Here is a 109,062-nt window from a genome sequence, read left to right as displayed (position 1 = left end):
CGAGATGGCCTTCTTGGCGACGGCTTTGTAGAAGCCCTTCTCGTTCATCTTGGTCTCTTCCTTGATCGCCTCAAGGATCTTCGTGCGCAGCTCTTTGCCGCGGCGGCGTGCAGGTTGGCGTGCTGCCGAGAATCGTGTCGCTTCGTTGCCCATTTCCGTTTCCTTTGCCGTTCTTACGGTTGTTGCCCGTGTCGCAGGAGCCAGCGGCCGAGTGCGCATCGGCGTAGCGCGGTGCTCGGTCAGCGGCGAGTCGGCATGTAACCGCCACCACCGTCGTGCGGCATGTACTTCGACCGCATGGCGCGGCGCGCTGCCGCTGTCACCAGGAAGGCGCCGCCTGTGGTACGGGTCCGGCGTGCCAGCTTCTGGGCGCGGCTGCGTTGGTGATGTTTCTTGCTCATGGCAGGGTTCTCCTGTGGGTTGGTGTGGTGGTGCTCAGCGGCGTGGCTGCGCCACCGTGGTGGGATGAATGCCGCGCATAACGGTGCGCGTTACCTTGCGAATGTCGGGATGCACGCCGGTGGCGCGGGCGACCCACGCCACGGCCTTGAGGTATGGCGCGACCCACCAAGCGACGCGGGTGTTGAAGGTGATGATTCGGTAGTTGCCGTAGATGGGCAGTTCGTTCCTCGTGCTCATCGCAGGGGCTCCAGTGGTGGGCGTTGAGGGATCTGATCGCGCAGAGAGATCAATTCCGGTGCATACATCGCGTTCATGAGCCAGTTGAACCGGTGATATGCCGTTGATGGCGTAGCGCCAATGGCGCGCGGCAGATGGTGGAAGCCAAAGCATTCCCACGCACCATCGAAGAATCGGATGTGCGGCTTCATGGCTGCGCCTCGTCGGCAGGCTTCTTGATGATCTTGGTGCGCAACGCTCGGTGCACCATGCGCTGAACGTGCGCATCGCTTGGCAAGCGCTGCATCACCATGGCGAAAACCATCAGCAGCAGGACGTACGGCTTCCACCACCAGGCGAAGGAGCATTGGACGGTGATCGTGTCGACGCGTGGCATGTCAGGCCTCCTGTTGCAGAGCAAGCGACAGGATGGCCACCGCATCGGCCTCGTTGTCGTCGACGACCTTGATGCCGCGCTGACGGGCCGCCGCAACCATCTCGGACTTCGACGCGTTGCCCTTCCCGGTCCACGCCTTCTTCACCGTGCCCACGCCGACGCCGTGCAGCGGGATGTTGTTGATCGCCGCCCAGGCTTCGACGATGGCCAGGAAACCGCAGTACGCCCGCGCCGCAAGGTTCGAGGCGAAGGGCTGTTTCACGTCCTCGTAGTACACGGCCTGGATGCCGCCACACTCGGTCGCGGTGTCCATCAGCCACTTGCGGAAGGCGAGCCAGCGATGGCCTTTGCCGCCCAGGCGGTTCGAGTCGAAGCGCACCGAGCCGCTGCGGAACGTGCCGTCTCGCGTCATCACGGCCCAGCCTGATTGCGTGGCAAGGTCGAGCGCCAAGATGTTGATGTTGGCCGGCGTCAGTGCGGGCTGCGCGGGAACAGCTTCCTTCTGCGCCGCGAGGGCTTGCCGGATGTGGTGGGCATCTTCGCCAGACTGGCCGCTCGAATTGGTCTTGCGACGGCGTTCCAGCACGCGCTGTACTTCCCCATCGACCGCGCTTTCAGCGGGCGGCGTACCCGTTGCTGCGAGCGAATTCCATTGCGGCTCAGTGATTTGCGCGTGCTCACTGATTGAGTCAAGGGCGCGCATCTCAGCGCGCTTGCGCTCGCTCGGGAACGGCCAGGCGGCCGGGGCTAGGTGGGCTGTCATGCGTCGGTCTCCGCAAAGTGCACGGGCGCGCTGGTCGGGCCCGTGACGGTTCCTGTGGGGGTGAGGGGTTGTTGCTTGCCGGCCTCGCGGGTCAGCGTGACGAGCGCGGATTCAAGGCGCGCCAGCCAGCGACGCACGCCGTTGTCGGCCTTCGAGGGCAGCAGGTCGGGCCGGCCGTTGTCGGTAAGCAGCTTGTGCACGCCGCGATAGACGGTCTGCCAGTCGGGCGTGCCGTAGTAGCGGCGCACGTCGAGCGTGGCGTTGACGAGGAACTCATGCTGGGCGAGCGCGGCAGTGATGGCGTCGCGGCGCCCCTCGCTGCCGGCGTGGCAGAAGCAAAACCACTTGCCGCCCTGGCCGATGGTGCCGAGCAGCTTGCAGCCGTAGGCCTCGCACATGCCCCAGGAAGCGCCGGTGTCGCTCATGCCGTCACCTCGTCGGGTTGCTCGTCGTGGACCGGCACGCCGCTGATCGGGCGCAGCCAGGAATCCAGCAGAGCGCACTCATGCACCAGACCTTGGCCGTTCTGCCACCACGGCCTTTGGAACTTGCACCACCAGGTGGGACGCTGATCCCAATGCGGCTCCGGCCCGCGCGGGGGTACGAAGCGGATCACTTCGACGATCCTTCCGTCGAGCGTCTTCGTCTGCCAGTTCGCGGGCACGACGACGATGGCGAGATCTCCGGCTTTGCAGTTCATACCCGCGCCTCCAGGTGCGCAGCCACCCGGCGGCCAATCTCGCGCTTCGCCTCGTCCAGCGCTGCGGCCGCCTCACGTGCGCGGCGTTCCCTTTCGGCCTGGCGGCGATCGGAGGAGGCACTCCCCGCCTTGAGCATGTCCTTGATCCGCTGCAGGTTCTCAACCGCTTTCGCATCGGCAGTGGGCTCGTCCGCCTTCCCGCCAGGCCCCGCCAGCAAACGAACGGCGGCCTGCGCATTGGCGAGCTGAAGGCGCCCTTCTCGCACCGCTTGTGCGAGAACTTCGGTGCGGCGCGCGCTGTCGTGCCCCTGCGAAACGACCCACTCGGGCGCCGCGTTCAGGCCGCGATTGCGCTCGACAATCCGGACATATGCGGCTTTGAAAGCCATGCGGGCGCCGATTTCGTCACCGTGAAACACGGGTTGCGCGACGTGCCATGCCTCGGCGATCTCGGTCGTCCAGACGACGGTTTCGCTCTCGTCGGCAGCGCGGATTGCGATCGCCCAGGCCTCATCGACTTCCGGTCGGGTGTCCCCGCGCTTCGGGAGGTGTTCCAGGATCTCGGCGGGCGTCGGCGCGAAGCGGCTGACGTCCAGGTGCTTCGAGAACGCCGCGGCAACAGCTTCGATCGGGTACGGCGCGAGCTTGGCCCACCACACGTCGAGGATTTCCGGCTCGGGCACGGGTTGCCGCAGCGTGCGGAACGTGCGCGAGAGAAGCGCGATGAACGCTTTCGTGTCGGTCTGGACCATGGTCAGTGCTCCATGTCGATGACGTTGGGATCGGCAGCCGGCGTGCCGGCAAGCCATGCGGCGGCGTTGGCGTCGCTGACAGCGCGGCGCAGTTCGTCGGGGGATTGGCGGGGTGCTGCGGGCTGCTGGGCCGACTGCATCGTGGCCAGCACGCGGTCGACGTAGGACGGCAGGAACGCGATGGTCTGCTTGGCTTCGGCCTGCGCCTTGGCCACGGCGGTGTCCATGAGGCGGCGCGTGATGCCGGCGTTCGTCCACGCGGCGAACAACGGCCACGTCTTGTTGCGGTGGTGCACGCTCGATGCGTTGATTTCCACGCCGTGGCGCTCGCGCCAGTAGCGGCACCATGCGGCGGGATCACCGGGCACGAGGTCGTCATCGTCTCGCGCGATACCCTCAGAGGTACCAGTAACGATGACAGAACCTATGGGTTTACTCTCCGTTCCGTTCCCTTCCGTTCCCTTAAGAGCGTTTTCCGCCGGAAAACTTTTGTCGTTCCGCCGGATGCCTTCCTTGTTTCCGCCGGAAGTCTGTTTTTTTCCGCCGGAACCATCAGAACTTCCGCCGGAAGGTTTTGGGTTTCCGCCGGAAGTAACTCCAAATTCCGCCGGAAAAAGTGTGCGTTCCAGCGGACGGCCAGCGTCGAGCCATGCCTCGAACTCGGGGATTTCCAGCGGAACGAGCCCATTCTCGGGACGCCCCTTGTTGCGCTTGCGGATACGCTCGGACAGCTTGTCATAGGCAAGCTTGTGCTTGGAAAGCCAAGCCTCGTTTGCCTTTTCGGCGACCACGGGGTGATACAAGCGGCCATCGGCGGCCTTGATCCAGCCCCACAACGCGCGCTCGCGCACCTTCAGCCAGTGATCAACCATGCGGCCAAATCCGGCGTACTGGGCGAGGTTCACATCGTCGTCGGGCAGCGAAGCGGCCGGCAGTTGGTGCCAGGACGCACACCACAGCAGCACGGCGCAGCGGAATTCTTCGCCTGACAGGCGAGCAGCGAGGTCGCTGTCACGCAGGCGCAGTACGTCGAGCGGCATGTACGAGAAGTCGCGCAGGTCGCAGTCGGCCGGTGTGAGGGGATTGGGTAGGTCGTTCATGCGATCAGCCGTCCTTGCCGCTGCTCGTGCTCGATGCGCTCGCACGCGCGGCTGAAATGCTCTGGATCCAGCTCGACGCCGATGAACGGGTGGCCGGAGCGAAGCGCTGCGATTCCGGTCGTGCCGCTACCCATGAACGGGTCGAAAACGACGGTGCCGCGATCGAGCTTGCAGAGAGAAAGCGCCCACAGCATCAGCGCTACGGGCTTTTGAGTTGGGTGCACGCGGATCCCGCCGCGCGACAGGTTCTCCTCGCCCGCGCGAATCATTCCGCGCCATTTGTGGGAGAACAACCGCGCCGGGCCGCGCAGATTGGTCCAGGCCAGCTCGCAATCGGCCTGATGATCGCTGGTGGATCCGTCGCGCTTGTCCCAGACGAGCCAGCACGATGCATCAGGCAGGCGGCTGCCGAAATGGTTGGCGCCAAAAAGCACCACGCGATCGAAGTCTAGGAACGGCGCCGGGTCGAACGGTTGATCGTCGCCGATCACCTTCATCTCGTACTGGACGGTCCGACGCGTGGTGTTCCAGCGATTACGGCTGGTGCCCGTCATCTTGGCGATGTTGATACCGTACGGCGGGTCGGTAATGCAGGCGTGCGAGCGCGGTACCGTCGGCAACAGCTCATAGCTGTCGCCACAGTAAAGCGTGGCATTGCCGATCTGGACGGGTTTCATGCCTTGCGCCCCCGCAGCAGCGCAAGCCCGCAACGGCGCGCCTTGGCATAGATGCCGGCGAGCGTGTGCCGCGGGATCAGCTTGCCGAGCGCGTCGAGGCGCTTGACCTGCGGATACTCGCGCACGAGCGTCGCCAGTTCGGTGGTTGTCCAGCGCGTCATGCGCCTACCCCGGCCTTCTTCAGCAACGCGAGCAGCTCGGGCCCGAGCGCCTGGATCTGTTCGAGCGCGGCCTGTCTGCCGTTGCGCCGGTCGCCCAGGAACTTCTCGCAGAGGTAGTACAGCGGCGTCATGTCGCCGCTCGTCTCCAGGTAGCGCTCGAAGGAATCCAGCGAGAAATGGCGCGTCGGGTCGTCCGAAAGCTGCACGCTCAGGTTGCCAGGCGCCTGATCCAGATCGCCGGCCACGCGCTTGAGGCCACGCCGGTAGACGCCGGTGGCCACCACGTCGCGCGCGCTGCTGTAGCGCTCGGTGAGGCCCGGCTCGAAGTCGAGCACGAGCTGGTTTTCTGTTTGAGAGCGGGTTTTGATAGCCACGGATAACACCTTTTATCTTTCGTTCTCGCCAGTTATCAATGGAGTACGGCCAAAATTCGACCCATCAACGGAACGGCGAAAAGGCAATGACGACGAAGACGCGCAGCGGCAGTTACCAGGTCGAGCACGAGCTGCTGATGGGCATCCTCGCGGCGCTCGCGGTGCACTTCCCCTACCCCCTCCCCGAGCCCGACAAGGTGCTCGGCGAGTTGGCCGGCGGCGATCGAGAGGCGCTGTTCATGCACGTTCTGTATCTCCACTACCTGGGGTTCTTGCGCTCGAATTTGGTCGAGCTGTTCCGGTCGAGTGGACCGGATGACCTGTTTCACCCCGCCCGACTGTCTTGGGGCGAGGGGCCGGTGCTGACACCGAAAGGGCTCAACGCGCATTTGGGCGTCGTGCCGGTGGTGTGGTGATCGAAGTTCAAGCCGCCTCCGGCTCGGCAGGGGCGTCTTCAGGGATGGCCGGCGCGGGCGCGGCTTTGGCGCGGCGCGGCTTCTTGACCTTGATGGCGAGGAGCTTCTCGACCGTGCTGAAACGCGGATCGTTCTCGCCGCTCAGGATGCGGCTGATGGTGGCTTGCGGAACGCCAGATTCGGCCGCGATCTTGGATTGCGTCCAGCCGGCATCGATGGCGGCCTGAACGATCTCGCGAGGTGATTGCATGGTCATGCTCCGTAGGTAACGGAACAATTCTATACGAAACCGTATTGCGGTCAATGCGAAACAATGAGAAACCGGATAAATCGTTGCAACCGTCTATGCAACAACGCATATTTCCGGGCATGTCAAAGCCCGAACTACCGCTGGTCGCGAGGAATGTCGACTGGCTCATGAAGCGCAAAGGGATCAATCCAACATCCCTCGCCTCTGAGCTGCTCCGTTTCGGCTATCCAGTACCCCAACCCACCATCTTTCGCATCACTTCAGGCGAGAGCAAAGACCCGCGCACGGCAAGCCTGGAACCGATCGCCGCCTACTTCGACGTAACGGTTTCGCAGCTTCGAGAGCACGACTTCGAGCGACTCGGGATGCCGGCCGCCAACGCGCCGTTTCCTGGCAACCATAAAATCCGCAGCCTTGTGTCCGCAGACGAGACGGACGAGCCCATAGGGGAAATTCCCTACTGGGACGCAAAAGGATCATGCGGAGGTGGCACTGTGAACTGGGATGAAACGCCTCGTGGGGCGCTAATCAAAGAAGCGAGCTTCTTCAAGAAGTACAAACTCAAACCTGAGAACGCGATTGCGATCTATGCCGACGGCGACAGCATGGCTGAGTACATCGTCGACGGCGATATCGTGATCTTCGATCGATCCAGAACCGAGCCGCGCAGCGGCGAGATCTTCCTGATCCGCCACCCCGACGGCCTCCGGATCAAGCAGTTGAGGCGCCAGATCGACGGTTCTTGGGTGCTTGAAAGCAAGAATCTGGATAAGCGCCGGTTCCCGGACGAGATCATTTCGCCTGAGCACGCGGAACTCCTCCAGATCGTCGGTCAATTCGTGTACCGACAAGGCGGTTGACCCGAAACAGCTCGCACCCGCCCGAAGAGTCCCCGCCGTGCGCGGGGAATTTTTTCGCCCCCTCAATACGCAATCGTATTGACAACGCAATTCGCCTTCGTATAATTCGCCTCATACACAAACGTATTGAGGAGCGCAGGCGATGCAGACCAACCAGACCCGCAACCACCGGCATCTCATCGGTGCGGCGCTGATCTTCCGCATCCGCGCGAAAGCAGCGGCAAAGGCGACAGCGCAGTCCATCAAGTCGCTGCACGACGGCCAGCCGCTGGTCGCTGCCAACGCCACGTTTCTCTGCAACGCCTATGTCGGCGCCGTGCGCGTCGATCTCTACGGGACACATACGCGCGTGCGCGCGCGAGTGATCGTCGACCTCGACGACGCGGCCATCGCGGGCACGCAAATCAGCCTGCGCGACTCGCTCAGCCAGAAGCAATGGATGGAGCTGCACTACCAAGCGCAGATCGCCATCGAGGAGGCCGCGTGATCTACGTCTACGCAGCTCTTGGCCTGCTGGCCACTCTCGCCTTCGTCTGGGGCTTCATCGCCCTGGTGAACAAGCTGGCCGGCGAGGTGTTCTCCGATCCCATGGACCACCACGAAGATCAGCGCTCGAAACGCGGTCGCTTCTGAAAAGGGGAATGGTGATGAAAATGAGCCAACAGCAGTTGACGATTGCGGCAACGCGCCTCGCACTGCGCCGCGATCCGGGACTAACGGGCGTCGGCCTGTCGGAGGAAGTCGAATCCATCCTCTACGAATGGTCGTGCGAGGAAGAACTGGACTGCGAGCCGGACGACACGCCCAGCGTTGCGAACTGCGACGACTGGGGCACCGGCGAAGGCCGCTACCACGGGCGCATGTGAGGAGGCGACATGGCCAGCCGCATCTCGCTCGCCCAACTGACCAAGCGTCGCGCGCGGTTCGAAGCGTTCTTGACCGAGCGCGGCGCGCAGATCCTGCAGCCGACCAACGAATGGGAGGTGCTGCGATTTAAGACCTCGCGCGGCACGTCAATCGTCTATCGCAATGCCCGCGATGGCCTGACGTTGACCGGTGAATCAATGACTGCGTGGACGGCGTTCGAGACGAGCGGCCCATGGCGCGCATCGCCAGCGCCAAAAAAGCGCGTCAGTGGCCGCGAGAAGACGCTGCCCTTGGTCAATGCGCTGCTGCGTCGCGACGGCTCTGCGTGCTTCTACTGCGGCCAAGACACCACCGAAGACGATCGCTCGCTTGAGCACCTTGTGCCGCGTGCGCACGGCGGCCCGAATCACCTGAGCAACCTCGTGCTTGCCCACCGCAAGTGCAACACAGAAGCCGGACACCTGAGCGTGATGGAGAAGATCCGCCGCCGTCTGCCCAACCTTGGAGCCTGACATGCACCTCACCGACAACGAAGCCGCCCAGCGCGCCGCAGACCGCGAGAACCGCCTCACCGAGTACATGCGCCGCAAGCGCAACAACTTTGTGCTGAACGCCTTCCTGCTGCTGAGCGTGGCCATCTTTCTCGGCGCCGAGCTGACCGCCTTTTTGATCGAAAAGGGGTACCTGTGATGCTGACCAACCACTACCGCACCCGCGACTACCGCGTCGCGCGCTCGCTGAACGAGGCCTTCGGCCCGTATGCCGAGCTGACCACCAAGCGTCGCAAACATCTGTCGGATCGCGCGCTCGACTGGCTCGGCGCCATCTGCGTGGGCATCGGCATCGGCGTGACTCTGTACCTCGTCGCCGCTTTCGCCGCCGGCCCCGGCGCCTGATTTCCACCCCCACCATCGGAGCACCAGCATGACCACCACCGCCGCACCCGTTATCGCCATGGATGAAGTCGAGTCGTCGCAGATCCATTCCATCGGCTACGACTCGGCCAGCCAGACCTGCGCCATCCGCTTCAAGGATCGCAAGACCGGCGCGCCCACGTCGCTCTACCACTACTTCGACTTCACGCCGGAGAACTGGGACGCCTTCCGCAACGCCGAGTCGTTCGGTTCCCACTTCGGCCGCTTCATCAAGCCGAACAAAGAACGCTTCCCCTACGTGTGCGTCGAGAAGATGCCCGCGCCGGCAGCGCAGGCCGAGTAACCCCCGTCATCACCACCCAGAGGAACCCATGTCCGATAACCGCCAGGTCGCCGCAGCGCCGCGCGCAAGCCTCGTCGCCAAGTTCGCCGACAAGTACACCATCGAGCCGTCAAAGCTGATGGGTACGCTCAAGGCCACGGCCTTCAAACAGCAAGGCGACCGTGAGGTCACCGACGAGCAGATGGCCGCTCTTCTGATCGTCGCCGATCAGTACGGCCTCAACCCGTTCACGAAGGAAATCTACGCCTTCCCCGACAAGGGCGGCATCGTTCCGGTCGTGGGCGTTGACGGCTGGGCGCGCATCGTCAACGAGCACCCGCAGTGCGACGGCTTCGAGTTTACCTATGCCGAAGAAACGATCTCGTTCAGCGGCAAAGAAGTGCCGGAATGGATGGAGGTGCGCATCTATCGCAAGGACCGCCAGCGGCCGGTGATCGTGCGCGAGTACTTCGATGAAGTGGTGCGCGAGAACATGCAGCCGTGGAAGTCGCACCCGAACCGCATGCTGCGTCACAAGACGTTCGTGCAGGGCGCGCGCCTGGCCTTCGGTTTTGCCGGTGTCTTCGATGAAGACGAAGGCGAGCGCATCGTTGAGCGCGACATGGGCACCGCACAGGTCGTCGACGTGCCGCAGCCGAACTCGAAAAGCCAACGCTCCAACGCATCCGCACAGCGCCCGTCGTTGATCGAGCAGGCAGACGCTGACGGTGTGCTGCCCATGGATCTGGGGCATCAGGAAACCGCCCCGGTCCCGGCACCAGCTGCACGTTCCACCCGCCGCGCTCCCGCCCCTGCGCCGGCCGCCCGAGAACCGGGTTCCGATGATGACCGTGAAGGCACCCCGGCCAGCGAAAGCGTAATCCGCATCCTAAAAACGAAGATGGAGCAGGCAGCGCTGGGCGAAGCCGACATGCGCAAGCACTTTGGCTTTGGATACGACGGCGTGACCACGGCGAACTACAACGACGTGGTGGCCTGGATCGAAGACCCGGTGGGTGCGTGATGACCGAGCTGCGATTCGATGAGGCCAAACACGAATACTCGGTGCAGGGGGTTCGCTATCCCTCTGTGACGCAGATTCTGTCGCCTCTGGTCGACTACTCCCAGGTGCCGCGCGACGTGCTGGAACGCGCGCGCAAGCTCGGCCAGGCCGTACACCGCATGACGGAACTGTACGACCTCGACGACCTGGACATGGACGACCTCGCCGACGAGCTGCGGCCGTATCTCACCGCGTGGATCAAGTTCCGCGCCGAGACCGGCTTCGTGCCCGAGACGATCGAAAAGCGGCTCTACCACCCCGCCCTGCGGTACGCCGGCACGCCCGACCGCTCCGGTCTCATCAACCGCCGCCGCGCCGTGATTGACATCAAAAAGATGCTCTATCTCGGCCCGGTGATCGGTCTGCAGCTCGCCGCCTACAAGGAACTGTTCGAGAAGAACGGCACGCACGTCGAAGACCGGTATGCGCTGGGCCTGCGCGCCGACGGCACATACCGCCTCCAACCCTACACCGATAAGAGCGACTGGCCGGTGTTCCTGTCGCTGTTGACCACCCGCAACTGGAAGGAAAAACATGGATACGAAACCGCTGGTGAACCTGCAAGTGCCGCAGCCTGAGCAGGCGCTGTTCAAACAGGCCAACTCGGCATTGGACATGGCCAAGGCCTACCAGATCGACAGCCCGCAGGTGCGCGACCTGGCCGCGCGTGAGCTGACCAAGATCAAGGCCCTGCAGAAAGATGTCGACGCCAAGCGCAAGAGCATCACGCAGCCCATCGACGCCGCAAAGAAGGCCGTGATGGATCTGTTCCGCGCGCCCACCGATTACCTGGAGCAGGCCGAGGTGCTGCTCAAGCAGGCAATCTCGACCTACGACCGCGAGCAGGAACGCAAGCGCATCGAGGAGCAGGCCAAGGCCGAGGAGTTGGCCCGCCAGGAACGTGCGCGTATGGAAGCCGAGGCCGCTGCCGCCGAAGCCGCCGCTCAAGCCGAGGCGCAGGAGATCCAGCGCAAGGCCGAGCAGGCCGCCGCCGCGGGCGACGTTGAAGCCGCTGCACGCCTGAACGCCGAGGCCGAGAGCCGCGTCGAGCAAGGCGCCGCCGAAGCCGCGACGCTGCAGCAGACGGCCACGCTCATCACCGCACCGGTTGTCGCCTCGATCCCGCAGACGAAAGGCGTGTCGACCCGCATGGTCTGGAAGGCCGAGGTGACCGACAAACTCGCGCTGGTGCGCTTCGTGGCCGCGCACCCCGAGTACGTTGACCTGCTCGACGCCAACATGCCGGCGATCAACAAGATCGCGCTCGCCCTCAAAAAGAACTGCCCGCTGGAAGGCGTGCACGTGTTCGAGGACGCTGTGATTGCTGCGAGGGCCGCGTGATGGATCAGTCCGAAAACTGCTTCTACCGTGAGCGCTCGTTTGCGCTCGCCGATGGCGGCCCCGCATTCCCTGTCCCCGACAGTGGTATGGCTCACGCCGCCGGCAGCGCAGCCGTCATGGGTGTTACGGATCCAGCGGAACGCGATCGCCTGTACGCCGATGCATACAACAAGGCGGTGCGCGGCATGACCCTGCGCGACTACTTCATCGCGCACGCGCCGGCAGCGCCGCAATCCTGGTTTGAGCCCGTCATGCCACCGCGCCCGAAGTTCCCCGATTTCGATGCGCTGCCGAAGGAAGACCAGCGCGACTGGAATAACGAGCGCTATGACTACGAGCCCGAGAAATGCAGCACCGCACTGCAGGAATACGGAAAGAAGCATGCGGATGCGATGAAAGAAGGCTACGAGTGGGAAAAAGAGCGCGACAAACAGCGGTGCATCCAATGGCCAGGTGCCTGGGCCGATGAGCAACTGCGCCTGCGAGGTGACGCGTGACCGCCGACTGCGCCATCCGCCAAGCGCTCGCGCGCATCGCGCCGCACCTTGAAACGCTGCCGCCCATCGACCGCGAGCTGCTGCGGCCGGCTGTGCGCGCGATCGAGAACGACGTCGAAGTGATCGCCGTGCCCGAGCGCGTCATCGCCCGCATCCGTGACATCGACGCCCGTCTACCCAAGAACAGGAATCCGCAATGACCACCCTCACCACCGAGAAATTCGACCAGTGGGCCATCGTCGAGTTGTTTGGCCACCAGCGTATCGCCGGCCGCGTTACCGAGCAGACCGTCGGCGGTTGCTCCTTCGTCCGGATTGACGTACCCGCGTGCGAGGCAGCCGGCAGCAACCCGGCCACGCAAGCGTTCACGAAGCTGTTCGGAAACGGCGCCATCTACGGCATCAGCTTTGTCGACGAAGCCACCGCGTGCATGGCGGCGCGCCAACTGCGCGTGCAGCCGATCAACACCTACGAGCTACGCCGTGCGCTCCAGGATCTGCCGTCAATTGGCGGCATGCCCGCGCCGCAGCCAGAGTTGCTTGAAGACGACGACACGCCCTACTGATACCCCACCCCGAAGGAGCACACCATGAAGATGTTCGAGATCAAGCAGAAGCTCGTGAAGGTCCGCAGCGTGACCAACGTCGCCGAGTTCAAGGGCGATAAGCGCGAGCACGCGTGCAGCGTCAAGTTCGAGTACCAGACCGACAACACGGTGCTCGACGTGCTGGAGCCCGGTCTGCGCAAGGCGTTCTACGAGAAGGACAACGGCAAGACCAAGACCGACGAAGAAGGCCAAGGCGAACTCTCGCTGCCGCGCCAGGACGTCGACCTCACCCAGCGCAAGCTGCCGCTGGTGAACATGCCGCTGAAGCTCAGCAAGGAACTGGCGGGCTACCACCTCACCTACCACTGCGGCGCCAGCGAGGCGTCCGAGATCCGCTTGGCCGAGGTGGAGCTGTCCGACTTCGCGGTGAACCTGCAGCCGGGCGGCACTGTCACGGTCATCTTCAATGCCTACTCGAAGCCGGGCGCCGACGTACAGGGCCGCATCGACCACATGGCGCAGACCGAAATCGAGATCAGCCTCACAGCGCCGGAAGAACGCCAACAGGAACTCAAGCCGGTCGACGGCAAGGGCGCGGGCAAGAAGACGGCAGCCGAGAAGAAAGGCGGCAGCGATGACCCGTTCGCCGGCTCCGACCTGGCCCAGGACGACACCAAGATCGAGGCGTAACTCTTCCGTCGGGGGCGGCGCACTCCCCCGTCCGGTGCCGCCCTCCTTTTTATTCCATTCCACTGCTTGACGTCATGGCCCATCTCAACCTGCAAAACATCGTCAACGGCGGCAAGCGCCGCGCCGAGCGCAATGCGCACAAGGTGTGCACCGCGCTGATGGCGGCCAAGGCCAAGGGCTGCACCACGCGCGAGCTGGCTGCGTGGACCGGGCTGTCGCAGAACACCTGCCTGAACCATCTGTATTCCCTTCGCGATCGCGGTGAGGCGCACCTGGGCAAGCCGCGCGAGAGCAAGCATCGGTTCATCGACGTGTGGGTGTACGGGCCGGCCAACGCAGAAGCCGAGCAGCACCGCGCCGACCCGGCCGAAGCCGAGATGAAAGCCGACATCGCCGCGGCGCATGAGGAATGGGCACGTGACTGGCGCCCGCACCGCCCCGTCGAGGCGGCCTGGATCCAAGGATGAAAACGATGACCACTGAAACCGTATCCGGCGCGATGTATGACGCCATGTCGCTGGCCCTGAAAGACATCGAGGCCGTGCTGGCGCGCCACGGCTGCCCGAAGGGCGCCACCATGACGGATTGGATCGACGAGCAGCTCACCGCGCTGGCCGCGACGGCGAAGCCGGTCGACATGCTGCTGCTCTGCCCGGCTTGCGGCATGCAGCACATCGATGCCGTCGAGACCGGCACCACGCTGTCGCGCTCCGGCCTGGACACGCTCACCGAGACCGAGGTGGTGACCTGGAGCAATCCCCCCCATCGCACACACATGTGCCACGGCTGCGGCCACCAGTGGCGCCCGGCCGACGTGGCGACCAACGGCGTCGCCGAGCTGAAGACGAAGGGCAGGAACGACTCGCCCTCGGCGGCCGCTCGGCGCGCAGGCGAACTGGAATGCAGGCACTGCGGGTGGATGTGTCGCCCGAACGATGAGCCCAGCAAATCGTTCTATCCGTTGGCATCGGAAACGAAAGGACCGACTCCGGCGCAGGAGCGTGCGCTGGACGAGATGACTGCCGACGCCCAGCGCCTGGGTCTCTACGACATGCCCAATCCTGCCGTGACTGTAGCCGAGCCGAAGCGTTGCGAGTATTGCGACGGCACCGGAGACGTGCACCGCGCCGATGGTGAATGGCTGGGCGAATGCACCGCCTGCAAAAAGAAGCAGGAGTCCGCTCGATGATCCGCCGCATCCTGCTCGCCTACAGCAACACGCGCCCGGTCAAGGTCATCAGCGACAACGGCCGCCGGTATCTGGAGCGGTATTTCGTGTGCAGCGTCTTCGGCATGCGCGTGTACCTGCACCGCTTCGTCGGCTCCGATCCTGATCGCGGTCTGCACGATCACCCGTGGGCGTGGGCCGCTTCCATCGTCCTGGCCGGCTGGTATCGGGAAGTGCGGCGGCGCGGTTTGCGCGAGGTGCGCTGGTTCAACAGCCTGGAAGGCGACACCTTCCACCGAATCATCAAACCCGAAGGCATGGCCGACGTGTGGACCCTTTTCTTCCACAAAGCCGGTGACGTCAAACCGTGGGGCTTTATGCGCTACCTCGGCCATGGACAGGCCTTGTGGAGCGAATACGTCTATGGCGGCAAAGGCAAAGAAACCGCCTGGTGGCTGACGGCTAAGAAAGGCCGGGATCTCCGTCTCTGAATGCACAAGCGCAACACCCATCAACAGGAGAACGCATGCAACAAATCCAAATTCCGCCGCTTGCAGAAGGTGAGGTCTACCTCTGCGGCCTCGTCAACGCTGCCGGCGACGTGACGCACACGATCCTACTTCCCGCTGAAGCCGAGAAGCGCATGAGCTGGCCTGACGCCATGGAGTGGGCCAAAAGCCTGAATGCCGATCTGCCGACGCGCGCTGAATTGGTCATCGCTTTCGAGCAGCACCGCAGCCAATTCAAGGAAGCAGCCTACTGGTCCAACACTCCTGACGCCGATCCCGAATATGCCGGCTGGGCTTGGTGTCAGTACTTCGGCTACGGCTACCAGTACGACCGCCCGCAGGGCCGCGAGTTGCGCGCCCGTGCCGTCCGCAGATTGACGATTTAACCCTTCATTCATTTTCAGGAGAGGTCAGCAATGACGCCCACGCTTGAAGCAGTTGAAGCAAAGCATGCCGAGATCACCGCCATGATCGAGGCAATCCGCAAGGCAGCTGCGCGCGAATACAAGGTCGCCGGCGGCACGATCCAACTGAACCCCGGCGAGCAGTATGCCGGCCTCATTCTCGGCAAAGACGGCGAGCCCGATCATCACCTGATCCTCCTCCCCGGCGATGAAGCCGAACTGAACTGGGACGACGCCAAGAAGTGGGCCAAGGAACAGGGCGGCGAGTTGCCGACGCGCCGCGAGCAATCGCTCCTGTACGCCAATCTCAAAGATGAGTTCCAGGGCGCTTGGTACTGGTCCGGAGAGGCTCACGAGCGCGAGTCCGGCTGGGCTTGGGGTCAGTACTTCGGCTACGGCCGCCAGTACGGCTGCCTACAGGACGACGAGTTGCGCGCCCGTGCCGTCCGCAGATTGATCCTTCTGTAATTTAACCATTTCATTCACCGTGGCACTGCACACAAACCTTCCGATCTACAAGGCGGCCTATGGGCTGCTCGACGTGGTGACGGACCTGGTCAAGAACATGGCCCGCGACTTCAAGCGCAGCATCGGCGAGAAGATCAGCGCGGAATGCATCGAGATCATGGTGCTGGTCTTCCGCGCCAATGTCGCAGCCGATAAGGGGCCACACCTCGGCGAACTTATCGAACGCCTTCAGGTGATCGAGCTGCTTTTGCGCCTTGGCATGGACAAACGTCTGATCTCGCTGCCAGCTTATGCCAAAGCCGTCGAGATCACGACCAGCATCGGAAAGCAGGCCAACGGTTGGAAGAAGTCCGCAAATCGCCCGCTTCATGGAGGTCAAGGCCGTCATGACTGAGCGATCTTTCAATCTGGTCGTGCCGCTGGCCCACAAGGCCACCGCCATGCGCGTAACGGAAACCGACCGCCGGTGTGTGGCACGGTCCAGCGCAGTTTCCCTCCTGAGCAATCGGCCGGGCGACGTAGATAGCACGACATATCCGGCTGGGCTTGGTATCAGAACTTCAACAACGGCAACCAGAACAACAACCAACAGAACAACGAGTTGCGCATCGTTCCGTGGAACGACGCTGCCCGCGCGGTCACTGGCGCGCACGGTACCGGCCAATGCGTGGCAGATCCGCGCCGCGATGGTCCGACGTTTGGTAAGTACGCCGTGACGCCATGGGATGACGCTACCGGCACGATCATCGCCGGCAGCACCACGGGACAGGGTGCTTTCGCTGTCGCCGACCCGCGGACCGGTTGGCCAGCGACGGCGCACGCTAGCAAGTTGAAGGTGACGCCGTTTGATGAGCCGGCCGCGACCGTGACAGGGGCGAGATTCGGCAGCGGTGCCCTGGCAGTGGCAGACCCACGCCCCGGCATGCGCCGCGAACGGGGCGATCACTACCTCACCGGTGGCCACTACGGCGTTGTGGGGTGGGACCAGCCGAGCGGCGCTGTCTCGGCAGCGGCTGGCCACGACAACGGCCGCTGGTCGGTCGCGGATCCGCGCATGCCAGCGCCCAACGACAAGCTGGTGGCAATCATCCGCGCGCTGGATGGTACGTGGCACCGGCCGTTCACCACGCTGGAGTTGGCCGCATTGCAGTCGCTGATCGAGCCGGAGGAGTACCTGGAACTCGACGGCCTGAGCGATCAGGCCTGGCGCGAGCGCATTGGCAACGCCGTGCCGCCGGATGCGGCACAGGCTATCGCCGAGGTGATGGGCACCACTCTCCTCCTAGCCGAGTCAGGCGAGACATTCCAGCTCTCGGCAACGCCTGTATGGGTTCGCCCGGTGGCGGTGGCTCTTTCGGTCGAGCAGATTTTGGAGGTCGCGTGACCAGTCTAGATGTCGTATCGCGCTTGCAGGTCAAGCATGAAGGCGAGTATTGCCTCACCGCACTCAACCTGGTCATGGTCAGCGCCGGATCTTCGCAAATGGCCAGTCGTCCAATTTGCTCCGTGAGTTCGCGCCGGGTCGTTTGCGATGCTGGTAATCCGCAGGTTTCGGCAGACGTCCAGCGACGCCATGTGGTCATTGATGATGGACAGCAGTTTGTCCCTCTCTATCACTTCACGCGCCATATCAGCCTCCCGGCAGTTTCAGGAATCCTAGCATGACGAAAGAACGCCCTATTCTTTTCAGCGGCGCGATGGTGCGCGCCATCCTCGACGGCCAGAAGACGCAGACGCGGCGGATCATGAAGAACCAGCCGCCAGCCGATACGTTCCGCATGGACACCTTTCATCATCCGAAAGGGCAACATTACTTCTGGGCCTATAAGGAGGCATTCAGCGGGTGCGAGTTGCACCCTGGCTGGGAACCAATTTGCTGCCCGTATGGCCAGCCCGGCGACCGGCTGTGGGTGCGCGAGGCATGGGCCGAGATCCGTCCGCCATTTTCGCCGTGGCCCGCCACCATGTACGTGTATCGCGCAGGCGATACCCGCACGGATTACGGCGGCCCGTGGAAACCGTCCATTCACATGCCGCGCAAAGCGTGTCGGATCGAGCTTGAAATTACCAGCGTGCGCGTCGAGCGTCTGAACGACTGCAGCGAGGCTGATGCTGTTGCGGAGGGGGTCATCCAGCACGATGAAAAACGAGGCTGGGTCAACGAATGCAAACTATCCGACGGCAAGCGTCACTTCGATTCGAGCGCCTACGGGATGTACCGGCAACTGTGGGAAGACATCAACGGTGCCGATTCATGGGATGCGAACCCTTGGGTATGGGTGGTGGAGTTCAGGAAGGTATGAAAGAAGCAGCACAACGCATCATTGAAAAGACGAAACAGCACTGGGGCCTGAAATGAGCGATACATTCCTCTCCCCCGAAGAGATCGAAGAACTGACCGGCGTGAAGATTGGAAAGACCGTCGGCGGGAAGAAACGCACGCGCGAAGATCTGCAGATTGAATGGCTGCGCGCGTCCGGCATTCCGTTCTGGCCGAACGCCCGCGGTCGGCCTATCGTCGCCCGTGCGGCAATCGAAGGTCGAAAGGCGGCCGAGGTCGCCGCCGCCGAACCAAAGAAGAAGTGGCAGCCCGCCACCCTCACGCTCGTAGGCTGACATCATGGGCCGGAAGCCAACGCGAAACATGAACCTGCCCGCCGGCATGCGGGCGCGCCACCGTGGCGACAAGACCTACTATTTCTACGACCTGGGCGGTAAGCCGCGAAAGGAAAAGTCGCTGGGCTCGGACTACATTGAAGCCGTGCGCAAGTGGTCAGAGTTGGAGCAGTCCAAGGTGCCGGCGGCGCCTGTCGTGATGTTTGCGGCGGCGGCCAACAAGTACGTGGCAGAAGTGCTGCCCACCAAGTCACCGCGCACGCGCAGCGACAACGTGAAGGAACTCGACAACCTGCGCGAATTCTTCAAGGATGCGCCGCTCGATGAGATCGAGCCCATGCACGTCCGCGCCTACTTTCGCTGGCGCGCCAAGAAGGCGCGCGAATGGTACGAAGAGAAAGGCCGTGCCGCGCCCCTCGATGCTGGCCATGTCCGCGCAAACCGCGAGGTCGCGCTGCTTTCGCACGTCTTCAACTTTGCGCGGGATTCCGGCCTCACGCGGGCACCGAACCCCTGCGCTGGCGTGAAGCGCAATGAGGAGGAAGGTCGCGATGTGTACGTCGAGGATGATGTGTTTGCCGCCGTCTACAAGGCCGCCGACCAGCCACTACGAGACGCCATGGATCTGGCCTACCTCACCGGCCAGCGCCCGGCCGACACGTTGCGATTCGACGAGCGCCACATCAACGGCAGCGCCGAATTGGAGATCCAGCAGGGGAAGACGAAGAAGAAGCTGCGCATTGCCGTGGTCGGCGAGCTGGCCGCTGTGGTCGAGCGCATCCGCGCGCGGAAGAAGGGCTACAAGGTCGTGAGCACGGCCCTGGTCGTCAACGAATCCGGCGAGCGGCTAGGCCGCGATGCGCTACGCTCGCGCTTCGACAAGGCCCGTGAGGCAGCCGGCATCGACAAGGACGCGTTCCAGTTCCGCGACCTGCGCGCGAAGGCCGGCACGGACAAGACCGACTCGGCAGGCGACATCCGCCAGGCGCAGAAGCAGCTCGGCCACTCCTCGATCGCGATGACCGAGCGCTACGTGCGCAACCGCCGCGGCGACAAGATCAAGCCCACGCGGTAAACCGTTCCGCAAAGCACGATCACCATACGGTGGGATGCGGGTTCTCGGGCATCACATCCGGAACGTTTGCGGAACGGAATTTATGCATAACCCTTTGACGCATATATAAATTGGGCTGGACTCTTAATCCGTAGGTCGAGTGTTCGAGTCACTCACGCCCCACCAGTATTTGAAAGGCCCGACAGGCAACTGTCGGGCCTTTTTCATTTGCGCAATCTGCGGCGCGCTTTCGCTTCAGTGTGTCAAAAAAAAACGGCCGACGCTCGTGGCGCCGGCCGATCGCGCGATGTACAGGTACTGCAGGTTGGCCGTCTTCATGGGGGTGGTGAGCGCCTTTAGCATCTCGGGGTCGATCACCTTGTAGCCGACCAGCGCTGACGGCGCGAACAGACGCAGGATGGCCGCGCCGCCAATGCGACTGCTGGAAGGCGTTGATGTCGTCCCAGCGCGCCAGCGTTGCGCCGATCGTGTCGAGTCGGCGCAGGAACATGTGGCGGTGACGTTCGGAAAGCGTGAACGACGCCACCACGCTGCGGCTGCGCACGGTCATCGAATCCACGTCGATGGCAATGTGGCTCGTGGCAGCGTCCGACACGTCGGCCAGGATGCGTTCCACAGTCGCCTCGTCGAGCATCACGAGCAGCAGGCCGTTGCATTCGGCTTCGGGCGGCGGCATGTGGCGCCCGCCATTGTGGAATTCGCGCGGCGGTATCCGGAGGTGGAGGTGCTAGCTTGAACTGACCGACCGCTCCGTCAACCTGACCGACAAGGCGTTCGACATCGGCATCTGGTTCGGCACGGTGCCGGATTCACGCATGGTCGCGCGCAAGCTCGTGAGCAATGAGCGCATGCTGTGCGCCTCGTCCGATTATCTGAGGCGTGCAGGCATACCGCAGGTGCCGCGCGATCTGCAATCGCATCAGTGCATCGTTCTGCGCGAGAGCGACGCGGCTTACGGCACCTGGTACCTCACGCGCGGCAGTCGACAGGAAACGATCAAGGTGCGCGGCGTGCTCAGCACGAACGACGGCGAAACCGGCGTGCTCTGGGCCCTGGCCGGTTACGGCATCTTGATGCGATCGGAATGGGACGTCCACGAGCACATGCGCGCCGGACGGCTGGTGCTAGTGCTGGCGGACTGGGCGCTGCCTGTGGCAGACATCTTTGTGGTGTACCCGGAACGCGCCAACCTGTCGGCCAAGGTCAGCGCGTTTATCGAATTTCTGACGGAGTGGTTCGGCAAGGAAGCAGCGTGGACCGAGGCGCGCCGCTAGCGCAGCGTCGCATTTCAGGCCGTTGTTTCGATGCGCAGTTGCATGCGCATCAGCAGCGTCTCGCCCGGGGCCAACGCGCGCAGGCCCGTGCCTTCCCATCCTTGCGCCGCCAGATTGATCGCATCGGCCACGTGTGAAATGGGCTCCAGGCAGAAATACGGCTGCGCGTGCGGCGCGTGGAGGATGAAGTGGTCGAGCGGGTCATCGGCGCTCAGCGTGAGCACCCTGCCCGCGCGGGACACCACGGCACGTCGCTGCCATCCGCTGTAATAGACGCTGAGCGCCGCATCCGGCAATGCGCGGGCGTGACGGAAATCTTCCCGCGGCGTGATCGGCTCGCGGCGGACGGCAACTTCACCGGCGTCGGTCGGCCACATCGTCGCAGCCTCAAACTGCAAGCGTGTATCGGCCGTGCGGGCGAAATATGGATGGAAGCCGCCGCCGGCCGGCATGCTGCTGTCGCCATCGTTGCGCAGGGTCATGACGGCTTCCAGACCGGATTCAGTCAGCACCAGCGTTTGCGTGGCGGTGAACGGCCAGGGCCAGTTGTCCACCTCGGGCACATAGCGCAAGCCGAGTTCGATCGACGACGCAGTGAGCTTCTCCACCGTCCAGGCCCGTGCATGCACCAATCCATGCATGGCATGCGCTTGACCCGGATGCGGCGCGAGATGGACCTCCCGGCCGCCCCATTCGAAGCGCCCATCGCGGATACGGTTGGAGAACGGCAGCAGCGGATAGCACCCAGCCTTGGGCCATGCCAGCCCGTCGAAGCCATCACGCAAGCAGTCGGCCGACATCGGCGCCAACCAATCGATATACCGACCGCCCTCGCCAGCCGACGCCAGCGAGGCAATGCGGCCGCCTGCCGCCGGCGCGACTTCCATGGTCAACGCGCCGGCCTGCAGCGTGTGCACCGGCCCGGGCGCAAGCCAGGTCTGGCTATGCATCAGAACGAATGCCGAATGCCGACCATGCCCACAAACTGGCTGCGTCCGTTCGACGGCGTGCCGTTCTGCGAGTCGCCCACCGAGGCCACGGCGTTGACGACTCCACCCGCCGAGCTCAGCGTCTGCCCGCTCGCCTTCTGATAGGCCTCAACGAAGTAGAGCGCGGTGCGCTTGGAGAACGAGTACAGCTGTTCCATCGAGATCTGGTGATAGCGCGCCGCATTGTCGACCCCATTGCGCTTGTTCTCGGCGGTGTAGCTGTAGCCGGCGGTCAAGGTCAATGCAGGCGTGAGCGCGTATGTGGCAATGGCACCGAACGTGTTGAACGACGCTGTCTGTGCAAACCCCGCCGGCGAACCGGCACCCGGGCGGTACTGCACGTTGGAGTAGTTCAGGCCCATCATCAGCTTGCCCACGGTGTAGCGCGCAGCAGTGCCGATGATCTGTGCGGTATCAGCCGTTGCGTAGCCTTTGTTGATGGGCGCGTTGTTGGCGAAGTCGCCGGTGTTGTTCTGGAAGGTCGGGACGTTCTTCAACCGAACGTAGCCAGCCGACCAGGCAAACGCCTGGTAGTCATAACGCATCGCTGCGCTAAAGGCGCTGCCGTTGGACATGCTGCCCGCCTGCTCGCCCATGCCATATTGCAGACCCGCCTGGAGACCGCCAAACGTGGGCGACGTATAGGTGACCGAATTCGGCACACGCAGCGTGGTGTCCATCGCGTCGATATCGCCCGGGTGCGCACCGACCGCGCCCGTCAGCACATTGGTCGGGCCCAGCGCGGCAACGTACTGGAAGTACGGTGTGTACTGACGGCCCATCGTGAGCTGGCCGTAGTCCTTGTTGGCCAGGCCGACATAGGCCTGTCGGTTAAAGATGGTGTTCGCCTTGCTTTGCGCGCCCGTGTCGGCAGCGAAGCCGTTCTCCAGACGAAACACTGCTGTAGTGCCGCCTCCCAGGTCTTCCGAGCCGAGCAGGCCGAACTTGCTGGCGGCCAGGGCACCGGAATTCATATACGTATTCGAATGCCCGCCCTGGTTGCTCGAATAGGCAATGGCGTTATCGACGACGCCGTACAGCGTGACGGAGCTTTGCGCCGATGCGTGCATCGACACGCCGGCGCACAGCACCGCTGCTGATGCGTAGACCGGGTGGAACGAAAAAGAACGTTTGGCTCGTGTGGTTTTCATCGTTGTTAGCTCGGAAATCTCCTGCACCAAGGGAACACCGCGCATCACGGGGCCTCTACGGACCCGCACGTGATTCGCAGCGAGAATGCGGCACTAGGCCAGCAACTGCAACGTCAGGCGGCGCCAGCCACCCGCAACAACGGTTTCCAGCACGCGGGCATGCGGCGTCTGCACTTGCCGCACATCACCGGCGGGCAGGTGAATCTCAACGGTGTCAGCCAGCGTCGGCATCTTGCCTTCGCACGATACGTGCAGCGTGATGGCATGCGCATCCGACACCGCACGCACGCTCCAGCGGCCCTGCTCGCCGTCGCGCCACGCTTCGGTTTCGCCGTCGTCTTCAATGCAGCCGCCAACGGATTCGCCAACGCCTTGCATGGGCACGACAAGGAAGCCGCGTTGATCGGCGCGCTGGTCGAAATGCTGCTCCGCCACGTTCAGCGCGATCACGCCGCCTTCGCGAACCAGCATCACCGGCTGGTCCCAGGGCGAAGGCAGCGTGGTGGCCTGTCCGCCTTCGAAGGCCTCGCCGCTCCAGTACGACACCCAGCGCGCGCCGGCCGGCAGATAGACGGTGCGCTCGGTCTGCCCTTCGTCCACCGCCGGCGCCACCAGCAGCGACGAGCCGATCATCATGTCATCGCACTCGGCGTAGCAGCGGCGGTCGTTCGGGAACTCGGCAAACGTCGGACGCAGTACCGGCTCGTAGGCCTGCGTGGATTGCCACAGCAGTTCGTACAGATACGGAATCAGCCGATAGCGCAGCTTGATCAGCGAGGCAATTTGCGAGGTGATCTGCGGATACATCCACGGCTCGTTGACGGTCTTGTCATCGTTCCACGAGTGGATGGAGAAGCGCGGCAGGAAGACGCCAAAGGCCACCCAGCGCACCAGCAGTTCCGGCGAAGGCGCCGGGCCCGCAAACCCGCCGATATCGTGGCCGATGTTCGAGACGCCGGACAGCGCGAGGCCCAGGCCCATCTTCAGGTTGTAGCGCAGCGTTTCCCACGACGTGTAGTTGTCACCGGACCACGTCTGCACGTAGCGCTGCATGCCGACACCGCCCGAGCGCGACACCAGGAACGGCCGACGCTGCGGCGCAAACTCAAGTTGCGCTTCGCGCGAGGCGCGCATCATCAGCATCGTGTGCAGCACCTTGGCCTCGCGGATGGGCGCCTTCTTGCCGAACCCGTAAGCGAAAGCGTCGGGCGTCCAGACTTCGAACTCGTTGTTGTCGTTCCAGGTGGACGCCATGCCGAATTCCAGCAGCGCGCTCTTGACGTTGGCCTTCCACCAGTCGAGCGTTTTCGGATTGGTGAAGTCGAGATACGCGCCCACCTCATCCCAGAATTGCACCCAGGCCGGCTCACCGGCTGCATCGCAAATCAGCAGCCCGGCTTGCTTCGCTTCTTCAAACTTCGGGTGATCGCGCAGCAGGCACGGCTTGATGTTCGGGCACAGGCGAATGCCCGCATCCAGATAGCTCTGGACGAAGCCCCGCGCATCCGGGAACTTGTCGGTGTTCCAGTTGAAGACGTAGCGCTTCGGGCCGATCGACGTATAGCCCGACGACAGATGGAACGAATCGCAGAGGATGTCGTGCTCACGGCATCCCTTGATGAACTCGGCCATCTGTTCCTGCGCGTTGGGCGCGTCGGTGTACGTCATGGTCGAGCCGGAGTAACCGAGGCCCCACTTCGGCATCCACGCGGGGCGGCCGGTCATCCACGTGAAGCGGCGCGTGGCGCCGAGCGGCGTATCGGGCGAGGCAATGAAGTAGTAGTCGAGATCACCATGCGGCGCGACAAAGTAGCGATAGAGGCCGTGGTAGTTGTCCAGCTCGCGGCCCATGTCGAAGCTGCAATCGGACAGCGTGTCGTAGAACAGCCCGAAGCCGGTGCGGTTTTCCGGCTGCCACGTCACGTAGAACGGGATGTGCTTGTACAGCGGATCAGTCGTGCGGGCGCTATAGCCCATCGCGTCGATGTTGCGCATCTCGTAACGCTGGTGCGCACGATTCATGTCGCCGGCGCGCTCACCCAGGCCGAAGTACATCTCGCCGGGTTCGCGGCGCACGTAGTGGTAGACCTGCTCGTCCCAATAGCCGAAGTTGTAGGCCTGCGTTGGGCGATCGTTCAGCACGGTCTGCCATCCGCCGGCACCGCGGATCTGCCATGTGCAGAAGCCGCCTGCCAGGGCGACGCTCAGGCGAATCTTGCTGGTTTCCACGCGCAGCGTGTCGGCGTCGCTGTGCAGCGCAAATGCGGGCAGCGCGAAGCCGCTCAGGTCGCGGCGGTCACGCCCTTCGAGCGGCGTGTCGTCACCGCCGGGGGCGATCGACCACGTGGCCGGGCCGCGCAGGTCGCCCTGCGGCAGCACGAGCACGCGGATGATGTCTTCTTCCAGCACGAAGAGTTCAATCGCAGCGCCGGCGCTGCTGGCCAGCCGCAGCCGGTTGCCTTCCTGCGCCTGGACTTCGAATCGGGGGGGATTCAACATGGACATCGGTTTCAACTCAGTTTGAAGCAGAGAGACGCATCTGACGCGCGGCACGTTCTTCATGCGACTGACCGCGAATCAGAACAATCAGCAACGCCGCGCCAATCAGATCGAACGCGCCGAGCAGGCCGAACAGCGGACCATAACCGACCTTGTCAGCCAGCGCGCCCACCAACAGCGAGAAGCCCAGGCCGCCGATCCACGCCGCCATGCCGGCAAAGCCGCTGGCGGTGCCGACCTCTTCCGGATCGAAGACGTCCGCCGACAGCGTGTTGACCAAGCCGGAGATCATCTGGTGCGCAAAGCCGCCCACGCAGAACAACGCAATCGCCGTGTAGGGAGACGCCACGAGCCCGACGCACGCCGGACCGATCATCATGAACGCACCCAGCACGACGCCGCACACACGCGACCACACCAGCGGAATGCGGAAACGCTTGATCAGGAACGGCGACAGGTAACCGCCCACCAGGCCGCCCAGGTCCGCCGCCAGGAACGGCAGCCACGCGAACATGGCGATCGCTTTCAGATCGAGATGGCGTTCGTTCACGAAGTACAGCGGAATCCAGAAGCTGAACGTCTGCCACGCCGGCTCGGCGAAGAAGCGCGCCAGCGCAATCGCCCAGAAACGGCGGGACGTCACGACGTCCTTGACCGGGCGCTTGCCGCGCTCGGCGCTCACGGGGCGGAGCTGTCCGCCGATGATCTTTTCGCGCTCGGCGTCGGACAGCGCGGCGTGGTCTTTCGGCGAACGGTAGAACGCGAACCACAGCGCGGCCCACAGGAAGCCGATGGCGCCAGTCACCACAAACGCCGACTGCCAGCCGTAACGCAGATGCAGGAAGACCACCAGCGGCGGTGCCAACATCGCACCCAGCGAGGTGCCCGAATTGAACCAGCCGACGGCGACGGATTTTTCCTTGTCCGGGAACCATTCGGCCACGGCCTTCATACCGGACGGAATGGCAGCGGCTTCGGTCAGGCCCATCAGGGCGCGAAAGCCCGCCAGCGACAGCCAGCCGGTAGCGCCCGCGTGCAGCACGCCAGCAAACGACCACAACACACCAAACAGCGCAAAGCCGATACGCAAGCCGACCAGGTCAACGATAAAGCCGCAGACCGGCTGCATGATCGTGTAGCCGACTTGGAAGGCCGCCACCACGTAGGAATACTGCTGGGTGCTCATCCCCAGCTCGTTCTTGAGTGTGGGCGCCAGCACGCCCAGCGAGTTACGCGCCAGATAGTTGACGATCGTGCCCAGGCACACCAGCACGATGATCCACCAGCGCAAGCCCTTGATGGTCTTCACGGTGTTGTCTCCGATATTTTTTTATTGGTTACCGATCTACGAGGCGGCGTGCTACGACGTGCGCCGCCTCGGGTTCCGCCGTAGCAGTCAACAGTCAACGCACCATGCAGGGGCGCTTGTTGTCGAACTGCCAGTTGGGAATCAATTGGCGCATGGCGATTGCGTCGTCGCGCGCGCCCAGGCCGTGCTGCTTGTAGAGGGCGTGGGCCTTCTCCAGTTGCTCCATGTCGACCGTGACGCCCAGGCCCGGGGCGGCCGGAACGGCAATCTCACCGCCGACGATCTGGAACGGTTCACGCGTCAGGCGCTGTCCGTCTTGCCAGATCCAGTGCGTGTCGATGGCGGTGATGTTGCCCGGCGCAGCCGCGGCCACGTGCGTAAACATCGCCAATGAAATGTCGAAGTGATTGTTGGAGTGCGAACCCCAGGTCAGGCCCCAGTCGTCGCACATCTGCGCCACGCGCACCGAGCCCTGCATCGTCCAGAAATGCGGATCGGCCAGCGGAATGTCGACGGAGTGCAACTGAATGGCGTGCCCCATCTGGCGCCAGTCGGTGGCGATCATGTTGGTGGCCGTCGGCAGGCCCGTGGCGCGGCGGAATTCCGCCATCACTTCGCGGCCCGAGTAACCGCCCTCGGCGCCGCACGGGTCTTCGGCGTAGGCCAGCACGTCGTGCTTGTCGCGGCACAGGCGAATGGCCTCGGCCAGCGACCACGCGCCGTTCGGGTCCAGCGTGACGCGCGCCTCGGGAAAGGCCTCGGCCAATGCAGTCGTGACGACCATTTCGTCATCGCCGCTCAGCACACCGCCCTTGAGCTTGAAATCCTTGAAGCCATAGCGCGCATGGGCGGCCTTTGCGAGGCGCACGACCGCCTCCGGCGTAAGCGCTTCTTCGTGGCGCACGCGGGTCCAGTCGTCCGTGGCATCGCTGCCGTCGGCGTAGTCCAGGTCGGTGCGTTTGCGGTCGCCCACGAAGAACAGGTAGCCGAGCACCGGCACCTTGTCGCGCTGTTGCCCCTGCCCCAGCAGCGCCGCCACAGGCACGCCCAGATGCTGGCCGAGCAAGTCGAGCAGCGCGCTTTCCAGCGCCGTCACCGCATGCACGGTGGTGCGCAGGTCGAAGGTCTGCAACCCCCGGCCGGCGACGTCGCGATCGGCAAATTGGCGACGTACGCTGTTCAATACGTTGTTGTACGCGCCGATCGGTTGTCCGACAACCAGCGGCGTCGCGTCCTCGATGGTCTTGCGGATGGACTCGCCGCCCGGCACCTCGCCCACCCCGGTATGACCCTCGGAGTCCTCCAGGAGGACGATATTGCGGGTGAAGAACGGGCCGTGCGCGCCGCTCAGATTCAACAACATACTGTCGCGGCCCGCCACGGGAATGACTTGAAGGCGGGTAACGCGCGGCGTGCGAAGTGGGGAGTCGGTGGTTTTGTGATCCATGGTCATCACGTATGTCATCAGTCGTCGTACAACACGGATGCGACTATAATTGACACATTCCGACCGAACCACCCCTGGTAAACCCGCCCCTCCCGGAGACCGCATGCCCACCGCCAGTTCGCCCGCAACGCACGTGCGCCGCACCCAAAGCCTGGCGGACGTAGTGGTGGACCACATCAAAGGGCGCATCGCCAACGAATCGCTGCGCATTGGCGACAAGCTGCCGACGGAATCCGCATTGATGGAAGCGCTGGGCGTGAGCCGCACGGTGATACGCGAAGCCATTTCGCGCCTGCAAGCCAAGGGGATGATCGAAACGCGGCACGGCATCGGCAGCTTTGTCCTGCCGCCGCGCGCAGACAACAGCATCCCGCTGGGCGATGCCTCCACGATGCACGACATTCTGAGCATGCTGGAATTGCGCGTCGCCATTGAGACGGAGTGCGCTGGCCTGGCCGCACAGCGCATTTCTCCCACCGAGATCGATGCCCTGCGTTTGGCACTCGAAGCCATTGAGCAGGACCAGGCGGACGGCAACGACAGCGCCACCTCCGACCTGCAGTTTCACCTCAGCATCGCGCGCGCCACCGGCAATGAACATTTTGTCGGCGCCCTCGCCCAACTCGGCAAGACGCTCATCCCTCGCACGCGGATCGGGCTGGCACAGGTCGGATACCTGAACGCTCCGGAACTGCGCGCCACGGTCAACCGCGAGCACCACAGCGTCTTTGAAGCCATCGCCCGCAAAGACCCTGAAGCCGCCCGCGCTGCCATGCGCATGCATCTGTCAAACAGCCGGGAACGCCTGCGTCGTGCGCACGAAGCGGCTGGCACTCAATCGGCCGCGACAGGCAGCTGAGCCGGCCAATACGGCCCCATGTTGTACGACGTCTTACTAGTTGCGCAGCGCCTCGCCCATTCGCCGACCCTCAGCGCTGTTGATAAAGATTTGCATTCGCCCGCTCTCAGCCACGTAACCTGAGCTTGCACCGACCCCTCGTGGGTGCGCTCCGGTCGCGGAAGAGAGAGCCGCGGCCTTCTTGGCCCTGATGCTGCTGTCCCGAGTGTCAGGGCGTTTCTTTTAGTGGTGGGCGCTCGAATCCCCTCCCCTGCTTCACCAACAAAAAAACCCCGTCTTGCAGGGCTTTACGTTGAAGCGACCGACTCAGCGTTCGCGTGCCAGCACGTGATAGCCGGCCAGCAGGATGACGGCGCCCACGACCGCGCCGGCAAACCCCGCCAATTGGCCGGGCTCATACCAATGCAGCAACTGGCCGAGAAAGGCCGCGGCCAGCGCACCGGCAATGCCGACCATGATGGTGAGGACGAAGCCGCTTGCGCCGCAGCGCGGCGTCACCCATCGGGCCACAAGCCCGGCCAGAAAGCCGATGAGGATGGTGATACAGAGCAATTGCATGGCAGCGGCTCCGGCGGGTCAAGGCTGTCAGTGCGTTGCTTCGGCGTCGATCACGCGCTCCAGGCAGAAACCCTGCCCGTAGATGGCGCGCAGCCGCAGACCGTTTTCCGTGCCGAGCAGCAATTTCTTGCGCAGGCGCGAGACATGCGTATCGAGCGTGCGTGAATACGGGCTCAGCTCGCGGCCCCAGAGCGCCAGTTCGATGTCTGCGCGCGAGAGTACACGCCCCGCATTCGCAAACAAGAGCAGCGCCAACTCAAACTCACGCGCATGCACTGACACCGACGCATCGTGCAGGCGGATGGAACGATTCTGCCGATCGAGCGTATACGGCCCCAGGCGAATCTCCGACGCCCGCACGGCGCGGCTCACGGCAAAGCGGCGGATCAACGCATCGAGCCGCGCCAGCAACTCAGGTGCACGGATATCACCTTGGAAGCACAGGTCTGCACCGTGGTTGAGCGCCTCTGCGGTTTCGGTATCGGCCTGGCCGTCGGCGAGGTAGACGATCGCCATACCGGGGCCCACGCGCTCGCGCACGCTGCGCACCAGCGACAGGCCTGGCATGTCGTGCGCATGCGCGCCGACCATCAGCAGGTTGATGCCGTGCAGATCGATGGCTTCAAAGACCTGGCGAGAGAGAAACAGCGGCACACATTCAAAGCGCGTGGGCTGCAACGCGGAGTGGATCGCCTGCTGGCGGGCGAGGTGCGTATCGATCAGACCGATTTTCATGGCTCGGTTTCGTAGTTGACTGCGTGCGGCGCAATCAGGCGGTGGTGCGACGATGTTGTTGTGCATTGCTGCCGTCGCGACCACCGCCGCGCCACATGGATACGTGCCGACCAGCCAGCCAGAAGCATTCGACCTGCGGCGGGTTCCCGTCGCCGCGCAGGGCTTGATGCAGTTGCGCGCGAACGCATTCGTAGTCGCATTCGCTCAAAACATCGGTTGCAGTCTGGCTCAACATGCGGGGCGCCTCGGGCGTGTCTGTGCTCGGTTTTCCAAGGTGCCGTCGTCTCTCGGCCGGTGTGTCACCGGCACATGCTGTGCGGGTCGGCCAATGAACTGTAGGGCCGCCGCAGTGCCGAAATGCAAATGATTGAAAAGGAAATGTGGCGAAGACCACACGAGGCCGCGATGGCCTCAGGCGTCGTGGCGATGCTTGGCGCGCGGCAGCCACAGCGTGAAGGTGGAACCCAGACCCGGTGCACTCTGCACAGCAATCCGGCCGCCGTGCCGGTCAACCACGGTCTTCACGAACACGAGACCCAGCCCACTGCCGGACGGCGCATTGGCCGCGCCCTCATGCAAGCGATGGAACGGCTGGAACAGCCGCGGCTGATCAGCCAGGGCAATGCCAGCACCCTGGTCGGCCACGGCCACCGAGAACATCGCCTCGTCCTGCTCCACCGATACCGTCACCATGGAGCCGGCTGCGCTGAACTTGATGGCGTTGTTGAGCAGGTTCACCAGCGCGCGCACCAGCAAGCGCGGCTCGCCGCGCACCGCTGCTTCGATGTCGGCCACCACGCGCACTTCCACCTGGTGGCGATTCGCGAGCGGCCAGACCTCGTCGGCGGCATCGAGCACAAGGCCCACCAGATCCACATCCACCAGCTTGAGCGTTTGCGATTCGGCGCGCGCCAGGTCGATAAAGGCATCGGCCAGCTCAAGTGTTCGCGACGAAAGCTGCTCGATGCGAAACAGCAGCACCTCGCGGTCCAGCGCACGCGAGGCATCGCGCTGCAGTTCGATCAGGGCAAGGATGGCACTCTGCGGCGAGCGCATATCGTGCGAGATGAACTGCAGTGCTTCTTCGCGATGGCGTTCCGCCTGCCGCACCGGGGTGATGTCGGCAAAGCTGACGATGATGTCGACAGGGCGGCCCGCTTCGTCCCGCAACGCGGCAGCATGCATCAACATCGAGCGGCCGTCGTGCGTCTGTAGCTCGACAGGTTCGAGCCCGGTGGGATCGGCGAGCCAGCGTGCCCAGTAGTGCTCTCCCGCTGTGGGGTCGGGAAACGCACGCGCCAGCAGCGTCGACAGGTCGCGCAGCGCGGCCGCGCGGATCTGGCCCGGCGTCTGCATCTGGCCGGCCAGGTCTGCGCTTCGGCCATTCGCCAGGCGGATCGTGCCGTCGTGCGTGCAGATGACGGTCGCATCGGGCAGGCTCTCCAGCGCATCGGCCAGGAAGCGGCGCAGCCCACGCAGCTTGTCCGTCAGCGAGGCGACGGCATCCATGTGCGCGCCGAGCGTGCGGCCGGTGCGGGCCAGCGGCGCGGTATCGCCCAACAGGCCGGGCTCGCGCGCCAGACGCTGCAGCTCGTCGCGCAGAAAGCGCAACGCGGCTTCCTGCTGGCGCCAGCTCCACAGCGGATACAACACCAGCGGGCCCACCAGCGCCGCAAACGGCGGCAGCCAGCGATTGCCGACCACCAGCGCGCCGATTGCGCTCAGCAACAACACGGCGGCACCCGTTACCGCCACGGCAAGCGCCATGCGCGGCGTGAGCCAGCGCACGGCAAATGCGGTCATCAGCAGGGGGAGCAGCGTCATCGCCCAGAACACGCCCGGTGGCGCCGGCAGGATGGCGCTGCCGTCGAGTACCGTCTGCGTGGCATTGGCAAGCACTTCGACGCCGCTCATCGTGCGCGAGGGCGGCGTCGCAAAGATGTCGGACACTCCCGATGCGGTGGCCCCGATCAGCACCAGCTTGCCGGCAAGCACCTCGGTCGGCACGTGGCCGTTGAGCACATCCAGCGCCGGCACATGCCGGTAGGTACCGGCCGGCCCCGCAAAATTCAGGCGGATATGCGCCTGCCGCATCCAACCGCCGGCGTCGGACTCCGCATCAGGCAGCGCCGGTACGGATGAAGGCGGGCGCAGCGCGTGCCGCGCAAGCTGCACGGCAAGATGGTCCAGCACATGCGCTCGCGGCCCCTCTGCCAGATACATGCCGCGCACCACGCTATCCGCATCGGGGGCGGCATTGATATGCGCGACGGACGCGTTGATACCGAGGAACGGATAGTGATACACGCGCCCCTGCTCGGTGCGCTCCGGCAAGGCCGGCAGGATGACGTGTCCGGCCTGCTCGATGGCGGCAGTCAATGCTCGATCGCCTTCGGGCTGCGCGAGATCGGGTTCGATCAGCAGAATATCGACGCCGATGGCGCGCGGCTGCGCCCGTCCCACCCGCGTAATCAGGTCGGCCAGGCGGCTGCGGGGCCAGGGCCAGCGTCCCACTGCGTCAAGACTCTGGTCATCAATGGCAACGACGACGATGTCGTCGCGCGGTGCATGCCCGTGCAGCGTGACGACCGTGTCGTATAGCGCCGCATCCAGCCGCGCGACCACGCTCCAGCGCACCGCGCCGAATGTCAACAGCGCTGCCAGCGCCACCAGCACCCCCCACTCCACCAGCGCGCGCCGCCCAAGGCTGCGCACGGCCGATTGGGCGGGTACGGGTTCAGTCATTGAGGAGGAGATTGCCGCCGCCGCTCTGCACCGGGCTGCGCGCGGAATCGCCGACGAAGGCACCGACGTCAATGCGCTGCGGCTTGGCGTAGACCACCGATGCCGCATCGCCCAAGTCGACGCCGGTGCGGATGTAATACACGCCGGACGGCGGCCGCGGAATGGTGGCCTCGTTGCCTTCGCTCACGATGTCGGCGATGGGTTTGGCGAAGCTTGTGTCGGCCGCCAGTTGCACACGCGTGCGCGCGCCAGATGCCGCCAGTTCGGGCGACAACGCCGACCAGTGGGCATGCAGCTTGCCGTCATCGCTCGCTTCCACTTCGGCTGTCGGTACGGCGTCCGGCGGAATGTCGAGCACGCGAAAACGAAGCACATCGCTCCACGGGCCGGTTTTGCCGTCCGCTGCCACCGAGCGCACACGCCACCACCATGTGCCAGCCGTCAACGGCCTGGTCAGACGCACGTCCTCGCCATGCTGCTGAACAGCCGGCGAGGCAAAGCTCTCGGTGCCCGCCACTTCCATGTCATAGCTACCAGCATCGGACACGACAGCCCATGCAAATGCCACGTCCCCGCTGCGGTAGGTCCGGCCGCTGGCGGGCTGGATCGTATAAGGCGCTTCCGGGTGCAGGCGCACGGTGAACGGCCGCGTGGCCGATTCGCTAGTCAGTCCGAGTGCGTCGATGCTTTGCACGACGAGCGTGTAGTCGCCGTCCTCATCGCCGCAGAGCGTTACCGCGGGCGTCTTGCTCAATTGATAGGCGCTGAGTTCGGTCAGCGCGGCATCCCGCGCCACTGCAGCGCGATAGCCGACCGCGCCCCTGACCGGCTGCCACGTCGCGCGCAGGCACGGCGTCTGCACAAGTTGCGGAATGACGTCGAGTTTGGGCGCCGCCGGCAACGCAGCCCGCTTGAGGTGTCCCGCCGATGCCACCACGCCAAAGCCAGCCTTGACCGCTTGCCTCTGACGACCGGCGCTTGTGGCAACCTCACCTTCCAGCACGGAACTCGTCGAACCCGCTTCGCTGGCCTGCACGCGGAAACGCGTACCTCGCACGCCCGTCACCAGCGCAGGCGTGGAAATCTCGTAACGGCCCACGCCGCTCTTCTTGGGCGAGACGTTGGATTCCGCTTCGCCTTTCTTCACGTGCACGCGTACATCGATCAGCCCGGCACGCGCAAACGCCCGCACACGCGAGAGCGCCACGTGGCTGCCCGGCGGCACCGTCACGCGTGTGCCGTCATCAAAAGCCAGCGTGACTCCACCTTTGTCGCCGGTGTCGATCTGCGACTCTTCAGCGAGCTTCATGCCCGCTTGCAGCGGCTTGCCGCCGGTGGTTGCATCGCGTGCAAACACCACCTGCGCCGTCGAGGGCACCACTGGAATGCGATCGAACGAAATCCGGAGGAGCGAGCCGGGCTTCAACCGATACGGATCGGCCACATGGTTGCGCCGCTGCAGCAGGCGCCAGCCTTCGACGCTGTCCATGTAACGTTCAGCGAGGTTGATCAGCGTGTCGCCCTGCTGCACGCGATAGATGAAATCGCCACCGTCAGCGCCGGAAGGCTGAGCCATCGCCGCCTGCCACACGCCGCCAAAAAGAACGAACGCGCCGACAAACGCGGCGCGCCCAATCAAACCACCCCAGATTGCGTCAGCTTGCTTCACCATCTTCCTGCGTGGTTTCGAGCCGATAGCCGTGCGAGTACACCGAGACCAGCCGCACGCCATTCTTCTGATTGAGATCGAGTTTGAGCCGCAGCTTGGAGATATGGGTGGCAAGCGTGCGCGAATCCGGGCCGATGCTGCGCCCCCACACTGCCTGCTCGATCAGCTCACGCGGCACCAGCTTGCCGACATTGCGGAACAGGTACAGCCCAAGATCGAACTCGCGCGGCGAAAGCTCAACCTGCGAGCCATTCAACGTCAGCACGCGCCCGACGGGGTCCACTGCGTACGGGCCGACGCGAATGCGTTCGAGCGATTCGCTCGTGCGCGGCGCGGCACGACGCAGCAGCGCACCGACGCGCGCCACCAGCTCGGCGCGGCGCACCGGCTTGACGACGTAATCGTCGGCGCCGGCAGCCAGCCCACGCACCACGTCGTCTTCGAGCGAACGGTTGGTCAGAAACAGCACCGGCAGCGCCGGGCCGACCGTCTGCCGCACCCAGCTCACAAGCTGGATGCCGCTGATATCGGGCAACTGCCAGTCGAGCAGCAGCAGGTCGAACGTGCGATCCCGCAGCGCCTTGACGAAGGCATCCCCGTTACTGAAACACTCGCATTCGTATCCAGACGAAATCAGGATCTCGCGGATCAAATCCGATTGCGCCTGGTTGTCTTCCACCGAGGCAATTCGTATCGCCATCTGGATTGCCCTTTCCCCGTTTCGGGTCCGGCACCGCTATGCGAAATGCCGGCTCACTCCGTGCGTCGTTGTGATCGGGGTCCCGGACCGGCGCATCGTAGTTCAATCCGCCAGCCACCACCGGCGCGGCACCCACTTCCCGCGCAAGACCTTACCTACGCCCTACCGGCAGGTGTCGCACCCCGGCTTAAGCCCAACTCATCCTAAAAGGCCGCCCCTGCGATATTGCAAACAATTGTGAAAAGCTAATCGGAGAGCCCGGTTTTGTGGCGTTCTATCATTTTTTATCACGCCATTACAAGGTGCGAGCTCTCAGAAAGTATAGGAGCCAGCCCACGGGCGGGTAGGGCGCCCGGGTATACGCTGCCCCGAACCCTCGCTACCGAGCCTTCCGCCAGCGCCCTTGTTCGGGCGTTCAAGCCGCAGTCGCCGCCCAGAACATCAGCACTGCCAAGCTGAGGGCTGCTCCCCAGAAGACATATCCTTGATCATCCTGCCGACGCATACACCTGCGTCGAAAGCACCGCCCCCAATCCACTGCCCGCCGCATAGAACAGCATGTACGCGCCAAACAGCCGGCTGTGCGCCTCCGGCCGCAAGCGAGAAATCAGCCTCTGATTGAGCACGTGCACGGCCTGCACACCCAGGTCCAACAGAACCACACCGACGATCAGCCCTGCCAGATGCTGCGCCCCCAAACCGAGCGGCAGCCAGGCTACCAGTAGCAAATCCAACGCGACGCCGGTGGCCGCCTGTGCCCAACGGCGATCCGCCTGGTGCCCCGCTCGCGCGGCCGCCAGCGCGCCAATCACGCCAACCAGACCGAATGAGCCAATGCCTGCTGGCGAAAACTCATAGGGCGGCGCACTCAGAGCCAGCGCCATCGCGCCCCAGAAGACATTGAACGCCGCGAACATCAGCAAACCGATCAGGCCACGTCCCTGCAAAACAGGTTCGGCCATCAGGAGTTGCCACATCGAGCGCAGAAGCGCTATGTATTTCGGGGGCGAAAGTACAGTCGGCGGCGTCGGCAACGCGCGCCAGAGCATACACAGCATCGCCACCGAGAAGCCTACTGACGTCGCATAGACAGCACGCCAGCCGGCGACTTCAGCGATCCAGCCCGTCAGGGCATGTGCCAACAGAAGACCGATAACTACCCCGCCCTGTACCGCGCCAACCACGCGACCACGCTCCGGCGAAGGTGCCAACACGGCGGCGCAGGCTATCAGTCCTTGTGTCATCGCGGTGCCAAGCAAACCGATAGAGAGCATGCCAAGCAGCAACGACCAGTGCGCCTGCACCAGACCTACCGCGAGCAGCGCCGGCGTGAGCAGGACGAGCCGCACCAGCAGCTCTCGCTTGCACGGCCAGCGGTCGCCCAGCGGAACGACTAGCGCCAGAGCAAGCGCACAACCAACTTGGGTGGCACCGATGATGCCGCCCACCCATGCGTCGCTGAGCGCAAAGTCACGGGCCAGTGCTCCGAGCAGCGGCTGGGCGAAATAGACGTTGGATATGCTGGCCGCTGCGCAGAATGCCAGCATGCCAACCCATGCATGCGGCAACACTGAAAAAGTGGTTGGCCCGCTCGGTAGACGAACCGTTCACAGCGCAATCACGGGATATCTCCACCTCGCTTGGTTTTAAAATAGAACCAAATAAGCCTGGTCAACGCAGTTTTCTCATGCAACCGCTGCGCTGAGGCGGGATTGGTCGGCCATGCCGTCAATGCTTTGTGTCAACATGGCGTTGGTGCGTTGTCCAAACTGGAGAGTCAAGGCGGAAAAGGCCGAGCTCGGAGCGAGTTCATCGCGGCGATGCAAACAAAAAGCCCCGAACCAGTCGGGGCTTTTTTCGCATTTTTGGAGGCGGAGGCCGGAATCGAACCGGCGTACACGGCTTTGCAGGCCGCTGCATAACCACTTTGCTACCCCGCCAGGGGCTCAGCACCGCATTGTAGCAATTCATGAAGAACCGCGTATTTGCCGTGCCGATAAACAAAAAGGGAAGCAAGGCTTCCCTTCGGGATTGGAGCGGGAAACGAGGCTCGAACTCGCGACCTCAACCTTGGCAAGGTTGCGCTCTACCAACTGAGCTATTCCCGCGTAACCGGTTATGCCGCCGCGCCATCACATCAACACGGCCACATATTTCAAACTGGAGCGGGAAACGAGGCTCGAACTCGCGACCTCAACCTTGGCAAGGTTGCGCTCTACCAACTGAGCTATTCCCGCATTTTTGGCTACCAGCACTGCCGTACAACCTTTGTGCTGCCAGACCGTTTGCGTCACATCACTGCAACGCGAGAACGAGATTATGGCAAAGAAGAATCGCCGTCGTCAATACTTTTGCGCAAGAGTTTTTAGAGGCTCATTTTGCGCGCTCGCGGATCTGCGGCCAGGCGAGCTTCATGTAGTACGCCATCGACCACAGCGTGAGTACTGCCGCCACGTAAATCAGCCATGTGCCCCACACCTGCGCGTCGATCATGCCGAACAGGCGGCCCTCGAACAGCAGCAGCGGAATTGCGATCATCTGGAAGGTCGTCTTCAGCTTGCCGAGAAAGTTGACGGCCACGCTCTTCGACGCGCCAATCTGCGCCATCCACTCACGCAGGGCGGAGATGGTGATCTCGCGGCCAATGATGACGAGTGCGATGACGTCGGACACGCGGCCCAATGACAGCAGCACCAGCAGCGCGGCGGCCACCATCAGCTTGTCGGCCACCGGATCGAGGAAGGCACCGAAAGCAGAGGTCTGGTTCCAGCGGCGAGCAAGAAAGCCGTCGAACCAATCAGTGAGGCTTGCTACGATGAAGAACACCGCGGCCGTCAGGTTCTTGGCGGGCAGTGCCATCCAGGTGTCCGGCACGTAGAACACGCCCACCACCAGCGGGATCATGGCCACACGCAACCAGGTCAGGAGGATCGGGAAGTTGAAAGGCATGGCAAATCGAGAGGACAACCGCCGCGCAAGCTCGACCCCACGCGACAAGATGGGGCATTGTCGCCGATCAATGCAACTGACGGTAGATTTCTTCGGCGAGGGTCTGGGAGATGCCTTCCACCGTGGCGAGTTCGGCGACGCTCGCGGCCATCACACCGCGCAGGCCGCCAAAGCGCGCCAGCAACCGCTGCCGGCGCTTGGCGCCGATGCCTTCGATCTCTTCCAGCCGCGACGTGTTGCGCGCTTTGGCGCGCTTGGCGCGCATACCGGTGATGGCAAAGCGGTGCGCTTCGTCGCGAATTTGCGCGACGAGCATCAGCGCGGCGCTGCCCTGCCCTAGCTCCAGTGACGGCCGGCCATCGGCGAAGACCAGCGTTTCGAGGCCCACCTTGCGCCCCTCGCCCTTGGCCACACCGACGAGCAATCCAATATCCAACCCCAGTTCCTCAAAAACCTGGCGAGCGACTTCCACCTGCCCCTTGCCGCCGTCGATCAGCACGATGGTCGGCATGTTGGGCGCGTCTTCGCCTGCCTGCTCGACGATCTTCTGGTAGCGGCGCGTGAGGACTTGCCGCATGGCCGCGTAGTCGTCGCCGGGGGTGATGTCCTGGATGTTGTAGCGGCGGTATTCGCTGTTTTGCATGGCGTGGCTGTGAAAAACCACGCACGAGGCTTGCGTGGCCTCGCCGGCGGTGTGGCTGATGTCGAAGCACTCGACGCGCAGCGCGGCAAGGTCTTCCAGGTCAATGCCGATGGTCTCGGCCAGCGCAAGTGTGCGGGCCTGCTGGCTGCCTTGCTCGGAAAGGCGACGCATCAGCGACAGCTCGGCGCCCTTCTCCGCCATCTCCAGCCACGCGCGGCGCCCGCCCTGCGGCTGGCGCACAACCGAAACGCGGCGCCCGGCCTGCTCGGCCAGCGCGTTGATCAACTCGGTTGCGTGAATCTGATGGCTGACCACCAGCACCGGCGGCACAAACTGATCGAGATAGTGCTGCGCGACGAAGGCTTCGAGGATGTCGCTGGCCATGCGTTCGGCATCGCGTGATGTTTCTGCCGCAGCCTCACCGTCGGCTTCCACATCCACGCCGACAATGGCGGCGCCCTCTTCCACGTGCGTGGGAAAGTAAGCCTTGTCGCCCAGATGGCGCCCGCCGCGCACCATCGCGAGGTTCACGCAGGCGTGGCCGCCCTTGATGGCAACCGCCAGGATGTCGATGTCGCTGGCGTGGCCGACTTCTTCCACCGACTGCTGCTTGAGCACCGTCGACAATGCACCGATCTGGTCGCGCACGATGGCAGCCTGCTCGAACTCCAGCGACTCGGCGTAGCGCTGCATCTTGTCCTGAAGCGTCTGCATGACCTCGTCCTGCCGGCCCTGCAGGAAACCGGCCGCGTTGGCGACGTCGCGCGCGTAATCCTCTGCGCCGATCGCCTGGACGCACGGGCCACTGCAACGATGAATCTGATGCAGCAGGCACGGCCGCGTGCGGTTATTGAAGACGGTGTCTTCGCACGTGCGTAGCTGGAACACCTTCTGCAGGATCTGCATGCTCTCTCGCACGGCATGCGCGCTCGGGAATGGGCCGAAGTACTGATGCCTGCGATCGGTCGCGCCGCGGTAATACGCCATGCGCGGATACGCGTGCTGCGTGAGCTTGAGATACGGATACGACTTGTCGTCGCGAAACAGGATGTTGTAGCGCGGCGCCAGCGCCTTGATCAGGTTGTTTTCGAGCAGCAGCGCTTCGGCCTCGTTGCGCACGACCGTGGTGTCGATGCGCGCGATCTTCGCCACCATCATTGCGATGCGCGGCGAAAGCAGCGTCTTGTTGAAGTAGCTCGACACGCGCTTCTTGAGGTCGCGCGCTTTGCCCACATAGAGCACGTTGCCCTGCGCATCAAAGTAGCGATACACGCCCGGCAGGTTCGGCAGGCGTGCGATGTGTGCTTTCGCATCGAACTCGGGCACATCCGCTGGCGCGCTGGGCTTGACGCTCTCGGGCGTCTCGGGGGGCTGGGGTTGCGTGGGGTCGGACGACATGGCGTTCGCTGGATCAGAGGCCGTCAGTGTAGAACAAGCTGCCGACTACAATGTCGGCCCGCCCTTCTTCGCTGCCCGACTCGCCTTCCTGCATGCGCACCATCACATCCTGGGATCTTTTCTGCCGCGTCGTCGACAACTATGGCGACATTGGCGTCTGCTGGCGCTTGGCTCGACAGCTTGTACAGGAGCACGGCCACACCGTCCGTCTGTGGGTGGACGATCTCCGTTCGTTCGAAAAGATCTGCCCCGCTGTCGACGCAGAGGCCGATGCGCAGCGCGTCTCGGGCGTGGATATTCGCCACTGGGCTGACGACGCCCAGGCTGCCAGCCTCCTAGCCACCGACGCACATCCCGCGCTGCATGATGTGGTGATTGGCGCCTTCGCATGCGCCGTCCCGGAGCCCCTACAGACGCTCATGGCCCAGCAGGCATCCCAAGGCCCGGCGCCGGTTTGGATCAACCTGGAATACCTGAGCGCCGAGGACTGGGTTGCCGAACATCACGCGATGCAGTCGCCACATCTGCGACTGCCGCTCGTCAAGCACTTCTTCTTCCCCGGTTTTGCACGCAACACCGGCGGCGTACTGCGGGAGTCGCATCTTGGCGCGCAACGCAAGACGTTCGAGGTAAGCCCCGCCGCCCACCAGGCCTTATGGCACCGACTCGGAGTCGACGACCTGATGCGCGACAACCCTGACGCCCTGCGCGTCAGCCTGTTCGCCTATGCCAACTCGGCGCTGCCAACGCTGGCCGCCCAATGGGAAGCCTCACCCCAACCGGTGATCTGCCTGGTGCCGGAGGGCCTGGCCGCCAGACAGATCGCCGAGCTATTCGGCGACGCCGACGCCGCCAGAACCGGCGCGCGATGGGCGCGCGGCAACCTGAGCGTGGCGGTCGTGCCTTTCGTGCCGCAAGAGCACTACGACCCGCTGCTCTGGGCATGCGACATCAATTTCGTGCGCGGTGAAGACTCGTTCGTGCGTGCCCAATGGGCGCTGAAACCGTTTGTCTGGCACATCTACCCCCAAAGCGACGACGTACACCTCGCGAAACTGGACGCTTTTCTGGCTCGCTATACCCCCGCTCTGGCAGAGGCCGACGCCAAGGCGCTTATCGCCTTCTGGCACGCCTGGAATGGTGCGCCAGCGCCACTCAACTGGACGGACTTTGCAGCCGCCGCGCCTCGCCTGCGCGCACGGGCCGTCACTTGGGAGCAAAGCTTGATGCAACTAGGCGATCTCGCCGCGAATCTGGTGGCATTTTGCGAAAAACAGGTAAAATAGCGGGCTGATCTGTATGCGACCCCCGGCTCTGACCTGGTTCGCGCGGCCCGGAGGGTATCGCGCGGTGCTTCGTTGCTTGGCGCGCATCGAACCCTCTTACTCTCAGGAAATGTGAAATGGCTTTGAAAATCGCGCAAGAACTTCGCGCTGGCAACGTGTTCATGATCGGCAACGACGCAATGGTCGTGCTCAAGACCGAGTACAGCCGTTCGGGCCGTTCGGGCGCCGTCGTCAAGATGAAGTACAAGAACCTGCTGACCGGCGCAGGCGGCGAGTCGGTGTTCAACGCCGACGACAAGATGGACCAGGTCATCCTGGAGAAGAAGGAAGCCGAGTACTCCTACTTCGACGGCACGATGTACGTGTTCATGGATCCGGTCACCTACGAACAATACAACGTTGAGCCCGCCGCCATGGGCAGCGCGTTGAACTACCTGCAAGACGGCATGAAGGTCGAAGTGACGTTCTACAACGAGAACGCCATCTCGGTGGAACTGCCGACCACGGTTGTCCGCGAAATCGTCTACACCGAACCGGCTGTCAAGGGCGACACGTCGTCGGGTAAGGTTCTGAAGGCGGCTCGCATCAACGACAACGAAGAATTCACGATCATGGTCCCGCTGTTCTGCAACATCGGCGAGAAGATCGAAATCGACACGCGTACCGACGAGTACCGCAGCCGCGCCAAGTAAGAGCTGGCGTCGCAGCAAGCAGAAAGGCTCCCTCGGGAGCCTTTTCTTTTGCGATCGCGTTTTTGCGTTTTGGCGCTACGCGATGAGTTTCGCCTCGCGCAACGTACGCAGCGCCTGCTTGTAGGCCGATTGCTGCTGCAACTTGGCCCAGTCCTTCTCGGCCCGGCCGCCAAACAGCCGGCGCACGCGCCGCTGCGATGCCTTGCCCATCGACACGTCCAGCTCGCCGAGCAATTGATCGGCCTTGTCCGGCGCATTACAGATCAGCACCATGTCGCAGCCGGCCGTGAGCGCTGCTCGCGCACCGTCGACCACCGTGCCGGCAACGCTCGCGCCTTCCATGCTCAGGTCATCGCTGAAGATCACGCCGTCAAAGTTGAAATGCGCGCGCAGCATGTCCTGCAGCCAGAAGCGAGAGAAGCCTGCCGGGTTCGGATCGACCGCTGAATAAATCACGTGCGCCGGCATCACGGATTGCAGGCCGATGCCCATCCAGCCGTAAGGCTGCGCGTCGTCAGCGAGGATGGCCTCCAGCGGACGCTCGTCCACCGGCACGGCGACGTGCGAATCAGCCTGGACGTAGCCGTGACCGGGGAAATGCTTGCCGCAGTTGGACATGCCAGCCAGGCGCAGGCCCAGCGTCAGGTGGTTGGCAAGCATCGTAACCACCCGCGGGTCGCGATGAAACGCGCGATCGCCGATCACGCTGCTGCTGCCGTAGTCGAGATCGAGCACGGGCGTGAAGCTGAGGTCGATATCGCACGCCCTCAGTTCAGCGGCCAGCACGTAGCCGCAGGCGGTGGCAGCGCGCGTGGCGGCCAGCACATCGGCGTCCCATAGCTTGCCCAGCGCGCCCATGGCGGGCAGGTGCGTGAAACCGTCGGTCTTGGCGCGCTGCACGCGACCGCCTTCGTGGTCGATGCAAATCAGCACGTCATTACGAATGGCGCGAATGGCTTGCGTGAGCGCCGTCAACTGCGCGCGCGATTCAAAGTTGCGGGCAAACAGGATCACGCCGCCCGTCAATGGATGGGCAATGCGTCGAACATCGTCGAGGCCGAGTTCCAGGCCGGCAACATCCAGAACGATCGGGCCTGGACGCTTCTGCTTCTTGGTTTGAGTCATGCGGAGGATTTGGTTTGCAACTCGGCAACGGCGAAGGCGACTGCGTAGTCGCGCTCGTCCGTCACACTGATCTGGATATGAAGGCCATGCTGCGCGATCCAGTCGGCCAGTTCACCGCTGTAGCGCACCACCGGTTGGCCGGATGGCAAGTTCAGCGTCTGTACCGCACGCCACGTCATCGGCCAGCGCATGCCCAGGCCGATGGCCTTGGACACGGCTTCCTTGGCGGCAAAGCGCGTGGCAAGAAACGCAAGGCCCCGCCGCTCAGAGCGCGCCTTGCGGGCATGGTAGACGCGCAGCTCTTCGGGGCCCAGCACCTTTTCGGCGAAGCGGCCGTTGGTCCGCTGCATCACGCCTTCGACGCGCTCGATCTGGATGATGTCGGTGCCGATGCCGTAAATCGCACCGGACACCGAGGCGGCTGCGCCCCGTCCGCTCATACAGGCACGCCCGGGTGTGCGGCCGCCGGGGTCGTGGACGACAGCCGAGCCGCAACCATGATCGCCTTCATCTCGCGCACCGCGTTCTGCCACCCGGCAAACACCGCATGCGCAACGACGGCGTGGCCGATGTTGAGTTCATGAATGCCGGCGATGGCCGCGATCGGCTGCACGTTCGTGTAGTGGAGGCCGTGGCCAGCGTTCACACGCACGCCCCAGCGGATGCCCTCTTCCACCGCGGTCTCGATGCGGACGAGTTCCGCCCGCAGCTCAGCATCGTCGGTCGCTTCGGCATAGCGGCCCGTATGCAGTTCGATGACGGGAGCACCGGCAGCGGCGGCCGCCTCGATCTGTGCCGCATCCGGATCGATGAACAGCGACACGCGGATGCCCGCATCGGCCAGCTGCTTACAAGCGGCTTGCACCTTGGCAAAACCGCCCACCACGTCCAGGCCGCCTTCGGTGGTCACTTCCTGACGGCGCTCGGGCACGAGGCAGACGTCTTGGGGGCCGATATCGCACGCGATGTCGAGCATCTCCTGCGTGACGGCGCACTCCAGGTTCATGCGGGTGCGCAGTTGCGGCCGCAGCGCGCGCACATCGGCGTCCTTGATGTGGCGGCGATCTTCGCGCAGGTGCAGGGTAATGAGATCGGCGCCGGCTTCTTCGGCCAACAGCGCCGCGGCGATCGGGTCCGGGTAGGTGGTGCCGCGCGCGTTGCGCAGCGTGGCGACGTGGTCGATATTGATGCCCAGGTCGATGATTCCCGGCGAGGCATGAAAGATCATAGTTTCTGCAAGTCGATCAGGATCTGGCGCGTCGAAAGCGGCGTGCCATGCAAATGATAATGCAGCAGGAAACGCATCAGGCTGCGGCTTTGCTGCGCGGTCGTGGGGCGCGAGGCGTAATCGTCGTGTTCCATGTCGATCAGCGTCTGGCCGCGCAACACAGGCCAGGACGATGGATCGCTGGGAAGCGTCCGCCGGATGCCGCGCTCGGGGTGATAGACGTATTCGGCGTCGGCCTGCACGGGTTCGCCGTCGATGCAGCGATCGAGCTGCGCGGCAAAGCCGGTCTCACGCAGCAGCACACGTTCGAACGCCCGCAGCGTGAAGGCCGCGGGTTCGCCATGGGCAAGCTTATTGAGTGTTTCGACGTAATGCGCGAACAGTACCGGATGGCCGTCTTCGCGGGCGACGAACTTGACGAGCAGTTCGTTCAGATAGAACCCGGATAGCAGCCCCTCGCCGCCCAGCGGCAACATGCCGCCCACCCACTCGGCGCGAGTCAGCGTGCGCACATCACCGCGACCGCTCCAGGACAGCGACAGCGGCTGGAACGTCTGCAACACCGCACGCAACGCCGAATGCGGACGCTTGGCCCCCTTGGCGACCAGCGCCATGCGCCCGTAGTCCGGCGTGAAGACGTCGATGATGAGGCTGGTTTCCCGATACGGATAACTGTGCAGCACGAAGGCCGGCTGCGCAGCAACACGTGTTTCGGAACGCCCGGCAGGAAAGCTCCTGCGCGGCGCGGCGCCGGCAACGCCCTCCTCGGCCAGCCATTCCGCGGCCTCGTCCGGAATCGGATCGGATCGTCCCGCCATCGAACGTGTGTAGAGTGGCCCGGCTAGGTGGTTATTCGTAGCCGTAGGCGCGCAGGCCGGCTTCGTTGTCGGCCCAACCGCTCTTGACCTTGATCCAGACCTCCAGATACACCTTGCCGTCGAACAGCTTTTCCATGTCCATGCGGGCTTCGGTGGAGATCTGCTTGAGCTTGGCGCCCTTCGCACCGATGATCATCGCCTTGTGGGCATCGCGATCGACCAGAATGGTCACGAACACGCGGCGCAGGCGACCTTCGGTTTCGAATTTGTCGACGATGACGGTGCTGGAATACGGTAACTCGTCGCCAGTCCAGCGGAAGACCTTCTCACGAACAATTTCGGCGGCCAGGAAGCGCTCGCTGCGATCGGTCAGCGCTTCCGGGTCGTACATCGGTTCGCCTTCCGGCAGGTACGGGCGCACGATGCCGAGCAAGCGGTCGATGTCGTCGCGATTCTTGGCCGACATCGGCACGATTTCGGCAAACGGAAACACCTGTGCCATGTCCTGCAGGAACACGGCGACCATCTCGGCGCGCGTGTACGCATCGAGCCGGTCGACCTTATTGACGATCAGGATCACGGGCGTCTCGCGCGGCAGCAGCGAGAGCACCTTCTCGTCGTCCGGGCCATAGCGGCCGGCTTCGACCACGAACAACACGGCATCCACCGACGTGAGCGTGGACGTGACCGCGCGGTTCAGCGACCGGTTCAGCGCGGTGGCGTGACGCGTCTGGAAGCCCGGCGTATCGACGAAGACGAACTGCGCGTCATCCGTCGTCTGAATGCCAGTGATGCGGTGGCGCGTGGTCTGCGCCTTGCGCGATGTGATGCTGACTTTCTGGCCCACGAGGGCGTTCATCAGCGTGGATTTGCCGACGTTCGGCCGCCCAACAATGGCGACCATGCCGCAGCGGAACCCCTCCGGCACGCCAGATTCTGGCTGCGGAGGCTGCAATGGGGTGTCGCTCATTTACCTGATTATTCCTTCAACCTGAGAGACAACTGCGGATCGGGCGGCGTGGCCTGCTTGCGCGTCTTGCCGGTGCGCTCGGCGCGGCTGCGCTTGACGAGCTGCGGCACCAGGCGATGCGCTTCATCCAGGGCCAGCTTGGCCGCCGACTGTTCGGCCGCGCGCCGCGATGCCCCGCTGCCGGAGACGCGAATCTCCAGCTTGGGAATCGAGCACTCGACCTCGAATTGCTGATTATGCGCCGCGCCGTGGGTGGCCACCACCGTGTACAGCGGCAACGCGATCTTGTGACCTTGGAGGTACTCCTGCAACAGCGTCTTGGCGTCCTTGCCGAGCGTGCGCGGGTCCACCTGCTCGAGGATGGGGATGTACAGCTTGCGAATCAGCGTGCGGGCTGCATCGAAGCCACCGTCGAGAAACACCGCCCCGAAAATCGCTTCCAGCGCATCGGCCAGGATAGATGGGCGGCGGAAACCTCCGCTTTTCAACTCGCCTTCGCCCAAACGCAGGGCATCGGGCAACTGCAGCATCTGCGCGATCTCGTACAGCGCCTGTTGCTTGACCAGATTGGCCCGCACGCGCGACAGATCGCCCTCGTCCAGCTTGCCGAACATGCCGTAGAGCATGTCAGCGACGGCGCAATTCAGGATCGAATCGCCAAGAAATTCCAGGCGCTCGTTATGCATCGCGCTGTGGCTGCGATGGGTGAGCGCCTGCTGCAGCAACTCCGGTTTGCTGAAGCGGTAGCCAAGACGTTGCTGTAGCGCATCCAAACTCATGTCAACGCTGGGTCCCCGAATAGGTGATCACCAGACCGATGGGGCCATACAAGGGGATCTCGCGCTTGTACGAGAAACGCACCGCCTGGATGGAGCCACCGCCGTCCAGCACTTCCAGATCTTCACCCTTGATCGAAGTGATGTCATCGATCGCGGCTTGCTTGTCAAAGGCGCTGGCCACCTCTTCGCGCGTGCTCGCACGCTCGCGCGCCTGCTTAACAGCACGTGTGATGGCCTGGTATTCCATCAGGCTCGGCACAGACCGAATGGCCGGCAGCACAAACGTAATCAGCACGATGATGCCGATCAGCATGCCAAACATCGTAATCCCGCGCGACGGGCGTTTCAGACCGGCCTGACGAATCCGCATTGCATTTCCCCCGTTTTGCAATTGCCGAGTTTCAATAAGAGATTTTTGCTTCACTTACGGGATCAATGGAAACCACCGATCCGCTTCAGGTCACCCAGGTTCATCCAGATGAAGAACGCTTTCCCGACGATGTTCTTGTCCGGCACGAAGCCCCAATAGCGGGAGTCCGCGCTGTTGTCGCGATTATCGCCCATCATAAAATAGTGACCTGCAGGTACCTTGCAGGTGAAGCCGGTCTGATTGTAAGTGCAGTTTTCGCGGAACGGAAAATCATCCGGACCGGAGACATAGGCCGGGCGGTCGGCATCGTTCAGGATGTTGTGCGTCACGTTCCCCAGCGTCTCCTGGTACTGCTTCGAGTACGTCAGGCGCTCGCCATCAAGGTAATCGGACTGCGGCGCGTAGGTTGCCGGCTGGCCGTTCACGGTCAGGCGCTTGTTGTCATACTTCACCACGTCGCCGGGCACGCCGATCACGCGCTTGATGTAGTCCATCGACTCGTCTTTCGGATAGCGAAAGACCATCACGTCGCCACGTTGCGGTTGATTGAGTTCGACGATCTTCTTGTTCACGATCGGCAAACGAATGCCATACGTGTACTTGTTGACCAGGATGAAATCGCCGATCTGCAGCGTCGGAATCATCGATCCCGACGGAATCTTGAACGGCTCGATCACGAACGAGCGCAGCAGGAACACCGCGGCGATCACCGGGAAGAAGCTGGCGGTGTACTCGAGCCACCACGGCTGGCGCAACTTGTCTTCAGCCAGTTGCAAACGCGCGGCACCGATGTCGCCGCCACCGCCGTACTGCGCCTGCACCTGCGCGCGAGCGTCGAATTCAGCCAGCGCCGTGGCCGCAGCCGCCTGACGCTGGCGCTGGAACACGAGCTTGTCAGCCACCCACGCGATACCAGTGAGGACGACGAGAACAAACAGAATCAGGGCGAAGTTCATGGATGAGAGATCGTCCGAGCGATGTCTGGATTATTTTTCTTCGACGCGCAGGATGGCCAGGAAGGCCTCTTGCGGAATTTCAACGGTACCCACCTGCTTCATGCGCTTCTTGCCCTCTTTCTGCTTTTCGAGGAGCTTCTTCTTGCGCGAGATGTCACCGCCGTAGCACTTGGCCAGCACGTTCTTGCGCAGCGCCTTGACGTTTTCGCGGGCGATCACGTTCGCGCCAATGGCTGCCTGGATCGCTACGTCGTACATCTGGCGCGGAATGATCTCGCGCATCTTGGCGGCCACTTCACGGCCACGGTACGTGCTGTTCGAACGGTGGACGATGATGGACAGCGCATCGACCTTGTCGCCGTTGATAAGGATGTCGACCTTGACCACGTCCGACACGCGGTATTCCTTGAACTCGTAGTCCATCGACGCATAACCGCGCGAGACAGATTTCAGCCGGTCGAAGAAGTCCAGCACGATCTCGCCCATCGGGATTTCGTACGTCAACTGGACTTGGCGGCCGTGGTAGCTCATGTTGATCTGCGAGCCACGCTTCTGCTCGCACAATGTAATCACGGCGCCCACGTACTCCTGGGGCATGTACAGATTGACCGTGACGATCGGCTCGAGAATCGCCTCGATCTTGCTCGGGTCCGCCGGCATCTTGGCGGGGTTCTCCACCTGCACCATCGTGCCGTCGCGCAGTTGCACCTGATAGACCACCGTCGGCGCAGTGGTGATCAGGTCCATGTCGAACTCGCGCTCCAGGCGCTCCTGCACGATCTCCATGTGCAGCAGACCCAGGAAGCCGCAGCGGAAGCCGAAGCCCAGCGCCTGCGACACTTCCGGCTCGTATTGCAGCGACGCGTCATTGAGCTTGAGCTTTTCCAGCGATTCTCGCAGCGCTTCGTACTGATTGGCTTCCACCGGATACAGACCGGCAAACACCTGCGGCTTGACCTCCTTGAAGCCCGGCAGCGGCGCTTCGGCCTTGCGGGGCGCGACGTGGGTGATGGTGTCACCCACCTTGGCGGCCTTCAGCTCCTTGATGCCGGCGATGACGAAGCCGACCTGCCCTGCCGACAACGACTCACGCGGCACCGACTTCGGCGAGAACACGCCCACCTGTTCCACCAAGTGCTGCGCACCGGTCGCCATCAGCAGGACTTTGTCCTTGGCGCGCAGGGTACCGTTCACTACGCGCACCAGCATCACCACGCCGACGTAGTTGTCGAACCACGAGTCGATGATCAGCGCTTGCAGCGGCGCCGCCGGGTCGCCCTTCGGCGCCGGTACTTTGGCGATCAGCGCTTCCAGCACGTCGGCCACGCCCTCGCCGGTCTTGGCGGAGCAGCGCGTCGCGTCGGCAGCGTCGATGCCGATGACGTCTTCGATTTCCTGAATCGCGTTGTCCGGATCGGCCGCAGGCAAGTCAATCTTGTTGAGCACCGGCACCACTTCCACGCCCAGCTCAATGGCGGTGTAACAGTTGGCGACGGTTTGCGCTTCCACACCCTGGGAAGCATCGACCACCAGCAGAGCGCCTTCGCACGCGGACAGCGAGCGGCTGACTTCGTAGCTGAAGTCGACGTGCCCCGGGGTGTCGATCAGGTTGAGGTTATAGACCTTGCCATCCCGCGCCTTGTAGGACAACGCGGCAGTCTGCGCCTTGATCGTGATGCCGCGCTCCTTCTCGATGTCCATCGAGTCCAACACCTGGGCTTCCATCTCGCGGTCGGAGAGCCCGCCACACAACTGGATGATGCGATCGGCCAGCGTCGATTTGCCGTGGTCGATGTGGGCGATGATCGAGAAATTACGGATATTGTCCATCGAATGCGTCGAAAAGCGCCCATCCCGGGCGCGTCTGCCGGGCGCGCGAGGCGGGCCCGGCATGGCCGGCGCGCGTTGGCGGCGTCGGCGGGAGGTATTGGGTTCAAAGCCGAAGTTGCGGCACAACAATCGTGCAGTGCAAAAATCGGCGCTAACAGGCGATTTTACCGGATTTCAGAGGGCTCCCCGCGCCTCTTTTTGCGGCAGCGGCGTCGCGTCAGTTGTGCGCAGTCTGCGCTGCGAGCCACGCCTGCACGGCCGGCACATCGAGAAAGTAGTGGCACAGCTCACGTGCATCTTCCGGTGAGGTTTCCGGAGCGCCCGTCATCAGCACCGGCACCAACTCGTCAAACCGCGCTTCCAGCGCCGGATCGCTGTCGACGTCCACTTCGTGCAGCACAAAAGAAAAACCGCGCCGGAGCGGCTCCAGCGCGTTCTTCATGTCCTCGCACAAATGGCAGTACGTGCGGCCGTAGAGCGTCAGTTGGATCACTGACCACCACCCGAACGGGCGGCGCTCGGGCGCAGCGTCACCACCTGGGTGGCATCGCCACGGCGGACGAACACGGCAACCATGCGGTTCTTGTCCAGCTTGGCAACCACCTCGTTGAACTGCTTGGCGTTGGTGACATCGGTATCACCGACGCGCAGGATCAGGTCGCCCGGTCGAATGCCGACACGCGCCGCCGGCCCTTCAGAGACCTGCACTTCAACGCCACTCTTGGTCTTGAACTCGCGACGTGCGCCGTCGGACAAGTCGGCCACCACCAGCCCCAGCGCGTTCGGCTTGCCCGGGCCCTGCTGGCTGTTATCGGGCTGCGCGCCCTTGGTACGCTGCGCCACCTTCGTGTCGGCCTGCAACTCGGCGACCGTCACGGTCAGATCGCGCGTTGCGCCCTTGCGCCAGACCTGCACGGTGGCGCGCGTGCCCGGCTTGGTCTCGCCGACCTGGCGCTGCAGGTCACCCGCCTTCTCGACATCGCGGCCGTTGTACTTCAAGACGATGTCACCGGCCTCGATGCCCGCCTTGTCCGCCGGACCGCCCGATTCGACATTGCCGACATAGGCGCCACGCGCACGGCCCAGACCCAGCGACTCCGCTGCATCCTTCGGCACGTTGTCGATCGCCACGCCGATGCGACCGCGCGTCACGCGCCCCGTCGCCTTCAACTGCTCAGCCACACGCATCGCCTCGTCGATCGGGATCGAGAACGAGATGCCCATATAGCCGCCGCTTTGGCTGTAGATCTGGTTGTTGATGCCGATCACCTCGCCGCGCAGGTTGATCAGTGGGCCGCCCGAGTTGCCTGGGTTGACGGCCACGTCGGATTGAATGAACGGCAGATAGTCGCCCGTATCGCGCCCCTTGGCCGACACAATGCCCGCCGTAACCGTATTGTCCAGGCCAAACGGAGAACCGATCGCGAGCACCCACTCGCCCACGCGCACCTTGTCGGAATCGCCCAGCTTCAGGCTCGGCAGCGCACTCGCTTCGACCTTGACGAGGGCCACATCGGTGCGTTTGTCCAGGCCGATCAGCTTGGCTTTGTACTCGCGTTTGTCGATCAGCGTGACGTAGATGGTTTCCGCGCCTTCCACCACATGCGCGTTGGTCAGGATGTAGCCGTCGCCCGAGATGATGAAGCCGGAACCAACGCCGCGGCTCTGTTCCTCTTCCTGTTGCGGCGGCGCGTTGCGGCGCTTCTGGCCCTGCCCGGGCATGCCCGGCATCGGTACACCGAAGAAGCGGCGGAAAAATTCAGCCATGTCGTCATCATTCGGACCACCCTGCTGCATACGGACCTTTTCGGTCGTGCGGATGTTGACAACGGCAGGACTGACCTTCTCAACCAGATCGGCAAAATCGGGCAGGCCATACGTGGCCGTGGCCACGCTGCCCGTGGCATTCTGCGCGTGGGCCGGCACCAGCGCGCTCCCAACCGCCACAGCGGCGGCAACGCTTAGCAGACGCAAGGCGTAAATGGATCGAGCGGTACACATGAAAGCTCCCCGGAACAAGGACAGATAGAGAAATGGCACTGCGCAGCAACGCCGCGCACCCAAGACAGATGCCAGCTCTGCGGCTACTGCGGCGCGCTGGCCGGCCTGTTGGTTGCGTTGGCGGACACCGGCTTGTAGTCGACCGCTGCGCCAAACTGCTTGATGGTTGCAAACGGGACTTCGCCTACGATCGTCAACCAGAAATCGGCAACACGTCGCACCATCACATGTGTAGCGCCTTGCGAGATGAAGCCTTCGCGGCGGGTGCGCTTTTCCGATACCGGCTCGATAAAGAGCGACAGCCCTGCCAACCCGTCACTAAACACGACCTGCTGGACCTCGAAGCCGGAACTGTTCTTGCCGGCCGGCGCAATATCGCCCAGCGGACGGCGCACCTCGCGGATCTTCTGGAAGCCCTTGACGGGGTTGCCAATCGTCCAGCCTTGCTCGGCCAGATTGGTCGGCTGCGTCACGATCTCGTATTGATTCCACCCGTTCAGGTTCTTGAACGCAGCGACGATCCTCTGTTTCTCCGACGGCACACCCAACTCGACTTGCGAGAAGGCAACCTGTTCAAGCACCTTGCCATCTTCACCGATGGTCTGGGCGCGCATCAGCAAACCACTGTTGCGCTCCGCCCAGATGCGGTAGGCGTAGCGGTAGGCGTCCTTCGGATCAAGCTGGAAGACTTCGCAATCCATGCCCGCGACGCGCTCGGTCGGCAGGTGCCGCATGTCGTACTGGTCGAGCACATCGCCATTGGTGGTGGCGAGCAGCGCGGGGAAGCTGTCCTTGTGTTCCTGCTTCTCTGTCACCACGAGTTTGACGTCGTAAATCAGGTTCCGCACGACGTCATTCTGGCGCAGCGTTTCGCGCTGCTTGCCGTCCAGCGCTTCGACGCGCTCGTACTCGTTATTGAAAAGATCAGCGTAATGCTGAATGCGGGTGGAGTGCATGCCGGTGCCACGCTGATACGTGAGCGTGCCGACATAGTTCTGCTTGAGCGCCGCGCGATGGATTTTCGCCAGCCAGGAGGCAGCCTCCTTGCGCGGCATGGGATCAGGCTGTGGCGGAGCAGCTGTCGCCAGCGCCGAAACACACAGAAGAAGAAAAACCGACCGACGAACGGCCTGCAGTTTGCGGGCGCCTGCCCCGGCAACGGGGTGCCACACCTTCGACATGGATGCCCGCATTATTCCTGATTGGAGTCCTGGGTGTTCGCCACCCCATTGGCCACTGCGCGCAGATACGGAACTACCATCCCGTTGGTCGCAGATTGCCTGTGGGCGCTCAGGTATTCGTCCAGCCGGGCGTCGCGGATCATCGGCGTATTGTCAGCTGCCGCCACAGTTAGCGCCTGCGCGCCGGCACCTTGCGTCGCCTTGGCGACCAGTGCGGGAGAGCCTTCCGCACCATCAGCAGGTCCGCGCAGTTGCGGAACGACGACCCAGCTAACGGCCGCCACTGCCGCCGCCACTGCGGTTGTAGGCATGATCCGTCGGACCCAAGCGGGGCTGACCAGGAAACGGTGCCTCTCTTGGGTTTTCGCACGCTGCGCTACAGCCGGTACCAGCAGATGAGGCTCGGCGTCGAGCTTGGCCGAGAACCGGCGGAGGAAATCTTCAGAGGAATGCGTGTTCAGCAGATCTTCTGACCGGAGCACGTCGCCGATCAGTTGATATTCTCGCCAATGCGCCGCACCCTCGCCTTCCTTGGCGAGTTCCACGGCAGCCGGCACTTCGTGCGCCGCAACCTCACCGTCCATCAAGGCAGAGATGCGTTGTGCGAACTCCGCTTCTGCCGTTTGCAATTGAGCCTGACCCATTTCCCGACCCCAAAAACTCCAACGTCCAATCAACGATCCGAGAGAAGACTTCCCGAGGTTTCACCGTTTGCAGCCGCATGCGGCCGCCGGCTTGTCATATCGGCTGGCTACCACCGTTTGCCCTCCACTGTTCCCAGTAGGGGGCGCAATTTCTCGGCAATCGCCTCGCGCGCCCGGAAAATGCGGGATCGGACTGTGCCGATCGGGCATTCCATCGCTTCGGCGATTTCCTCATAGCTCAGACCCTCGATCTCCCGGAGTGTGATTGCGGTACGCAATTCTTCGGGCAGCGCTTCCATTGCGCGGTTGACCGTTTCGGCCACCTGCTTGGTGTGCAGCATGGAGTCCGGCGTATTGATATCTCTTAGTAGCTCACCGTCGGCAAAAGTTTCAGCCTCTTCGGTATCGATGTCGCTGGACGATTCCGGGCGCCGGCCCTGAGTCGCCAGGTAATTCTTGGCCGTGTTGACGGCGATGCGATACAGCCACGTATAGAACGCGGATTCTCCCCGGAACTGGGGCAACGCACGGTAGGCCTTGATAAAGGCATCCTGTGCCACATCCTCGACTTCGGCCGGGTCACGGATCAGGCGCGAGACGAGCCGAATGATCTTCCGGTGGTACTTGACCACCAGCAGTTCAAACGCTCGCTTGTCGCCTTGCTGGACGCGCTCGACGAGGATCTGGTCGGCTTCGCGTTCGCTCACGGATTCTTCACCTGCAGTGTATCGCCTTGAATTTTTGTGACTTGGAAACGTTGTATTTTACCTACGACACACCGGACGCCTGGGAAACCACCCGCGGCGGCCCCAGGCGTAACAGACTTCGCATACGACGTAGCGTCCCGGCCGAAAACCACGGAGGCATCAGCACAAAAATCTGCGGACACCATCCATGACGCGCGACCCCAAGGATCAAGACACGCTCGCCGAGCGGCCATGACCATAGCAAAGGCGCATTTCGGACAGCTTGTGGCGCTTTCAACCGAACCTGCCAAGAGGCTTGGCCCGGTTCTCCGTCTTCTTTGAGACGAGCGCGCCACATCAGTTCCATTGCGAGCGGCGAACGATTCACTATCAAAGGAAGGCTGGCAGCCATCGCCAGCCCGCTGATGACCGCCCAGGTAGCCAACGGCAACGCGGCGCCCCACGTTTTGATCGCCCAGAACACAACTGTGCAGACAAGGGCCACCATTCCGCATCGACTGATCGCGCACAACCGCCGGTACGACGCTGGGAAAACAATATTCTGGACGACCAAGGCAACAACGAAGCCGCTCGCGCCGTGAGGCTACGAGCCGCTCCGCCTTACGGGCGCTTGAACACCAGCGTACCGTTCGTCCCACCGAAGCCGAAGTTGTTTTTCACGGCCACGTCGATCTTCATGTCACGCGCGGTGTTGGCGCAGTAATCGAGATCGCACTCGGGATCCTGGTTGAAGATGTTGATGGTCGGCGGCGATACCTGATGGTGCAGCGCCAGCACCGTGAACACCGATTCCAGCCCGCCCGCGCCGCCCAGCAAGTGTCCGGTCATGGACTTGGTGGAATTCACGACAACCTTGCTGGCATGATCGCCAAAAGCCGCCTTGATGGCTTCGGATTCGTTCTTGTCGCCCAGCGGCGTAGACGTACCGTGCGCGTTCAGATAATGGACTTGATCCGCGTTCATGCCTGCGTCGCGCAGTGCGTTCAGCATGCAACGACGCGGGCCGTCCATGTTCGGCGCTGTCATGTGGAAGGCGTCGCCGCTCATGCCGAAGCCAGCGATTTCCGCGTAGATCGTGGCACCGCGCGCCTTGGCCGACTCGTACTCTTCCAGCACCATCACGCCAGCACCTTCGCCCAGCACAAAACCGTCGCGGTCTTTGTCCCAGGGGCGCGACGCAGTGGCCGGATCCTCATTGCGCGTAGACAGCGCGCGGGCTGCGGCAAAGCCGCCGATGCCCAGCGGCGACACGGTCGATTCGGCACCGCCGGCAACCATCGCGTCAGCATCGCCGGCCTGGATCAGGCGCGCAGCCAGACCAATGCTGTGCAGACCGGTCGTGCAAGCCGTGACGGCCGCCAGGTTCGGCCCCTTCAAACCGAACATGATGCTCAGATGGCCGGAGATCATGTTGATGATCGAACCCGGCACAAAGAACGGCGAAATCCGGCGCGGGCCACGATCGACGTAGGTCTGGTGCGTATCTTCGATCATCGGCAGACCGCCGATACCGGAGCCGACCAGCACACCGATGCGCTCGGCATTGGCTTCGGTCACTTCCAGCCCGCTGTCCTTCAACGCTTGCACGCCGGCAGCGATGCCATAGTGGATGAAGGTATCCATGTTGCGGGCTTCCTTCGCAGGGATGTAATCCTCTGCGTTGAAACCCTTCACCTCGCCCGCGAAATGCACGGCCAGGTTCGACGGATCGAATTTGGTGATGGTAGCGATCCCGGACTTGCCGGCGACCAGATTGGCCCACCCCTCGGCGACCGAGTTCCCTACTGGAGAGACCAGCCCCAGGCCGGTTACGACTACGCGACGACGGCTCACTATGCTTTCCTGCAACTCTGTATCAGCGACAAAGGCCACAGAAAACGCGCCACCCGGTCAAACCGGACAACCGCCCCTTCTGTGGCCCGCGATGTCAAGAGATCGATTGACGCTTACGCCTTGACGTGGGCGGTCGCGTAATCGATGGCTTGCTGCACCGTGGTGATCTTCTCGGCTTCTTCGTCCGGGATTTCCATACCGAACTCGTCTTCCAGAGCCATCACCAGCTCAACCGTATCGAGCGAATCCGCGCCCAGATCGTTCACGAACGACGATTCGTTCTTGATGTCTGCTTCGGCTACGCCGAGTTGCTCAGCAACGATCTTCTTAACGCGTGCGTCGATGTTGTCCATTTAACCCTCCAGGGAAGTATTCGACAAAAAGTGCGCGCATTCTAGCAGGTTTGCGCGGCGAAAAACCGCTCCGGAATCCATGCAAAAAATGCGCCCAACATGATGCTAAAAGCCATTTAAATCAGCGATCGCACAGGATTCTGCGCATGCGCAAAGCCCCGCACACCCGCCGCCGGGACGGCTTCCTTATCCCATGTACATGCCGCCGTTGACGTGCAGCGTCGAGCCTGTAATGTAGCCCGCCGCCGGTGACGCCAGGAAGGCAACTGCGTTGGCGATATCCTCGGGCGCGCCCAGGCGGCCCAGCGGAATCTGCGCCTTCAGCGCAGTATGTTGCTCTTCCGACAGGACCTTGGTCATGTCGGTATCGATAAAGCCCGGGGCGATGCAATTGACCGTGATGTTACGGCTACCGATCTCTCGTGCCAGCGCGCGGGCCATACCTTCCACACCAGCCTTGGCCGCGGCGTAGTTCGCCTGACCCGGGTTGCCGGCGGAGCCCACCACCGAAGTGATGTTGATGATTCGACCGCCGCGGGCCTTCATCATCGGGCGCAGTACGGCACGCGACAGGCGGAACACGGCAGAGAGGTTCGTATCGATGACCGACACCCATTCGTCGTCCTTCATGCGCATCGCCAGGTTGTCCTGAGTGATGCCGGCATTGTTGACGAGGATGTTCAGGCCACCGTACGTCTTGATGGTTTCGTCGATGACGGCCTCGCAGCGCGCGGCGTCATTCACGTTGAGCACCACGCCTGCACCCTTTACGCCGGCTTCGGCAAAGTAAGCCGTGATGGCTTGTGCTCCGGCTTCCGACGTGGCCGTACCGACCACCGTCGCACCCTGGCGTGCCAGTTCCAGCGCGATGGCACGGCCGATGCCGCGCGAGGCACCGGTAACGAGCGCAACCTGATTGTTCAATGCTTGGGTCATACGAATCCCGTTGATTATTTGAGTTGACCCAGCACGGCTTCCAGCGACGCCGGATCGAAGATCGCGTCACCGACGATCTCCCCATCGATACGCTTGACCAGACCGGCCAGCACCTTGCCCGGGCCGCATTCGACCACGCGGGTAATGCCGTCACCCTTCATCTTCTGGATGGTCTCAACCCAGCGCACCGGCGATGCTGCCTGGCGCACCAGCGCATCCTTGATGGCCGCCGGGTCGCTCACGACAGCAACGTCCACGTTATTGATGACGGGGATCACCGGGGTGGTGACGGCCACGTTGGCGAGATACTCCCGCAGACGATCCGACGCCGGCTTGAGCAGCGACGAGTGAAACGGCGCCGACACCGGCAGCGGCAGCGCGCGCTTGGCACCCTTGGCCTTGGCGATTTCGCAAGCCTTCTCGACGGCCGCCTTGGCACCGGCGATCACCACCTGGGCCGGCGCGTTGAAGTTCACGGCTTCTACGACGCCTGCGACCGAAGCTTCCGCGCATGCGGCGCGCACGTCATCGTCCGACAGGCCGAGGATCGCAGCCATACCGCCCTCGCCCACCGGCACAGCTTCCTGCATCGCCTTGGCGCGGAAACGCACCAACGGTACAGCGTCTTGGAACGCGATGGCGCCCGCGGCGACAAGCGCCGAATACTCGCCAAGGCTATGCCCAGCCACGACGGTCGGCGTCGGGCCGCCGGCAGCTTGCCATGCACGATAGACGGCAACTGCCGCCGTCAGCATGACGGGTTGCGTATTGGTCGTCAGGTTCAGCTCTTCAGCCGGGCCTTCGGCAATCAGCTTGCCGATGTCCTGGCCCAGCGCGTCGGACGCCTCGACCAGCGTAGCGGCCACGGCCGGATGATCGGCAAACGCATTGAGCATGCCGACCGATTGCGAACCCTGGCCGGGGAAGACGAAAGCGAATGTCATGGCTCGTATTGTTCGTTCTGGAAATTCGTCAATCAGAAGCGCAGCAGCGCGGCGCCCCATGTGAAGCCGCCGCCCACGCCCTCGAGCATCACATGCTGGCCGCGCTGGATGCGACCGTCGCGCACAGCAACATCGAGCGCCAGGGGAATCGAGGCAGCCGACGTGTTGCCATGCTCATCGACGGTCACGATCAGGCGCTCGTTCGAGAGGCCCAGCTTCTTGGTCGTGCCCTGCATGATGCGGATGTTCGCCTGGTGCGGGATCAACCAGTCGACTTGCGAGGCGTCGAGTTCCGCCGCTGCCAGTGCTTCACGGGCAACCTTGTCGAGCACCGTGACGGCCAGCTTGAAGACAGCCTGACCATCCATGTACAGGAAGGCGCTGCCCTGGATTGCACCCGCGGCCACGTTGCCCGGCACGCACAGGATGTTGGCGTGGCTGCCGTCAGCATGGAGCGCAGTCGACAGGATGCCCGGCTCGTCAGAAGCCTGCAGCACCACGGCGCCAGCGCCATCGCCAAACAGCACACAAGTGGTGCGATCGCTGAAATCGATGATGCGCGAGAAGACCTCGGAGCCAATCACAAGCACGTTGCGATAGGCACCCGAGCGGATAAATTTGTCGGCGGTTGCCAGCGCGTAGACGAAGCCGGAACACACGGCCTGCACGTCGAACGCGGCGCACCCGTTGGTGATGCCGAGCTTTTGCTGCACCAGGCACGCCGTGCTCGGGAACACGAAATCCGGCGTGGACGTCGCCACCAGGATCAGGTCGAGTTCGGAGCGATCGATGCCGGCGGCTTCGATCGCGCGCTCGGCCGCCCTCACGGCGAGGTCGCTGCACGTAACATCCGGCTCGGCGAAATGACGCGCCCGAATGCCGCTGCGCGAGACGATCCATTCGTCGCTTGTCTCGATACCCTTCTCGGCCAACTGGGCCGCCAGTTCGTCATTGGTAACCCGCTTGGGCGGCAGGTAGCTGCCCGTACCGATGATCCTTGCGAAACGTGTCATGTGCGGTGGGGTGAAATCTGACTCGGAGGCGACGCGTTCAAGCAGCGTCGGCGGCCGGAGCGGAAGTGGAGACCGGCGCAGCGCCCGCTGCGTCATGGTGCGATTCGAACGCCTGCGCAATGCGGGCGATCACGCCGTTGGCCGCGGCGTCGTAGGCACGCTTGATGGCCCATTCGAACGCGTAGGCGTCGGCCGAGCCGTGACTCTTGATGACCAGCCCACGCAGACCGAGCAGCGCGGCGCCATTGTAGCGCCGATGATCAACGCGCCGTTTGAAACGCGTCAGCACCGGCAGCGCCACGACAGCGAGCAACTTGGTGAACCACGAGCGGCTGAATTCCTGGCGCAGCATCTCACCGATCATCTTGGCCAGTCCTTCGGTGCTCTTGAGCGCCACGTTGCCGACAAAGCCGTCGCAGACAACGATGTCGGTCGTGCCCTTGAAGATGTCGTTGCCTTCAACGTTGCCGAAGAAGTTGAGATCGGAGGCGCGCAGCAGCTCACCTGCCTGCTTAACGACCTCGTTGCCCTTGATGACTTCTTCGCCAATGTTGAGCAGACCGACCGTTGGACGCGGCTTCTGCTCGACCACCGACACCATCGCCGAGGCCATCTGCGCAAACTGCAGCAGGTGCTCGGGCTCGCAGTCGGCGTTGGCACCAAGATCCAGCACGGTCGTGCCGGCACCTTTCTCGTTCGGGATGGCGGTGGCAATTGCCGGGCGGTCAATGCCGTCCAGCGTCTTGAGAACGTAACGCGACACGGCCATCAACGCGCCGGTGTTGCCGGCGGAAACGCACGCCTGAGCGGCGCCTTCCTTGAGTTGATTGATGGCCACGCGCATTGAAGAATCTTTCTTCTTACGCAGCGCGACCTCGACCGGATCGTCCATCGACACCACCTCGGAGGCGGGGACGACGTGGACGCGCGGGTTCGCGGTGGCGTGAAGTCGCTTGAGCTGCGCCGCGATGGCATCGGGCTGCCCGACGAGCAGCATTTCGACGTCTTCGTGTACGGCGAGAAAATGGATCGCTGCAGGGATTGTCACGCCAACGCCGTGATCGCCACCCATGCAGTCGATGGCAAGCTTGATGGTCATGCGAGTCTGAGTTGCGGTTTCACGTGCGGCTCCGGCCGTTGGCGCGCGTATGGTACACAAACCCGTACACGCATAGCCGAATTTCACTCAACAAAAAAGCGGCAAATTGGCTTGCCGCTTTTTCGCTTGCATCATGAACCTGTGCGTTCAGACCAACCCAACACGCTTGCCATAAACCTGGCAAAACGCATCAGTCGTTCTTGGTCTTCACAACCTTGCGGCCACGATAGTAGCCGTTCGGGCTCACGTGGTGACGCAGGTGCACTTCGCCGGTGGTCGGCTCGACAGCGATCGGGGCCGTCGTCAGGAAATCGTGCGAACGATGCATGCCGCGCTTGGACGGCGACTTCTTGTTTTGTTGAACAGCCATGACTGACTCCTAAGCAATTTGATCAATTTTATCACATCACACGGAGCCGGAGCGTAGCCATTCCGGTAGGCGTGTGAAACGTACTGCCATCAGCGCGCGCAATATCCGCGCACGCCTAATGTTTGGTCTTAAGGTTGGCCAGCACCGCGAACGGCGACGGCTTCTTTTCAGCTTCAGCCTCTTCCGGCAACATCTCATCCGGGCAGACTGCATGACGCGGCGACACCGGCAACGCCAGCAACAGCTCTTCTTCGATCTGCGTGATCAGATCGAAGCTGCGCGAGCCAACGATGACATCAGCCTCATCGTCATCCAGCGGGGCGGCATCGGCATCGGCTTCCGAGCGCACGACTTCCAGACGCGCGCGCACCGGCAGAGGCTGCTCGTAAGCTTTGAGGCACCGCTGACATTGCAGCCAGATGGCGCCATCCACTTCCAGATCCACGAAGAGCCGCTGACGCGGCAACTGGCCGGCGGTGGCCTCCTCGCGCGCCACACCCTGCAGCTGCCAACGAAATTGCGTGTTGGCGTCAGCCGGGGCGTCGACGGCTTGCTCGGACAGCAGACGAGGCATATCGGTCAGATAGACCGTGCCGCTTGCCGGCTCACCCGCGCGAATGAACGCGAAAAGATCGAATGCACGAAAATCCACGAATCGAACCCACTAAACGCGTTGCTGTTGATGCGCGAACCGGATGGACCCGCCTTGCAGCGCCTGACACCTTGCGCCTGGGCGCACGGTTTGCGACACTGCGCGGCCAAACCGCGAAACGCGGGATTATAGCGGGCAGAAACCTGTGGCGTCAAAAGGTTTTGCTCAAAATCCACTGCATCTTCAAGCACTTATGACTTCTGCATCGCGTCCGCCACTGATTCTTGCCTCCAGCTCGCCATATCGGCGGGAATTGCTGGAACGCCTGCGCCTGCCGTTTGAGATCGTGGTACCGGACATTGACGAGACCCCCGCCCCGGACGAGTCGCCCGACCAGACCGCTCTGCGCCTGGCTCGGCAGAAGGCAGAGAAGGTCGCAGCAGGCCATCCCGGCGCGCTGGTAATCGGCTCCGATCAGGTCGCCACACTGGACGGCAAGCAGGTCGGCAAACCGGGCGACCACCCCCGCGCACTGGCGCAACTGCACTGGATGCGTGGACGCACCGTCACATTTCACTCCGCGCTGTGCCTGTACGACGGCCGGACAGGGCGACACCAGAGCGAGGACATCCGAACGCTGGCCACCTTCCGCGATCTTTCCGATGAGGAATTGGACGCCTATTTGCATCTGGAACACCCGTACGACGTTGCCGGGAGCGCCAAATCGGAAGGCCTGGGCATCGCCCTGCTCGAACGCGTGGAGTCGTCGGACCCGACCGCGCTGGTGGGTCTGCCGCTGATCGCGCTGACCAGCATGCTGCGCAACGTTCACTACCCCCTCTTCGCCTGAACCATGGCCGGTACGCTTTATCTCATTCCGAATACGCTGGGCTCGCGCGATGCGGCCGACCCGCTGCCTGACGTAATTCCTGCCGGCGTGCAGCAGATCACTGCGCGACTCGATTACTTTGTCGCCGAGCACGCCAAGACCGCACGCGCGTTGCTGAAAAAGCTGGCCGAGACTACGCCGCTGGCGCATCCACTGCAGGAAATCACCATCCGCGAGCTGAACGTCAAAACGCCGGAATCGGAACTGGAAGCCCTGCTGGCGCCAGTGCTTGCCGGCCAGGACGTGGGACTGATGTCGGAAGCCGGGGTGCCGGCGGTGGCCGATCCGGGCGCAAATCTCGTGCGTCTCGCGCACCGACGTGGCGTGCGCGTAAAGCCGCTGGTGGGACCGAGTTCGATTCTGCTGGCGGTGATGGCATCCGGCTTGAACGGCCAGAGCTTTGCATTCAACGGCTATCTGCCGGTCGATGCGGCCGAGCGTAAGGCAAAGCTGCGCACACTGGAACAGCTTTCACGCTCAGTCGCCCAAACGCAGGTATTCATTGAAACGCCCTACCGCAATGGCGCGTTGCTCGAAGCCATTCAGGCCGGCTGCGCGCCGAGTACGCTGCTGTCGATTGCAGTGGACCTGACACTGCCCAGCGAGCAGGTTGTCACGTTGCCCGTGAGCGACTGGCGCGCCGACCGCATGAACCTGCACAAGCGGCCGGCGATTTTCTCGCTGCTGGCGCGATAGCGCGCCTCCGCCCCTTCTACTCCTTCATCAGCAGCTTGAGCTGGCCCGTAGTGGCCAGCGCCTTGACTGCGCCCGCGCCCATCGCCGTGCCGAGCTTGCGTGCCACGCGCGAGGCGAAGTTTTCCTTGACGGTGTAGTCCACCACGTCCGGCGCCTTGATGACGCTGCGCGCGACAAGGTCCGAACTGCCGATCGCGTCGGCCAGGCCCAGATCCACCGCCTTGGCGCCCGTCCAGAACAAACCAGTGAACAGCGTGGGATCGTCCTTCAGACGGTTGCCGCGGCCCTGCTTGACCACGTCGATGAACTGCTGATGCACCTGGTCCAGCATCTCCTGCGCATACTGTTTCTGCTGGGGCGACACGGGTGAGAATGGATCGAGCATTCCCTTGTTCGAACCGGCGGTGAGCAGGCGGCGCTCCACGCCCACTTTGTCCATCAGACCAGTAAAGCCGAAGCCGTCCATCAGCACGCCGATGGAACCGACGATGCTGGCCTTGTCGACGTAAATCCTGTCAGCAGCGGCAGCCACGTAGTAACCGCCTGACGCGCACATTTCTTCCACGACGACGTACAGCGGAATCTTCTTGTATTTGGCGCGAAGACGGCGGATTTCATCGTTGATCATGCCCGCCTGCACCGGCGAGCCGCCCGGCGAATTGATCTTCAGGATCACACCGACGGTGTTGTCATCTGCAAACGCGGCCTGCAAGGATGCGTTGATGTTTTCGGCGCTGGCGTTTGTGTTCGCCGCAATTTCGCCCTCCAGCGTGACAATCGCTGTGTGGCGGCCCGTGCTGACGGTTTCGCCCTCCAAGCTGGCGAACGCATAAATAAGCACTCCGATCAGGCCCAGAGCCACGAAGCGGAAAAAGATGCGCCAGCGGCGCGCGGCGCGCTGCTCACGGACCGTTGCCATCAGTACTTTTTCGAGTACCTCACGCTCCCAGCCGCCGGCCGGCGCAGAAGCTGCCGATGCCGATGCGGGCGGGTTACGCAATTCAGCTTCAAGCGGATGATCCGCATGCTGTGTGACTTCCAGCGCTTCTGGTTTGCCTGCACCCTCGTTGGGGGCGTCGTCGGGCCCTTTCGGCGGAATCGAGTCAGTCATAGACAAGGAGAAAACGATCGAGAAGAAAAACTGCGCTACTAGGCAGAAGGAGTTGGTTCGGGCGCGGACACGGGCGCCCGGAATAGCGTATCCGGCTGCCACCAGACTGCGCCGTCGCGCTCGGCAACCTCAAGCTTGGACAAATGCGAACCCCGGCACGGCCCGCCGACGCACCGGCCAGTATCCGGCTCGTAAATGGCACCATGCGTCGCGCACATCAGATACAGACCGGAGCTTTCGAAAAACTGGCCTTCCTGCCAGTCCATTTCCATCGGCACGTGCGCGCACTGGTTCAAATAGCCATGCACCCCGCCAGCGTAACGGACGACAAACGCGCTGACGAGCCGACCGCGCACGTCCACCTGAAACCGGACACCCAGACCGCCGTCTTCCAGCGCAGCGCTTTCACATACACGAACCGGCTCCGCCATGTCAGGCATGTTGCGTCAGCCAATTGTGCAGATCGGGAACCGACTTGGCGCTATACAGCGGCGTAAGCGAATCCAGCACATCGGCAGGATGCGCCCCGTATGTGACGGCCACGCCGGCGGCGCCTGCATTGGCGGCCATTTGCAGATCGTGCGTCGTGTCGCCGATCATCACGGTGCGCTCGACCTCCATGCCGAGATCGCGCGTGAGTTCGAGCAGCATGGCCGGGTGCGGCTTAGAGAACGTCTCATCGGCGCAACGCGTGTTGTCGAACACGCCCGTCAGATTTGTCGCCTCCATCGCACGTTGCAGGCCCACGCGGGACTTGCCCGTCGCCACAGCCAGCAGATAGTTCTGGCGGCGCAGTGCTTCCAGCATTTCTCGCACGCCCGGAAACAGGACGAGATGCGCATCACGGCTGAGGTAATGGAAACGATACCGGTCCGCCAGCTTGCCGTAGTCGGCGGGATCAAGCGTCGGGACGGCATATTCGAGCGCATCCCGCAGGCCCAGGCCAATCACGTGGCTCGCCCGTGCATCGTCGGGCACCGGCAGGTCAAGATCCCGGCATGCGAGCTGGATCGACCGGGTGATGGCCGACGTCGAATCCATCAACGTGCCATCCCAATCGAAGACGATCAGATCAAAGCGCTGCTGCGGCATCGGAATCGGGGCCCTGGAAAGCGTTGAGGAAATCGGTACACTCGGCGGGCAACGGCGCATTGAACGTGACGACTTCACCGCTATGCGGATGCGTCAGTTGTAGGCGATGCGCATGCAAGAACATCCGCGCCAGTCGCGGCGAAGCATTCGCGCGGGATAGCGCCTTGTTCAGGGCGAAGTCGCCGTACTTGTCGTCGCCCAGGATTGGAAAACCCGCGTGGGCCAAATGCACCCGGATCTGGTGCGTGCGCCCGGTCTTCAGTTCGGCCTCCAGCAACGTGTATGGGCCAAACACGCCGACCTTGTTGAAGATCGTGTGCGACGCCTGCCCATCGGCCTGCACGCGCACGCGGCGCTCGCCTTCCGGCGTGGTGTATTTGTGCAGTGGCGACTTGATGTGTTGTCGCTTGTGCGGCCAGACGCCCTTCACCGCCGCAAAGTACCGCTTGTCCAACTGGCCTTCGCGGATCTGCTCATGCAGCGCCACCAGCGCAGAGCGTTTTTTTGCAAGCAGCAGCACGCCCGACGTTTCGCGGTCGAGGCGGTGCACCAGTTCCAGGAACTTGGCGTCCGGGCGCGACTGACGCAATTGTTCAATCACCCCGAAGGCCACCCCGGAGCCGCCGTGCACGGCCACCCCGGCGGGCTTATCGATCACCAAAAGATGCGTATCTTCGTGAAGGATCGTGAATTCTGCCGCCGGCACAGGGCGGGCCGCTTCCACCTGCTGGGCAATCCGCAGCGGCGGAATACGAACCAGATCGCCGAGTTTCAGACGGTATTCCGCGTCGATGCGGCCTTTGTTGACTCGCACCTCGCCGGACCGCAGGATGCGGTAGATATGGCTCTTGGGCACGCCCTTGGCCACGCGCATCAGGAAATTGTCGATGCGCTGCCCTTCGGCGTCTTCACCGATTTCAACATAGGCGACTGACTTGCCGTCGAGCGCATCGCCGAGTGTGCCACGTCCGGCCTGTTGAATGCGGCCATCAAATGGATGGCGTAACTCATTCATTTTCAATATAATTTTCTCGCTGGACAGTCGTTTAGGCGCCAGCAACAGCCGGTCGGAACGAAACAACAGGTATTGTACACAGCCACCGTTTCGGTCCAGAACGTGCCGATCTCTCGCCCACTTGTGTTACAAAGCTAATCACGTGGCCGACTCTTCGGCACGAAAGCAGCACGCACCGCTGTCCCATCGCGCAAGACGTGAACCAAAGATCACGTCGGCAACATCGGCCAGCGTAGAACGAGCAGCTGGTAGAACAGAATTCAAAGGCGGGCGCCACATGGTCATCCATACGGCGCCCGCTTGGTGAAAGAAGCCCTTGCCGCACCAGACTGGTGCCGGCCGGCTGAACATCCGGTTACCGCGTTGTCATGGCGGTCCGGCGGCAAAACTCTAAAAAGCAGCACGCCGCCCGATTTGCCCCGCCGCGGGTTTCGTCCGGAAAGGCCGTCCGTCAATTCGCTCTTTGTGGTCGCTTCACGCGACTCGCCGCCGCCGGCCCACCTGCAAATGCATCTGGCCCGTGGCACGAGTGACAGGACGCGCAACTGGACGCCAACGGCGTCCGCGGACTCCGCCCTGCCATCCATGATGACGCGTGGAATGCCCTCATTTCTTTCGCCCGTGCCCCGTCGCGCCTTCCTTGTTTTGTTGGCCGACACCTCGGCAATTCGTTGACCACCCGCTCCGCCTTTGCGTGCTCCATGAAGCGCCGTGCTTGCACGGCATTGGAGTGAGGTTGCAATGAAACGCATGTTGTTCAATGCGACGCAGCAAGAAGAATTGCGCGTCGCCATTGTCGATGGTCAGAAACTGATCGACATCGACATCGAAACCGCCGGGCGCGAGCAGCGCAAAGGCAATATCTACAAGGGTGTCATCACCCGCATCGAACCGTCGCTGGAAGCGTGCTTCGTCAACTACGGCGAAGAGCGGCACGGTTTTCTCCCCTTCAAGGAAGTCGCCCGCGCCTATTTCAACGACGGTGTGGACGTGCGCGGCGCGCGCATCCAGGATGCCCTGTCTGAAGGCCAGGAGCTGATCGTCCAGGTTGAAAAGGAAGAACGCGGCAACAAGGGCGCAGCCCTGACCACGTTTATCTCGCTGGCTGGCCGCTACCTCGTGCTGATGCCGAACAACCCGCGCGGCGGCGGCGTGTCGCGCCGCATCGAGGGCGAGGACCGCCAGGAACTGCGCGAGACGATGGCGCAACTGGAAGTGCCGGACGGCATGAGCATCATCGCCCGCACCGCCGGCATTGGCCGCTCGGCCGAAGAGCTGCAGTGGGACTTGAACTACCTGATGCAGCTGTGGAAAGCCGTCGATGGTGCCGCCGTCGACAACAAAGCCCCGCTGCTGATCTATCTCGAATCCAGCCTGGTGATCCGCGCCATCCGCGATTACTTCCAGCCGGATATCGGCGAAATCCTGATCGATACGGACGACATCTACGATCAGGCCCGCGCCTTCATGAGCGTGGTGATGCCCGACAACATGAATCGGGTGAAGAAGTACCGCGACGACGTTCCCCTGTTCTCGCGCTTCCAGATCGAACACCAGATTGAATCGGCGTACTCGCGCATGGTCATGCTGCCCTCGGGCGGCGCCATTGTGATTGACCACACCGAGGCGCTCGTCGCCATTGACGTGAACTCGGCCCGCGCTACCAAGGGCGCCGATATCGAAGAAACCGCCGCGCGCACCAACCTTGAGGCTGCCGACGAAATCGCTCGCCAGCTCCGCCTGCGTGACCTCGGCGGCCTGATCGTGATCGACTTCATCGACATGGAGTCGAGCAAGGCGCAGAAGGATGTCGAAACCCGCCTGAAAGACGCGCTGCGTCACGACCGCGCCCGGGTGCAAATGGGCAAGATCAGCCGCTTCGGCCTGATGGAGCTGTCGCGCCAGCGCCTGCGTCCGTCGCTGTCGGAAGGCTCGCACGTCACTTGCCCACGCTGTAACGGCACGGGGCATATCCGCGATACCGAATCGTCCGCCCTGCAGGTGCTGCGCATCATCCAGGAAGAGGCGATGAAGGAAAACACCGCCGCGATCCACTGCCAGGTGCCGGTGGAAGTGGCTGCGTTCCTTCTCAACGAGAAGCGCCCGGACATCAACCTGATCGAGACGCGCTTCAAGGTCAACGTGCTGCTGATTCCGAACAAGCATCTGGAGACGCCGCACTACAAGCTGGAACGCCTGCGCCACGACGATCCGCGCCTGGACGACGACAAGGCCAGCTATAAGATGGCCGAAGAGGCCGCCAAGGAGCTGGAAGCCGACACCGCTTACAGCACCCGCAAGGAAACTGCCAAGCCGCGCCAGGAAGCTGCCGTCAAGGGCATCACGCCGGACCAACCGGCACCCGTGTCGGTGCCGCGCGCTGAGCGTCCGGTTCGTACTGAAGCCGCTCCGGCACCGCAAGCGCCGGCCCCGGCTCCGGTCCCTGCCCAAGGTGGTTTTGTCTCGTGGCTGAAATCGCTGTTTGGCGCCAAACCGGCCGAGCCGGTGGTGGCTGCGCCGGTCGAAACGCCGAAGCAACGAGCTGAAGAAGGCAACCGCCAAGGCCGCGGCAATCGCCAGGACCGTGGTGGCCGAGGCCAGCGTGGCGAACGTGGCGAGCGCCAAGGTCAAGGCCAGAACGGCCGCGATGGCAGCCGCCAGGGCCGTGAGCGCAACGAAGCCCGCGAAGGTCAGCAACAAGTCCAGCGCGAAGGTCAACGTGACGGTCAGCGCGGCAACCGCGATCGCAACCGCCAGCCGGCCCAGGTCGAAGGCGCTGTCCGCGAGACGGCTGAAGCGCGCCAGCCGCAGCAAGGTCAGGAGGTTCGCGCCGAGGGCCAGAACCAGGGCCAAGGCCGCCGGGAGCGCAACCAGGAACGTCGCGAGCGCCAACCGCGTGAAGGCCGAGAAGCCCGCGAAGGTCGTGAACCGCGCGAGCCGCGTGAAAACCGTGAGCCGCGCGAAAACCGTGGCGAGCGCGACGCACAGGCCAAGGAAGCCGCTTCCCTGGCTGCCGAAGGCCTGATCGACCAGACCGCCGCATCGCAAGTGCCGCAACCGCTGCTCGACACCGCTGCTCCGGTAGAAGGCATCGAGGGCGAAGGCGTGACGCCGGGCGCGGAAGTCAACGGTGAAGGCGAAGAGCGCCGTCGTCGTGGGCGCCGTGGCCGCAACCGCTATCGCCGTGACCGCGAGGGCGCGGAAGGCGTCCGTGCGGAAGGTGAAGGTGAAGGCGAAAACGAAGGCGCCGAAAGCGCAGACGAAGCCGTCGCCGACATGCATGCCGAGCCGGTGCTGCCCGCAACCGTGGCGGAACCTGTGCAGACGACGTCGTTTGCACCGGTTGAGAACCCGGCTCCGGTGGTGCAGGAACCGGTGCATGCTGCGGAAGCCGTGGCCCCTGTGTCGGCCCTGCCGCAAGTGCAACCGACGGAGCCCGCCCTTGCAGCCGCTATCGCAGCGCCCGCAGCGGAAGTCGAAGCGGAAGCGCCTCAAGAGGCCATCGTGACGGCATTTGCGGAAGTGCCGGCTCCGGTCAGCACGATCGCCAAGGCTTCGCCGCTGCCGATCGAGACGCTGCAGAGCGTGCTGGACAATGCCGGAATGACGTGGGTCCACACTGACAGTCAGAAGCTGCGCGCCTCGCAGGAAGAGGCTGCACGCACCGTTACGGCACCGCGTGTGCCGCGCGAGCGCAAACCGCTGCCGCCGGTCCAGCACGGCCCGATGGTTCTGGTCGAGACCCACCGTCCGGCGGGTGGCGCAGACCAGCAGTAAGCAGCACACCGGCGGGTAACCGCCGGGGCAAGTGCCTGGGGGCGGCTTCGGCCGCCCTTTTTCCTGTGCGCGATCTATCGAGTATGAAACCCCACCGCTCGCGCGGAACAGGGGCTGCGCTACACTCGAACCTGTATCGAGTGCAACACTCCCGCTTCGTGGATTGACGCACCGCACCACACCATGACCGAAACCGTCATCCCCCTCTACGATCTGCGCGATGGCCAACATCATCGCGCCACGGTGCCGACCGTGCCCAACGTGCTGGTCCCTGCCGAGGGCAAGCTGACGGACACGCGCGGGCGCCGGTTGCACGATTTGCGCATCTCGGTGACGGATCGCTGCAACTTCCGCTGCGTCTACTGCATGCCGAAGGACGTGTTCGACAAGGATTACCGCTTCCTGCAGCATTCCGAGCTGCTGTCGTTTGAAGAGATCGAGCGCATGGCGCGGCTGTTTATCGAGCACGGCGTCGAAAAGATCCGCCTGACCGGCGGCGAGCCGCTGCTGCGCAAAGACATCGAACGTCTGGTCGAAATGCTCGCGCGCCTCACCACCGCCGAAGGCAAGCCGCTAGACCTCACGCTCACGACCAACGGCGCCCTGCTCGCTCGCAAGGCGCAATCGCTAAAAGATGCGGGCCTCACTCGCGTGACCGTCAGCCTCGACGGCATCGACGATGCGACTTTCCGCCGCATGAACGATGTCGATTTTGCGGTGGGCGAAGTGTTGCACGGCATTGAAGTCGCGCAGAACGTCGGACTGGCGCCGATCAAGGTCAACATGGTCGTCAAGAAAGGCGACAACGAAGACCAGATCGTGCCGATGGCGCGTCACTTCCGTGGCAGCGGCATCATCGTGCGTTTTATCGAATACATGGACGTGGGTACGACCAACCATTGGGACATGCGCTCCGTCGTGCCGTCGGCCGAGGTGATCAAGCGTCTTTCGTCGGAGTTTGCGCTCGAGCCGGTGTCGGCGAATTACAGCGGCGAAACGGCCGAGCGCTGGCGCTACGTCGACGGCGCTGGCGAGGTCGGCGTGATCTCGAGCGTGACCCAGGCGTTCTGCCACGATTGCACGCGCGCGCGGTTGTCGACCGAAGGCAAGCTGTATCTCTGCCTGTTCGCCACCGAAGGCTTCGACCTGCGCGCGTTATTGCGCGGCGGCGCGACCGATCTGGAACTCTCCAACGCGATCCGCACGGTCTGGCAAGGCCGCGCCGATCGCTACTCCGAATTGCGTGCCAGCGGCAAGGCCCAGCCAGCCGGCCGGCGCATCGAAATGTCCTACATCGGCGGCTGAATCCGCCAGCGTTCAACCACATGATTCCGACATCCGACATTACCGGCCTGATCCTGGCCGGCGGCCGGGGCAGCCGCATGGGCGGCGTTGACAAAGGCCTGCAGACGTTTCGCGGCGCGCCGATGGCGATGCACACGCTGATGCGCCTGTCACCCCAGGTGGGCCACATGCTGATCAACGCGAATCGCAACTTGGCCGCGTACGAGTCGTTTGGCGTGCCGGTGGTGGCGGATTCAGTGCCGGATTTTGCCGGCCCCTTGGCGGGCATCCTGGCCGGGCTGGAGCAATGCCAGACGCGCTACCTGCTGACTGCGCCTTGCGATTCGCCCTTCGTGCCGACCGACCTGGCCGCCAAGCTCTCGCAGGCAATGGAAGAAGCCAACGCGCGCATCGCCATGCCGGTGACGATGGAGCCGGATGCGCAAGGTCAACCGCGCCGGCAGGTGCAGCCAGTATTCTGTTTGATCGATGCGCTGCTGGCCGACGACCTGATCGTCTATCTGCAAGGCGGTGGCCGCAAGATCGAAAGCTGGACCGCGCGCCACCCGACGGTGGACGTGTTGTTTGACGACAGTTCCGCCTTCGCCAACATCAACACGCTGGAAGAACTGCACCAGCTGGCAGAGCGCCGCTAGAACGCCAACGCCACCGATCCCTCATCGACGTCATGACCACCCTTGCCTCCGTCGTTTCGTGTCTGTCCGATTACGACCCGAATGCCCTGCCCGTCGCGCAAGCGCAAGCCATCATGCGCGACTTCGTGCAGCCCGTAAGCGGCGTTGCCCGCGTGCCCATCCGCAGCGCGCTCGATCGCGTGCTGGCCGAAGACGTGCTGTCGTCCATCGACGTGCCTTCGCACGACAACTCGGCGATGGACGGCTTTGCCTTTGCCAGTGCAGAACTTGCAGGCCATGCAGGCGAAATCTCCTTGCGCGTGATCGGCACGGCGTATGCGGGTATCGCCTTTGACGGCGTGCCCAGCGCAGGCGAAGCCGTGCGCGTGATGACCGGTGCCGTCATGCCGGCCGGCTGCGATACGGTCATCCCACAGGAATTCACGCAAGGCGAAGCCGACACCGTTCGCTTTGCCCGCGACGCCGTGCGCGCAGGCGACAACCGACGTCTGCGTGGAGAAGACCTCGCGCGAGGCAGCGCCGCGCTGTCCGCAGGCCGAACGCTGCGCCCCGCCGACATCGGTCTGCTGGCCTCGCTTGGCATCGCTGAAGTGTCTGTACGCCGCAAGCTGCGCGTGGCGTTTTTCTCCACCGGCGACGAGTTGCGCTCCATTGGTGAACCGCTCGACGCCGGCTGCGTGTACGACTCCAACCGCTACACGTTGCACGGCATGCTTTCGCGCCTGGGTGTTGAACTGCTCGACATGGGCGTCGTGCGCGACGACCCGGCGGCGCTCGAAACCGCCTTCCGCACCGCCGCTGAAAACGCCGATGCGATCATCACTTCGGGTGGTGTCTCCGTCGGCGAAGCAGACTTCACCAAACAGATGATGGCCAAGCTGGGCGACGTAACGTTCTGGAAGATCGCCATGCGCCCGGGCCGGCCGATGGCGTTCGGACGCATCGCGTCAAATGGCCGCAGTGCGTTCCTTTTTGGATTGCCCGGCAACCCAGTGGCGGTGATGGTGACGTTCTATCACTTCGTGCGCGGTGCGCTGCTGCGCATGATGGGCGCCACCGACGCCGGCGCACCGTTGGTGCCGGCCGTGAGCGCCACCCCGATCCGCAAGCGGCCCGGGCGTACGGAATATCAGCGCGCAATCGCCGCCCTGAACGATCGCGGCCAGCTCGAAGTCCGCCTCACCGGCCAGCAAGGATCGGGCGTCCTGCGTTCCATGAGCGAAGCAAATTGCTTCGTCGTGCTCGCCCACGAACAGGGCCAGGTCAACGCCGGCGACGCCGTGCAGGTACTGCTGTTCGACGGCCTCGTCTGAGCGGCGTGGCGGCAGCGGCTCTTGCGCTGGCTGCAACACCGCATGCTGTCGGTTTTTTGCGTCACCTCCGGGCTGCGGGTATCGGCGCATCGGTCGATTCGCTACACTCTGCGCCAGTTTGATTGTTTCGGATTTGAGCCTGAGCACTGCCATGATGACCAAGGAGATTGCGTATCTTCACCCGGCCCACACCGCACGCGCGCTGGTGCTGGTGTATCTCTGTTTCTCGCTGCCGGTCGTAGGGCTGTTCTTCTTCGTCGGCTTCGTCCGCTACGGTGAACTGCCGACGATTGTTGTGCTCAGCGGCCTGATCCTCAATGCTTTGGTTGGTTTTGGTGCCCTGTGGCTCGCTTGCCATGCCTACAACTGGGTCGCCGAGCGCTTCGGCGGCATCGAGATCCTGCTGCGCGACGTGCCGGAAGAAGCCTGATCGCTTCCGAGGTCCACGAAGAAGGGGCGGAATATCCGCCCCTTTTCTTTTGCTGACGGCCTAGTCGGACCAGCCTTAATCGACCTCGATTTCCTCGTCCGGCGGCACGGCGGACTCCAGCCCCAGCACGCTCTGCGCAGAATCGATCGGCAACGCCTCCACTGCCTTGAGCTTACGATTCATCTGCCGCGTACGCACCTCGGCCTGCTCGATGTTGCTGACGGCGCGCTCCAGCGTTTTCTTTGTCGCGGCCAGCACGTCGCCGAACTTTCCGAACTCGCTCTTCACCGCGCCGAGCACTTGCCACACTTCGCTGGAGCGTTTTTCGAGCGCCAGCGTTCGGAAGCCCATCTGCAGGCTGTTGAGGATCGCGGTGAGCGTGGTCGGGCCCGCCACCGTCACGCGGAACTTGCGTTGCAGCTCGTCAGTCAGGCCCGGGCGGCGCAGCACTTCAGCGTAAAGACCTTCCGTCGGCAGGAACAGGATGGCGAAGTCGGTCGTGGCCGGCGGCGCGATGTACTTCTCGTGGATGGTCTGCGCCTCCTTGCGCACCGCGACTTCCAGCTCGCGGCTGGCGCTGGCAGCGGCTTCGGCATCGGCACGTTCCTGTGCGTCCAGCAGGCGTTCGTACTGCTCTTTCGGGAACTTGGCGTCGATCGGCAGCCAGACGGTGGCATCGTGATCGGCATCGGTCTTGCCAGGCAGGCGAATGGCGAATTCCACGCGTGCACCGGTACCGTGCACGGTCTCGACGTTCTTGCCGTACTGCTCGGGCGTGAGCATCTGCTCCAGCAGCATCTCCAGCTGGACTTCGCCCCAGGTGCCGCGCGTCTTCACGTTGGTCAGCACCTTCTTCAGGTCCCCCACGCCCTGGGCCAGCGCCTGCATTTCGCCCAGGCCGCGATGCACCTGCTCAAGCCGATCAGACACCAGCTTGAACGATTCGCCCAGGCGCTGTTCCAGTGTGGCGTGGAGCTTCTCGTCGACGGTGCGGCGCATCTCATCGAGCTTGGTCGCGTTGTTCGCCTCGATGTCCTTGAGCTTCTGCTCCAGCGTGGCACGCACCTCGGCCAGACGACGTTCGTTGCCCTCACCCAACTGGGCGAGCTGCTGCTGCATCGTCTCGCCAAAGCGGCGCAGCGCATTGCCCTGCTCTTCACGTGCCTGTTGGGCTTGCTGCTGCAAGTTCTGACGCACCGCTTCCAACTGCTGCGTGTTTGTTTCAGTCAGCTTGGTGAGCTGCTGCGCAAACGTGTCGATCTGGTTGTTCTGCAGCGTGGCGACGCTGGTGAGCTGCGTGGCCAGCACCTGCTGGAATTGCCCCAGTTGCTGCGTGACGTCGCTGCGGCCGATGCGGGCCGTCTCAGCGATTTCGCCGCGCAGTTCGCGCTCGATGCGCTCGTTGCCGCGTGTCAGTTCATCGCGCAGTGCCGAGAACATCGGCGACACATCGCTCTGCGCCGGGCGAGACACACCACGCCAGATCAGCACACACAGCACGGCCACCACGGCCACGCCCAGCAACGTCAATAAAGCCAACCAGTCCATATTTGCGTTCGATCAGGAGGACGCGCGCTGCGCCAGCGCATCCGGGTTCAACAAGTTGGGCGGCTGCCCCGCGCGGGGGCCAAAGCCCAGCGCAGCGATCAGGTTGTCGGCTGCCAGGTTGGCCATGCCCAGGCGCGTGCCGAAAGTGGCACTGGCAATGTGCGGAGTGAGCGCAACGTGCTCGGCCTCCAGCAGCGCCGGATGCACCTTCGGCTCGCCCTCATACACGTCCAGGCCAGCCGCAAAGATGCGCTTGTCCGCCAGCGCCTGCGCCAACGCGGCATCATCCACGATGCCGCCACGCGCCAGGTTGACCAGCGTGGCGGTCGGCTTCATCTGTGCCAGCTCAGCTGCACCGATGGCGTGGTGGCTTTCCTTGGAATACGGCAGCACCAGCACGAGGTGATCAGCCTGCTTCAGCAAGTCGTCCTTGCTGACGTAAGTGGCGCGCGTGTCGCGCTCGACTTCGGGCGAAAGCCGGCTGCGGTTGTGATAGATCACGCGCATGGAGAAACCGCTCGCACGCCGCGCCAGCGCCTGGCCGATGCGGCCCATGCCGAGAACGCCCAGCGTGCTGCCATACACCTCTGCGCCGAGGAACGTATCGTAGGTCCAGCGCTTCCATTGCCCGGAACGCAGCCAGCGTTCGGATTCGGACACGCGGCGTGCAGCGGCCATCAGCAAGGCCCAGCCGAAATCGGCGGTGGTCTCGGTCAGGATGTCGGGCGTGTTAGTGGCCAGGATGCCCGCACGCGTCATCGCCGCGAGATCAAAGTTGTTATAGCCGACGGCCATGTTGCACACCGCTCGCAGCGTGGGCACGCGGCTGATCAGCTCGGCGTTGATGGTGTCGGCAGCGTTCGACAGCAGGCCCACGCGACCTTGCAGACGCTCCGCCAGCGCTTCGGGCGGATAGTCGACGTCCGCTTGGTTGTCGATCACGTCGAAGGTCTCGCGCAAGCGCTCAAGCACTTCGGGAAACATCGCGCGGGTGACAAGGATTCCGGGTTTCATACGTTCAGCACACGTTCGGTTAGCGGAAGAAGACGAAGGTCATCAGAACGAAAATCGGCAAGAGAATGCACACGGACCACAGCATGTAGCCAAAGAAGCTGGGCATCTGCAGGCCGCGGCTTTCGGCAATGGCCTTGACCATCAGGTTGGGCGCGTTGCCGATATAGGTGTTGGCACCCATGAACACGGCCGCGGCGGAAATCGCGCCCAGCGTGGAGGCGCCCTCGCTCATCAGCATGCGTGCGTCGCCACCGGCGGTGTTGAAGAACACCAGATATGTCGGCGCATTGTCGAGAAACGACGACAGCACCCCCGTCGCCCAGAAGTACATCACGTTGTTCGGCTGGCCCGCGCTGTCGTTGACGAGATGGACGATGCCCGCGAACGGGCCATCCACGCCGGCCTTGAGCATGGCAATCACCGGCCCGATCGTGATGAAGATGCCGGCAAACAGCTTGGCGACTTCCAGAATGGGCTCCCAGTTGAACTCGTTGCCGGCGCGCGCGCTTGCCGGGGTGAGCCACAACGAAAGCAGCGCGATGACGACCAGCCCGACGTCGCGTACCACGTTCTGCAGCATCACCTCGGTACCCATCACGTGGAAGATGATGCCGGGCTTCCACAGCCCGCTCATCAGCACGAGGCCGAGAATGCCCGCCAGCAGCACAAAGTTGACGTTGCCCTCGAAGCGCAGCGGGCCCGCATCATCCGGCGAGGCGTCGGTGATGTTGGGCAGTTCTTCCTTGCCCGTGTGATAGAAATAGCTGTCGATAACGAAGAAGATCGCCAGCAGCAGCACCCACATCGTCAACGTCTGGCGCCACAGATATTGCGCGGTCCAGAAGAAATCCACGCCCTGCAAGAAGCCGAGGAAGAGCGGCGGATCGCCCAGCGGCGTGAGCGCCCCGCCTGCATTGGCCACCAGAAAGATGAAGAACACGACAACGTGCGCCCGATGCCGGCGTGCCTCGTTGGCGCGCAGCAAAGGCCGGATCAGCAGCATCGCGGCGCCGGTCGTGCCCATGATGCTGGCCAGCGCCGTACCAAGCGCGATCAAGCCCGTGTTGAGCTTTGGCGTTCCATGCAGATTGCCGCGAATGCAGATACCGCCTGCAACAACGTACAAAGCGGCGATCAGCGCGATGAAGGGAATGTATTCAGCAAGGGCTGCGTGATTGACGGAAGCGATGGCCGCCTGCGAGCCAAACGCGATCCCGAACGGCACCAGAAGCACCAATGCCCAAGACGCTGCGATCTTGCCGTAATGGTCGTGCCATAGCTTGGGCATCATGAGCGGTGCAATGGCAATCGAGAGCAGGATGCCCGCAAACGGCACACCCCACAACAAGTGCAACTCAGCGCCGCTCACATCAGCAGCGCGCGCCAGGCCACAGACGAACAGGAAGACAAGGGGCCAAAGGCGTTTCACGTAGGCGTTCTCCTAAGCGTGGGCGCACACGGCAAACGCAGCCTCGCCACACGAACAAAGACGCCAGTGTAAACGCCCGAGGTCTGTCGCCCTGAACGTCCCCCGATGTTTGATGAGCGAATGAGCCCTGGACGCTGTCTCAGGCAGTCGACACCACGATCACATGCACCCGATACGGGCCATGTGCGCCGAGCACGATGGTCTGCTCGATATCCCCCGTGCGCGACGGCCCGCTGATGACGTTGGTGGCGCGTGGCAGCTCGCCTCGCTCCGCGCGCATCAGCGAATAGGCATCTTCCAGATTGGCGACGATGCGCGACTGCGGAACCACGGCGATATGCGTCTCGGGCAGCAGCGCCGTGGAAGCGACGTTCTCCGGCCCCGACAGCAGCATCAGCGAGCCCGTCTCAGCAATCGCGCAGAAGCAACCCGTAATGCCGACGAGATCGCCGTGCTCCTGATCGGCTTGCGCCTCGCGCACCGGCGGACGGAATTCGATGCCGATGCCGGCAGCGGCCCAGTCCAGCGATTCCAACGTAGTCCAGGCCACGGCCTGCGGCCGGAGGTTCAGCCCAGACAAGTAACGGGCCACCGCGCCCGGCACGTCGGACAGCGCCTCCACGGTATCCAGCGTGGAAGCCATCTTCAGCGCCTGCTCGGCAAAATGCGCGGCAAGGTTTTCCGGCACCGGCGGGCGCGGGCCGGCGGGGTGGCGCGCGAGGTAATCCGCCACGGCATCGCGCTCACCCTGCGTCGGTTGCGCGGGACGATGCTGCGCATTGCGGATGCGCGCAAAGATGGCGTCGCGTGCGCGGCTGGTGTCGAGCGGGTCGACGGGGGTGTCCGGTTGTGATTCCATGGCGGCTCCGAAAGATCGATCGATTATACGAGCCGCTTCCTGCACGATCCGCCCCCGCCGTTGAAACTTATTCGGCGTCGGCGTGAGCCTTATTGCACGCCAAATACCTGCTTCAGGTACGTGAGGTACGCTGGATCGTCGCACATCGTCTTCTCCGGCGCGTCCGACAGTTTGGCCACCGGCTGGCCATTGCAGCGGACCATCTTGATGACGATCTGCAGCGGCGTGTAGCCCAGGTCGTTTGTCAGATTGGTCCCCACGCCAAACGCCAGCTTGCAGCGGCCATGAAAGCGCTCATACAGGCCGATGACCTTGGGCATGTCGAGGCTGTCGGAGAAGATCAGCGCCTTGGACTTCGGCTCGGCGCGCATGTCGTCGTAATGCTTGAGCATGCGCTCGCCCCACTCGAACGGGTCGCCAGAATCATGGCGAACGCCGTCGAAGAGCTTGCAGAAGAACATGTCGAAATCGCGCAGGAAGGCGTCAAAGCCGTAGGTATCCGACAGCGCGATGCCGAGGTCGCCGCGATATTCCTTGGCCCAGGTTTCCAGCGCAAAGGTCTGGGAATCGCGCAGGCGCGGACCCAGCGCTTGGCAGGCCTGAAGGTATTCATGCGCCATGGTGCCCAGCGGCGTCATGCCGTGCTTCATGGCGAAGTAGACGTTGCTCGTGCCCGCGTACTGGGCGCCGAGTTGCGCATGCGTCTCCAGCAGCACATGCTCATGCCAAGTGTGCGAAAAACGGCGGCGGGTGCCGTAGTCGGCAATGCGGCAGTCTTCCAGGCCGGGGCGCTTCAGCGATGCCAGCTTGTCGGTCAGGCGGCGCTTGCCCTCCTCCCACTGCGGGTGCGTCTGCGTGCGGCTGAAGAACACCTCGTTGACGATGGCCAGAACGGGCACCTCGAACATGATCGTGTGCAGCCACGGCCCCGCGATGACGATCTCGATCTGCCCATCGTTGCTCGGCGCCGGGCGCACGTCGATGTACTTCTCGTTGAGATGGAACAGGCCGAGAAAATCGACGAAATCGCTCTTGATGAAGCGCATGCCGCGCAGGTAATCAAGTTCCGTATCGGTAAAGCGCAGGGTGCAGAGATGGCGGATTTCCGCGCGGATCTCTTCAATGAACGGCACCAGATCGACGCCCGCGTTACGGCACTTAAAGCGGTATTCGACGTGCGCGCCAGGAAAGTGATGCAGCACCACCTGCATCATCGTGAATTTGTACAGATCGGTATCGAGCAACGAGCGGATGATCATCGGACAGCGCCAAAAGCCATATGGACTGGCCGCCATGCTAACCGAAGCCAGGCGGGACGCCTGTGGCAGTCACATAAATCCCGCCGCGCACCGCGGAAAATGGTCGTTTTGGGCTTCTACGCGGACGGAAAACCCCTTGATTCCGCTATAATTTCCGGTTTCCGACCGGATTTTTGCACCATGGAAGCAGAACGCCTCAATGCCATCCAGAACACGTTGGCCGACCTGAAGTCGCGCGCCGACGACCTTCGGAGGTATCTTTGACTACGACGTCAAATCTGAACGTCTAGTCGAAGTCGACAAGGAACTCGAAAACCCCGAGGTCTGGAACGATCCCAAACGCGCCCAGGAGCTGGGCCGCGAGAAGAAGTCGCTTGAAACCGTCGTGCTGGCGCTGACCAAACTTGACGAAGATCTCACCGGCGCCGCCGAACTGTTCGAGCTCGCCCGCGAAGAGGGCGACGACGAGACCATCGAAGCCATCGAGGCTGACACCGCAGGCATGCGCGCCATCGTCGAAGACATGGAATTCCGCCGCATGTTCTCCGGCCCGATGGACGCCGCCAACTGCTTTATTGACATCCAGGCCGGCGCCGGCGGCACCGAGGCGTGCGACTGGGCATCGATGCTGCTGCGCCAGTACCTGAAGTACTGCGAGCGCAAGGGCTTCAAGACCGAAGTCCTGGAAGAATCCGAAGGCGACGTGGCCGGCATCAAGAGCGCGTCGATCAAGGTCGAGGGCGAATACGCGTTTGGCTTCCTGCGCACCGAAACCGGCGTGCACCGTCTGGTGCGCAAATCGCCGTTCGACTCGGCGGGTGGCCGCCACACGTCGTTCTCGTCGATCTTCGTGTATCCGGAAGTCGATGATTCGATCGAGATCGAGGTCAACCCGGCGGATCTGCGCGTTGATACGTACCGTGCTTCCGGTGCGGGCGGTCAGCACATCAACAAGACCGACTCGGCCGTGCGGATTACGCACATCCCGACCGGCATCGTCGTGCAGTGCCAGAACGACCGCTCGCAGCACCGCAACCGTGCCGAGGCGATGACGATGCTGAAGTCGCGCCTGTATGAGCACGAACTGCGCAAGCGTCAGGCCGCTGCAGACGCACAAGAAGCAGCCAAGACCGACGTGGGCTGGGGCCATCAGATCCGCTCGTACGTGCTGGACCAGAGCCGTATCAAGGATCTGCGCACCAACGTGGAAATCTCCAACACGCAGAAGGTGCTGGACGGCGATCTGGACCCGTTTATTCAGGCGAGCCTGAAGCAGGGCGTCTGATCCGAGCCAAACCAGAGCGACTGCCATGTCTGACACGTCCCTGTTCATCCTGACCGGTGCCTCGCGCGGCCTGGGCGCCGCGCTGGCCCAGGCGCTGATGCAACCCGGTCGCCGCCTCATCTGCGTCGCACGCGGCGATAACGCCGAATTGCGCGCGCAGGCGGCAGCCGCCGGTGTGACGCTCGACTGGCACCAGGTCGACCTGTCCGACGCGCATGCCGCCGAGGCTTGGATGACCAAGACGCTTGCCGCCCTGCCCGCTTTTGCCAACGTGACGCTGGTGCTCAACGCCGGCGCGGTCGAGCCGATCGGCACCATCGACACATTGCGCGCCGATACGCTGCTGCCGCACCTGCAACTGAACCTGGCCGGCCCGATGGCGCTGACCGCTGCCCTGCTGCGCGGCACCTCCGGGTGGAACGCGCAGCGCCGCGTGCTGGCGATCTCGTCGGGCGCTGCGCGCCGGCCGATCGCCGGCTGGGCGGCGTATTGCACCGGCAAGGCCGGGCTGGACATGTTCGTGCGCGCCATCAATGCCGATGGCGACGCGAGCGTGCGCGCCGTGGCACTCGCCCCCGGCGTGATCGACACCGACATGCAACGCACCATCCGTGGCGCCGACTTTGCCGGCGTGCAGCGCTTCCGCGATCTGCACGCGCATGGCGAGTTGGTCTCGCCGCAGGTCGCCGCCACGCGCATCGCCGCCTACCTCGTCCGCCCCGACTTTGGCGCGACCGAGCTAGACGACCTGCGCAACATCGCCTGATACGACATTCCTCTCATCACCATCATGACCGAACAGAACAACCCGGCCGAATCGAACACCGCGGCCGCCGTGCCGGCGCAGGACGACAACAAGATCATCGCCGAGCGCCGCGAGAAGCTGGCAGAGATCCGCCAGCAAGGCGTCGCGTTTCCCAACGATTTCCGCCCGACGCACCATGCCGGTGATCTGCAAGCCAAGTATCGCGAGCTGGAGCAGACCGCACTGGAAGCCGAACCGGTGCAGGTGGCCATTGCCGGCCGCATGATGCTCAAGCGCGTGATGGGCAAGGCAAGCTTTGCCACCGTGCAGGACGCCACCGACCGCATCCAGTTCTACATCAGCCGCGACGCCGTGGGCGAAGACGTCTACGCCAGCTTCAAGAAATGGGATCTGGGCGATATCGTGGCCGCACGCGGCACGCTGATGAAGACGAAGACCGGCGAGTTGTCGGTGGCGGTGACGGAGCTGCGCCTGCTCTCGAAGAGCCTGCGTCCGCTACCGGGCGACTACTACGGCCTGGCAGATCAGGAACAGAAGTACCGTCAGCGCTACGTCGATCTGATCGTCTCGAAGGAAACGCGCGACACGTTCCGTGCCCGCACCAAGGCCATGGCCTCGCTGCGCAACTTCATGGCCGGCAACGGTTTCATGGAGGTCGAGACGCCGATGCTGCACCCGATTCCGGGCGGCGCGGCAGCCAAACCGTTCATCACGCACCACAACGCGCTGGACATGCAGATGTTCCTGCGCATCGCGCCCGAGCTGTACCTGAAGCGCCTGATCGTCGGTGGCTTCGAGCGCGTGTACGAGATCAACCGCAACTTCCGTAACGAGGGCGTGTCGCCGCGACACAACCCCGAGTTCACGATGATGGAGTTCTACGCGGCCTACACGGACTACCGCTGGCTGATGGACTTCACCGAGCAGTTGATCCGCCAGGCTGCCATTGACGCTTCTGGCACCGCCACGCTGACCTACCAGGGCCGCGAGCTGGATCTTGCCAAGCCGTTCCATCGCCTGACCATCTGCCAGGCGATCCAGAAGTACGCGCCGCAATACACCGACGCGCAACTAGCTGACGTCGACTTCCTGCGCGCCGAACTGAAGAAGTTCAAGATCGACACCAACGCGCCGCAATTCCTGAACGCCGGCGTGGGTACGCTGCAGCTCGTGCTGTTTGAAGAGACGGCCGAGTCGCAACTGTGGGAGCCGACCTTCATCATCGACTACCCGGTCGAAGTGTCGCCGCTGGCACGTGGCTCCGACACGCTGCCGGGCATCACCGAGCGCTTCGAGTTGTTCATCACCGGCCGCGAAATCGCCAACGGTTTCTCCGAGCTGAATGATCCTGAAGACCAGGCCGAGCGCTTCCGCAAGCAGGTCGAGCAAAAGGACGCTGGCGACGAAGAAGCCATGTTCTACGACGCCGACTATATCCGCGCGTTGGAATACGGCATGCCCCCGACCGGCGGCTGCGGCATCGGCATCGACCGTCTGGTGATGCTGCTCACCGACAGCCCGAACATCCGCGACGTGATCCTCTTCCCGCACCTGCGCCGCGAAGACTGATCGGGCGCGATCGATCGCCTTGGAAAGAACGCCCCTTCGGGGGCGTTTTTTGTTGCGCGCGCGGCCGCAAATCACGCGCCCACCCCGCTATTTGTAACAATGCCCGGCTTTTACAAAGTGGGATAAACTTCGCCAAGCACTTGATTTTTAAGCGAAAAATTGGAGTACAGATGCTTACAATTTAAAACGGCATCCGTTTGGGCGATGGACCACACTGTGATCATCAAAACGCCGAATCGATCACGGCGCAGGAGAGCGATGATGAACAACAACGTCCAATCGAACCAAGGTCAACAATACGGCGGCACGTCGCCGGGGCAAGTGCCTCCGTCTTCGCGCCGCATGCATCCACTGATGACGACGGCCGCTGTGGCCGTGATCATCGCCAGCCTGACGGCGGTGGCCGCCATTACCGGTGTGCTGCCGACCTCGAAGGCTACACAGGGCAGCACTGACCCCAACGTTGCCGCGCAATCGGCAGCGGCCGTGGCGGGCGCTTCAGCCCCGATGGCACTGGCTGCGCCAGGCCAGACCACGCAACCGAATCAGGCCGCTCCGTATCCGGCCCAGAATGTGGCGCCCGCTCTGACGCGAGCCCGCGAGCCGTCGTACGCTGAACGCGCACCCTCGACCAGCCCGAGCTATGCGCAAACCCAGCCGCGCCAGTCGGCCAGCCCCTATGCCGGCCATGTGACTTCAGTCACGCCGATCACCACGCAAGGCAAGGAAACCGGCCTCGGCATGATCGGTGGCGCCGTGGTGGGTGGGCTGCTGGGTAACCAGATTGGCCGCGGCAATGGCCGTACGCTGGCTACGGTCGGCGGCGCGGTGGCAGGCGGTTATGGCGGCCACGTGGCGGAGAACTACTACAGCCGCGACACCCAATACCGTGTGAACGTGCGCATGGACAACGGCACCAACCGCAGCTTCACGTACAAGGCTGCACCGGGCTTCCAGGCAGGCGAACGCGTGCATATCGAGAACGGTACGCTGGTGGCGGGGTAATCCGGCTTCGCCTTCGCCCCAAAAGAAAAACCGGCCTTCGGGCCGGTTTTTTCATGCATACGCGTTTGAGGCTGCGCGCTTATTCCGCTTCTTCGATCCAGGCTTGCTGGATGGCTTCCAGAAATTTTTCGCCGCCACGCTTGTGGTCGTCGTCAAAGCCTTCCAGCGTGACCACCTTGTTGTGCAGGTCGACGAAGTTCAGGCGCGTCGGATCGACGTCGGGGTACTTGTCATACAGCGCTTCTGCGATCTGCTGGATGTCGTTCCATTTCATGATGGGCTCCCTCCACCGCTGGCCACTCGGCTCAGTGGTTTTCCTTGGCGTGGTTGATCGTGTACTTCGGAATTTCGACGGTCAGGTCCGACTCCGCCACCTTGGCCTGGCAGGACAGGCGCGAGTTCGGCTCCAGGCCCCAGGCCTTGTCGAGCAGATCCTCTTCCTTCTCGGTCGCCTCATCCAGCGAATTGAAGCCCTCGCGCACGATCACGTGGCAGGTCGTGCAGGCACACGACTTCTCGCATGCATGCTCGATCTCAATGTCAGCGCCCAACAGCGCATCGCAGATGGTCGTGCCGGGCTTGGCTTCGATCACGGCCCCTTCCGGGCAGTATTCGACGTGAGGAAGGACGACGATGTGTGGCATGAAGAAACTCGTTCGATAAATGTGTTTGGTGGGATCCGATCGGCGATCAGCCGAGTTCCTCGATACGTTTGCCGGCGAGCGCCTTGCGAATGCCGCGGTCCATGCGGCGCGCGGCGAATTCGTCGGTGCCATGCGACAGGGCATCCACGGCGTCCTTGATGGCGCGATGGTCTTCGCCCTGCATGGTGGTGCGCAGCGCGGCAATTTCGGTGTCGATGGCGGCACGCTCCTCGGGCGACAGCAGATCGCCATCGGCCGCCAGCGCCTGTGACAGCGCCTCAAGCAGGCGTTCGCCTTCAACGCGCTCTTCGGCCAGCGCTCGACGGCGCATGTCGTCTTCGGCGGATTGGAAACCTTCCTGCAACATGCGGGCGACATCGTCATCGCCCAGACCGTACGACGGCTTCACCGCAATCGACGCTTCCACGCCCGACACCGTTTCGCGTGCGGACACCGATAGCAAGCCATCGGCATCCACCTGATACGTCACGCGGATGCGTGCGGCGCCAGCCACCATCGGCGGGATGCCGCGCAACTCGAAACGCGCCAAGGATCGACAATCGCTCGCCAGTTCGCGCTCGCCTTGCAGGACGTGGATCGCCATCGCCGTCTGGCCGTCCTTGAAGGTGGTGAATTCCTGGGCGCGTGCGACGGGAATCGTGCTGTTGCGCGGGATGATCTTCTCGACCAGGCCACCCATCGTCTCGACGCCCAGCGACAGCGGGATCACGTCGAGCAGCAGCCAGTCTTCACCCGGTGCCCGGTTACCGGCCAACAGGTTGGCCTGCATGGCCGCGCCAATGGCGACCACCTGATCCGGATCGAGGTTCGTGAGCGGCGTCTGACCGAACAGCTGACCCACGGCACGGCGGATGATCGGCATGCGCGTCGCGCCGCCTACGAGCACCACGCCCTTTACGTCTTCCACCGTCACGCCTGCATCGCGCAGCGCACGGCGCACGGGCGACAGCGTCTTCTGCACGAGAGTGGCGGTCAGTTCGGCAAAGGTCTCAGCGGTCAGCACGAGATGCACGGTCTCGCCGGTGGAGAGCATCGCGTCGATCTCGGTGCTGTCGGCGGTGGACAGCCATTCCTTGGCGGCCCGCGCCTTGTTCAGCAGCAGGCGCGTGTCTTCGGCAGAGAGCGGTTGCAGGCCGGCCTGCTCGACGACCCAGCACACGATGCGCTGGTCGAAATCGTCACCGCCGAGCGCGGAGTCCCCGCCCGTCGACATCACCTCGAACACGCCCTTGGTGAGCTTGAGCACAGAGATGTCGAACGTACCGCCACCCAGGTCGTAGACCGCGTAGATGCCTTCGGAGCCGTTGTCCAGGCCATAGGCGATGGCAGCTGCGGTCGGCTCGTTCAGCAGGCGCAGCACGTTCAGGCCCGCCAGCTTGGCGGCGTCCTTGGTGGCTTGCCGCTGTGCGTCGTCAAAGTACGCAGGGACAGTGATGACGGCGCCGACGAGTTCATCGCCGAGCGTATCTTCCGCGCGCTGGCGCAGCGTGGCCAGGATCTCCGCCGACACTTCCACCGGGCTCTTCACGCCGGCCACGGTCTTCAACTGCACCATGCCGGGCGCGTCGACAAAGTCGTACGGCGTGTTCTCGATGTGGGCAACATCCTTCAGGCCACGCCCCATGAAACGCTTGACCGAGATGATGGTGTTCTTCGGGTCGCGCACGGCTTCGGCCTGGGCCTTGTAGCCGATATGCGCACCGCCTGTGGGCAGGTAGCGCACCACGGAGGGCAATAGGGGGCGCCCCTGATCGTCGGGCAGCACTTCCGGCACGCTGCTGCGCACGGAGGCCACCAGCGAGTTGGTCGTGCCCAGGTCGATGCCGACCGCCAGACGGCGCTGGTGCGGTGCGGGTGATTCGCCAGGTTCGGAAATCTGCAGTAAAGCCATGGGGATGTCTCGATTGCGCGGATGGGCTGCCTGCCGGGGCAAACCCAACATTGTCGCAAATTCTGGGTTCTAGTCTTCCAGCCGGTCGATGGCCTCGGCGGTGTCGCGTTCGATCTTTTCGATGAACATCAATTGGCGCACGGCATCGGCTGCTGCTGCGGTGTTGCCATCGCTATTGAGCAGACCGGACAGCGCCTGATAGCGCGTGCGTTTTTCCTTGCGCAGCATGCCAAGCAAATCATCCAGCGCATCGACGTTGCGCTCCGCCTTGGCGTCGCCCAAGGCTTCGCGCCATTCCATTTGCTGCATCAGAAACGCGGGCGGCATGGCCGTGTTGTTCTCTGCCTGCACGTCGATACCGCGCAGGTGCAGCAGATACGTCGCCCGTTTGAGCGGGTCACGCAGCGTCTGATACGCCTCGTTCGCACGTGTGGCCCACTGCATGGCGACGCGGCGTTCGGCATCGCCCGCATGGGCATAACGATCCGGATGCGCCTGCGACTGCACGGTGCGATACGCAGCGTTCAGCGCGTCGTCGTCGACCTCGAAGTGCTCGGGCAGACCGAAGAGAGAAAAATGCGTCGTGTTCGCTGACAAGCCGGAATTCATGAATAAAAAAAGCGGCTGCGCCGCCTAGTGTTCCTTCGTGTTTCTTATTCGACCGGCTCACCCCGATCGCACTTCAGGCACTCGACCACCACGCCCATCTTGCTGGCGCGCCCGGCTTCGGTTTCAGTCCAGGGGCGCAACTGCCAAGGCGGATCGTGGCGCATATGCTGCCCATGTCCGCAAGCGAGACGGGCGACCCAATGGCCCTCCTCGTCCCGCTCGAAACCGACAATCGGCTGCTTCAATGTGCCCCGCTCACACGCGGAACGATTCACCGCAGCCGCACTCGTCCTTCACGTTTGGATTATTGAAGCGGAACCCTTCGTTCAGCCCCTCGCGTGCGTAGTCCAACTCAGTGCCGTCGATGTACGGCAGGCTCTTCGGATCGACGATCACCTTGACGCCGTTGGATTCGAAGACCTGGTCTTCGGTGGCAATCTCATCTGCATATTCGAGCTTGTAGGCCAGGCCCGAACAGCCCGTGGTCTTCACGCCCACGCGCAGGCCCACGCCCTTGCCACGGCGGGTCAGGTAGCGGGAAACGTGCTGCGCGGCCTTGTCGGTCAGGGTGATCATGCTGCGTCCTTTCTATCCAAACCGGCTCAAGCAGCCTTCTGCTCGGCCGAACCGTGCTTTTCCTTGTAGTCGGCCACGGCCGCCTTGATGGCGTCTTCGGCCAGAATCGAGCAGTGGATCTTCACCGGCGGCAGGGCCAGCTCTTCAGCGATGGCCGTGTTGCGGATTTCCAGCGCCTGATCCAGCGTCTTGCCCTTCACCCATTCCGTCACCAGCGACGACGAAGCGATGGCCGAACCGCAGCCGTAGGTCTTGAACTTGGCGTCTTCAATCACGCCCTGCTCGTTGACCTTGATCTGCAGCTTCATCACGTCGCCGCAAGCCGGCGCGCCGACCATGCCGGTGCCGACCGTGTCGTCGCCCTTCTCGAACGAACCGACGTTGCGCGGGTTTTCGTAATGGTCCAGAACTTGGTTGCTGTAAGACATTTCACACCTCTTTCAATCGTTGGCTGGCGCGGGGGCGCCGTTGTTCTCAAACGCCGCGCTCAGTGCGCCGCCCATTGAATGCTGTTCAGATCCACGCCGTCCTTATACATCTCCCACAGCGGAGACAGGTCGCGCAGCTTGCCGATCTTGCTCTTGAGCAGCTCGACCACGTAGTCGACTTCTTCTTCCGTCGTGAAGCGGCCCACCGTGAAGCGGATCGAGCTGTGCGCGAGTTCATCGTTGCGGCCCAGCGCACGCAGCACGTACGAAGGCTCCAGCGAGGCCGACGTGCAGGCCGACCCCGACGACACGGCGACGTCCTTGATCGCCATGATCAGCGACTCGCCTTCCACAAAGTTGAAGCTGATGTTCAGGTTGTGCGGCACACGGGCTTCCATGTCGCCGTTCACGTACACCTCTTCCATCGTGTTCAGGCCGCGATACAGGCGGTCGCGCAGCATGCGGATGCGCTCGTTCTCGGTCGCCATTTCTTCCTTGGCGATGCGGAAGGCCTCACCCATGCCGACGATCTGGTGCGTGGCCAGCGTACCCGAGCGCATGCCGCGCTCATGTCCACCGCCGTGCATCTGCGCTTCGATACGGATACGCGGCTTGCGGCGCACGTACAGCGCGCCGATGCCCTTCGGCCCATACGTCTTATGCGCCGAGAACGACATTAGGTCAACCTTCAGCTTCTGCAGGTCGATTTCCACCTTGCCCGTAGCCTGCGCGGCATCGACGTGAAAAATCACGCCTTTTTCGCGGCAGATTTCGCCGAGTTGCTCGATGTCCTGAATGACGCCGATTTCGTTGTTCACCATCATCACCGACGCAAGAATGGTGTCAGGGCGGATGGCTTGCTTGAAGACGTCGATATCGATCAGGCCGTTGTCCTTCACGTCCAGGTAGGTCACCTCGAAGCCCTGGCGCTCCAGCTCACGCGTCGTGTCCAGCACAGCCTTGTGCTCGGTCTTCACGGTGATGATGTGCTTGCCCTTGCTGCTGTAAAAGTTGGCAGCGCCCTTGATGGCTAGGTTGTCGGACTCCGTGGCGCCCGACGTCCAGACGATTTCGCGCGGGTCGGCATTCACCAGCGCGGCGACCTGCTCGCGCGCGGTCTCGACGGCCTTCTCGGCTTCCCAGCCAAACGGGTGGCTGCGCGAAGCCGGGTTGCCGAAGCTCTCGCGCAGATACGGAATCATCTTGTCGACGACGCGCGGGTCCACCGGCGTCGTCGCGGAATAGTCCATGTAGATGGGAAGTTGCGGGGTGCTCATATCTTGTCTGCCTTGTGTGGGGGGCGATGTTCTTGTGTGGACTGGCGTCGCGGCCAGTCTCACGCTAGCGCAATCACGACTGCGCCAGACTGAAAACGGAGTTGACCAGCGGTGCTCGCTTGACGGGCTCGGCGGCCACCGACGCGGTAGCCGGCGTGTCAACGGCGCGGGCGCGTGTCGGTGTGCGTTCGCGGCGAGCCGGACGCGCTTCACGCATGTCCTGGATCACTTCTGGCTGACGCTCGCGTTGCTGATCGACCAGGTTCTGCAGCGACACCGAATCGAGATACTCGACCATCTTCTGATTGAGCGTGGCCCACAAATCGTGCGTCATGCAGCGGCCCGTATGGCCACCGACATGCTCTTCGCCGCCGCAGTTGCCCTTGCCGCCGCATTGGGTGGCGTCCAGCGGCTCATCCACGGCGATGATGATGTCGGCAACGGTAACGTCGTCGGCACGGCGGGCGAGGCTGTAGCCGCCGCCCGGACCGCGCACGCTTTCCACGATTTCGTGGCGGCGCAGTTTGCCGAACAGCTGCTCAAGATACGACAGCGAAATCTTCTGACGCTGGCTGATGCCGGCCAGCGTGACCGGACCCTGCTCTTGGCGCAGCGCCAAGTCAATCATGGCGGTGACCGCGAAGCGGCCTTTGGTGGTCAATCTCATGGCGTCGGGGAAATACCTGATCGTTTTGCTCAAGTATAAAGGAACCCGACAAAATCGGTCAACTAAGGTGTCGGGGGATTCCGCGTCGCAGCAAGGGGATTTGCAGAGCCCGAAAAACGGGATGGCCACGCGGCAGGCCGTATTGTGGACTAAAACAATCAACCACGTTGGATAGGGCTATCACGCCACCCCCGCAGCGCAACTTGCGAGTCCGTCGTCAAGGCGCCGTCACTGCGGGTTTTTACTTATGCGGTGGAAAGCGCAATTTCGTTGACTTCTGTTACGCGGTAGCCGAGACTGTCAGGTACGCAAACGTTTGCGAAGAGCGAGGCGCGATTGTCCTTAGATATGCCTGACGGCATGAGGCAGCGACGACGCCCGCACCCACCCGCCCCAGATAGGCCTCTTCCTGGAGGAGACACCATGGATATCCGCCGTCGCCGCGCCCTGCAACTTGGCGCGGGCTCTGTCGTAGCTGCTCTGCCGTTCCCATTTTCGCTGGCGCACGCCGCCAACCAGCCACCCAAGGTGGCGTTGGTGATGAAGTCGCTTGCCAACGAGTTCTTCCTGACCATGGAGAACGGCGCGCGTAAGCATCAGAAGGATCACGCGTCGGAGTATTCACTGCTGACCAACGGCATTCGCGACGAAACCGACACCGCTGGCCAAATCCGTCTGGTCGAGCAGATGATCGTCGCGCGCGTGGATGCGCTGGTGCTGGCCCCGGCCGATTCCAAGGCGTTGGTGCCGGTCGTCAAGAAGGCCGTGGACGCGGGCATTCTCGTCATCAACATCGACAACAGGCTGGACCCCGCGGCACTGAAAGAGAAAGGGCTGAACGTGCCCTTCGTGGGGCCGGACAACCGCAAGGGTGCACGACTGGTGGGCGACTTCGTTGCCAAGTCGCTCAAGCCGGGCGATGCCGTGGGCATCATCGAAGGCATACCGACCACCACGAACGCCCAGCAACGTACCGCTGGCTTCAAGGACGCCGCCGAAGCGGCCAAGCTGAAGATCGCGGGGGTGCAATCGGGCGAATGGGAAATCGACAAGGGAAACAAGGTGGCAGCCGCCATGCTGCGCTCCGAGCCCGACCTGAAGGCCCTGCTGTGCGGCAACGACAACATGGCGATCGGCGCCGTATCGGCTGTGCGCGCGGCGGGCAAGCTGGGCAAGGTGCTGATTGGCGGCTATGACAACATCGACGCCATCAAGGCCATGCTGGCTGACGGGCGTGTCGTTGCGACGGCCGATCAGCACGCCGATCAGCAAGCCGTCTACGGCATCGAGACCGCCCTGAAGGCGTTAGCCGCCAAGACGCCGCAAGCGAAGCTGTCGGGTGTCGTCGAGACACCGGTCAACCTCGTCACGCGCACGTAACGCCACAGACCGGCAAGCCGCCGCCAGCCATGTCTGCCGCTTACGAACCGCGCCCGCCGCTGCTGCGTGTTTCCGCCGTCAGCAAGCACTACGCCGCCCCCGTGCTGCGAGATATCGATCTCGACGTGCACGCGGGCGAGGTGCTCGCGCTCACGGGGGAGAACGGCGCCGGCAAGAGCACGCTCTCCAAGATCCTCTGCGGGCTGGAGACGGCAACCTCCGGGTCGATGACGCTTGCCGGCACGCTCTACGCGCCTGATTCGCGCAGCTCAGCGGAGGCGCTGGGCGTGCGCATGGTGCTGCAGGAACTGAGCATGGTGCCGACGCTGACAGTGGCCGAAAACCTGTTCCTCGGCGAACTCCCCCGGCGGCTGGGTTTCGTGGATCGCTCTGCGCTGCGCGTTCGGGCCGAACAGGCGCTTGCGCGCGTGGGCCTGGACCTCAACCCCTGGACGCCCGTACACACGCTCGGCATCGGCCACCGGCAGATGATCGAGATTGCCCGCGCGTTGGCAAGCGCATGCCGTGTGCTGATCCTCGACGAGCCGACGGCGATGCTGAGCGCGCACGAAAGCGCCACGCTGTTCGAGCGCATCGACGCGCTGCGCCGCGAAGGCGTGGCGATCATCTACATCTCTCACCGCCTGGACGAACTGGCGCGCATTGCGGATCGCATCGTCGTGCTGCGTGACGGCAAGCTCGTCACCGATGCGCCGGCTGCGACGGTCACGCAGGATGCGCTGATCCAGGCGATGGTCGGTCGCGACGTGGCCGCCTCGTCCGAAACGCAGCGGGCCGCGCGCGAACCGTGGCTCGGTGACGGCTCACCGGCGCTGCGGGTGACCGGGCTGACGCGTGCCCCGGCTGTGCGCGATGTGAGCTTTGACGTGGCGCCGGGAGAAATCTTCGGCATCGCGGGCCTGGTCGGTGCGGGGCGCACGGAACTGCTGCGGCTGATCTTCGGTGCGGACCGCGCGGATGCGGGCAGCGTCGAAGTCGGCTCGCCGCTGGCGCCAGTGCGCATCCGTTCGCCGGGCGACGCGGTGCGCCACGGCATCAGCCTGCTCACCGAAGACCGCAAGGACGAAGGCCTGATGCTGAGCCTGCCCATCGCGACCAACATCGCGCTGGGCAACATGCCAGGCGTAACGAAGCGCGGCTGGCTGCAACCGGCACGCGAGCGTGTGCTAGCTCAGCGGCACATCGGCGCATTGCGCATCCGTTGCGCTGGGCCCGAGCAACCGGTCGGTGAACTCTCGGGCGGCAATCAGCAGAAGGTGGCGATTGCCCGCTGGCTGGAGCGCGACACGCCTGTGCTGCTCCTCGATGAGCCCACGCGAGGCGTAGACGTCGGCGCCAAGTTCGACATCTATACGCTGCTCGACACCCTGGCCGCGCGAGGCAAGGCGCTGGTCGTGGTGTCGAGCGATTTGCGTGAACTCATGCAACTGTGTGATCACATTGGCGTCATGCGCGCCGGACGCCTCACGCACATCTTCCAACGTGGTGGCTGGAGTCAGGACGCGTTGCTCGCCGCTGTCTTCGGTGAATCGGGCGAATCCGAGTCGTCCGCACCTCAATCGCCCTCGGAGACCGCAGATGCGCTCTGATTCCACCCTACCCCCGACGCGGCCCGCTGCAACAGCCGGCACGCGCGCGGCTCTGGGCATGTCGCTTGGCACTATCGGCGGGTTGCTCGCTGCGCTGATCGCCATGCTGGTGCTGTTCGGCACGCTGTCGCCAACGTTCTTCTCGCTGCCCACGTTCACAACCATCGCCAACGAGATTCCCGACCTGCTCGTGATGGCGGTGGGCATGACATTCATCCTGATGATCGGCGGCATTGATCTGTCGGTGGGCTCGGTGCTGGCGCTGTCGGCTTCGGTGCTGTCGGTGGCCATGACCCAGTTGGGTTGGGGCTTGTTGCCGGCTGCGCTGGCGGGCGTGGTGCTGGCCACGGCGGCCGGCATGCTGACCGGCGCAGTCACGGTGCACTGGGGCATTCCGTCGTTCATCGTTTCGCTGGGCGTGCTGGAAATGGCGCGCGGCCTCGCCTACAGCCTCACCGATTCGCGCACGGTGTACATCGGCAGCGCGGTCGACTGGCTGGCCAACCCCATCGCGCTGGGCATCGCGCCGTCGTTCCTGATTGCGATTGCCATCACGGTGGTTGGCCAAATCGTGCTGGTGCGCACGGTGTTTGGCCGCTACCTCGTGGCCATCGGCACCAATGAAGAAGCCGTGCGGCTGGCGGGCGTGAATCCGCGCCCCTACAAGATTGCGGTGTTCGCGCTGATGGGGCTGCTCTCGGGCCTGGCTGCGCTGTTCCAGGTGTCGCGCCTGGAAGCGGCCGATCCGAACGCCGGCGTGGGCATGGAGCTGCAGGTGATCGCGGCCGTGGTGATCGGCGGCACGAGCCTGATGGGCGGACGCGGGTCGGTCGTGCGCACGCTGTTCGGCGTGCTGATCATCTCGGTGCTCGAATCGGGCCTTGCACAGATCGGCGCCTCCGAGCCCACCAAACGCATCATCACGGGCGCGGTCATCGTCGCAGCCGTGGTCATGGATACCTATCGCAGCAAGCGCAACCGCAGCAAACACCATTAAGAGACCGAGGAGATCGTCATGGCAACCATCAAAGACGTGGCCGCACTGGCCGGAGTTTCGTTCACCACCGTCTCGCACGTCATCAACAACACACGACCGGTCAACGCCGAGACGCGCAAGCGCGTGGAAGAGGCCATCCGGGCCACGCGCTATGTGCCCAGCGCCGTGGCGCGCTCGCTCAAACACCGCACCACGCGCACCATCGGCGTGCTCGTGCCCACCGCCACCAACCCCTACTTTGCGGAGCTGGCGCGGGGCATTGAAGATGTGTGTGCCGCCGCCGGCTACAGCGTCATCCTCTGCAACTCCGACGACGACCCCCGCAAGCAGCGCGACTACCTGCGCGTGCTGATGGAAAAACGCGTTGACGGCATCATCGTCAGCAGCGCCGGGCCAGACACGGCGTTGGTCGAAGCGCTCGGTGAATCCGCCCTGCCCATCGTGATGGTCGACCGCCCGACCGAAGGCATCCAGGCCGATCAGGTCCAAGTCGATCACGAAGAAGGCGCGTACATGGCGACCAAGCATCTGCTGGACCTCGGCCACCGCCGCATCGCCTGCATCAGTGGGCCTTCGGCATTGAGCGTGACGGCGGAGCGCCTGGCCGGTTTCCACCGCGCGCTGCGCGAGGCGGGCGTGCCCGAAGCCACCGCCCGCATTGCCGAAGGCGATTTCACCAGCCCCGGCGGCTACCGCGCCGCGCGCCAGCTGCTGACCGAAGGCGAGATGCCCACGGCCATCTTTGCCGGCAATGACCTGATGGGCATCGGTGCGCTGCGCGCCGCGGCGGAACTGGGCATTCCCGTGCCGAAGGCGCTGTCCGTGATGGGTTTTGACGACATCGAACTGAGCCGCTACGTCTATCCGGCGCTGTCCACTGTCGGCCAATCGATCCGCCAGTTGGGCGAGACCACCGCGCAGACGCTGCTCGAGCATCTCGGCGACAACGCCTTGCGCCATCCTGTGGAAGAGCCGCGTGCACGCCGCATCGTGCTGCCGCCGCGCCTGTCTTTGCGCGAGTCGACCGCCGAGCCCGAGCGCCCCGCCCGCGCCGCCTGATCCCGCATCCCTTTCACGCTTTCAACGTAGTCCCGCCATGGTGGCCAAGCGCCCTTCCGCCTCTTCCGCGCACCCCGCTGCCGACGTGCTGATCGTCGGCAGCCTGAATATGGATCTCGTGATCCGCACGCCCCGCTTGCCGCGTCCCGGGCAAACGGTTGCAGCGCCTGCGCTGGAAACCATCCCGGGCGGCAAGGGCGCCAACCAGGCAGTGGCCGCTGCACGCCTGGGGGCCCGTGTCGCCATGCTCGGCTGCGTGGGTGATGACGCGTACGGCACCGCGCTGCGCGACGGCCTGCGCCGCGAAGGCGTGGACACATCGATGGTATCGGAGCACGCCGGGGTGGCCACCGGCATCGCCTGCGTGACCGTGGCCAACAGCGGCCAGAACACCATCGTCATCGTGGCCGGCGCCAACGAGTTGCTGACGCCAACGATGATCGAAGCCCAGCGTGCTGCGTTCGAACGCGCGCGCGTCATCGTCTGTCAGTTGGAATCGCCGCCCGATGCGGTGGAATGCGCCCTCAAGCTGGGCCAGCGGCTTGGCAAGACGGTCATCCTGAACCCTGCACCCGCCATCGGCCCCTTGCCTACGCCGTGGATCGCCGCCTGCGATTACCTGATCCCGAACGAAACCGAAGCCGCGCTGCTGACGGCCCGGCCCGTCGATTCGCCCGAAGCCGCACTGGATGCCGCTTCCGATCTCCACGCACAAGGTGCGCGGCACGTGATTGTCACGCTGGGCGCGCACGGCGTTGCCTACGTGGATGCCCACTCGCGCCTGCTGATGCCGGCGCCCACCGCGCATGCCATCGATACCACTGCCGCTGGCGATACGTTCGTGGGTGCGCTGGCAGCGGCATTGGCGGAAGACGCGGCAGCCGATGCAGCCATCGAGTTTGGGCAAGCCGCGGCGGCCGTGTCAGTCACGCGGCTCGGCGCGCAGCCGTCCATTCCGTTCCGCAGCGAGCTGGGTGCGCCTGCCGCGCCTGCCACCCACTAGACCGGCGTACTGGTGCCGGGCGGCGTGCTCGCGGTCGGGGCGCGCGGTACCAGCAGGCAAAGCGGATCCCGCAAGATGCGCCGCCACACGGCACCCGTCACTCGCTTGCGATCGACGCCGCGCAGGTTGCGCGAGCGCATCGCCATGTTGAAGGCCAGCGCAAACGACACCAGGACGTTCAGCACGCCCATCAGCGCAATGCCCGCCACGGCCAGCCAGAACGGCGCCGTGTGCATCACGCTGGGGCCCAGTACGCCCACGGCGGTTGCCACCGCACCCGTCGACAGCGTGACATGACGCACTTCCATATGCGGTCCGAAGAACGACAGGATCTCGGGCCCCAGCCCCAGCATGAAGCCCAGCGACACATTGGCGACGATGCCCGACAGATTGCGCTTCCAGAAGCTGGCAATGCGCTGCGCGCCCTGCGTGCCGACCATGAAGCGCAAGCGCCGGTGGTAGGCAATCACATCATGCACACGGTGCAGCGCAAACCAGTTGTCGGCCCACCCCGCCGCCAGGCTTGAGGCCCATAGCAACACGCCCGTGAAGATCGCGTACAGCGGCGTCGGCCCAAGGATCGAAAACGAATCGATGGTCGCCATCGCCTTCGCTGCCGAGATCAGATCCGTATGGAAGAAACGCCCGGCGAGCCACTGCACCAGGAAAGCCACCGGCGCCACGGCCGCCAGGTTGCCTGCAATCGCCGCCGCGTTGGAGCGGATCATGGCGACGGTGTCGTCGACAAAGCGGTCCAGCCCTTCCTGGCGCCCGACCTGGTCGAGTCGGTGCGCCAGTGCGGGCGCCGTCATGGCGGGCTGTTTGGTGGCCAGCGTGAAATGCGCGAAATGGATGCCGAGAAAGCTGACCGCATAGTTGATCGACGCGAACAGCCCTTCGGTAAAACGCGACAGATGCGCGCCCGTGATGAAGAACTTGATGTACACCGTGGCCGCCGTAATGACGCCACCGCCGGCTGCCGCCTTGACCATCGCGCCGTATTCCTTGCCGTCGCGCGTAATGTAGTGCTCCCCGCTCTCGGCAGACCGCTCGACCACCTTGCGCGCCAGATCGGCAAACGTGGAGCGGATCAGATACCCCACGCTGCGGCGGTGCTGGCTGGCCGACACCAGCTCGGCCGTCATATGCACGAAGCGGCGAGAGCCCTGCGTGTCCGCCCACGCCGAGAGCAGCAGATCGATGCGGCCCAGCCACGCCTTCATGCGTTCGACCTGAAACACGACCTCCACCGAGACGCCGTTCTCGTCCAGATGCTGATACACGCTGGCCGTAGCCGCGCGGCATCGATCCAGCACGGCGCGGAAATAGTTGAGTTCCTGCACAAAACGCTCGGGGCTCGCAAGCGCCGTGTCGGGCCGTTCCAGGAAGATCGCGTTGGCCGCATCGGCGAGCAGATAGAACGGAGAATCGGTGAGTTCCGCATGGTCCATGCGGCTGCGGATACCGCGCGACAAACCCGCCGCACGCACCTGGCTGATCAGGATCTGGATGCCGATGCCAAGGCTGCGTTCCAACCGTGTCTGGCCCGCTGCGTGCTCCTCATCGGTCATCCCCGCACGGAACAGCGCGTGGAGGCGCGTGACCAGTTCGTCGTCAAGGCCACCCACCCACTGCGCATCGGTCGGGCCCACGAACAGCAGTGCAAACAACGTTGCCAGTTGCGCCTGATTGGGTGCGGGCGGCAGCCAGCGCGCCTGCCAGCGGTCGACCAACTCGCTCCAGAAACCCGAGCGTGACGACAACCCCGTATCGCATAACAGCGACACCGGATCGTTGTCTTGCACGATGCTGCGCAATGTCTGTCCGACGCGTTCTGCCAGGGCCGGATTGTTCTCCAGCACCTGCAACAGATAACGCAGACGGGCATAACGCCAGGACTCCGACGCAGCCCCCGCTGGCCGGTCCGCCCGACGCAGCCAGTAAGCCAGCTCGATCAGCCATTCATTGCGCTCGGCCAGACTGCGCGTGGGCTCGAACTGCGCCAGGATGGCATCGAGTTGATGGCTGGCGTGCCGGGAAGCGCGCCACTTGCGCCACGGGTTGAGCAAAGAATCGAACATCGAACTCCCTTGATGGCGAACGCGCGCAGTCGAGCGCTGCAGCGGGTGCCGGTTCCCCAGTCAGACGACACGCAGCGCCTGAGCCTGAGCCTGATTTGAAATGGTGTTGACACTCACCCGCCGCCCGCCTCGGGCAAGGCAGCGGGACACCGACAACGCAGATGGCCGCGCAGTTCAGGCGGCCGGAACGACGTGATCTTCGCCGCTCGCTCCAAAGAGCTGCGACTTGAGCTTGGCAAGCTGATCGCGCACCGCCGCCGCCTTTTCGAATTCGAGGTTCTTGGCGTGGTCGAGCATCTGTTTTTCCAGGCGTTTGATTTCCTTGGACGCCTGCTTCTCGCTCATGTCTTCGTACTTGGCGGCCTCTTGCGCGGCCTTCAGTTCCGCGCGCGCATCGTCGACGTTGTACACGCCGTCGATGATGTCCTTGATGCGTTTGACAACGCCGCGCGGCGTGATGCCATGCGCCTCGTTGTGGGCGATCTGCTTGGCGCGGCGGCGTTCGGTCTCGCCAATCGCCTTCTTCATCGAATCGGTCATGCGATCGGCATACAGGATGGCGGTGCCGTTCACGTTCCGCGCCGCGCGGCCAATGGTCTGGATGAGCGAGCGCTCGGCACGGAGGAAACCTTCCTTGTCCGCATCCAGGATCGCCACGAGCGACACTTCGGGAATATCCAGACCCTCGCGCAACAGGTTGATGCCAACCAGCACGTCGAACGTGCCCAGGCGCAGGTCACGGATGATCTCCACGCGCTCCACGGTATCGATGTCCGAATGCAGGTAGCGGACCTTGACGCCGTTCTCCGACAGGAACTCGGTCAGTTGCTCGGCCATGCGCTTGGTGAGCGTGGTCACCAGCACGCGCTCGCCGGCCTCGACACGCACATGGATCTCAGACAGCAGATCGTCGACCTGCGTCGTGGCGGGGCGCACCTCGATGATCGGGTCGACGAGGCCCGTGGGGCGAACGACCTGCTCGACGACTTCCGTGCCCGCGGTCTTCTTTTCGTAATCCCCCGGCGTGGCAGACACGAAGGTCACCTGCCGCATCTTGGTCTCGAATTCGGCGAACTTCAGCGGCCGGTTGTCGAGCGCAGAAGGCAGCCGGAAGCCGTATTCGGCCAGCGTTTCCTTGCGCGCGCGGTCACCGTTGTACATGCCGTTGAGCTGGCCGATCAGCACGTGCGATTCATCAAGGAACATCAGCGCATCGGGCGGCAGGTAGTCGACCAGCGTCGGCGGCGGTTCGCCGGGCGCGGAGCCAGAAAGGTGCCGCGAATAATTTTCGATGCCCTTGCAGAAGCCCAGCTCCTGCAGCATCTCCAGATCGAAGCGCGTGCGCTGCTCCAACCGCTGCGCTTCCACCAGCTTGTTTTCCTTGTAGAAGAAATCGAGCCGCTCGCGCAGTTCAGCCTTGATGGTCTCGATGGCGCGCAGCACGGTCTCGCGCGGCGTCACGTAGTGGCTCGACGGGTACACCGTAAAGCGCGGAATCTTCTGCCGCACACGGCCGGTCAGCGGATCGAACAGCTGCAGCGATTCGACTTCGTCGTCGAACAGCTCCAGGCGCACCGCCATTTCTGCATGCTCGGCGGGGAAGATGTCGACCGTGTCGCCGCGCACGCGGAAGGTGCCGCGCTGGAAATCCGTCTCGTTGCGTGTGTATTGCATGGCGATCAGGCGCGCGATCACGTCACGCTGGCTGACCTTGTCACCCGCGCGCAGCGTCAGAATCATCTGGTGGTATTCGCTCGGGTTGCCAATACCGTAGATGGCCGACACGGTGGCTACGATCACCACGTCGCGGCGCTCCAGCAGGCTCTTGGTGGCGGAGAGCCGCATCTGCTCGATGTGCTCGTTGATCGACGAATCCTTCTCGATGAAGAGGTCGCGCTGCGGCACGTAGGCCTCAGGCTGGTAGTAGTCGTAGTACGAGACGAAGTATTCGACCGCATTGCGCGGGAAGAACTCCCGGAACTCGGAATACAGCTGCGCCGCCAGCGTCTTGTTGGGCGCAAAGACGATGGCCGGCCGACCCACCTGCGCGATCACATTGGCCATGGTGAAGGTCTTGCCCGAGCCCGTCACACCCAGGAGGGTCTGGTACGACAGGCCGTCGCCAATGTTCTCGACGAGCTGGCGGATGGCCTCCGGCTGGTCGCCGGCCGGCGGATACGGCTGGTACAACTGGAACGGCGAGCCCTCGAAAGTCACGAACTTCGACTCGTCGTGCGGGCTGGGGACTTGGCTCAGATCGGTCATGGCGGCGGGTGGGATGGCAGCGCGGGAAGTCGACAAAGTGACTCGCACGCCCTCGGCAAATGAGGGCGGCAGCGGCAATTGCAACCAATCGTGTAGTGTAGCGCGCGCCCTCGGCAATCGTTTGGACATCCCGGTCGGCACATCTGTACCGGACGCCAGAGCACTTTAGGCGCCTGTTCTGCAAGGATTTTTCGGGCGATTAGAGCCTGTATTCGGTACAATCCCTCCTCGTGCGCGCCTCGTTGTACATCTGGCGCCGGGCGAGCCGCCCCGGAGTCCGCGCCGCACCGCCTGCAAGATCCCACCGAATCCCGAACCAACCGATCGAGACATCTCATGTCGCTTTTCTCCGCCGTCGAACTGGCCCCGCGCGACCCCATCCTGGGCCTGAATGAAGCTTTCAACGCCGATACCCGCAGCACCAAAGTGAATCTGGGCGTGGGCGTGTACTTCACCGACGAAGGGAAAATTCCGGTGCTGCGCGCCGTGCAGGAAGCCGAAAAGGCCCGCCTGGCTGCAGCTGCCCCGCGTGGCTACCTGCCGATCGAAGGCATTGCCGCCTACGACCAGGCCGTGCAGAAGCTGCTGTTCGGCGCTGAATCGCCGCTCATCACCGAAGGCCGCGTGGTCACCGCGCAAGCCCTGGGCGGCACCGGCGCACTGAAGATCGGCGCCGACTTCCTCAAGCGCCTGTACCCGAACGCCAAAGTCGCGATTTCCGACCCGAGCTGGGAAAACCACCGCGCGCTGTTCGAATCCGCCGGTTTCGAAGTGGTCAACTACGCGTACTACGATGCCCCGTCGCACGGCCTGAACTTCGCCGGCATGCTGGATTCGCTGAACGGCTACGCGCCGAACACGATCGTCGTGCTGCACGCCTGCTGCCACAACCCGACCGGCGTGGACATGACCACCGAGCAGTGGAAGCAGGTCGTGGAAGTCATCAAGGCCAAGAACCTGATCCCGTTCCTCGACATGGCTTACCAAGGCTTCGCCGACGGCATCCAGCAAGACGGCCTGGCTGTGCGCCTGTTTGCTGAATCGGGCCTGCCGTTCTTCGTCTCCAGCTCGTTCTCGAAGTCGTTCTCGCTCTACGGCGAGCGCGTCGGCGCGCTGTCGATCGTGACGACCAGCAAGGACGAATCCGCCCGCGTGCTGTCGCAAGTCAAGCGCGTGATCCGCACGAACTACTCGAACCCGCCGACGCATGGCGGCACGATCGTCGCCAGCGTGCTGACGAGCCCGGAGCTGCGCGCGATGTGGGAGCAGGAACTGGGCGAAATGCGCGATCGCATCAAGTCGATGCGCAACGCACTGGTCGACAAGCTGGCCGCCAAGGGCGTGAAGACCGATTTCTCGTTCGTGAAGGCCCAGCGCGGCATGTTCTCGTACTCGGGCCTGACCTCCGCGCAAGTGGATCGCCTGCGCACCGAGCACGGCATCTACGCCGTGTCGACCGGCCGCATCTGCGTGGCCGCGCTGAACACGCACAACATCGATGCCGTGGTGAATGCCATCGCTGATGTTCTGTAAAGGTGCTGTAGGCATCACGCCTTAGGTGCAATTGCAAAAAGAAAAGCGGCTTCGGCCGCTTTTTTGCTGCATCGGAATAGACTGACACGGGCGCATCATAGAAGCGGTGCAACACTCTGTTATCAGGGTTTATGCTGCATCGCAGTACCGTGCACTCAGGTGCATAATCGTTCGCGTCGCCCTCGCCACCACAGACCGGTCCAGCCATGCTTTACCAGCTTCACGAATTCCAGCGCGCCCTGCTCAGCCCCATGACAGCTTGGGCCCAAGCGACTGCCAAGACCTTCACCAACCCACTGAGTCCGCTGTCTCTGATGCCCGGCGCGCAACGCTACGCTGCGGGCTACGAGCTGCTGTACCGCCTGGGCAAGGAGTACGAGAAGCCAGAATTCGGCATCCGCTCCGTCAAATCCAACGGCCGGGACATTCCCATCGTCGAGCAGACCATCGTCGAAAAGCCGTTCTGCCGCCTGATCCGCTTCAAGCGCTACGCCGACGACGCCGAGACCATCAAGCTGCTCAAGGATGAACCGATCGTGCTGGTGTGTGCGCCGCTTTCGGGCCACCACTCCACGCTGCTGCGCGACACCGTGCGCACGCTGTTGCAGGATCACAAGGTGTACGTGACCGACTGGATCGACGCTCGCATGGTGCCGACCGAGGAAGGCGCCTTCCACCTGTCGGACTACATCAACTACATCCGCGAGTTCATCAACCACATTGGCGCCGACAAGCTGCACGTGATCTCGGTGTGCCAGCCGACCGTGCCCGTGCTGGCCGCCATCTCGTTGATGGCCTCGGACGGCGAGAAGACGCCGCGCACGATGACCATGATGGGCGGCCCGATCGACGCCCGCAAGAGCCCGACCGCCGTCAACTCGCTGGCGACCAACAAGGCGCACAGCTGGTTCGAGAACAACGTGATCTACACGGTGCCGGCCAACTATCCGGGTCATGGCCGCAAGGTGTATCCGGGCTTCCTGCAGCACGCCGGCTTCGTAGCCATGAACCCGGACCGCCACCTGTCATCGCACTACGATTACTACCTGAACCTGATCGAGGGTGACACGGAAGACGCTGAGGCCCACGTGCGCTTCTACGACGAGTACAACGCCGTGCTGGACATGGCCGCCGAGTATTACCTGGAGACCATCCGCGACGTATTTCAGGAGTTCCACCTGGCCAACGGCACGTGGGTGGTAGAAGGCAAGCCGGTGCGTCCGCAGGACATCAAGAGCACCGCGCTCTTCACCATCGAAGGCGAACTGGACGACATCTCCGGCAGCGGCCAGACGGAAGCAGCGCATGGCCTGTGCACCGGCATCCCGAACGCGCGCAAGCAGCACCTGACGGCGCCCAAGTGCGGCCACTACGGCATCTTCTCGGGTCGCCGCTGGCGCGAGCAGGTATATCCGCAGTTGCGTGATTTCATCCGCCGCTATGACGAGAATGCTCCTCGTATCAAGGCTGTCGCCTGACCCTGAAGCCCCCAAGAAAAAGCCTCGCAACCGCGAGGCTTTTTTGTTGTGCGATGGCGCTTCGGCCGATCAGCCCTTGGGCCGCTCCAGATACGCCAGCAGCATCTTGATATGCAGCTGTGCGAACGCCTCGTGCTCGTCGGCCGAGGCAATGTCGCGGCCCACCACGGCACTGATCGTGTAGCGGTTGGACAGCACGTAATAGCCGAGCGCCGAAATCGTGAGGTACAGGCGCGACACATCGATGTCGTCACGAAAGATGCCGCTGCGCTGGCCGCGCTCCACCACGCCGCGCAGCACCTCGATGACCGGGTTGACCAGCTCGACCAGGTGCGGCGACGTCTTCAGATGTCGCGCCTCGTGCAGGTTTTCGCTGTTGAGCAAACGGATGAACTCGGGGTTCTCGTAATAGAAATCCCAGACGAACCGCGCAAGCTGGATGACCGCTTCACGCGGGTCGGACGACTCGATCTGTACCTGCTCTTCCGCCTCTTTGAAGCGGAAATACATGTGCTCGAGCACGGTCAGGAAGAGTTTTTCCTTGCTGCCGTAGTAGTAATACAGCATGCGCTCGTTGGTCTCGGCGCGACGGGCGATGGCGTCAACGCGCGCGCCTGCAAACCCACCGCGCGCAAACTCTTCGATCGCAGCAGCAAGGATGCGTCGGCGCGTGCCGGCGGGGTCGCGACGCGTGCGGGGTGCGGCGGATTCGCCGTGAGCATCGGCTTCGATGTCGGCGAGTGGCGCGGCTGGATGAGACGGCATGGCACGTCGGTCCGTTTAGAACGCAGGAATTATGTCATACGGTCAAGACATGCCCGCCGTATGCGATGTCAGGGCATGCACGCCTTGCGCGGGGGCCAAATCGGCGATAATGGCAGGCTATTCAAACGACAAGTCCCATCGTGGTTTCCTTGGTCCCCGCAGTGGCCGCATCCTTGGCCGACCGGCTCGAAAACCTCTTGCCGCAAACGCAATGCACCAAGTGCGGCTACAACGGCTGCCGCCCCTACGCTGAAGCCATGGCCAGCGGCGAGGCGCTACCCAACCGCTGCCCACCTGGCGGCGCTGAAGGTATTCTCCGGCTGTCCGACGCGCTCGGTCGCACGGATGACCTGCTCCCGCTGGACCCTTCCAACGGCATCGAACAGCCTCGCGCCATCGCCGTCATCGACCCGGAACGCTGCATCGGCTGCACGCTGTGCATCCAGGCGTGCCCGGTCGACGCCATCGTGGGCGCGCCCAAGGCAATGCACACGGTGCTCGAAGAGTGGTGCACCGGCTGCGATCTCTGCGTGGCGCCCTGCCCTGTCGATTGCATCGACATGGTCCCTGTCACCGGCGACCGCACGGGCTGGGATGCCTGGAGCCAGCAACAGGCCGATGTCGCGCGGGACCGCTACGTCTTCCGCAACGCGCGCCTCAAGCGCGAACAAGCCGAGAACGAAGCGCGCCTCGCCGCCAAGGCAGCGGCGAAACTCGCTGCCCTCAGCGCTGAACAACCGGCCGATGAGGCTGAGCTTGCCGCGCAGGCGCGCAAGAAGGCGATCATCCAAGCGGCCATTGAACGGGCGCGCCAGAAACAGGCCGAGATGGCTGCGCGCGGGCAAGGCCCGCGCAACGTGACCAACGTATCGGCGGATGTGCAAGCCCAGATTGACGAGGCTGAAGCCCGCCGCAAGCGCATCGCCAGCCAGATCGAACACAGCGCCAAACCCGACGCAGAAAAACCCTGACCCCTGCCCCGACGATGAATCCCGCCAAGCGCCACGCCATCTTCGAGACACTGCGCGAAAACAACCCGACGCCGACCACCGAGCTGGAATACACCACGCCGTTCGAGCTGCTGATCGCAGTGCTGCTGTCCGCACAGGCGACCGACGTGGGCGTGAACAAGGCGACGCGCAAGCTGTTTCCGGTGGCCAACACGCCTGCCAAGCTGCTGGCGCTGGGCGAGGAAGGCATCACCGAATACATCAAGACCATCGGGCTGTATCGCACCAAGTGCAAGCACATCCTGCAGACGTGCCGCATCCTGCTCGACCAGTACGGCGGTGAAGTGCCGCGTGAGCGCGCTGCGCTAGAAGAGTTGCCCGGTGTGGGCCGCAAGACAGCCAACGTGGTGATGAACACGGCCTTCGGTGAGCCGACGATCGCGGTGGACACGCACATCTTTCGCGTGGCCAATCGCACCGGGCTGGCGCCGGGCAAGAACGTCCTTGAGGTCGAGCTGAAGCTGCTGAAGGTGGTGCCGGAAGCGTTTCGGCAGGACGCGCACCACTGGTTGATCCTGCATGGACGCTATGTGTGCAAGGCGCGCAAACCCGAGTGTTGGCATTGCGCCATCGAGCCGCTGTGTGAATTCAGGCCGAAGACGCCAGCGCCGAAGGAATAAAAAACGGGGACTGCACCGTCTGATGCGAGTCCCCGTTTTCTTTGTGCGGCCGGGAGTCGATCAAACGATCTTGCACGCCTCTTCAAACGACAGGCGCGGGTTGCGCGGGTGCAGCTTCTCGGCGTCGCCGTAGCCAATGTTCATGATGAAGTTGACCTTCCACTGGCCATCGGGGAAGAACGTCTCATTTACCTTGTTGGCATCGAAGCCGGCCATCGGGCCACAGTCCAGGCCCAGGGCGCGCGCGGCGAGCACCAGATAGCCGCCCTGCAGCGAACCGTTCATCAGCGCGGCCGCATTGATCTTGGCTTGGTCGCCGGCGTACCAGGAACGCGCATCGGTGTGCGGGAACAGCTTGGGCAGTTGCTCGTGGAATTGCGTGTCATACGCGACGATCACGGCCACGGGTGCCTGGCGGGTCTTTTCCTGATTGCCGGCCGACATGCACGGAATCAGGCGTTCCTTGGCGGCAGCGCTCTTGACGAACACGAAGCGGGCCGGCGTGCTGTTGGCGGCGGTCGGGCCGTACTTCACGGTGTCGTACAACGTGTGCAGCAGTTCGTCATCGACCGGCTTGTCCAGCCACACGTTATGCGTACGGGCTGCGTGGAACAGTTGGTCCAGCGCGGACGGTTCAAGCATCGGCATTGCAGGGTGCTCCGGAAAAAGTTGAGGACCGCATTGTAATGCGCCGTATCCGCACGCGCCGGACACCTGCCCCCCCCGATGAGCACCCCCGCCCTCCATCGACAGTCCCGTGGCTTTAGAAAAAACGGCATGCCTTCTTTGTATTTAATCGCAATTGCCGCGATACGCCAGCATCAGTATGGTCATTTTTACAGTGCATCGCGTACGATAAAAAACAGCCCTTTACAACGGTTTGCTTACGAACTACTTTTTCGTTCGTCATTGCATTACCCGCAGAGCTGGACGTATCGGATTCGCGCCCGAATTAAAGCAGGCGCGTAGCCGCATTCATCCCGACGCTTTTGCACGGACCGTTGCAGACTTTGCGCAAATTAGCTGCGGGCTTGACTCCAGAGCTGTTCTATTTTTGAAATCCGATCGGATTTCGGGGGCTTCTTTTGCCAAACAAAAACCGATTGCATTAATTTCCGCAAACAAGGCGGGAAATCAGAATATTCGTTTCGCGTCGTATAGAAATGACAAAACGCAAATCGAATATGGAGCCCACTTAAAACCACACGTTTTAAGTGATGGTGTTCGTCACCCTGAAGAAGGCCATTATCGCCATGAAAAAATCCAGGTTATCGACCAGTGATTTTGCAGGATTGTCCCGGACCCTCGGTGTATCGTTTGCGGCCGCAGCGCTGTCCGCGGTGCTGCTGGCGGGTTGCGGCGGCGGAGACTCTTCCGCCACGGCCAATCCCAGCGGCGTAGCCACCAACGCCGGCAACGCCGGCAACGCCACCACGCAGCCGGTAACGGCCGCCGTGCCGCCCGACCAGCCTTACGTCGACCCGAACGTCTACGGCACCGGGCCCAACGACGCGCTTGCCGCCGATCCGGGCGAAAGCGCGGCCGTCACGCATCACACGGTGACGATCGGCGGCAAGAGCATCGCCTACACAGCCACCGCCGGCCACCTGACCACCATCGACCCGGTCACCTCGCGATCCAACGCGACGATGTTCTACGTGGCCTACACGCAGGACAATCCCGATCCATCGAAGCCGCGTCCGGTGACGTTCTTCTATAACGGCGGCCCGGGCTCGTCGTCGGTGTTCCTGCTGCTGGGCTCGTTCGGGCCGAAGCGGCTGCAGTCGTCGTTCCCGAACTTCACGCCCCCGGCGCCGTACAAGCTGCCCGACAACCCGGACAGCCTGCTCGACCGCTCCGATCTCGTGTTCATCAACCCGGTAGGCACCGGATATTCGGCCGCCATTGCACCGGCCAAGAACAAAGACTTCTGGGGCACCGACCAGGACGCCCGCTCCATCGACCGCTTCATCCAGCGCTACCTGACCA

The 109,062-nt window shown here is 63.5% G+C and carries 125 protein-coding genes, 3 tRNA genes and 1 pseudogene (2 of these 129 only partly in view); 53 read left to right on the top strand and 76 right to left on the bottom strand.

Going from position 1 to position 109,062, the window contains the following annotated elements:
- The 13 genes from ACUXH0_RS11165 to ACUXH0_RS11105 form a co-directional block, all read right to left on the bottom strand.
- Window positions 1-153, bottom strand: the 5' portion of a protein-coding gene (locus tag ACUXH0_RS11165) for a hypothetical protein (RefSeq protein WP_182594842.1). 273 nt of this gene lie to the left of the window's left edge; only the first 153 of its 426 coding nucleotides appear in the window; its start codon is at window positions 151-153; its stop codon lies beyond the left edge, outside the window.
- An 86-nt stretch (window positions 154-239) separates the two neighbouring features.
- A complete protein-coding gene (locus ACUXH0_RS11160; RefSeq protein ID WP_182594841.1) occupies window positions 240-401 on the bottom strand; it encodes a hypothetical protein in 162 nt (53 codons plus the stop codon).
- A gap of 34 nt (window positions 402-435) precedes the next feature.
- The gene (locus ACUXH0_RS11155; protein WP_182594840.1) at window positions 436-639 is read right to left on the bottom strand and encodes a hypothetical protein; all 204 of its coding nucleotides are present in this window, start codon (window positions 637-639) and stop codon (window positions 436-438) included.
- Window positions 636-830, bottom strand: coding sequence for a hypothetical protein (locus tag ACUXH0_RS11150; protein ID WP_182594839.1), 195 nt, complete (start codon window positions 828-830; stop codon window positions 636-638). The genes ACUXH0_RS11155 and ACUXH0_RS11150 overlap by 4 nt, the downstream gene beginning before the upstream one ends.
- Window positions 827-1,015 carry a hypothetical protein gene (locus ACUXH0_RS11145; RefSeq protein ID WP_182594838.1) on the bottom strand — a complete coding sequence of 63 codons (189 nt, stop codon included), beginning with the start codon at window positions 1,013-1,015 and terminating at the stop codon, window positions 827-829. Before ACUXH0_RS11145 ends, ACUXH0_RS11150 begins: the two co-directional genes overlap by 4 nt.
- Before the next feature lies 1 nt (window position 1,016).
- Window positions 1,017-1,778, bottom strand: a complete 762-nt coding sequence (locus tag ACUXH0_RS11140) for a RuvC family protein (RefSeq protein ID WP_259393766.1) — start codon at window positions 1,776-1,778, stop codon at window positions 1,017-1,019.
- The gene (locus tag ACUXH0_RS11135) at window positions 1,775-2,203 is read right to left on the bottom strand and encodes a hypothetical protein (protein ID WP_182594837.1); all 429 of its coding nucleotides are present in this window, start codon (window positions 2,201-2,203) and stop codon (window positions 1,775-1,777) included. The genes ACUXH0_RS11140 and ACUXH0_RS11135 overlap by 4 nt, the downstream gene beginning before the upstream one ends.
- Window positions 2,200-2,478, bottom strand: coding sequence for a hypothetical protein (locus ACUXH0_RS11130; protein ID WP_182594836.1), 279 nt, complete (start codon window positions 2,476-2,478; stop codon window positions 2,200-2,202). Before ACUXH0_RS11130 ends, ACUXH0_RS11135 begins: the two co-directional genes overlap by 4 nt.
- A complete protein-coding gene (locus ACUXH0_RS11125) occupies window positions 2,475-3,230 on the bottom strand; it encodes a hypothetical protein (RefSeq protein ID WP_182594835.1) in 756 nt (251 codons plus the stop codon). Before ACUXH0_RS11125 ends, ACUXH0_RS11130 begins: the two co-directional genes overlap by 4 nt.
- Before the next feature lie 2 nt (window positions 3,231-3,232).
- Complete coding sequence (locus ACUXH0_RS11120; protein WP_259393765.1) at window positions 3,233-4,270, bottom strand: YdaU family protein; 1,038 nt, start codon at window positions 4,268-4,270, stop codon at window positions 3,233-3,235.
- Between the two features lie 56 nt (window positions 4,271-4,326).
- Window positions 4,327-5,007 (bottom strand): DNA-methyltransferase, encoded by a 681-nt coding sequence (locus ACUXH0_RS11115; RefSeq protein ID WP_182594833.1) that lies wholly within the window; start codon window positions 5,005-5,007, stop codon window positions 4,327-4,329.
- Window positions 5,004-5,168 carry a hypothetical protein gene (locus ACUXH0_RS11110; RefSeq protein WP_182594832.1) on the bottom strand — a complete coding sequence of 55 codons (165 nt, stop codon included), beginning with the start codon at window positions 5,166-5,168 and terminating at the stop codon, window positions 5,004-5,006. The genes ACUXH0_RS11115 and ACUXH0_RS11110 overlap by 4 nt, the downstream gene beginning before the upstream one ends.
- Complete coding sequence (locus ACUXH0_RS11105) at window positions 5,165-5,542, bottom strand: hypothetical protein (RefSeq protein WP_220485524.1); 378 nt, start codon at window positions 5,540-5,542, stop codon at window positions 5,165-5,167. Before ACUXH0_RS11105 ends, ACUXH0_RS11110 begins: the two co-directional genes overlap by 4 nt.
- An 86-nt stretch (window positions 5,543-5,628) precedes the next feature.
- Here ACUXH0_RS11105 and ACUXH0_RS11100 point away from each other — a divergent pair, with 86 nt between their 5' ends.
- Window positions 5,629-5,958, top strand: coding sequence for a hypothetical protein (locus ACUXH0_RS11100; protein ID WP_137910698.1), 330 nt, complete (start codon window positions 5,629-5,631; stop codon window positions 5,956-5,958).
- A gap of 7 nt (window positions 5,959-5,965) precedes the next feature.
- Here the strand turns inward: ACUXH0_RS11100 and ACUXH0_RS11095 are convergent, their stop codons facing one another.
- The gene (locus tag ACUXH0_RS11095) at window positions 5,966-6,208 is read right to left on the bottom strand and encodes a helix-turn-helix domain-containing protein (RefSeq protein ID WP_220485523.1); all 243 of its coding nucleotides are present in this window, start codon (window positions 6,206-6,208) and stop codon (window positions 5,966-5,968) included.
- 119 nt (window positions 6,209-6,327) lie between these two features.
- On the opposite strand from ACUXH0_RS11095, the gene ACUXH0_RS11090 reads away from it, so the two are divergent.
- The 26 genes and pseudogenes from ACUXH0_RS11090 to ACUXH0_RS10965 all read left to right on the top strand — a co-directional run bounded on the left by ACUXH0_RS11090 (window position 6,328) and on the right by ACUXH0_RS10965 (window position 19,510).
- Window positions 6,328-7,068 carry a S24 family peptidase gene (locus ACUXH0_RS11090; RefSeq protein ID WP_182596794.1) on the top strand — a complete coding sequence of 247 codons (741 nt, stop codon included), beginning with the start codon at window positions 6,328-6,330 and terminating at the stop codon, window positions 7,066-7,068.
- Window positions 7,069-7,210: 142 nt separating this feature from the next.
- On the top strand, window positions 7,211-7,555 hold the full coding sequence (locus ACUXH0_RS11085) for a hypothetical protein (protein WP_182594829.1): 345 nt from the start codon (window positions 7,211-7,213) through the stop codon (window positions 7,553-7,555).
- Complete coding sequence (locus tag ACUXH0_RS11080; RefSeq protein ID WP_182594828.1) at window positions 7,552-7,701, top strand: hypothetical protein; 150 nt, start codon at window positions 7,552-7,554, stop codon at window positions 7,699-7,701. Before ACUXH0_RS11085 ends, ACUXH0_RS11080 begins: the two co-directional genes overlap by 4 nt.
- A gap of 14 nt (window positions 7,702-7,715) precedes the next feature.
- On the top strand, window positions 7,716-7,934 hold the full coding sequence (locus ACUXH0_RS11075) for a hypothetical protein (protein ID WP_182594827.1): 219 nt from the start codon (window positions 7,716-7,718) through the stop codon (window positions 7,932-7,934).
- 9 nt (window positions 7,935-7,943) lie between these two features.
- Window positions 7,944-8,447 (top strand): HNH endonuclease, encoded by a 504-nt coding sequence (locus tag ACUXH0_RS11070; protein ID WP_182594826.1) that lies wholly within the window; start codon window positions 7,944-7,946, stop codon window positions 8,445-8,447.
- Window position 8,448: 1 nt separating this feature from the next.
- A complete protein-coding gene (locus ACUXH0_RS11065; protein WP_182594825.1) occupies window positions 8,449-8,625 on the top strand; it encodes a hypothetical protein in 177 nt (58 codons plus the stop codon).
- Entirely contained in the window at window positions 8,625-8,831 is a 207-nt protein-coding gene (locus tag ACUXH0_RS11060) for a hypothetical protein (protein WP_182594824.1), read from the top strand. The genes ACUXH0_RS11065 and ACUXH0_RS11060 overlap by 1 nt, the downstream gene beginning before the upstream one ends.
- A gap of 28 nt (window positions 8,832-8,859) precedes the next feature.
- The gene (locus tag ACUXH0_RS11055) at window positions 8,860-9,153 is read left to right on the top strand and encodes a KTSC domain-containing protein (protein WP_182594823.1); all 294 of its coding nucleotides are present in this window, start codon (window positions 8,860-8,862) and stop codon (window positions 9,151-9,153) included.
- A gap of 28 nt (window positions 9,154-9,181) precedes the next feature.
- Window positions 9,182-10,156 carry a phage recombination protein Bet gene (bet, locus tag ACUXH0_RS11050; RefSeq protein ID WP_182594822.1) on the top strand — a complete coding sequence of 325 codons (975 nt, stop codon included), beginning with the start codon at window positions 9,182-9,184 and terminating at the stop codon, window positions 10,154-10,156.
- Window positions 10,156-10,773, top strand: coding sequence for a hypothetical protein (locus ACUXH0_RS11045; protein ID WP_182594879.1), 618 nt, complete (start codon window positions 10,156-10,158; stop codon window positions 10,771-10,773). The genes bet and ACUXH0_RS11045 overlap by 1 nt, the downstream gene beginning before the upstream one ends.
- A complete protein-coding gene (locus ACUXH0_RS11040; RefSeq protein ID WP_182594821.1) occupies window positions 10,730-11,536 on the top strand; it encodes a hypothetical protein in 807 nt (268 codons plus the stop codon). Before ACUXH0_RS11045 ends, ACUXH0_RS11040 begins: the two co-directional genes overlap by 44 nt.
- On the top strand, window positions 11,536-12,033 hold the full coding sequence (locus tag ACUXH0_RS11035) for a hypothetical protein (RefSeq protein ID WP_182594820.1): 498 nt from the start codon (window positions 11,536-11,538) through the stop codon (window positions 12,031-12,033). The genes ACUXH0_RS11040 and ACUXH0_RS11035 overlap by 1 nt, the downstream gene beginning before the upstream one ends.
- Window positions 12,030-12,233, top strand: coding sequence for a hypothetical protein (locus ACUXH0_RS11030; protein WP_220485526.1), 204 nt, complete (start codon window positions 12,030-12,032; stop codon window positions 12,231-12,233). Before ACUXH0_RS11035 ends, ACUXH0_RS11030 begins: the two co-directional genes overlap by 4 nt.
- Window positions 12,230-12,598 carry a hypothetical protein gene (locus ACUXH0_RS11025; RefSeq protein ID WP_182594819.1) on the top strand — a complete coding sequence of 123 codons (369 nt, stop codon included), beginning with the start codon at window positions 12,230-12,232 and terminating at the stop codon, window positions 12,596-12,598. Before ACUXH0_RS11030 ends, ACUXH0_RS11025 begins: the two co-directional genes overlap by 4 nt.
- 24 nt (window positions 12,599-12,622) lie before the next feature.
- Window positions 12,623-13,270 carry a hypothetical protein gene (locus tag ACUXH0_RS11020; protein WP_182594818.1) on the top strand — a complete coding sequence of 216 codons (648 nt, stop codon included), beginning with the start codon at window positions 12,623-12,625 and terminating at the stop codon, window positions 13,268-13,270.
- A 74-nt stretch (window positions 13,271-13,344) separates the two neighbouring features.
- Window positions 13,345-13,737, top strand: a complete 393-nt coding sequence (locus tag ACUXH0_RS11015) for a hypothetical protein (RefSeq protein WP_182594817.1) — start codon at window positions 13,345-13,347, stop codon at window positions 13,735-13,737.
- A gap of 5 nt (window positions 13,738-13,742) precedes the next feature.
- Window positions 13,743-14,459 (top strand): hypothetical protein, encoded by a 717-nt coding sequence (locus ACUXH0_RS11010; RefSeq protein WP_182594816.1) that lies wholly within the window; start codon window positions 13,743-13,745, stop codon window positions 14,457-14,459.
- Window positions 14,420-14,929 (top strand): hypothetical protein, encoded by a 510-nt coding sequence (locus ACUXH0_RS11005; protein ID WP_259393764.1) that lies wholly within the window; start codon window positions 14,420-14,422, stop codon window positions 14,927-14,929. The genes ACUXH0_RS11010 and ACUXH0_RS11005 overlap by 40 nt, the downstream gene beginning before the upstream one ends.
- Window positions 14,930-14,964: 35 nt before the next feature.
- Window positions 14,965-15,333, top strand: coding sequence for an Lcl C-terminal domain-containing protein (locus ACUXH0_RS11000; RefSeq protein ID WP_182640420.1), 369 nt, complete (start codon window positions 14,965-14,967; stop codon window positions 15,331-15,333).
- A 30-nt stretch (window positions 15,334-15,363) separates the two neighbouring features.
- Window positions 15,364-15,819 (top strand): Lcl C-terminal domain-containing protein, encoded by a 456-nt coding sequence (locus ACUXH0_RS10995; RefSeq protein WP_182595000.1) that lies wholly within the window; start codon window positions 15,364-15,366, stop codon window positions 15,817-15,819.
- A gap of 19 nt (window positions 15,820-15,838) precedes the next feature.
- The gene (locus tag ACUXH0_RS10990; RefSeq protein WP_182599261.1) at window positions 15,839-16,213 is read left to right on the top strand and encodes a four helix bundle protein; all 375 of its coding nucleotides are present in this window, start codon (window positions 15,839-15,841) and stop codon (window positions 16,211-16,213) included.
- 192 nt (window positions 16,214-16,405) lie between these two features.
- Window positions 16,406-17,203: pseudogene (locus ACUXH0_RS10985) on the top strand (DNA cytosine methyltransferase); the annotation flags it as partial.
- Window positions 17,200-17,484: a hypothetical protein gene (locus ACUXH0_RS10980; RefSeq protein WP_182594288.1), complete on the top strand. Its 285-nt coding sequence runs from the start codon at window positions 17,200-17,202 to the stop codon at window positions 17,482-17,484. The pseudogene ACUXH0_RS10985 and the gene ACUXH0_RS10980, both read left to right, overlap by 4 nt.
- On the top strand, window positions 17,481-18,122 hold the full coding sequence (locus tag ACUXH0_RS10975; RefSeq protein WP_182594287.1) for an ASCH domain-containing protein: 642 nt from the start codon (window positions 17,481-17,483) through the stop codon (window positions 18,120-18,122). The genes ACUXH0_RS10980 and ACUXH0_RS10975 overlap by 4 nt, the downstream gene beginning before the upstream one ends.
- A 52-nt stretch (window positions 18,123-18,174) precedes the next feature.
- Window positions 18,175-18,435, top strand: a complete 261-nt coding sequence (locus tag ACUXH0_RS10970; protein ID WP_182594286.1) for a DUF4224 domain-containing protein — start codon at window positions 18,175-18,177, stop codon at window positions 18,433-18,435.
- Between the two features lie 28 nt (window positions 18,436-18,463).
- Window positions 18,464-19,510 carry a tyrosine-type recombinase/integrase gene (locus ACUXH0_RS10965; protein WP_259393709.1) on the top strand — a complete coding sequence of 349 codons (1,047 nt, stop codon included), beginning with the start codon at window positions 18,464-18,466 and terminating at the stop codon, window positions 19,508-19,510.
- Window positions 19,511-19,658: 148 nt separating this feature from the next.
- Here the strand turns inward: ACUXH0_RS10965 and ACUXH0_RS10960 are convergent, their stop codons facing one another.
- Window positions 19,659-20,186 (bottom strand): 3-isopropylmalate dehydratase small subunit, encoded by a 528-nt coding sequence (locus ACUXH0_RS10960; RefSeq protein ID WP_473241713.1) that lies wholly within the window; start codon window positions 20,184-20,186, stop codon window positions 19,659-19,661.
- 124 nt (window positions 20,187-20,310) lie between these two features.
- Here ACUXH0_RS10960 and ACUXH0_RS10955 point away from each other — a divergent pair, with 124 nt between their 5' ends.
- Window positions 20,311-20,784: a LysR substrate-binding domain-containing protein gene (locus ACUXH0_RS10955; RefSeq protein WP_310735960.1), complete on the top strand. Its 474-nt coding sequence runs from the start codon at window positions 20,311-20,313 to the stop codon at window positions 20,782-20,784.
- A 14-nt stretch (window positions 20,785-20,798) separates the two neighbouring features.
- On the opposite strand, the gene ACUXH0_RS10950 is transcribed toward ACUXH0_RS10955, so the two are convergent.
- From ACUXH0_RS10950 to gudD, 5 genes are all read right to left on the bottom strand, one after another.
- On the bottom strand, window positions 20,799-21,734 hold the full coding sequence (locus tag ACUXH0_RS10950; protein WP_182594284.1) for an aldose 1-epimerase: 936 nt from the start codon (window positions 21,732-21,734) through the stop codon (window positions 20,799-20,801).
- Window positions 21,734-22,924 (bottom strand): porin, encoded by a 1,191-nt coding sequence (locus ACUXH0_RS10945; protein WP_024542044.1) that lies wholly within the window; start codon window positions 22,922-22,924, stop codon window positions 21,734-21,736. Before ACUXH0_RS10945 ends, ACUXH0_RS10950 begins: the two co-directional genes overlap by 1 nt.
- A 93-nt stretch (window positions 22,925-23,017) precedes the next feature.
- On the bottom strand, window positions 23,018-25,429 hold the full coding sequence (locus ACUXH0_RS10940; protein WP_012435244.1) for a glycoside hydrolase family 31 protein: 2,412 nt from the start codon (window positions 25,427-25,429) through the stop codon (window positions 23,018-23,020).
- Between the two features lie 10 nt (window positions 25,430-25,439).
- Window positions 25,440-26,732 carry an MFS transporter gene (locus ACUXH0_RS10935; RefSeq protein WP_012435243.1) on the bottom strand — a complete coding sequence of 431 codons (1,293 nt, stop codon included), beginning with the start codon at window positions 26,730-26,732 and terminating at the stop codon, window positions 25,440-25,442.
- Window positions 26,733-26,826: 94 nt separating this feature from the next.
- A complete protein-coding gene (gene gudD / locus ACUXH0_RS10930) occupies window positions 26,827-28,197 on the bottom strand; it encodes a glucarate dehydratase (RefSeq protein WP_012435242.1) in 1,371 nt (456 codons plus the stop codon).
- 85 nt (window positions 28,198-28,282) lie between these two features.
- On the opposite strand from gudD, the gene ACUXH0_RS10925 reads away from it, so the two are divergent.
- Window positions 28,283-29,038 (top strand): FadR/GntR family transcriptional regulator, encoded by a 756-nt coding sequence (locus ACUXH0_RS10925; RefSeq protein WP_012435241.1) that lies wholly within the window; start codon window positions 28,283-28,285, stop codon window positions 29,036-29,038.
- A gap of 306 nt (window positions 29,039-29,344) precedes the next feature.
- Here the strand turns inward: ACUXH0_RS10925 and ACUXH0_RS10920 are convergent, their stop codons facing one another.
- The 12 genes from ACUXH0_RS10920 to uvrC form a co-directional block, all read right to left on the bottom strand.
- Window positions 29,345-29,596, bottom strand: coding sequence for a GlsB/YeaQ/YmgE family stress response membrane protein (locus ACUXH0_RS10920; RefSeq protein WP_004636586.1), 252 nt, complete (start codon window positions 29,594-29,596; stop codon window positions 29,345-29,347).
- Window positions 29,597-29,623: 27 nt separating this feature from the next.
- On the bottom strand, window positions 29,624-30,331 hold the full coding sequence (locus ACUXH0_RS10915; RefSeq protein ID WP_012435240.1) for a response regulator transcription factor: 708 nt from the start codon (window positions 30,329-30,331) through the stop codon (window positions 29,624-29,626).
- A 34-nt stretch (window positions 30,332-30,365) separates the two neighbouring features.
- Window positions 30,366-30,566, bottom strand: a complete 201-nt coding sequence (locus tag ACUXH0_RS10910; protein WP_004636581.1) for a hypothetical protein — start codon at window positions 30,564-30,566, stop codon at window positions 30,366-30,368.
- Window positions 30,567-30,742: 176 nt separating this feature from the next.
- On the bottom strand, window positions 30,743-33,076 hold the full coding sequence (locus ACUXH0_RS10905) for a CHASE2 domain-containing protein (protein ID WP_012435239.1): 2,334 nt from the start codon (window positions 33,074-33,076) through the stop codon (window positions 30,743-30,745).
- On the bottom strand, window positions 33,069-34,748 hold the full coding sequence (locus ACUXH0_RS10900) for a FecR domain-containing protein (RefSeq protein WP_182594283.1): 1,680 nt from the start codon (window positions 34,746-34,748) through the stop codon (window positions 33,069-33,071). Before ACUXH0_RS10900 ends, ACUXH0_RS10905 begins: the two co-directional genes overlap by 8 nt.
- On the bottom strand, window positions 34,732-35,445 hold the full coding sequence (locus tag ACUXH0_RS10895; protein WP_004636575.1) for a response regulator transcription factor: 714 nt from the start codon (window positions 35,443-35,445) through the stop codon (window positions 34,732-34,734). Before ACUXH0_RS10895 ends, ACUXH0_RS10900 begins: the two co-directional genes overlap by 17 nt.
- 488 nt (window positions 35,446-35,933) lie before the next feature.
- Window positions 35,934-36,992 (bottom strand): MFS transporter, encoded by a 1,059-nt coding sequence (locus ACUXH0_RS10890; protein WP_012435237.1) that lies wholly within the window; start codon window positions 36,990-36,992, stop codon window positions 35,934-35,936.
- 319 nt (window positions 36,993-37,311) lie between these two features.
- Window positions 37,312-37,385 (bottom strand) — tRNA-Cys (locus ACUXH0_RS10885).
- Window positions 37,386-37,477: 92 nt separating this feature from the next.
- A tRNA-Gly gene (locus ACUXH0_RS10880) sits at window positions 37,478-37,553 on the bottom strand.
- Window positions 37,554-37,606: 53 nt separating this feature from the next.
- Window positions 37,607-37,682: transfer RNA gene (locus ACUXH0_RS10875), tRNA-Gly, on the bottom strand.
- A 136-nt stretch (window positions 37,683-37,818) separates the two neighbouring features.
- Window positions 37,819-38,394 carry a CDP-diacylglycerol--glycerol-3-phosphate 3-phosphatidyltransferase gene (gene pgsA / locus ACUXH0_RS10870; protein ID WP_004635606.1) on the bottom strand — a complete coding sequence of 192 codons (576 nt, stop codon included), beginning with the start codon at window positions 38,392-38,394 and terminating at the stop codon, window positions 37,819-37,821.
- Window positions 38,395-38,461: 67 nt separating this feature from the next.
- Window positions 38,462-40,435, bottom strand: coding sequence for an excinuclease ABC subunit UvrC (gene uvrC / locus ACUXH0_RS10865; RefSeq protein ID WP_012435236.1), 1,974 nt, complete (start codon window positions 40,433-40,435; stop codon window positions 38,462-38,464).
- Between the two features lie 92 nt (window positions 40,436-40,527).
- Between uvrC and earP the strand changes: the two genes are divergently transcribed.
- Window positions 40,528-41,721 (top strand): elongation factor P maturation arginine rhamnosyltransferase EarP, encoded by a 1,194-nt coding sequence (earP, locus tag ACUXH0_RS10860; RefSeq protein ID WP_012435235.1) that lies wholly within the window; start codon window positions 40,528-40,530, stop codon window positions 41,719-41,721.
- Window positions 41,722-41,843: 122 nt separating this feature from the next.
- Window positions 41,844-42,413: an elongation factor P gene (gene efp / locus ACUXH0_RS10855; RefSeq protein WP_024542043.1), complete on the top strand. Its 570-nt coding sequence runs from the start codon at window positions 41,844-41,846 to the stop codon at window positions 42,411-42,413.
- 75 nt (window positions 42,414-42,488) lie between these two features.
- Here the strand turns inward: efp and nagZ are convergent, their stop codons facing one another.
- From nagZ to ACUXH0_RS10745, 22 genes are all read right to left on the bottom strand, one after another.
- Window positions 42,489-43,538 (bottom strand): beta-N-acetylhexosaminidase, encoded by a 1,050-nt coding sequence (nagZ, locus tag ACUXH0_RS10850; RefSeq protein WP_004635611.1) that lies wholly within the window; start codon window positions 43,536-43,538, stop codon window positions 42,489-42,491.
- The gene (gene acpS / locus ACUXH0_RS10845) at window positions 43,535-43,978 is read right to left on the bottom strand and encodes a holo-ACP synthase (protein ID WP_004635612.1); all 444 of its coding nucleotides are present in this window, start codon (window positions 43,976-43,978) and stop codon (window positions 43,535-43,537) included. Before acpS ends, nagZ begins: the two co-directional genes overlap by 4 nt.
- Window positions 43,975-44,766 (bottom strand): pyridoxine 5'-phosphate synthase, encoded by a 792-nt coding sequence (pdxJ, locus tag ACUXH0_RS10840; RefSeq protein WP_012435233.1) that lies wholly within the window; start codon window positions 44,764-44,766, stop codon window positions 43,975-43,977. Before pdxJ ends, acpS begins: the two co-directional genes overlap by 4 nt.
- Window positions 44,763-45,584, bottom strand: a complete 822-nt coding sequence (gene recO, locus ACUXH0_RS10835; protein WP_012435232.1) for a DNA repair protein RecO — start codon at window positions 45,582-45,584, stop codon at window positions 44,763-44,765. Before recO ends, pdxJ begins: the two co-directional genes overlap by 4 nt.
- A 31-nt stretch (window positions 45,585-45,615) precedes the next feature.
- On the bottom strand, window positions 45,616-46,554 hold the full coding sequence (gene era / locus ACUXH0_RS10830; protein WP_004635627.1) for a GTPase Era: 939 nt from the start codon (window positions 46,552-46,554) through the stop codon (window positions 45,616-45,618).
- 8 nt (window positions 46,555-46,562) lie between these two features.
- Window positions 46,563-47,333: a ribonuclease III gene (gene rnc, locus ACUXH0_RS10825; protein ID WP_004635630.1), complete on the bottom strand. Its 771-nt coding sequence runs from the start codon at window positions 47,331-47,333 to the stop codon at window positions 46,563-46,565.
- Between the two features lies 1 nt (window position 47,334).
- On the bottom strand, window positions 47,335-47,703 hold the full coding sequence (locus tag ACUXH0_RS10820) for a DUF4845 domain-containing protein (RefSeq protein WP_012435231.1): 369 nt from the start codon (window positions 47,701-47,703) through the stop codon (window positions 47,335-47,337).
- A gap of 62 nt (window positions 47,704-47,765) precedes the next feature.
- A complete protein-coding gene (lepB, locus tag ACUXH0_RS10815; RefSeq protein ID WP_004635634.1) occupies window positions 47,766-48,659 on the bottom strand; it encodes a signal peptidase I in 894 nt (297 codons plus the stop codon).
- Window positions 48,660-48,689: 30 nt separating this feature from the next.
- Window positions 48,690-50,489, bottom strand: coding sequence for a translation elongation factor 4 (lepA, locus tag ACUXH0_RS10810; protein WP_012435230.1), 1,800 nt, complete (start codon window positions 50,487-50,489; stop codon window positions 48,690-48,692).
- A gap of 217 nt (window positions 50,490-50,706) precedes the next feature.
- Window positions 50,707-50,982: a glutaredoxin family protein gene (locus tag ACUXH0_RS10805; RefSeq protein WP_182594282.1), complete on the bottom strand. Its 276-nt coding sequence runs from the start codon at window positions 50,980-50,982 to the stop codon at window positions 50,707-50,709.
- The gene (locus ACUXH0_RS10800) at window positions 50,979-52,490 is read right to left on the bottom strand and encodes a DegQ family serine endoprotease (RefSeq protein WP_182594281.1); all 1,512 of its coding nucleotides are present in this window, start codon (window positions 52,488-52,490) and stop codon (window positions 50,979-50,981) included. The genes ACUXH0_RS10805 and ACUXH0_RS10800 overlap by 4 nt, the downstream gene beginning before the upstream one ends.
- Before the next feature lie 83 nt (window positions 52,491-52,573).
- Window positions 52,574-53,671 carry a MucB/RseB C-terminal domain-containing protein gene (locus ACUXH0_RS10795; protein ID WP_024973100.1) on the bottom strand — a complete coding sequence of 366 codons (1,098 nt, stop codon included), beginning with the start codon at window positions 53,669-53,671 and terminating at the stop codon, window positions 52,574-52,576.
- Between the two features lie 11 nt (window positions 53,672-53,682).
- Complete coding sequence (locus ACUXH0_RS10790) at window positions 53,683-54,315, bottom strand: sigma-E factor negative regulatory protein (RefSeq protein ID WP_012435227.1); 633 nt, start codon at window positions 54,313-54,315, stop codon at window positions 53,683-53,685.
- A 107-nt stretch (window positions 54,316-54,422) separates the two neighbouring features.
- Window positions 54,423-55,022, bottom strand: a complete 600-nt coding sequence (gene rpoE, locus ACUXH0_RS10785; RefSeq protein WP_004635646.1) for an RNA polymerase sigma factor RpoE — start codon at window positions 55,020-55,022, stop codon at window positions 54,423-54,425.
- Window positions 55,023-55,622: 600 nt separating this feature from the next.
- Window positions 55,623-56,855, bottom strand: a complete 1,233-nt coding sequence (gene fabF, locus ACUXH0_RS10780) for a beta-ketoacyl-ACP synthase II (RefSeq protein ID WP_012435226.1) — start codon at window positions 56,853-56,855, stop codon at window positions 55,623-55,625.
- Window positions 56,856-56,968: 113 nt separating this feature from the next.
- Window positions 56,969-57,208: an acyl carrier protein gene (gene acpP / locus ACUXH0_RS10775; protein ID WP_004635650.1), complete on the bottom strand. Its 240-nt coding sequence runs from the start codon at window positions 57,206-57,208 to the stop codon at window positions 56,969-56,971.
- A gap of 186 nt (window positions 57,209-57,394) precedes the next feature.
- The gene (fabG, locus tag ACUXH0_RS10770) at window positions 57,395-58,144 is read right to left on the bottom strand and encodes a 3-oxoacyl-ACP reductase FabG (RefSeq protein ID WP_012435225.1); all 750 of its coding nucleotides are present in this window, start codon (window positions 58,142-58,144) and stop codon (window positions 57,395-57,397) included.
- A 14-nt stretch (window positions 58,145-58,158) separates the two neighbouring features.
- Window positions 58,159-59,088, bottom strand: a complete 930-nt coding sequence (gene fabD / locus ACUXH0_RS10765; protein WP_012435224.1) for an ACP S-malonyltransferase — start codon at window positions 59,086-59,088, stop codon at window positions 58,159-58,161.
- A gap of 32 nt (window positions 59,089-59,120) precedes the next feature.
- Window positions 59,121-60,101 (bottom strand): beta-ketoacyl-ACP synthase III, encoded by a 981-nt coding sequence (locus ACUXH0_RS10760; protein WP_004635655.1) that lies wholly within the window; start codon window positions 60,099-60,101, stop codon window positions 59,121-59,123.
- A 37-nt stretch (window positions 60,102-60,138) separates the two neighbouring features.
- Window positions 60,139-61,200, bottom strand: coding sequence for a phosphate acyltransferase PlsX (gene plsX, locus ACUXH0_RS10755; protein WP_004635657.1), 1,062 nt, complete (start codon window positions 61,198-61,200; stop codon window positions 60,139-60,141).
- Between the two features lie 190 nt (window positions 61,201-61,390).
- Window positions 61,391-61,570, bottom strand: coding sequence for a 50S ribosomal protein L32 (gene rpmF, locus ACUXH0_RS10750; RefSeq protein WP_003268823.1), 180 nt, complete (start codon window positions 61,568-61,570; stop codon window positions 61,391-61,393).
- 115 nt (window positions 61,571-61,685) lie between these two features.
- Window positions 61,686-62,222 carry a YceD family protein gene (locus ACUXH0_RS10745; protein WP_182594280.1) on the bottom strand — a complete coding sequence of 179 codons (537 nt, stop codon included), beginning with the start codon at window positions 62,220-62,222 and terminating at the stop codon, window positions 61,686-61,688.
- Between the two features lie 193 nt (window positions 62,223-62,415).
- On the opposite strand from ACUXH0_RS10745, the gene ACUXH0_RS10740 reads away from it, so the two are divergent.
- Window positions 62,416-63,012 (top strand): Maf-like protein, encoded by a 597-nt coding sequence (locus ACUXH0_RS10740; protein WP_012435222.1) that lies wholly within the window; start codon window positions 62,416-62,418, stop codon window positions 63,010-63,012.
- Window positions 63,013-63,015: 3 nt separating this feature from the next.
- The gene (locus ACUXH0_RS10735) at window positions 63,016-63,747 is read left to right on the top strand and encodes an SAM-dependent methyltransferase (protein ID WP_024973102.1); all 732 of its coding nucleotides are present in this window, start codon (window positions 63,016-63,018) and stop codon (window positions 63,745-63,747) included.
- 16 nt (window positions 63,748-63,763) lie between these two features.
- On the opposite strand, the gene ACUXH0_RS10730 is transcribed toward ACUXH0_RS10735, so the two are convergent.
- Genes ACUXH0_RS10730 through ACUXH0_RS10715 form a run of 4 tightly spaced genes read right to left on the bottom strand, consistent with a single transcriptional unit; the run spans window position 63,764 to window position 66,965 of the window.
- The gene (locus ACUXH0_RS10730) at window positions 63,764-64,858 is read right to left on the bottom strand and encodes a S49 family peptidase (RefSeq protein WP_004635669.1); all 1,095 of its coding nucleotides are present in this window, start codon (window positions 64,856-64,858) and stop codon (window positions 63,764-63,766) included.
- 38 nt (window positions 64,859-64,896) lie between these two features.
- A complete protein-coding gene (locus ACUXH0_RS10725; RefSeq protein ID WP_004635671.1) occupies window positions 64,897-65,298 on the bottom strand; it encodes a Rieske (2Fe-2S) protein in 402 nt (133 codons plus the stop codon).
- Window positions 65,291-65,950, bottom strand: a complete 660-nt coding sequence (locus tag ACUXH0_RS10720; RefSeq protein ID WP_004635673.1) for an HAD-IA family hydrolase — start codon at window positions 65,948-65,950, stop codon at window positions 65,291-65,293. The genes ACUXH0_RS10725 and ACUXH0_RS10720 overlap by 8 nt, the downstream gene beginning before the upstream one ends.
- A complete protein-coding gene (locus ACUXH0_RS10715; RefSeq protein WP_004635675.1) occupies window positions 65,931-66,965 on the bottom strand; it encodes an RluA family pseudouridine synthase in 1,035 nt (344 codons plus the stop codon). The genes ACUXH0_RS10720 and ACUXH0_RS10715 overlap by 20 nt, the downstream gene beginning before the upstream one ends.
- 741 nt (window positions 66,966-67,706) lie before the next feature.
- Here ACUXH0_RS10715 and ACUXH0_RS10710 point away from each other — a divergent pair.
- From ACUXH0_RS10710 to ACUXH0_RS10690, 5 genes are all read left to right on the top strand, one after another.
- Window positions 67,707-70,742: an Rne/Rng family ribonuclease gene (locus ACUXH0_RS10710; protein WP_182594279.1), complete on the top strand. Its 3,036-nt coding sequence runs from the start codon at window positions 67,707-67,709 to the stop codon at window positions 70,740-70,742.
- A gap of 183 nt (window positions 70,743-70,925) precedes the next feature.
- Window positions 70,926-72,047, top strand: a complete 1,122-nt coding sequence (gene moaA / locus ACUXH0_RS10705) for a GTP 3',8-cyclase MoaA (protein ID WP_182594278.1) — start codon at window positions 70,926-70,928, stop codon at window positions 72,045-72,047.
- Window positions 72,048-72,067: 20 nt separating this feature from the next.
- Entirely contained in the window at window positions 72,068-72,682 is a 615-nt protein-coding gene (gene mobA, locus ACUXH0_RS10700) for a molybdenum cofactor guanylyltransferase MobA (RefSeq protein ID WP_024973105.1), read from the top strand.
- Window positions 72,683-72,714: 32 nt separating this feature from the next.
- Window positions 72,715-73,995: a molybdopterin molybdotransferase MoeA gene (gene moeA, locus ACUXH0_RS10695; protein WP_182594277.1), complete on the top strand. Its 1,281-nt coding sequence runs from the start codon at window positions 72,715-72,717 to the stop codon at window positions 73,993-73,995.
- Between the two features lie 151 nt (window positions 73,996-74,146).
- A complete protein-coding gene (locus tag ACUXH0_RS10690) occupies window positions 74,147-74,425 on the top strand; it encodes a hypothetical protein (RefSeq protein ID WP_004635681.1) in 279 nt (92 codons plus the stop codon).
- A gap of 75 nt (window positions 74,426-74,500) precedes the next feature.
- Here ACUXH0_RS10690 and ACUXH0_RS10685 read toward each other — a convergent pair whose 3' ends face one another.
- The 5 genes from ACUXH0_RS10685 to pncB form a co-directional block, all read right to left on the bottom strand.
- A complete protein-coding gene (locus tag ACUXH0_RS10685; protein WP_182594276.1) occupies window positions 74,501-75,973 on the bottom strand; it encodes a DNA recombination protein RmuC in 1,473 nt (490 codons plus the stop codon).
- 12 nt (window positions 75,974-75,985) lie between these two features.
- The gene (locus ACUXH0_RS10680; protein WP_004635683.1) at window positions 75,986-76,987 is read right to left on the bottom strand and encodes a 2-hydroxyacid dehydrogenase; all 1,002 of its coding nucleotides are present in this window, start codon (window positions 76,985-76,987) and stop codon (window positions 75,986-75,988) included.
- Window positions 76,988-77,006: 19 nt separating this feature from the next.
- On the bottom strand, window positions 77,007-78,416 hold the full coding sequence (locus ACUXH0_RS10675; protein WP_004635687.1) for a sodium:proton antiporter: 1,410 nt from the start codon (window positions 78,414-78,416) through the stop codon (window positions 77,007-77,009).
- A gap of 139 nt (window positions 78,417-78,555) precedes the next feature.
- Entirely contained in the window at window positions 78,556-79,275 is a 720-nt protein-coding gene (locus tag ACUXH0_RS10670; protein ID WP_182594275.1) for a LutC/YkgG family protein, read from the bottom strand.
- An 89-nt stretch (window positions 79,276-79,364) separates the two neighbouring features.
- Window positions 79,365-80,534, bottom strand: a complete 1,170-nt coding sequence (gene pncB / locus ACUXH0_RS10665) for a nicotinate phosphoribosyltransferase (protein ID WP_182594274.1) — start codon at window positions 80,532-80,534, stop codon at window positions 79,365-79,367.
- 180 nt (window positions 80,535-80,714) lie between these two features.
- Between pncB and prfB the strand changes: the two genes are divergently transcribed.
- From prfB to ACUXH0_RS10645, 4 genes are all read left to right on the top strand, one after another.
- Window positions 80,715-81,819, top strand: a protein-coding gene (gene prfB / locus ACUXH0_RS10660) for a peptide chain release factor 2 (RefSeq protein ID WP_012435212.1) whose coding sequence is annotated in 2 segments (ribosomal slippage) — window positions 80,715-80,795 and window positions 80,797-81,819 — 1,104 coding nt in all. Because the reading frame shifts where the segments join, the coding sequence is not laid out codon by codon here.
- A 25-nt stretch (window positions 81,820-81,844) separates the two neighbouring features.
- A complete protein-coding gene (locus tag ACUXH0_RS10655; protein WP_004635694.1) occupies window positions 81,845-82,585 on the top strand; it encodes an SDR family oxidoreductase in 741 nt (246 codons plus the stop codon).
- A gap of 24 nt (window positions 82,586-82,609) precedes the next feature.
- Window positions 82,610-84,154 (top strand): lysine--tRNA ligase, encoded by a 1,545-nt coding sequence (gene lysS, locus ACUXH0_RS10650; protein WP_012435210.1) that lies wholly within the window; start codon window positions 82,610-82,612, stop codon window positions 84,152-84,154.
- A 261-nt stretch (window positions 84,155-84,415) separates the two neighbouring features.
- A complete protein-coding gene (locus ACUXH0_RS10645; RefSeq protein WP_004635698.1) occupies window positions 84,416-85,159 on the top strand; it encodes a glycine zipper 2TM domain-containing protein in 744 nt (247 codons plus the stop codon).
- Between the two features lie 79 nt (window positions 85,160-85,238).
- Here ACUXH0_RS10645 and iscX read toward each other — a convergent pair whose 3' ends face one another.
- The 9 genes from iscX to iscR all read right to left on the bottom strand — a co-directional run bounded on the left by iscX (window position 85,239) and on the right by iscR (window position 91,272).
- The gene (gene iscX / locus ACUXH0_RS10640) at window positions 85,239-85,433 is read right to left on the bottom strand and encodes a Fe-S cluster assembly protein IscX (protein WP_004635700.1); all 195 of its coding nucleotides are present in this window, start codon (window positions 85,431-85,433) and stop codon (window positions 85,239-85,241) included.
- Window positions 85,434-85,464: 31 nt separating this feature from the next.
- Window positions 85,465-85,803 (bottom strand): ISC system 2Fe-2S type ferredoxin, encoded by a 339-nt coding sequence (gene fdx / locus ACUXH0_RS10635; RefSeq protein ID WP_004635701.1) that lies wholly within the window; start codon window positions 85,801-85,803, stop codon window positions 85,465-85,467.
- Between the two features lie 46 nt (window positions 85,804-85,849).
- Entirely contained in the window at window positions 85,850-87,715 is a 1,866-nt protein-coding gene (gene hscA, locus ACUXH0_RS10630; RefSeq protein WP_012435209.1) for a Fe-S protein assembly chaperone HscA, read from the bottom strand.
- A gap of 69 nt (window positions 87,716-87,784) precedes the next feature.
- On the bottom strand, window positions 87,785-88,324 hold the full coding sequence (hscB, locus tag ACUXH0_RS10625; protein WP_004635705.1) for a Fe-S protein assembly co-chaperone HscB: 540 nt from the start codon (window positions 88,322-88,324) through the stop codon (window positions 87,785-87,787).
- Between the two features lie 44 nt (window positions 88,325-88,368).
- Window positions 88,369-88,569 (bottom strand): DUF3565 domain-containing protein, encoded by a 201-nt coding sequence (locus ACUXH0_RS10620; protein ID WP_012435208.1) that lies wholly within the window; start codon window positions 88,567-88,569, stop codon window positions 88,369-88,371.
- Window positions 88,570-88,579: 10 nt separating this feature from the next.
- Window positions 88,580-88,900 carry an iron-sulfur cluster assembly protein IscA gene (iscA, locus tag ACUXH0_RS10615; protein WP_004635708.1) on the bottom strand — a complete coding sequence of 107 codons (321 nt, stop codon included), beginning with the start codon at window positions 88,898-88,900 and terminating at the stop codon, window positions 88,580-88,582.
- A 26-nt stretch (window positions 88,901-88,926) separates the two neighbouring features.
- Window positions 88,927-89,328, bottom strand: coding sequence for a Fe-S cluster assembly scaffold IscU (gene iscU, locus ACUXH0_RS10610; protein WP_004635709.1), 402 nt, complete (start codon window positions 89,326-89,328; stop codon window positions 88,927-88,929).
- Between the two features lie 59 nt (window positions 89,329-89,387).
- Entirely contained in the window at window positions 89,388-90,605 is a 1,218-nt protein-coding gene (locus ACUXH0_RS10605; protein WP_004635713.1) for an IscS subfamily cysteine desulfurase, read from the bottom strand.
- A 73-nt stretch (window positions 90,606-90,678) separates the two neighbouring features.
- Complete coding sequence (gene iscR / locus ACUXH0_RS10600) at window positions 90,679-91,272, bottom strand: Fe-S cluster assembly transcriptional regulator IscR (RefSeq protein WP_004635714.1); 594 nt, start codon at window positions 91,270-91,272, stop codon at window positions 90,679-90,681.
- Between the two features lie 423 nt (window positions 91,273-91,695).
- Between iscR and ACUXH0_RS10595 the strand changes: the two genes are divergently transcribed.
- From ACUXH0_RS10595 to rbsK, 5 genes are read left to right on the top strand one after another with little or no spacing between them, the layout of a single operon-like run.
- The gene (locus ACUXH0_RS10595) at window positions 91,696-92,652 is read left to right on the top strand and encodes a sugar ABC transporter substrate-binding protein (protein ID WP_024973111.1); all 957 of its coding nucleotides are present in this window, start codon (window positions 91,696-91,698) and stop codon (window positions 92,650-92,652) included.
- 29 nt (window positions 92,653-92,681) lie between these two features.
- Window positions 92,682-94,262 (top strand): sugar ABC transporter ATP-binding protein, encoded by a 1,581-nt coding sequence (locus ACUXH0_RS10590; protein ID WP_182594273.1) that lies wholly within the window; start codon window positions 92,682-92,684, stop codon window positions 94,260-94,262.
- Window positions 94,252-95,259: an ABC transporter permease gene (locus ACUXH0_RS10585; RefSeq protein ID WP_024973113.1), complete on the top strand. Its 1,008-nt coding sequence runs from the start codon at window positions 94,252-94,254 to the stop codon at window positions 95,257-95,259. The genes ACUXH0_RS10590 and ACUXH0_RS10585 overlap by 11 nt, the downstream gene beginning before the upstream one ends.
- Window positions 95,260-95,277: 18 nt before the next feature.
- The gene (locus tag ACUXH0_RS10580) at window positions 95,278-96,318 is read left to right on the top strand and encodes a LacI family DNA-binding transcriptional regulator (RefSeq protein ID WP_004635719.1); all 1,041 of its coding nucleotides are present in this window, start codon (window positions 95,278-95,280) and stop codon (window positions 96,316-96,318) included.
- A 37-nt stretch (window positions 96,319-96,355) separates the two neighbouring features.
- On the top strand, window positions 96,356-97,321 hold the full coding sequence (gene rbsK, locus ACUXH0_RS10575) for a ribokinase (RefSeq protein WP_182594272.1): 966 nt from the start codon (window positions 96,356-96,358) through the stop codon (window positions 97,319-97,321).
- On the opposite strand, the gene ACUXH0_RS10570 is transcribed toward rbsK, so the two are convergent.
- Window positions 97,318-99,402 (bottom strand): site-specific recombinase, encoded by a 2,085-nt coding sequence (locus ACUXH0_RS10570; protein ID WP_182594271.1) that lies wholly within the window; start codon window positions 99,400-99,402, stop codon window positions 97,318-97,320. The genes rbsK and ACUXH0_RS10570 overlap by 4 nt on opposite strands.
- A gap of 174 nt (window positions 99,403-99,576) precedes the next feature.
- On the bottom strand, window positions 99,577-101,667 hold the full coding sequence (uvrB, locus tag ACUXH0_RS10565) for an excinuclease ABC subunit UvrB (RefSeq protein ID WP_182594270.1): 2,091 nt from the start codon (window positions 101,665-101,667) through the stop codon (window positions 99,577-99,579).
- Between the two features lie 336 nt (window positions 101,668-102,003).
- Between uvrB and ACUXH0_RS10560 the strand changes: the two genes are divergently transcribed.
- Together ACUXH0_RS10560 and ACUXH0_RS10555 are read left to right on the top strand one after the other, a co-directional pair.
- Window positions 102,004-103,200: an amino acid aminotransferase gene (locus ACUXH0_RS10560; RefSeq protein ID WP_012435203.1), complete on the top strand. Its 1,197-nt coding sequence runs from the start codon at window positions 102,004-102,006 to the stop codon at window positions 103,198-103,200.
- Window positions 103,201-103,406: 206 nt separating this feature from the next.
- The gene (locus tag ACUXH0_RS10555; RefSeq protein ID WP_004635729.1) at window positions 103,407-104,678 is read left to right on the top strand and encodes a polyhydroxyalkanoate depolymerase; all 1,272 of its coding nucleotides are present in this window, start codon (window positions 103,407-103,409) and stop codon (window positions 104,676-104,678) included.
- 69 nt (window positions 104,679-104,747) lie between these two features.
- Here the strand turns inward: ACUXH0_RS10555 and ACUXH0_RS10550 are convergent, their stop codons facing one another.
- Window positions 104,748-105,443, bottom strand: a complete 696-nt coding sequence (locus ACUXH0_RS10550; RefSeq protein ID WP_182594269.1) for a TetR/AcrR family transcriptional regulator — start codon at window positions 105,441-105,443, stop codon at window positions 104,748-104,750.
- Window positions 105,444-105,583: 140 nt separating this feature from the next.
- Here ACUXH0_RS10550 and rsxB point away from each other — a divergent pair, with 140 nt between their 5' ends.
- The gene (gene rsxB / locus ACUXH0_RS10545) at window positions 105,584-106,414 is read left to right on the top strand and encodes an electron transport complex subunit RsxB (RefSeq protein ID WP_182594268.1); all 831 of its coding nucleotides are present in this window, start codon (window positions 105,584-105,586) and stop codon (window positions 106,412-106,414) included.
- Between the two features lie 14 nt (window positions 106,415-106,428).
- Window positions 106,429-107,073, top strand: coding sequence for an endonuclease III (gene nth / locus ACUXH0_RS10540; protein WP_024973118.1), 645 nt, complete (start codon window positions 106,429-106,431; stop codon window positions 107,071-107,073).
- A 60-nt stretch (window positions 107,074-107,133) separates the two neighbouring features.
- Here the strand turns inward: nth and ACUXH0_RS10535 are convergent, their stop codons facing one another.
- Window positions 107,134-107,721 (bottom strand): malonic semialdehyde reductase, encoded by a 588-nt coding sequence (locus ACUXH0_RS10535; RefSeq protein ID WP_004629012.1) that lies wholly within the window; start codon window positions 107,719-107,721, stop codon window positions 107,134-107,136.
- Between the two features lie 232 nt (window positions 107,722-107,953).
- Between ACUXH0_RS10535 and ACUXH0_RS10530 the strand changes: the two genes are divergently transcribed.
- Together ACUXH0_RS10530 and ACUXH0_RS10525 are read left to right on the top strand one after the other, a co-directional pair.
- Window positions 107,954-108,355, top strand: a complete 402-nt coding sequence (locus ACUXH0_RS10530; protein ID WP_182594267.1) for a hypothetical protein — start codon at window positions 107,954-107,956, stop codon at window positions 108,353-108,355.
- Window positions 108,327-109,062, top strand: partial view of a S10 family peptidase gene (locus ACUXH0_RS10525; protein ID WP_182594293.1) — the beginning only. The gene runs 1,079 nt beyond the window's last position; the window shows 736 of its 1,815 coding nt (coding positions 1-736); its start codon is at window positions 108,327-108,329; its stop codon lies beyond the right edge, outside the window. The genes ACUXH0_RS10530 and ACUXH0_RS10525 overlap by 29 nt, the downstream gene beginning before the upstream one ends.

Source organism: Ralstonia sp. 110700041-2 (assembly GCF_056280165.1).
This window is presented reverse-complemented; position numbering and strand designations above follow the sequence as displayed.

Coding starts and splice junctions, on each gene's coding strand:
- ACUXH0_RS11160 (WP_182594841.1), bottom strand. CDS start 401: ATGAGCAAGAAACATCACCAACGCAGCCGCGCCCAGAAGCTGGCACGC.
- ACUXH0_RS11155 (WP_182594840.1), bottom strand. CDS start 639: ATGAGCACGAGGAACGAACTGCCCATCTACGGCAACTACCGAATCATC.
- ACUXH0_RS11150 (WP_182594839.1), bottom strand. CDS start 830: ATGAAGCCGCACATCCGATTCTTCGATGGTGCGTGGGAATGCTTTGGC.
- ACUXH0_RS11145 (WP_182594838.1), bottom strand. CDS start 1,015: ATGCCACGCGTCGACACGATCACCGTCCAATGCTCCTTCGCCTGGTGG.
- ACUXH0_RS11140 (WP_259393766.1), bottom strand. CDS start 1,778: ATGACAGCCCACCTAGCCCCGGCCGCCTGGCCGTTCCCGAGCGAGCGC.
- ACUXH0_RS11135 (WP_182594837.1), bottom strand. CDS start 2,203: ATGAGCGACACCGGCGCTTCCTGGGGCATGTGCGAGGCCTACGGCTGC.
- ACUXH0_RS11130 (WP_182594836.1), bottom strand. CDS start 2,478: ATGAACTGCAAAGCCGGAGATCTCGCCATCGTCGTCGTGCCCGCGAAC.
- ACUXH0_RS11125 (WP_182594835.1), bottom strand. CDS start 3,230: ATGGTCCAGACCGACACGAAAGCGTTCATCGCGCTTCTCTCGCGCACG.
- ACUXH0_RS11120 (WP_259393765.1), bottom strand. CDS start 4,270: ATGCCGCTCGACGTACTGCGCCTGCGTGACAGCGACCTCGCTGCTCGC.
- ACUXH0_RS11115 (WP_182594833.1), bottom strand. CDS start 5,007: ATGAAACCCGTCCAGATCGGCAATGCCACGCTTTACTGTGGCGACAGC.
- ACUXH0_RS11110 (WP_182594832.1), bottom strand. CDS start 5,168: ATGACGCGCTGGACAACCACCGAACTGGCGACGCTCGTGCGCGAGTAT.
- ACUXH0_RS11100 (WP_137910698.1), top strand. CDS start 5,629: ATGACGACGAAGACGCGCAGCGGCAGTTACCAGGTCGAGCACGAGCTG.
- ACUXH0_RS11095 (WP_220485523.1), bottom strand. CDS start 6,208: ATGCAATCACCTCGCGAGATCGTTCAGGCCGCCATCGATGCCGGCTGG.
- ACUXH0_RS11090 (WP_182596794.1), top strand. CDS start 6,328: ATGTCAAAGCCCGAACTACCGCTGGTCGCGAGGAATGTCGACTGGCTC.
- ACUXH0_RS11085 (WP_182594829.1), top strand. CDS start 7,211: ATGCAGACCAACCAGACCCGCAACCACCGGCATCTCATCGGTGCGGCG.
- ACUXH0_RS11075 (WP_182594827.1), top strand. CDS start 7,716: ATGAAAATGAGCCAACAGCAGTTGACGATTGCGGCAACGCGCCTCGCA.
- ACUXH0_RS11070 (WP_182594826.1), top strand. CDS start 7,944: ATGGCCAGCCGCATCTCGCTCGCCCAACTGACCAAGCGTCGCGCGCGG.
- ACUXH0_RS11065 (WP_182594825.1), top strand. CDS start 8,449: ATGCACCTCACCGACAACGAAGCCGCCCAGCGCGCCGCAGACCGCGAG.
- ACUXH0_RS11060 (WP_182594824.1), top strand. CDS start 8,625: ATGCTGACCAACCACTACCGCACCCGCGACTACCGCGTCGCGCGCTCG.
- ACUXH0_RS11055 (WP_182594823.1), top strand. CDS start 8,860: ATGACCACCACCGCCGCACCCGTTATCGCCATGGATGAAGTCGAGTCG.
- bet (WP_182594822.1), top strand. CDS start 9,182: ATGTCCGATAACCGCCAGGTCGCCGCAGCGCCGCGCGCAAGCCTCGTC.
- ACUXH0_RS11045 (WP_182594879.1), top strand. CDS start 10,156: ATGACCGAGCTGCGATTCGATGAGGCCAAACACGAATACTCGGTGCAG.
- ACUXH0_RS11040 (WP_182594821.1), top strand. CDS start 10,730: ATGGATACGAAACCGCTGGTGAACCTGCAAGTGCCGCAGCCTGAGCAG.
- ACUXH0_RS11035 (WP_182594820.1), top strand. CDS start 11,536: ATGGATCAGTCCGAAAACTGCTTCTACCGTGAGCGCTCGTTTGCGCTC.
- ACUXH0_RS11025 (WP_182594819.1), top strand. CDS start 12,230: ATGACCACCCTCACCACCGAGAAATTCGACCAGTGGGCCATCGTCGAG.
- ACUXH0_RS11020 (WP_182594818.1), top strand. CDS start 12,623: ATGAAGATGTTCGAGATCAAGCAGAAGCTCGTGAAGGTCCGCAGCGTG.
- ACUXH0_RS11015 (WP_182594817.1), top strand. CDS start 13,345: ATGGCCCATCTCAACCTGCAAAACATCGTCAACGGCGGCAAGCGCCGC.
- ACUXH0_RS11010 (WP_182594816.1), top strand. CDS start 13,743: ATGACCACTGAAACCGTATCCGGCGCGATGTATGACGCCATGTCGCTG.
- ACUXH0_RS11005 (WP_259393764.1), top strand. CDS start 14,420: ATGCACCGCCTGCAAAAAGAAGCAGGAGTCCGCTCGATGATCCGCCGC.
- ACUXH0_RS11000 (WP_182640420.1), top strand. CDS start 14,965: ATGCAACAAATCCAAATTCCGCCGCTTGCAGAAGGTGAGGTCTACCTC.
- ACUXH0_RS10995 (WP_182595000.1), top strand. CDS start 15,364: ATGACGCCCACGCTTGAAGCAGTTGAAGCAAAGCATGCCGAGATCACC.
- ACUXH0_RS10975 (WP_182594287.1), top strand. CDS start 17,481: ATGACGAAAGAACGCCCTATTCTTTTCAGCGGCGCGATGGTGCGCGCC.
- ACUXH0_RS10970 (WP_182594286.1), top strand. CDS start 18,175: ATGAGCGATACATTCCTCTCCCCCGAAGAGATCGAAGAACTGACCGGC.
- ACUXH0_RS10965 (WP_259393709.1), top strand. CDS start 18,464: ATGAACCTGCCCGCCGGCATGCGGGCGCGCCACCGTGGCGACAAGACC.
- ACUXH0_RS10960 (WP_473241713.1), bottom strand. CDS start 20,186: ATGCCGCCGCCCGAAGCCGAATGCAACGGCCTGCTGCTCGTGATGCTC.
- ACUXH0_RS10950 (WP_182594284.1), bottom strand. CDS start 21,734: ATGCATAGCCAGACCTGGCTTGCGCCCGGGCCGGTGCACACGCTGCAG.
- ACUXH0_RS10945 (WP_024542044.1), bottom strand. CDS start 22,924: ATGAAAACCACACGAGCCAAACGTTCTTTTTCGTTCCACCCGGTCTAC.
- ACUXH0_RS10940 (WP_012435244.1), bottom strand. CDS start 25,429: ATGTCCATGTTGAATCCCCCCCGATTCGAAGTCCAGGCGCAGGAAGGC.
- gudD (WP_012435242.1), bottom strand. CDS start 28,197: ATGACATACGTGATGACCATGGATCACAAAACCACCGACTCCCCACTT.
- ACUXH0_RS10925 (WP_012435241.1), top strand. CDS start 28,283: ATGCCCACCGCCAGTTCGCCCGCAACGCACGTGCGCCGCACCCAAAGC.
- ACUXH0_RS10920 (WP_004636586.1), bottom strand. CDS start 29,596: ATGCAATTGCTCTGTATCACCATCCTCATCGGCTTTCTGGCCGGGCTT.
- ACUXH0_RS10915 (WP_012435240.1), bottom strand. CDS start 30,331: ATGAAAATCGGTCTGATCGATACGCACCTCGCCCGCCAGCAGGCGATC.
- ACUXH0_RS10910 (WP_004636581.1), bottom strand. CDS start 30,566: ATGTTGAGCCAGACTGCAACCGATGTTTTGAGCGAATGCGACTACGAA.
- ACUXH0_RS10905 (WP_012435239.1), bottom strand. CDS start 33,076: ATGACTGAACCCGTACCCGCCCAATCGGCCGTGCGCAGCCTTGGGCGG.
- ACUXH0_RS10900 (WP_182594283.1), bottom strand. CDS start 34,748: ATGGTGAAGCAAGCTGACGCAATCTGGGGTGGTTTGATTGGGCGCGCC.
- ACUXH0_RS10895 (WP_004636575.1), bottom strand. CDS start 35,445: ATGGCGATACGAATTGCCTCGGTGGAAGACAACCAGGCGCAATCGGAT.
- ACUXH0_RS10890 (WP_012435237.1), bottom strand. CDS start 36,992: ATGCTGGCATTCTGCGCAGCGGCCAGCATATCCAACGTCTATTTCGCC.
- pgsA (WP_004635606.1), bottom strand. CDS start 38,394: ATGCCTTTCAACTTCCCGATCCTCCTGACCTGGTTGCGTGTGGCCATG.
- uvrC (WP_012435236.1), bottom strand. CDS start 40,435: ATGTCGTCCGACCCCACGCAACCCCAGCCCCCCGAGACGCCCGAGAGC.
- earP (WP_012435235.1), top strand. CDS start 40,528: ATGCGCACCATCACATCCTGGGATCTTTTCTGCCGCGTCGTCGACAAC.
- nagZ (WP_004635611.1), bottom strand. CDS start 43,538: ATGACTCAAACCAAGAAGCAGAAGCGTCCAGGCCCGATCGTTCTGGAT.
- acpS (WP_004635612.1), bottom strand. CDS start 43,978: ATGAGCGGACGGGGCGCAGCCGCCTCGGTGTCCGGTGCGATTTACGGC.
- pdxJ (WP_012435233.1), bottom strand. CDS start 44,766: ATGATCTTTCATGCCTCGCCGGGAATCATCGACCTGGGCATCAATATC.
- recO (WP_012435232.1), bottom strand. CDS start 45,584: ATGGCGGGACGATCCGATCCGATTCCGGACGAGGCCGCGGAATGGCTG.
- era (WP_004635627.1), bottom strand. CDS start 46,554: ATGAGCGACACCCCATTGCAGCCTCCGCAGCCAGAATCTGGCGTGCCG.
- rnc (WP_004635630.1), bottom strand. CDS start 47,333: ATGAGTTTGGATGCGCTACAGCAACGTCTTGGCTACCGCTTCAGCAAA.
- ACUXH0_RS10820 (WP_012435231.1), bottom strand. CDS start 47,703: ATGCGGATTCGTCAGGCCGGTCTGAAACGCCCGTCGCGCGGGATTACG.
- lepB (WP_004635634.1), bottom strand. CDS start 48,659: ATGAACTTCGCCCTGATTCTGTTTGTTCTCGTCGTCCTCACTGGTATC.
- lepA (WP_012435230.1), bottom strand. CDS start 50,489: ATGGACAATATCCGTAATTTCTCGATCATCGCCCACATCGACCACGGC.
- ACUXH0_RS10800 (WP_182594281.1), bottom strand. CDS start 52,490: ATGTGTACCGCTCGATCCATTTACGCCTTGCGTCTGCTAAGCGTTGCC.
- ACUXH0_RS10795 (WP_024973100.1), bottom strand. CDS start 53,671: ATGTCGAAGGTGTGGCACCCCGTTGCCGGGGCAGGCGCCCGCAAACTG.
- ACUXH0_RS10790 (WP_012435227.1), bottom strand. CDS start 54,315: ATGGGTCAGGCTCAATTGCAAACGGCAGAAGCGGAGTTCGCACAACGC.
- acpP (WP_004635650.1), bottom strand. CDS start 57,208: ATGGACAACATCGACGCACGCGTTAAGAAGATCGTTGCTGAGCAACTC.
- fabG (WP_012435225.1), bottom strand. CDS start 58,144: ATGACCCAAGCATTGAACAATCAGGTTGCGCTCGTTACCGGTGCCTCG.
- fabD (WP_012435224.1), bottom strand. CDS start 59,088: ATGACATTCGCTTTCGTCTTCCCCGGCCAGGGTTCGCAATCGGTCGGC.
- ACUXH0_RS10760 (WP_004635655.1), bottom strand. CDS start 60,101: ATGACACGTTTCGCAAGGATCATCGGTACGGGCAGCTACCTGCCGCCC.
- plsX (WP_004635657.1), bottom strand. CDS start 61,200: ATGACCATCAAGCTTGCCATCGACTGCATGGGTGGCGATCACGGCGTT.
- rpmF (WP_003268823.1), bottom strand. CDS start 61,570: ATGGCTGTTCAACAAAACAAGAAGTCGCCGTCCAAGCGCGGCATGCAT.
- ACUXH0_RS10740 (WP_012435222.1), top strand. CDS start 62,416: ATGACTTCTGCATCGCGTCCGCCACTGATTCTTGCCTCCAGCTCGCCA.
- ACUXH0_RS10735 (WP_024973102.1), top strand. CDS start 63,016: ATGGCCGGTACGCTTTATCTCATTCCGAATACGCTGGGCTCGCGCGAT.
- ACUXH0_RS10730 (WP_004635669.1), bottom strand. CDS start 64,858: ATGACTGACTCGATTCCGCCGAAAGGGCCCGACGACGCCCCCAACGAG.
- ACUXH0_RS10725 (WP_004635671.1), bottom strand. CDS start 65,298: ATGCCTGACATGGCGGAGCCGGTTCGTGTATGTGAAAGCGCTGCGCTG.
- ACUXH0_RS10720 (WP_004635673.1), bottom strand. CDS start 65,950: ATGCCGCAGCAGCGCTTTGATCTGATCGTCTTCGATTGGGATGGCACG.
- ACUXH0_RS10715 (WP_004635675.1), bottom strand. CDS start 66,965: ATGAATGAGTTACGCCATCCATTTGATGGCCGCATTCAACAGGCCGGA.
- ACUXH0_RS10710 (WP_182594279.1), top strand. CDS start 67,707: ATGAAACGCATGTTGTTCAATGCGACGCAGCAAGAAGAATTGCGCGTC.
- moaA (WP_182594278.1), top strand. CDS start 70,926: ATGACCGAAACCGTCATCCCCCTCTACGATCTGCGCGATGGCCAACAT.
- mobA (WP_024973105.1), top strand. CDS start 72,068: ATGATTCCGACATCCGACATTACCGGCCTGATCCTGGCCGGCGGCCGG.
- moeA (WP_182594277.1), top strand. CDS start 72,715: ATGACCACCCTTGCCTCCGTCGTTTCGTGTCTGTCCGATTACGACCCG.
- ACUXH0_RS10690 (WP_004635681.1), top strand. CDS start 74,147: ATGATGACCAAGGAGATTGCGTATCTTCACCCGGCCCACACCGCACGC.
- ACUXH0_RS10685 (WP_182594276.1), bottom strand. CDS start 75,973: ATGGACTGGTTGGCTTTATTGACGTTGCTGGGCGTGGCCGTGGTGGCC.
- ACUXH0_RS10680 (WP_004635683.1), bottom strand. CDS start 76,987: ATGAAACCCGGAATCCTTGTCACCCGCGCGATGTTTCCCGAAGTGCTT.
- ACUXH0_RS10670 (WP_182594275.1), bottom strand. CDS start 79,275: ATGGAATCACAACCGGACACCCCCGTCGACCCGCTCGACACCAGCCGC.
- pncB (WP_182594274.1), bottom strand. CDS start 80,534: ATGATCATCCGCTCGTTGCTCGATACCGATCTGTACAAATTCACGATG.
- ACUXH0_RS10655 (WP_004635694.1), top strand. CDS start 81,845: ATGTCTGACACGTCCCTGTTCATCCTGACCGGTGCCTCGCGCGGCCTG.
- lysS (WP_012435210.1), top strand. CDS start 82,610: ATGACCGAACAGAACAACCCGGCCGAATCGAACACCGCGGCCGCCGTG.
- ACUXH0_RS10645 (WP_004635698.1), top strand. CDS start 84,416: ATGAACAACAACGTCCAATCGAACCAAGGTCAACAATACGGCGGCACG.
- iscX (WP_004635700.1), bottom strand. CDS start 85,433: ATGAAATGGAACGACATCCAGCAGATCGCAGAAGCGCTGTATGACAAG.
- fdx (WP_004635701.1), bottom strand. CDS start 85,803: ATGCCACACATCGTCGTCCTTCCTCACGTCGAATACTGCCCGGAAGGG.
- hscA (WP_012435209.1), bottom strand. CDS start 87,715: ATGGCTTTACTGCAGATTTCCGAACCTGGCGAATCACCCGCACCGCAC.
- hscB (WP_004635705.1), bottom strand. CDS start 88,324: ATGAATTCCGGCTTGTCAGCGAACACGACGCATTTTTCTCTCTTCGGT.
- iscA (WP_004635708.1), bottom strand. CDS start 88,900: ATGATCACCCTGACCGACAAGGCCGCGCAGCACGTTTCCCGCTACCTG.
- iscU (WP_004635709.1), bottom strand. CDS start 89,328: ATGTCTTACAGCAACCAAGTTCTGGACCATTACGAAAACCCGCGCAAC.
- ACUXH0_RS10605 (WP_004635713.1), bottom strand. CDS start 90,605: ATGAGCACCCCGCAACTTCCCATCTACATGGACTATTCCGCGACGACG.
- iscR (WP_004635714.1), bottom strand. CDS start 91,272: ATGAGATTGACCACCAAAGGCCGCTTCGCGGTCACCGCCATGATTGAC.
- ACUXH0_RS10595 (WP_024973111.1), top strand. CDS start 91,696: ATGGATATCCGCCGTCGCCGCGCCCTGCAACTTGGCGCGGGCTCTGTC.
- ACUXH0_RS10590 (WP_182594273.1), top strand. CDS start 92,682: ATGTCTGCCGCTTACGAACCGCGCCCGCCGCTGCTGCGTGTTTCCGCC.
- ACUXH0_RS10585 (WP_024973113.1), top strand. CDS start 94,252: ATGCGCTCTGATTCCACCCTACCCCCGACGCGGCCCGCTGCAACAGCC.
- ACUXH0_RS10580 (WP_004635719.1), top strand. CDS start 95,278: ATGGCAACCATCAAAGACGTGGCCGCACTGGCCGGAGTTTCGTTCACC.
- rbsK (WP_182594272.1), top strand. CDS start 96,356: ATGGTGGCCAAGCGCCCTTCCGCCTCTTCCGCGCACCCCGCTGCCGAC.
- ACUXH0_RS10570 (WP_182594271.1), bottom strand. CDS start 99,402: ATGTTCGATTCTTTGCTCAACCCGTGGCGCAAGTGGCGCGCTTCCCGG.
- uvrB (WP_182594270.1), bottom strand. CDS start 101,667: ATGACCGATCTGAGCCAAGTCCCCAGCCCGCACGACGAGTCGAAGTTC.
- ACUXH0_RS10560 (WP_012435203.1), top strand. CDS start 102,004: ATGTCGCTTTTCTCCGCCGTCGAACTGGCCCCGCGCGACCCCATCCTG.
- ACUXH0_RS10555 (WP_004635729.1), top strand. CDS start 103,407: ATGCTTTACCAGCTTCACGAATTCCAGCGCGCCCTGCTCAGCCCCATG.
- ACUXH0_RS10550 (WP_182594269.1), bottom strand. CDS start 105,443: ATGCCGTCTCATCCAGCCGCGCCACTCGCCGACATCGAAGCCGATGCT.
- nth (WP_024973118.1), top strand. CDS start 106,429: ATGAATCCCGCCAAGCGCCACGCCATCTTCGAGACACTGCGCGAAAAC.
- ACUXH0_RS10535 (WP_004629012.1), bottom strand. CDS start 107,721: ATGCCGATGCTTGAACCGTCCGCGCTGGACCAACTGTTCCACGCAGCC.